At 70.6% G+C, this 115,032-nt stretch carries 96 protein-coding genes and 6 pseudogenes; 50 read left to right on the forward strand and 52 right to left on the reverse strand.

From position 1 onward, the window contains the following. A partial coding sequence (locus ABZ877_RS17035; RefSeq protein WP_361071106.1) for a transposase occupies window positions 1–232 on the reverse strand: 232 nt, incomplete at its 3' end. Between the two features lie 250 nt (window positions 233–482). On the opposite strand from ABZ877_RS17035, the pseudogene ABZ877_RS17040 reads away from it, so the two are divergent. From ABZ877_RS17040 to acnA, 5 genes and pseudogenes are all read left to right on the forward strand, one after another. Next, window positions 483–614: pseudogene (locus ABZ877_RS17040) on the forward strand (IS5/IS1182 family transposase); the annotation flags it as partial. Between the two features lie 87 nt (window positions 615–701). Further along, window positions 702–1,582, forward strand: a pseudogene (locus tag ABZ877_RS17045) (IS5 family transposase). 19 nt (window positions 1,583–1,601) lie between these two features. Beyond that, a pseudogene (locus tag ABZ877_RS17050) lies at window positions 1,602–1,975 on the forward strand (hypothetical protein). An 8-nt stretch (window positions 1,976–1,983) separates the two neighbouring features. Next, a pseudogene (locus ABZ877_RS17055) lies at window positions 1,984–2,592 on the forward strand (transposase); the annotation flags it as partial. Between the two features lie 813 nt (window positions 2,593–3,405). After that, the gene (gene acnA / locus ABZ877_RS17060) at window positions 3,406–6,120 is read left to right on the forward strand and encodes an aconitate hydratase AcnA (RefSeq protein WP_361071109.1); all 2,715 of its coding nucleotides are present in this window, start codon (window positions 3,406–3,408) and stop codon (window positions 6,118–6,120) included. A 60-nt stretch (window positions 6,121–6,180) separates the two neighbouring features. On the opposite strand, the gene ABZ877_RS17065 is transcribed toward acnA, so the two are convergent. The 3 genes from ABZ877_RS17065 to ABZ877_RS17075 are packed head-to-tail and all read right to left on the reverse strand — an operon-like array spanning window position 6,181 to window position 8,119. Beyond that, entirely contained in the window at window positions 6,181–7,011 is an 831-nt protein-coding gene (locus tag ABZ877_RS17065; protein ID WP_361071112.1) for an arylamine N-acetyltransferase, read from the reverse strand. Beyond that, complete coding sequence (locus ABZ877_RS17070) at window positions 7,008–7,307, reverse strand: DUF397 domain-containing protein (RefSeq protein ID WP_361071114.1); 300 nt, start codon at window positions 7,305–7,307, stop codon at window positions 7,008–7,010. The genes ABZ877_RS17065 and ABZ877_RS17070 overlap by 4 nt, the downstream gene beginning before the upstream one ends. Beyond that, window positions 7,304–8,119, reverse strand: a complete 816-nt coding sequence (locus tag ABZ877_RS17075; RefSeq protein WP_361071117.1) for a helix-turn-helix transcriptional regulator — start codon at window positions 8,117–8,119, stop codon at window positions 7,304–7,306. The genes ABZ877_RS17070 and ABZ877_RS17075 overlap by 4 nt, the downstream gene beginning before the upstream one ends. Before the next feature lie 113 nt (window positions 8,120–8,232). On the opposite strand from ABZ877_RS17075, the gene ABZ877_RS17080 reads away from it, so the two are divergent. Next, on the forward strand, window positions 8,233–8,619 hold the full coding sequence (locus ABZ877_RS17080; RefSeq protein WP_361071120.1) for an ATP-binding protein: 387 nt from the start codon (window positions 8,233–8,235) through the stop codon (window positions 8,617–8,619). Here ABZ877_RS17080 and ABZ877_RS17085 read toward each other — a convergent pair. Beyond that, on the reverse strand, window positions 8,606–8,890 hold the full coding sequence (locus ABZ877_RS17085) for a hypothetical protein (RefSeq protein WP_361071123.1): 285 nt from the start codon (window positions 8,888–8,890) through the stop codon (window positions 8,606–8,608). The genes ABZ877_RS17080 and ABZ877_RS17085 overlap by 14 nt on opposite strands. Before the next feature lie 197 nt (window positions 8,891–9,087). Here ABZ877_RS17085 and ABZ877_RS17090 point away from each other — a divergent pair, with 197 nt between their 5' ends. After that, window positions 9,088–9,657, forward strand: coding sequence for a L,D-transpeptidase family protein (locus ABZ877_RS17090; RefSeq protein ID WP_361071125.1), 570 nt, complete (start codon window positions 9,088–9,090; stop codon window positions 9,655–9,657). A 90-nt stretch (window positions 9,658–9,747) separates the two neighbouring features. On the opposite strand, the gene ABZ877_RS17095 is transcribed toward ABZ877_RS17090, so the two are convergent. Both ABZ877_RS17095 and ABZ877_RS17100 read right to left on the reverse strand, forming a co-directional pair. Next, the gene (locus ABZ877_RS17095) at window positions 9,748–13,584 is read right to left on the reverse strand and encodes a GH92 family glycosyl hydrolase (RefSeq protein WP_361071128.1); all 3,837 of its coding nucleotides are present in this window, start codon (window positions 13,582–13,584) and stop codon (window positions 9,748–9,750) included. A gap of 125 nt (window positions 13,585–13,709) precedes the next feature. After that, entirely contained in the window at window positions 13,710–14,042 is a 333-nt protein-coding gene (locus ABZ877_RS17100; RefSeq protein ID WP_361071131.1) for a hypothetical protein, read from the reverse strand. An 807-nt stretch (window positions 14,043–14,849) separates the two neighbouring features. On the opposite strand from ABZ877_RS17100, the gene ngcE reads away from it, so the two are divergent. The 9 genes from ngcE to ABZ877_RS17145 all read left to right on the forward strand — a co-directional run bounded on the left by ngcE (window position 14,850) and on the right by ABZ877_RS17145 (window position 27,001). Then, window positions 14,850–16,301 carry an N-acetylglucosamine/diacetylchitobiose ABC transporter substrate-binding protein gene (gene ngcE, locus ABZ877_RS17105; protein WP_361071134.1) on the forward strand — a complete coding sequence of 484 codons (1,452 nt, stop codon included), beginning with the start codon at window positions 14,850–14,852 and terminating at the stop codon, window positions 16,299–16,301. Between the two features lie 83 nt (window positions 16,302–16,384). Continuing rightward, window positions 16,385–17,308: a sugar ABC transporter permease gene (locus tag ABZ877_RS17110; RefSeq protein ID WP_361071138.1), complete on the forward strand. Its 924-nt coding sequence runs from the start codon at window positions 16,385–16,387 to the stop codon at window positions 17,306–17,308. Next, the gene (locus ABZ877_RS17115) at window positions 17,308–18,246 is read left to right on the forward strand and encodes a carbohydrate ABC transporter permease (RefSeq protein ID WP_361071141.1); all 939 of its coding nucleotides are present in this window, start codon (window positions 17,308–17,310) and stop codon (window positions 18,244–18,246) included. Before ABZ877_RS17110 ends, ABZ877_RS17115 begins: the two co-directional genes overlap by 1 nt. A gap of 220 nt (window positions 18,247–18,466) precedes the next feature. Continuing rightward, entirely contained in the window at window positions 18,467–19,666 is a 1,200-nt protein-coding gene (locus tag ABZ877_RS17120; protein ID WP_361071143.1) for an ROK family transcriptional regulator, read from the forward strand. Window positions 19,667–19,787: 121 nt separating this feature from the next. After that, window positions 19,788–20,915, forward strand: coding sequence for a sugar ABC transporter substrate-binding protein (locus tag ABZ877_RS17125; RefSeq protein ID WP_361071146.1), 1,128 nt, complete (start codon window positions 19,788–19,790; stop codon window positions 20,913–20,915). A 173-nt stretch (window positions 20,916–21,088) separates the two neighbouring features. Next, window positions 21,089–21,880, forward strand: a complete 792-nt coding sequence (locus ABZ877_RS17130; protein WP_361071148.1) for an ATP-binding cassette domain-containing protein — start codon at window positions 21,089–21,091, stop codon at window positions 21,878–21,880. Window positions 21,881–21,915: 35 nt separating this feature from the next. Continuing rightward, window positions 21,916–23,169, forward strand: a complete 1,254-nt coding sequence (locus tag ABZ877_RS17135; protein WP_361071585.1) for a sugar ABC transporter permease — start codon at window positions 21,916–21,918, stop codon at window positions 23,167–23,169. A 214-nt stretch (window positions 23,170–23,383) separates the two neighbouring features. Beyond that, complete coding sequence (gene dxs, locus ABZ877_RS17140; RefSeq protein WP_361071151.1) at window positions 23,384–25,309, forward strand: 1-deoxy-D-xylulose-5-phosphate synthase; 1,926 nt, start codon at window positions 23,384–23,386, stop codon at window positions 25,307–25,309. A 186-nt stretch (window positions 25,310–25,495) separates the two neighbouring features. Further along, window positions 25,496–27,001, forward strand: coding sequence for an amino acid permease (locus ABZ877_RS17145; RefSeq protein WP_361071154.1), 1,506 nt, complete (start codon window positions 25,496–25,498; stop codon window positions 26,999–27,001). 87 nt (window positions 27,002–27,088) lie between these two features. Here the strand turns inward: ABZ877_RS17145 and ABZ877_RS17150 are convergent, their stop codons facing one another. Continuing rightward, complete coding sequence (locus ABZ877_RS17150; RefSeq protein ID WP_361071157.1) at window positions 27,089–27,439, reverse strand: NTP pyrophosphohydrolase; 351 nt, start codon at window positions 27,437–27,439, stop codon at window positions 27,089–27,091. A gap of 64 nt (window positions 27,440–27,503) precedes the next feature. Here ABZ877_RS17150 and ABZ877_RS17155 point away from each other — a divergent pair, with 64 nt between their 5' ends. After that, window positions 27,504–28,535: a hypothetical protein gene (locus tag ABZ877_RS17155; RefSeq protein ID WP_361071160.1), complete on the forward strand. Its 1,032-nt coding sequence runs from the start codon at window positions 27,504–27,506 to the stop codon at window positions 28,533–28,535. Window positions 28,536–28,786: 251 nt separating this feature from the next. Here ABZ877_RS17155 and ABZ877_RS17160 read toward each other — a convergent pair whose 3' ends face one another. The 5 genes from ABZ877_RS17160 to ABZ877_RS17180 form a co-directional block, all read right to left on the reverse strand. Further along, the gene (locus tag ABZ877_RS17160) at window positions 28,787–30,919 is read right to left on the reverse strand and encodes a 3-hydroxyacyl-CoA dehydrogenase NAD-binding domain-containing protein (protein ID WP_361071163.1); all 2,133 of its coding nucleotides are present in this window, start codon (window positions 30,917–30,919) and stop codon (window positions 28,787–28,789) included. Next, window positions 30,916–32,142, reverse strand: coding sequence for an acetyl-CoA C-acyltransferase (locus ABZ877_RS17165; RefSeq protein ID WP_361071166.1), 1,227 nt, complete (start codon window positions 32,140–32,142; stop codon window positions 30,916–30,918). The genes ABZ877_RS17160 and ABZ877_RS17165 overlap by 4 nt, the downstream gene beginning before the upstream one ends. 574 nt (window positions 32,143–32,716) lie before the next feature. Then, on the reverse strand, window positions 32,717–33,991 hold the full coding sequence (locus ABZ877_RS17170) for a ribonuclease D (protein WP_361071168.1): 1,275 nt from the start codon (window positions 33,989–33,991) through the stop codon (window positions 32,717–32,719). 107 nt (window positions 33,992–34,098) lie between these two features. Further along, entirely contained in the window at window positions 34,099–34,761 is a 663-nt protein-coding gene (locus tag ABZ877_RS17175; RefSeq protein WP_361071171.1) for a response regulator transcription factor, read from the reverse strand. 277 nt (window positions 34,762–35,038) lie between these two features. Next, window positions 35,039–35,713, reverse strand: a complete 675-nt coding sequence (locus tag ABZ877_RS17180) for a DUF3000 domain-containing protein (protein WP_361071173.1) — start codon at window positions 35,711–35,713, stop codon at window positions 35,039–35,041. 199 nt (window positions 35,714–35,912) lie between these two features. Here ABZ877_RS17180 and hemE point away from each other — a divergent pair, with 199 nt between their 5' ends. Beyond that, window positions 35,913–36,992 (forward strand): uroporphyrinogen decarboxylase, encoded by a 1,080-nt coding sequence (gene hemE, locus ABZ877_RS17185; protein ID WP_361071176.1) that lies wholly within the window; start codon window positions 35,913–35,915, stop codon window positions 36,990–36,992. Between the two features lie 18 nt (window positions 36,993–37,010). Here the strand turns inward: hemE and ABZ877_RS17190 are convergent, their stop codons facing one another. Both ABZ877_RS17190 and ABZ877_RS17195 read right to left on the reverse strand, forming a co-directional pair. Next, the gene (locus tag ABZ877_RS17190) at window positions 37,011–38,402 is read right to left on the reverse strand and encodes an FAD-dependent oxidoreductase (RefSeq protein ID WP_361071179.1); all 1,392 of its coding nucleotides are present in this window, start codon (window positions 38,400–38,402) and stop codon (window positions 37,011–37,013) included. A gap of 10 nt (window positions 38,403–38,412) precedes the next feature. Next, entirely contained in the window at window positions 38,413–39,342 is a 930-nt protein-coding gene (locus tag ABZ877_RS17195) for a DUF4349 domain-containing protein (protein ID WP_361071181.1), read from the reverse strand. A gap of 143 nt (window positions 39,343–39,485) precedes the next feature. On the opposite strand from ABZ877_RS17195, the gene hemG reads away from it, so the two are divergent. Beyond that, on the forward strand, window positions 39,486–41,003 hold the full coding sequence (gene hemG, locus ABZ877_RS17200; RefSeq protein WP_361071184.1) for a protoporphyrinogen oxidase: 1,518 nt from the start codon (window positions 39,486–39,488) through the stop codon (window positions 41,001–41,003). Between the two features lie 4 nt (window positions 41,004–41,007). Next, on the forward strand, window positions 41,008–41,739 hold the full coding sequence (hemQ, locus tag ABZ877_RS17205; RefSeq protein ID WP_361071187.1) for a hydrogen peroxide-dependent heme synthase: 732 nt from the start codon (window positions 41,008–41,010) through the stop codon (window positions 41,737–41,739). Between the two features lie 6 nt (window positions 41,740–41,745). On the opposite strand, the gene ABZ877_RS17210 is transcribed toward hemQ, so the two are convergent. The 9 genes from ABZ877_RS17210 to zapE all read right to left on the reverse strand — a co-directional run bounded on the left by ABZ877_RS17210 (window position 41,746) and on the right by zapE (window position 51,921). Then, on the reverse strand, window positions 41,746–43,335 hold the full coding sequence (locus ABZ877_RS17210) for an alpha/beta hydrolase (RefSeq protein ID WP_361071190.1): 1,590 nt from the start codon (window positions 43,333–43,335) through the stop codon (window positions 41,746–41,748). A 98-nt stretch (window positions 43,336–43,433) separates the two neighbouring features. After that, entirely contained in the window at window positions 43,434–44,105 is a 672-nt protein-coding gene (locus tag ABZ877_RS17215) for a DUF4142 domain-containing protein (RefSeq protein WP_361071193.1), read from the reverse strand. 302 nt (window positions 44,106–44,407) lie between these two features. Then, the gene (locus tag ABZ877_RS17220; RefSeq protein ID WP_361071196.1) at window positions 44,408–45,724 is read right to left on the reverse strand and encodes a DUF692 family multinuclear iron-containing protein; all 1,317 of its coding nucleotides are present in this window, start codon (window positions 45,722–45,724) and stop codon (window positions 44,408–44,410) included. A 657-nt stretch (window positions 45,725–46,381) separates the two neighbouring features. Further along, a complete protein-coding gene (locus ABZ877_RS17225; RefSeq protein ID WP_361071199.1) occupies window positions 46,382–47,134 on the reverse strand; it encodes an aminoacyl-tRNA hydrolase in 753 nt (250 codons plus the stop codon). A 61-nt stretch (window positions 47,135–47,195) separates the two neighbouring features. Next, window positions 47,196–47,330 carry a hypothetical protein gene (locus tag ABZ877_RS17230; protein WP_361071202.1) on the reverse strand — a complete coding sequence of 45 codons (135 nt, stop codon included), beginning with the start codon at window positions 47,328–47,330 and terminating at the stop codon, window positions 47,196–47,198. Window positions 47,331–47,339: 9 nt separating this feature from the next. Next, a complete protein-coding gene (locus ABZ877_RS17235) occupies window positions 47,340–48,212 on the reverse strand; it encodes a polysaccharide deacetylase family protein (protein WP_361071205.1) in 873 nt (290 codons plus the stop codon). A 97-nt stretch (window positions 48,213–48,309) separates the two neighbouring features. Next, the gene (locus tag ABZ877_RS17240; RefSeq protein ID WP_361071208.1) at window positions 48,310–49,185 is read right to left on the reverse strand and encodes an ABC transporter substrate-binding protein; all 876 of its coding nucleotides are present in this window, start codon (window positions 49,183–49,185) and stop codon (window positions 48,310–48,312) included. Window positions 49,186–49,296: 111 nt separating this feature from the next. Beyond that, window positions 49,297–50,673 (reverse strand): alkaline phosphatase PhoX, encoded by a 1,377-nt coding sequence (locus tag ABZ877_RS17245; protein WP_361071211.1) that lies wholly within the window; start codon window positions 50,671–50,673, stop codon window positions 49,297–49,299. Window positions 50,674–50,811: 138 nt separating this feature from the next. Continuing rightward, window positions 50,812–51,921, reverse strand: coding sequence for a cell division protein ZapE (zapE, locus tag ABZ877_RS17250; protein WP_361071214.1), 1,110 nt, complete (start codon window positions 51,919–51,921; stop codon window positions 50,812–50,814). Between the two features lie 37 nt (window positions 51,922–51,958). Between zapE and ABZ877_RS17255 the strand changes: the two genes are divergently transcribed. From ABZ877_RS17255 to msrB, 4 genes are all read left to right on the forward strand, one after another. Then, complete coding sequence (locus ABZ877_RS17255; protein ID WP_361071217.1) at window positions 51,959–52,762, forward strand: pyrimidine reductase family protein; 804 nt, start codon at window positions 51,959–51,961, stop codon at window positions 52,760–52,762. A gap of 132 nt (window positions 52,763–52,894) precedes the next feature. Then, window positions 52,895–53,374, forward strand: coding sequence for an indole-3-glycerol phosphate synthase (locus ABZ877_RS17260; protein ID WP_361071220.1), 480 nt, complete (start codon window positions 52,895–52,897; stop codon window positions 53,372–53,374). Window positions 53,375–53,505: 131 nt separating this feature from the next. After that, window positions 53,506–54,912: a UDP-N-acetylmuramate--L-alanine ligase gene (gene murC / locus ABZ877_RS17265; RefSeq protein WP_361071223.1), complete on the forward strand. Its 1,407-nt coding sequence runs from the start codon at window positions 53,506–53,508 to the stop codon at window positions 54,910–54,912. Between the two features lie 14 nt (window positions 54,913–54,926). Beyond that, a complete protein-coding gene (msrB, locus tag ABZ877_RS17270) occupies window positions 54,927–55,334 on the forward strand; it encodes a peptide-methionine (R)-S-oxide reductase MsrB (RefSeq protein WP_361071226.1) in 408 nt (135 codons plus the stop codon). Window positions 55,335–55,358: 24 nt separating this feature from the next. Here the strand turns inward: msrB and ABZ877_RS17275 are convergent, their stop codons facing one another. After that, complete coding sequence (locus ABZ877_RS17275; protein ID WP_361071229.1) at window positions 55,359–56,135, reverse strand: alpha/beta hydrolase; 777 nt, start codon at window positions 56,133–56,135, stop codon at window positions 55,359–55,361. Window positions 56,136–56,316: 181 nt separating this feature from the next. Here ABZ877_RS17275 and ABZ877_RS17280 point away from each other — a divergent pair, with 181 nt between their 5' ends. The 3 genes and pseudogenes from ABZ877_RS17280 to ABZ877_RS17290 form a co-directional block, all read left to right on the forward strand. Further along, window positions 56,317–57,108 (forward strand): pentapeptide repeat-containing protein, encoded by a 792-nt coding sequence (locus ABZ877_RS17280; protein WP_361071588.1) that lies wholly within the window; start codon window positions 56,317–56,319, stop codon window positions 57,106–57,108. A 119-nt stretch (window positions 57,109–57,227) separates the two neighbouring features. Beyond that, window positions 57,228–59,459, forward strand: coding sequence for a germacradienol/geosmin synthase Cyc2 (gene cyc2, locus ABZ877_RS17285; protein WP_361071232.1), 2,232 nt, complete (start codon window positions 57,228–57,230; stop codon window positions 59,457–59,459). 79 nt (window positions 59,460–59,538) lie between these two features. Next, window positions 59,539–60,078: pseudogene (locus ABZ877_RS17290) on the forward strand (multicopper oxidase domain-containing protein); the annotation flags it as partial. Between the two features lie 223 nt (window positions 60,079–60,301). Here ABZ877_RS17290 and ABZ877_RS17295 read toward each other — a convergent pair. Further along, entirely contained in the window at window positions 60,302–60,496 is a 195-nt protein-coding gene (locus tag ABZ877_RS17295) for a hypothetical protein (protein WP_361071590.1), read from the reverse strand. A gap of 645 nt (window positions 60,497–61,141) precedes the next feature. On the opposite strand from ABZ877_RS17295, the gene ABZ877_RS17300 reads away from it, so the two are divergent. The 6 genes from ABZ877_RS17300 (at window position 61,142) to ABZ877_RS17325 (ending at window position 65,478) form a co-directional block, all read left to right on the forward strand. Next, window positions 61,142–61,396, forward strand: a complete 255-nt coding sequence (locus tag ABZ877_RS17300) for a hypothetical protein (RefSeq protein WP_361071235.1) — start codon at window positions 61,142–61,144, stop codon at window positions 61,394–61,396. Then, on the forward strand, window positions 61,368–61,883 hold the full coding sequence (locus ABZ877_RS17305) for a DUF6879 family protein (RefSeq protein ID WP_361071238.1): 516 nt from the start codon (window positions 61,368–61,370) through the stop codon (window positions 61,881–61,883). The genes ABZ877_RS17300 and ABZ877_RS17305 overlap by 29 nt, the downstream gene beginning before the upstream one ends. 21 nt (window positions 61,884–61,904) lie before the next feature. Next, complete coding sequence (locus ABZ877_RS17310; protein WP_361071241.1) at window positions 61,905–62,750, forward strand: helix-turn-helix transcriptional regulator; 846 nt, start codon at window positions 61,905–61,907, stop codon at window positions 62,748–62,750. An 81-nt stretch (window positions 62,751–62,831) separates the two neighbouring features. Beyond that, window positions 62,832–63,653, forward strand: a complete 822-nt coding sequence (locus ABZ877_RS17315) for a hypothetical protein (protein WP_361071243.1) — start codon at window positions 62,832–62,834, stop codon at window positions 63,651–63,653. Between the two features lie 174 nt (window positions 63,654–63,827). Next, window positions 63,828–64,751 carry an HNH endonuclease gene (locus ABZ877_RS17320; RefSeq protein ID WP_361071246.1) on the forward strand — a complete coding sequence of 308 codons (924 nt, stop codon included), beginning with the start codon at window positions 63,828–63,830 and terminating at the stop codon, window positions 64,749–64,751. Window positions 64,752–64,902: 151 nt separating this feature from the next. Further along, window positions 64,903–65,478, forward strand: a complete 576-nt coding sequence (locus tag ABZ877_RS17325) for a hypothetical protein (RefSeq protein WP_361071249.1) — start codon at window positions 64,903–64,905, stop codon at window positions 65,476–65,478. 262 nt (window positions 65,479–65,740) lie between these two features. Here the strand turns inward: ABZ877_RS17325 and ABZ877_RS17330 are convergent, their stop codons facing one another. The 5 genes from ABZ877_RS17330 to ABZ877_RS17350 form a co-directional block, all read right to left on the reverse strand. Further along, window positions 65,741–66,244, reverse strand: a complete 504-nt coding sequence (locus ABZ877_RS17330; protein WP_361071252.1) for a hypothetical protein — start codon at window positions 66,242–66,244, stop codon at window positions 65,741–65,743. 11 nt (window positions 66,245–66,255) lie between these two features. Continuing rightward, complete coding sequence (locus ABZ877_RS17335) at window positions 66,256–66,567, reverse strand: hypothetical protein (protein WP_361071255.1); 312 nt, start codon at window positions 66,565–66,567, stop codon at window positions 66,256–66,258. 23 nt (window positions 66,568–66,590) lie between these two features. Beyond that, window positions 66,591–66,746 (reverse strand): hypothetical protein, encoded by a 156-nt coding sequence (locus ABZ877_RS17340; RefSeq protein ID WP_361071258.1) that lies wholly within the window; start codon window positions 66,744–66,746, stop codon window positions 66,591–66,593. A gap of 1,492 nt (window positions 66,747–68,238) precedes the next feature. Next, a complete protein-coding gene (locus ABZ877_RS17345; RefSeq protein ID WP_361071261.1) occupies window positions 68,239–68,448 on the reverse strand; it encodes a hypothetical protein in 210 nt (69 codons plus the stop codon). Between the two features lie 83 nt (window positions 68,449–68,531). Beyond that, window positions 68,532–70,226 carry a recombinase family protein gene (locus ABZ877_RS17350; protein WP_361071264.1) on the reverse strand — a complete coding sequence of 565 codons (1,695 nt, stop codon included), beginning with the start codon at window positions 70,224–70,226 and terminating at the stop codon, window positions 68,532–68,534. A gap of 105 nt (window positions 70,227–70,331) precedes the next feature. On the opposite strand from ABZ877_RS17350, the pseudogene ABZ877_RS17355 reads away from it, so the two are divergent. The 4 genes and pseudogenes from ABZ877_RS17355 to ABZ877_RS17370 all read left to right on the forward strand — a co-directional run. Continuing rightward, window positions 70,332–71,684: pseudogene (locus ABZ877_RS17355) on the forward strand (multicopper oxidase domain-containing protein); the annotation flags it as partial. A gap of 54 nt (window positions 71,685–71,738) precedes the next feature. Then, a complete protein-coding gene (locus ABZ877_RS17360) occupies window positions 71,739–72,335 on the forward strand; it encodes a PDZ domain-containing protein (RefSeq protein WP_361071267.1) in 597 nt (198 codons plus the stop codon). 133 nt (window positions 72,336–72,468) lie between these two features. Further along, the gene (locus tag ABZ877_RS17365; protein ID WP_361071269.1) at window positions 72,469–73,605 is read left to right on the forward strand and encodes an aminopeptidase P family protein; all 1,137 of its coding nucleotides are present in this window, start codon (window positions 72,469–72,471) and stop codon (window positions 73,603–73,605) included. A 5-nt stretch (window positions 73,606–73,610) separates the two neighbouring features. Continuing rightward, entirely contained in the window at window positions 73,611–74,507 is an 897-nt protein-coding gene (locus ABZ877_RS17370) for an aminoglycoside phosphotransferase family protein (RefSeq protein WP_361071272.1), read from the forward strand. Between the two features lie 12 nt (window positions 74,508–74,519). Here ABZ877_RS17370 and treZ read toward each other — a convergent pair whose 3' ends face one another. Continuing rightward, the gene (gene treZ, locus ABZ877_RS17375) at window positions 74,520–76,265 is read right to left on the reverse strand and encodes a malto-oligosyltrehalose trehalohydrolase (RefSeq protein ID WP_361071275.1); all 1,746 of its coding nucleotides are present in this window, start codon (window positions 76,263–76,265) and stop codon (window positions 74,520–74,522) included. 179 nt (window positions 76,266–76,444) lie between these two features. On the opposite strand from treZ, the gene ABZ877_RS17380 reads away from it, so the two are divergent. Then, entirely contained in the window at window positions 76,445–76,996 is a 552-nt protein-coding gene (locus ABZ877_RS17380; RefSeq protein ID WP_361071278.1) for a DUF1707 and FHA domain-containing protein, read from the forward strand. 16 nt (window positions 76,997–77,012) lie between these two features. On the opposite strand, the gene ABZ877_RS17385 is transcribed toward ABZ877_RS17380, so the two are convergent. The 3 genes from ABZ877_RS17385 to glgX all read right to left on the reverse strand — a co-directional run bounded on the left by ABZ877_RS17385 (window position 77,013) and on the right by glgX (window position 82,922). Beyond that, window positions 77,013–78,254 (reverse strand): M14 family zinc carboxypeptidase, encoded by a 1,242-nt coding sequence (locus tag ABZ877_RS17385; RefSeq protein WP_361071281.1) that lies wholly within the window; start codon window positions 78,252–78,254, stop codon window positions 77,013–77,015. Window positions 78,255–78,362: 108 nt separating this feature from the next. Further along, the gene (gene treY / locus ABZ877_RS17390) at window positions 78,363–80,723 is read right to left on the reverse strand and encodes a malto-oligosyltrehalose synthase (protein ID WP_361071284.1); all 2,361 of its coding nucleotides are present in this window, start codon (window positions 80,721–80,723) and stop codon (window positions 78,363–78,365) included. A gap of 81 nt (window positions 80,724–80,804) precedes the next feature. Continuing rightward, window positions 80,805–82,922, reverse strand: coding sequence for a glycogen debranching protein GlgX (gene glgX, locus ABZ877_RS17395; protein WP_361071287.1), 2,118 nt, complete (start codon window positions 82,920–82,922; stop codon window positions 80,805–80,807). A gap of 196 nt (window positions 82,923–83,118) precedes the next feature. Here glgX and ABZ877_RS17400 point away from each other — a divergent pair, with 196 nt between their 5' ends. The 4 genes from ABZ877_RS17400 to ABZ877_RS17415 all read left to right on the forward strand — a co-directional run bounded on the left by ABZ877_RS17400 (window position 83,119) and on the right by ABZ877_RS17415 (window position 87,518). Further along, a complete protein-coding gene (locus ABZ877_RS17400; RefSeq protein ID WP_361071290.1) occupies window positions 83,119–83,877 on the forward strand; it encodes a Tat pathway signal sequence domain protein in 759 nt (252 codons plus the stop codon). A 58-nt stretch (window positions 83,878–83,935) separates the two neighbouring features. Then, entirely contained in the window at window positions 83,936–85,252 is a 1,317-nt protein-coding gene (locus ABZ877_RS17405) for a copper amine oxidase (RefSeq protein ID WP_361071292.1), read from the forward strand. 126 nt (window positions 85,253–85,378) lie between these two features. After that, window positions 85,379–86,647, forward strand: a complete 1,269-nt coding sequence (locus tag ABZ877_RS17410; RefSeq protein WP_361071295.1) for an SAV2148 family HEPN domain-containing protein — start codon at window positions 85,379–85,381, stop codon at window positions 86,645–86,647. Between the two features lie 94 nt (window positions 86,648–86,741). Further along, window positions 86,742–87,518, forward strand: coding sequence for a 3'-5' exonuclease (locus ABZ877_RS17415; RefSeq protein WP_361071298.1), 777 nt, complete (start codon window positions 86,742–86,744; stop codon window positions 87,516–87,518). 64 nt (window positions 87,519–87,582) lie between these two features. Here ABZ877_RS17415 and ABZ877_RS17420 read toward each other — a convergent pair whose 3' ends face one another. Beyond that, window positions 87,583–88,461: an aminoglycoside phosphotransferase family protein gene (locus tag ABZ877_RS17420; protein WP_361071301.1), complete on the reverse strand. Its 879-nt coding sequence runs from the start codon at window positions 88,459–88,461 to the stop codon at window positions 87,583–87,585. 158 nt (window positions 88,462–88,619) lie between these two features. Between ABZ877_RS17420 and ABZ877_RS17425 the strand changes: the two genes are divergently transcribed. From ABZ877_RS17425 to mgt, 4 genes are all read left to right on the forward strand, one after another. Further along, on the forward strand, window positions 88,620–89,543 hold the full coding sequence (locus tag ABZ877_RS17425) for a sugar ABC transporter permease (protein ID WP_361071304.1): 924 nt from the start codon (window positions 88,620–88,622) through the stop codon (window positions 89,541–89,543). After that, the gene (locus ABZ877_RS17430; protein ID WP_361071592.1) at window positions 89,543–90,373 is read left to right on the forward strand and encodes a carbohydrate ABC transporter permease; all 831 of its coding nucleotides are present in this window, start codon (window positions 89,543–89,545) and stop codon (window positions 90,371–90,373) included. Before ABZ877_RS17425 ends, ABZ877_RS17430 begins: the two co-directional genes overlap by 1 nt. Continuing rightward, on the forward strand, window positions 90,370–91,662 hold the full coding sequence (locus ABZ877_RS17435; RefSeq protein ID WP_361071307.1) for a sugar ABC transporter substrate-binding protein: 1,293 nt from the start codon (window positions 90,370–90,372) through the stop codon (window positions 91,660–91,662). The genes ABZ877_RS17430 and ABZ877_RS17435 overlap by 4 nt, the downstream gene beginning before the upstream one ends. A 113-nt stretch (window positions 91,663–91,775) precedes the next feature. After that, window positions 91,776–92,996: a macrolide-inactivating glycosyltransferase gene (gene mgt / locus ABZ877_RS17440; protein ID WP_361071309.1), complete on the forward strand. Its 1,221-nt coding sequence runs from the start codon at window positions 91,776–91,778 to the stop codon at window positions 92,994–92,996. Window positions 92,997–93,002: 6 nt separating this feature from the next. Here mgt and ABZ877_RS17445 read toward each other — a convergent pair whose 3' ends face one another. Both ABZ877_RS17445 and ABZ877_RS17450 read right to left on the reverse strand, forming a co-directional pair. Continuing rightward, on the reverse strand, window positions 93,003–93,953 hold the full coding sequence (locus tag ABZ877_RS17445) for a hypothetical protein (protein WP_361071312.1): 951 nt from the start codon (window positions 93,951–93,953) through the stop codon (window positions 93,003–93,005). Window positions 93,954–94,067: 114 nt separating this feature from the next. Continuing rightward, entirely contained in the window at window positions 94,068–96,353 is a 2,286-nt protein-coding gene (locus ABZ877_RS17450) for an MMPL family transporter (RefSeq protein ID WP_361071314.1), read from the reverse strand. Between the two features lie 167 nt (window positions 96,354–96,520). Between ABZ877_RS17450 and ABZ877_RS17455 the strand changes: the two genes are divergently transcribed. Together ABZ877_RS17455 and ABZ877_RS17460 are read left to right on the forward strand one after the other, a co-directional pair. Next, complete coding sequence (locus ABZ877_RS17455; protein WP_361071317.1) at window positions 96,521–97,084, forward strand: DUF1697 domain-containing protein; 564 nt, start codon at window positions 96,521–96,523, stop codon at window positions 97,082–97,084. Window positions 97,085–97,145: 61 nt separating this feature from the next. After that, on the forward strand, window positions 97,146–97,673 hold the full coding sequence (locus ABZ877_RS17460; protein ID WP_361071320.1) for a TIGR03086 family metal-binding protein: 528 nt from the start codon (window positions 97,146–97,148) through the stop codon (window positions 97,671–97,673). A 245-nt stretch (window positions 97,674–97,918) separates the two neighbouring features. On the opposite strand, the gene ABZ877_RS17465 is transcribed toward ABZ877_RS17460, so the two are convergent. Next, window positions 97,919–99,205 (reverse strand): MFS transporter, encoded by a 1,287-nt coding sequence (locus tag ABZ877_RS17465; protein ID WP_361071322.1) that lies wholly within the window; start codon window positions 99,203–99,205, stop codon window positions 97,919–97,921. Window positions 99,206–99,298: 93 nt separating this feature from the next. On the opposite strand from ABZ877_RS17465, the gene ABZ877_RS17470 reads away from it, so the two are divergent. Next, entirely contained in the window at window positions 99,299–100,285 is a 987-nt protein-coding gene (locus ABZ877_RS17470) for a helix-turn-helix domain-containing protein (protein ID WP_361071325.1), read from the forward strand. A gap of 11 nt (window positions 100,286–100,296) precedes the next feature. On the opposite strand, the gene ABZ877_RS17475 is transcribed toward ABZ877_RS17470, so the two are convergent. The 13 genes from ABZ877_RS17475 to ABZ877_RS17535 all read right to left on the reverse strand — a co-directional run bounded on the left by ABZ877_RS17475 (window position 100,297) and on the right by ABZ877_RS17535 (window position 113,702). Next, window positions 100,297–101,040, reverse strand: coding sequence for a sirohydrochlorin chelatase (locus tag ABZ877_RS17475; protein WP_361071328.1), 744 nt, complete (start codon window positions 101,038–101,040; stop codon window positions 100,297–100,299). 7 nt (window positions 101,041–101,047) lie between these two features. Further along, on the reverse strand, window positions 101,048–101,953 hold the full coding sequence (locus ABZ877_RS17480; protein ID WP_361071331.1) for an ABC transporter permease: 906 nt from the start codon (window positions 101,951–101,953) through the stop codon (window positions 101,048–101,050). Further along, the gene (locus ABZ877_RS17485) at window positions 101,940–102,731 is read right to left on the reverse strand and encodes an ABC transporter ATP-binding protein (RefSeq protein WP_361071334.1); all 792 of its coding nucleotides are present in this window, start codon (window positions 102,729–102,731) and stop codon (window positions 101,940–101,942) included. The genes ABZ877_RS17480 and ABZ877_RS17485 overlap by 14 nt, the downstream gene beginning before the upstream one ends. Before the next feature lie 44 nt (window positions 102,732–102,775). Then, window positions 102,776–103,888 (reverse strand): aliphatic sulfonate ABC transporter substrate-binding protein, encoded by a 1,113-nt coding sequence (locus ABZ877_RS17490; RefSeq protein ID WP_361071337.1) that lies wholly within the window; start codon window positions 103,886–103,888, stop codon window positions 102,776–102,778. Between the two features lie 226 nt (window positions 103,889–104,114). Next, window positions 104,115–105,476 carry a GTP-binding protein gene (locus tag ABZ877_RS17495; RefSeq protein ID WP_361071339.1) on the reverse strand — a complete coding sequence of 454 codons (1,362 nt, stop codon included), beginning with the start codon at window positions 105,474–105,476 and terminating at the stop codon, window positions 104,115–104,117. Between the two features lie 2 nt (window positions 105,477–105,478). Next, a complete protein-coding gene (cysD, locus tag ABZ877_RS17500) occupies window positions 105,479–106,414 on the reverse strand; it encodes a sulfate adenylyltransferase subunit CysD (RefSeq protein ID WP_361071342.1) in 936 nt (311 codons plus the stop codon). After that, the gene (gene cysC, locus ABZ877_RS17505; RefSeq protein ID WP_361071345.1) at window positions 106,411–107,019 is read right to left on the reverse strand and encodes an adenylyl-sulfate kinase; all 609 of its coding nucleotides are present in this window, start codon (window positions 107,017–107,019) and stop codon (window positions 106,411–106,413) included. The genes cysD and cysC overlap by 4 nt, the downstream gene beginning before the upstream one ends. Beyond that, on the reverse strand, window positions 107,012–107,722 hold the full coding sequence (locus ABZ877_RS17510; RefSeq protein WP_361071348.1) for a phosphoadenylyl-sulfate reductase: 711 nt from the start codon (window positions 107,720–107,722) through the stop codon (window positions 107,012–107,014). The genes cysC and ABZ877_RS17510 overlap by 8 nt, the downstream gene beginning before the upstream one ends. Next, window positions 107,719–107,907, reverse strand: coding sequence for a hypothetical protein (locus ABZ877_RS17515; protein ID WP_361071351.1), 189 nt, complete (start codon window positions 107,905–107,907; stop codon window positions 107,719–107,721). The genes ABZ877_RS17510 and ABZ877_RS17515 overlap by 4 nt, the downstream gene beginning before the upstream one ends. Continuing rightward, window positions 107,904–109,604: a nitrite/sulfite reductase gene (locus ABZ877_RS17520; protein WP_361071354.1), complete on the reverse strand. Its 1,701-nt coding sequence runs from the start codon at window positions 109,602–109,604 to the stop codon at window positions 107,904–107,906. Before ABZ877_RS17520 ends, ABZ877_RS17515 begins: the two co-directional genes overlap by 4 nt. Window positions 109,605–109,909: 305 nt before the next feature. Continuing rightward, on the reverse strand, window positions 109,910–110,494 hold the full coding sequence (locus ABZ877_RS17525; protein WP_361071356.1) for a GNAT family N-acetyltransferase: 585 nt from the start codon (window positions 110,492–110,494) through the stop codon (window positions 109,910–109,912). Window positions 110,495–110,525: 31 nt separating this feature from the next. Then, window positions 110,526–111,815, reverse strand: coding sequence for a GAF domain-containing protein (locus ABZ877_RS17530; protein WP_361071359.1), 1,290 nt, complete (start codon window positions 111,813–111,815; stop codon window positions 110,526–110,528). 243 nt (window positions 111,816–112,058) lie between these two features. After that, a complete protein-coding gene (locus ABZ877_RS17535) occupies window positions 112,059–113,702 on the reverse strand; it encodes an acyl-CoA dehydrogenase family protein (RefSeq protein WP_361071362.1) in 1,644 nt (547 codons plus the stop codon). Window positions 113,703–113,795: 93 nt separating this feature from the next. Here ABZ877_RS17535 and ABZ877_RS17540 point away from each other — a divergent pair, with 93 nt between their 5' ends. Beyond that, window positions 113,796–114,986: a YihY/virulence factor BrkB family protein gene (locus ABZ877_RS17540; RefSeq protein WP_361071365.1), complete on the forward strand. Its 1,191-nt coding sequence runs from the start codon at window positions 113,796–113,798 to the stop codon at window positions 114,984–114,986. Window positions 114,987–115,032 lie beyond the last annotated feature (46 nt).

Here is a 115,032-nt window from a genome sequence, read left to right on the forward strand (position 1 = left end):
CGTTCCAGTCCCGCAGCCGGCGCCAGCACGTCATCCCGGAGCCGAAGCCGAGCTCCTTGGGGAGGTGTTCCCACTGGATGTCGGTGTGCAGGACGTACAGGATCCCGCACAGGACCTGGCGGTCCGGGACCGGGCGACGACCGGGGTAGCGGAACCGCCGTTCCTTCTTGGGCAGCAGCGGCTCGATCCGCTCCCACAGGTCATCCGGCACGATCCACGGTGGAGTCCCCACGGCCCGGACAACGCCCAACTCGCCTACGAGGCACGGCCACCGGGGCCGATGTAGCTCATTGTGTTAGCCGTTCTTAGCCTCCCCTGCGAGGTGCGCCTCCGCATCGTCCAGGCGCAGCGGGGGCAGAGTGATCATCCCGTCGGAAAACTTCACTTTGTGCATCCGATGATTGTCGACGCCTGAGCTGCGCTGCGTTATCGGATTCCGCAGGACATCGCACCTCGCCCCCGTCCCAGGAGGTGATCTTGGGATGGCTGGTGTGACCACGGCGTCGGAGCCGTCCTGGATAGCCCCATTTGCTGGGCTGAGCCTGCGTGAATTCAACAAGCTGATCGCCGAGTTGCGCCGCGAAGGCGCGGATGTGGTCCGCGGAGGCCGACCGTGAAGTTTGCCCTTGGAGGACCGGGTTTCGATAGGTCGTGTTTTAGAAGTGGGCCCGTTCCCTCGTCTCGTGCCGTGATGATCTTAGGTGGGGCGAGGGGATCTTTCTGACGGTCAGTGGGCGGTGCTGGAGCCGATGCTGCCGGTGGCGGTGCTGGGAAGGCGGTCGTCGGGGCGGCGGAAGCTGATCGACGGCATCCGGTGGAGGGTGCGGACCGGGTGCCCCGTGGCGGAATCTGCCGGTCGGATACGGGCCGTGGCAGACGGTCTACGGACTCTTCCGCCGTTAGCAGCGTGACGACACCTGGCCCAAACTCCTGACCGGGCTGCAAGCCCGGGCGGATGCGGAACGGCTGATCACGTGGGAGGTCAACGTCGACTCCACAGTCTGCCGGGCCCATCAGCACGCCGCCAGCGCCCACCGCGACGGGCAGGCCCAGAAAGAACTGCCGGCTGGAGCCCGCGCCGAGCCCGACGACCACGGCCTGGGCCGGTCACGGGGAGGCTTCACCTTGAAGATCCATCCTCGCCTGCGAGCAAGGCCAACGATCGCTGTCCTTGCTGGTCACCGCAGGTCAGTGCGGTGACAGCCCTCAGTTCGCGGCCGTCCTGGAAGGCATCCGAGTGCCCCGCACCGGAGCGGGCCGTCCCCGCGTCCGCCCGCTGCGAGTGCGGGGCGACAAGGCGTACTCCTCCCGCGCCAACCGCGCCTACCTGCGAAAGCGGGGAATCCGGTGCACGATCCCGGAGCCTGCCGATCAGGTCGCCAACCGCAAACGGCGAGGGAGGGCCGGCGGGCGGCCGCCGGCCTTTGACCACGAGGACTACAAGGCCCGGCACGCGGTCGAGTGCGGGATCAACCGGCTCAAGCGCAACCGGGCGGTCGCCACCCGGTTCGACAAGCTCGCGGTTCGCTTCGAAGCCACCGTCCTGATCGCCGCCATCGGCGAATGGCTGCCGCTGCACTGAGCTGTCGGTTCCTCATGCCATGCTGACCGCGACCAGGGCCAGCAGTGCGAGAGGGAGGCAACGATGGGGGCTCAGTACTACGGCGCCGACAGTGAGAACGGTGACCGCATCGACGACCCCTCCGAGGACGCGCTGTTCATGATGATCAGCGACCTCAACGACTCCGAAAACACCTTCGTGGTCGTTCAGCCCGACGAGGACGATCCCGTCTGGTTCGCCTCCGTGGCCCTCCTGGACGCAGGTGGCTACGAGATCGTCCGACGCGACACCACCCGACGCGAACACGAGGTCACCACGGCGACCAGCGTCAACGACATCGCCCGCGACCTCACCATCTGGATGGCCGCGCGCGACTTCCCCGGGCGGCCAACCAGCAAGGTCAGCGAGTTCTAAAACACGGCCTAGTCGCCGCATGCTGGCGGACGAAACTGACCTTGCGGCAGCTTGCGCCGCTGTTCGTGTTGTCCAAGTCAGCCGCCGACCGCATCATCGACCACCTCGGGCCCTCGTTCACGTTCCAGCCGCGCAGGCGGTTGCGGAAGGACGCCGTGCTGATCGTGGACGGAACCCTGGTGCCCACCCGGGACCGCACCGTCGCCGAGCAGTCGAAGAACTACCGGTACTCGACCAATAACCAGGTCGTCATCGAGGCCGGCACCCGGCTCGTGGTCGCCGTCGGCCGGCCGGTCCCCGGCAACCGCAACGACCGCAGGCCGTGGGAGCTTTCCGGTGCGAAAAGCGCTGTCGGCGGGATCACCGTCAGTGCAGACGGCGGCTATTGCGGCACCGGCCTGGTAATCCCGCACCGCCGCGGGCGCGGGCAGGCCGAACTCCTGGTGTGAAAAGAGGAACACAACGCATCTCACCCAAAGGTTCGTGCCCACGTCGAGCACACCTTGGCCCGGATGAAGACCTGGAAGAACCTCCGCGACTGCCGCCTGAAAGGTGACGGTGTGCACCAGGCAATGCTCGGCATCGCTCGCCTGCACGGCCTCGCCCTGGCCGGGTAACGAGAAACGAACTGGTCAACCGGAACGCCGTAGATCATTCACGGGACAGCCCTTAGCCCACGATGGCAGGTTGTGCGGCACCTCCAAATGCGCCCCTTCTGCCGCATCCACGGTCTCAGGGGCTCCCAAGGCGGACCGAACACACATTGCACTCCGCCACCTCGAACGCTCTCACGTCCTTGAGCTCCATCCGCGCATCCGTGCGGATGCCGACGACCACAGTTGAGCCGTCCACGCGGCGGACAGCACAGTCCGGAGCTTGCCGACGCTCCCGTATGCCGTCGTCCCAGTGAGGCCAGAGCGGCTGGGAGGCGTTCCGTGCCGGCCTGATCGACGTCCAGGAGTCACTTGGTGCCGCTTTCAGCCAGGAGTCGCAGCCCATGTGCTCTCCGGTCGTAGCGGCGCAGTGTCAGCCCGCGAGATGACACTCACTCCGCGATCACCGAAGGGGCCGCCTGGCACTACCCCTTCGGACTGAGCCCGCACACACTGTCCGACAGCGACCTACGGCGCCGCGTGTGCACTGTGCGCACGCGCGGGGGGCAGAAGCGCGTCTTCGCGGGATCCATCTCAGCAACAGACGCGGACGGCGTGGGTATCAGTCGAGCCGTCCGGAGGGCTGGTGTTAGAGTTATCTCGACATCGAGATATCTGCCGAGGCGCCCCGCGGCCGCCCGGCGCCGCCGACTCGGGCGGTGAGGCGGTGAAGGTTTCAGTAAGGGTTACCTAACTTAGCCTTACCTCACCGAATTCGGCAACGTGGCGTGGCGGCAGGATTGCGGTGGAACGCGCACATCAATGAAGGAGACTGTCGTGTCGGCGAACAGCTTCGACGCCCGCAGCACGCTGCGCGTGGGCGACGAGTCGTACGAGATCTTCAGGCTGGACAAGGTCGAGGGCTCCGCTCGCCTTCCCTACAGCCTCAAGGTTCTGCTGGAGAACCTGCTCCGCACCGAGGACGGCGCGAACATCACCGCCGACCACATCCGTGCCCTCGGCGGCTGGGACTCCCAGGCCCAGCCGTCGCAGGAGATCCAGTTCACGCCGGCCCGCGTGATCATGCAGGACTTCACCGGCGTGCCCTGCGTCGTCGACCTCGCCACCATGCGTGAGGCCGTCAAGGAGCTCGGCGGCGACGCCGACAAGGTCAACCCGCTCTCCCCGGCCGAGCTGGTCATCGACCACTCCGTCATCGCTGACAAGTTCGGTACGAAGGACGCCTTCGGCCAGAACGTCGAGCTGGAGTACGGCCGCAACAAGGAGCGCTACCAGTTCCTGCGCTGGGGCCAGACCGCGTTCGACGACTTCAAGGTCGTCCCCCCGGGCACCGGCATCGTCCACCAGGTCAACATCGAGCACCTGGCGCGCACGGTCATGGTCCGCAATGGCCAGGCGTACCCCGACACCCTGGTCGGTACCGACTCGCACACCACGATGGTCAACGGCCTGGGCGTCCTCGGCTGGGGCGTCGGTGGCATCGAGGCCGAGGCCGCGATGCTCGGCCAGCCGGTCTCCATGCTGATCCCGCGCGTGGTCGGCTTCAAGCTGACGGGCGAGCTGAAGCCCGGCACGACCGCCACCGACCTGGTTCTCACGATCACCGAGATGCTGCGCAAGCACGGCGTCGTCGGCAAGTTCGTCGAGTTCTACGGTGAGGGCGTCGCCGCCACCTCGCTGGCCAACCGCGCCACCATCGGCAACATGTCGCCGGAGTTCGGCTCCACCGCCGCGATCTTCCCGATCGACGGCGAGACCCTGAACTACCTGAAGCTCACCGGCCGCTCCGAGCAGCAGGTCGCGCTCGTCGAGGCGTACGCCAAGGAGCAGGGCCTCTGGCTCGACCCGGCCGCCGAGCCCGACTTCTCCGAGAAGCTGGAGCTGGACCTCGCGACGGTCGTCCCCTCGATCGCCGGTCCGAAGCGCCCGCAGGACCGCATCGTCCTCGCGAACGCCGCCGAGCAGTTCAAGACGGACGTCCGCAACTACGTCGACTCGGTCGACGAGGCGGGCAAGGAGTCCTTCCCGGCCTCCGACGCCCCGGCCACCACGGACGGCGTCCCGTCGAACCCGGTCCTCGTGACCGCCCCCGACGGCTCGACGTACGAGCTGGACCACGGCGCGGTGACGGTCGCGGCCATCACCTCCTGCACCAACACCTCGAACCCGTACGTCATGGTCGCCGCCGCGCTCGTCGCGAAGAAGGCCGTGGAGAAGGGCCTGACCCGCAAGCCGTGGGTCAAGACGACCCTGGCGCCGGGCTCGAAGGTCGTCACCGACTACTTCGACAAGGCGGGCCTCACCCCCTACCTCGACAAGGTCGGCTTCAACCTCGTCGGCTACGGCTGCACCACCTGCATCGGCAACTCGGGCCCGCTGCCCGAGGAGGTCTCGAAGGCCGTCAACGACCACGACCTCGCCGTCACCTCGGTCCTCTCCGGCAACCGCAACTTCGAGGGCCGCATCAACCCCGACGTCAAGATGAACTACCTGGCGTCCCCGCCGCTGGTCGTCGCGTACGCCCTCGCGGGTTCGATGAAGGTCGACATCACCAAGGACGCCCTGGGCGCCGACCAGGACGGCAACCCGGTCTACCTCAAGGACATCTGGCCGACCGAGGCCGAGGTCAACGACGTCGTGGCCAACGCCATCGGCGAGGACATGTTCAACAAGTCCTACCAGGACGTCTTCGCGGGCGACGCCCAGTGGCAGGCGCTGCCGATCCCGACCGGCAACACCTTCGAGTGGGACAGCGAGTCCACCTACGTCCGCAAGCCCCCGTACTTCGAGGGCATGCAGATGGACCCGGAGCCGGTCACGGACATCACGGGCGCCCGCGTCCTCGCGAAGCTCGGCGACTCGGTGACGACGGACCACATCTCGCCCGCCGGCGCCATCAAGGCCGACACCCCGGCCGGCAAGTACCTCACGGAGCACGGCGTCGAGCGCCGCGACTTCAACTCCTACGGCTCGCGCCGAGGCAACCACGAGGTCATGATCCGCGGCACGTTCGCCAACATCCGCCTGCGCAACCAGATCGCGCCGGGCACCGAGGGCGGCTACACCCGCGACTTCACCCAGCCCGACGCGCCGGTCTCGTTCATCTACGACGCCTCGCGCAACTACATCGAGCAGGGCATCCCGCTCGTCGTCCTCGCGGGCAAGGAGTACGGCTCCGGCTCGTCCCGCGACTGGGCCGCCAAGGGCACCGCGCTCCTCGGCGTCAAGGCCGTCATCGCCGAGTCCTACGAGCGCATCCACCGCTCGAACCTCATCGGCATGGGCGTCCTCCCGCTCCAGTTCCCGGAGGGCCAGTCGGCCGCCTCCCTCGGCCTCACCGGCGAGGAGACCTTCTCCTTCACCGGCATCGAGGAGCTGAACAACGGCACCACCCCGCGCACGGTCAAGGTCACGACCGACACCGGCGTGGAGTTCGACGCGGTCGTCCGCATCGACACCCCCGGCGAGGCGGACTACTACCGCAACGGCGGCATCATGCAGTACGTGCTGCGCAGCCTGATCCGCAAGTAGGCGGGCCGGTAACGCAGTTCAGGGCCGCATTCCCGGTGGACGGGGGTGCGGCCCTGTTGCTCATGACCCGTATCTTTTGCGGTGCTCGGCGCGAACGTGGTCCCAGAGGCGCGCCCGCTCGGATGCGTCCACGTCGTCCAGGTTCAGGTGGAACGTGTCGGTGAGCACGTCGTACCAGTCCTCGGCGACATCGATGATCCGCTCCTCCGTGCCCCCGGCGTCGATCCTGCGCAGCACGCAGCCGCGCAGCATGACGACGCCCTTGGCCTCGCGGAGCTGGGCCTGGAAGACCCGGACGAATCCGGACTCGGGCGAGGTCGACAACTCGATGTGCTTGGCCTCGAAGGCGGCCATCCCGACCGGCTCCGGTGCGAACATCATCGTGTCGAACGCGCCACGCGGGTCGTGGATGAACCGCCAGCCGCCCGGCACGACGGTCGACGGGGCCATGCCGTACGTGAACGGGCCCTGCGTGTACGTCCCTTGGCGTAGGGGGAGGGGTTCGTACATGCCGCCCGCAAGCCCTACGTCCACGAGCCAGCGCTCGCCGTCCAGCCCGACTGTGAGGGCGAGATGGTCGCCGCCGGGCCCGTCCGGGTCCTCGACCTCGTCCTGCACCCCGGCCACGTGCATCGTCACGTCGTAGCCGAGGGCTTGCAGCAGCGCGGCGAAGCCGCCGTTCAGGGTGAAGCAGTAGCCGCCGCGGCCTTGTAGGAACCGGGCGACGGATTCGGCGGGTTCGATGTCCGTGCGCCGCCCGAGCTGGTTGTCGAGCGTCTCGTACGGGATGCGCTCCACGTGGGCGCGGTGCAAGGCCCAGAGGGCGTCGGCGGTGGGGGTGTCCGGCCGTGCCACTCCCAGCACGGCCAGGTATCTGTCTACGTCGATCACGCGGTGGCGCCGTTCAGGAAGTCGGCCCAGACGGCCGGGGCGACCGTGAAGTGCGGGCCCGCCGGGTTCTTGGAGTCGCGGATGTGGATGGCGGTGGGGTGGGCTGACACCTCTACGCACTGGCCGCCTTCGTCGCTGCTGTGAGTCGACTTCTGCCAGTCGTGCGCGACTTCGACGCAAGCGCCGCCTTCACTGCTGCTGTGGCTCGACTTCCGCCAGGCGTAGGCGACTTCGAGGCACTGGCCGCCCTCGCTGCTGCTATAGCTCGACTTGAACCAGTTCAGTGCGGTGCTCATTGCTCTCCTGCCAGCCGGTCCAGCAGGCCCCTGGTCTCCTTGGGGCTGAGGGCCTGTGACCGCAGCATCGCATATTTGCGTTCCAGGATGGACACTTCGCCCGCGTCGGAAACCCACTGGCTTCCGCGTTGCGATTCGGCGTAAGCGAGGTGCTGATGTTCCGGGGTCTCCAGCAGGGTGAAGGGCCCCGCATCTCCAGCATTCTCCGGCGCATCGAGCGCCAGAATCTGCAAGGTCAGGCTCGGCAGGTCCGCACACGCACGTAGGTGACGCAACTGCTCCGCCCGCACCGCCGGTTCAGCGATGCCCATCCTGAGCGCGGGCTCCCACACGACGAAGCTCAGCGTCGGTGGACACTTGCGGCGCAGTATGGCTTGCCGCTCGACGCGCCCTGCCGTCCTCGACTCGATCTCGTCCGCGTCGTACGCGGGCACGCGCTGCCGCAGCAAGGTGCGGGCGTACTCCTCGGTCTGGAGCAGGCCGGGCACGACCAGGGTGTCGTACCAGCACAGGGCGATCGCCTCCCGCTCGTGCTGGATGTAGGACTCGGCCCACATGGGGTACTGGTCGACCTCCGGCAAGGCGGCCACCGCCACCGCCAACACCCCAGGGCTCCCGAACAGTTCATCCATCGCGGCGGCCAGCTCCGGCACCAACGGCCGCCGAGCCTGCTCAATCGCGGCGACGGTCGACTCGGCCACCCCGATGCGCTCCCCGAGCGTCGCCTGCGTAAGCCCAGCGGATCTGCGGAACAGGGCGACGAGATCGGCAACCATCCTCATCGCCGATGGACTCTTCGACGGACGCTTCATAGTGCGCACTGTCCCCACCTTCACGCTCGGTCGACACTGCGCGCACCCCGACGAAAAGGCCGTCGGGGTGCGCGAACTGTCACAAGGCAATCACTCTGCGCAACAGTTGGCTCATGAACGAGGATCTCCGCGAACGCTTCTACCGCCGCGAACGCCAATCCGTGCCAGCAGCCCGCGACTTCGCTCGGGCCGCGCTACGTGACTGGGGCGTCAAGGACCGCGCGGACGACATCCTGCTCTGCGTCAGCGAACTCACCACGAACGCCCTGCTGCACGGCGTCCCGCCCGGCCGGGGCTTCTTCCTGCGCATGACGGCGTACGAAGACGGGGTCCGTGTGGAAGTCCACGACACCGGCGACGGCGTACCGGCCGTGCCGGGCCCGGCGACCGACGCCGAAGGGGGCCGGGGCCTGCTCCTGGTGACGGCGCTGGCCGACAAGTGGGGCGTGGAGGAGCGGGACCCCGGCAAGGTCGTGTGGTGCGAGATCAGGGTTCCGTGACGAACCCTTCTGTCCACTGGTCCTCGTCGAGCACGGCTTCCTCGATGTAGAAGCAGGCGGGCTCATCGGCGAAACCGGGAAGCCGCCGAGCGCGTTCGACGCGTCCCTCTGCCGCTTCGCGGCTCGAATAGGCGCCGAGGTGTTTGACGTCGTCCCCACCCTCGGCGTCGGACCAGAAGTCGTCGGGGTCGGAGAAGTGCCGAACGACTCCGCCCTCCTCCGTCCGGTGGTGCACGTGCCACAGCAGGTAGACCTTGGCGAGTCCGCTCATGCGGGCCCCTTCTTGTCGGGCGGGCGAACACGGGTGTCTCCCAGTGTCCCGGACACCCCGTTGACCTGCACGGACACCCAGGACTTGTCCGGGACACCAGCAACCCGTTGCCGGCCCTCGCAGCGGCTCGCAAAGCTCTGATCCAGCCCCGGCAGCACGCCGGGCAACAAACACACCACCCTGTGATCGGAGCACTCATGAACACCCGAGCACGCCTCGCCCCCGTACTCCTCGCCGCCACCATCGTCGGCGGCCTCGCGACCACGGCGACGGCGCCGGCCCAGGCGCAGCCGACCGCGTCCGCGGCCGCGTCGTCGTACTACTTGAAGTTCGACAAGCGCACCAACACCAACTCCACGCTGGCGCTGATGAAGAGCGTCTCCGGGCCGGACAAGGTGATCAAGAAGTACCGGGCCGGCTCCGGCGTCTCCACGAACGAGTGCGCCAGCCTGAGGGGTTGGCTGCCCACCAAGACGTACAAGATCAAGAAGTGGTACAAGAAGTACGACGGCACCGCGATCAAGGGGTACGCGTTCCACCTCAACGACACCACGTGCAAGAACGGCTACACCCGCAGGACCCAGTTGTTCATCCACAGCGAGATGACGAAGAACGGCGGCCAGGGCAGCAGTGAGCCCCGGCGCTGGGACGGCAACAGCGACTACAAGTCCGCCGGCTGCATCAAGCTGAAGCCCGCCGACATCAAGGACCTGTACAAGAGGGGCAAGAACCTCGGCTTCCCCAAGAAGCTCATCGTGACGAACTGACGACCATCTGACGCTCCGGAAAACCGCCGCGGGCGGGCGTGAACACTCCACGCCCGCCCGCGACTTCATGCACGCAGACACTCACCCGCGCTACGACAGCAACTCCACCTCCGCCACCGTCGCCGCCCCGCCCGTGAACACGAGCCGGTACTGCTTGTACGAGCCCGGCTTCGGCACGGTGAAGGCCCGGGTCTGCTTGTCCCAGGTGAAGGACTCGCCGGACCGCTGGTCGAGCGTCTTCCAGGACGTACCGTCCGCCGAAGCCTCAAGCTTCCACCCGGTCGGGGCGGACGCCTTGTCGGCGCTGGTCAGCGTGTACTGCACGGCCTTCGTACCCTCCGCGCCGACCGGCAGCTCAACCGAACCGGCCGCGCTCGCGCTCGTCGCCGACGAGTTGTCGAACAGCGCCCCGGAACCGGTGATCGCGTCCTTGCGCGGCGACGGCACCTTGTCGTCCTGCGTGATGGACACGGGAGCTGCGTCCTTGCCCGTGCCCCAGGCGGACGGCTTCGCGCCCATCGCGAACTCGATCGTGCCGCCCTTGGCGACGACCGAGTGCGGCAGCGACGTCTTGTTCCACGCCTTGCCGTTGACCTTGACGCCCTGCACATAGATGTTCTTCGCGCTGTTCTTGGGCGCCTTGATGGTGAGCTTCTTGCCGTTCTCCAGGTGCAGCGTCATCTTCGTGAACTGCGGGGAGCCGATCGCGTACTCGCCGCTGCCCATGACGAGCGGGTAGAAGCCCATGGAGGAGAAGAGGTACCAGGCCGACTGCTCGCCGTTGTCCTCGTCGCCGTGGTAGCCCTGGCCGATCTCGCTGCCGGTGTAGAGGCGGGAGAGGACCTCGCGGACCTTCTCCTGCGTCTTCCACGGCTGGCCGGCCGCGTCGTACATGTACGTGACGTGGTGCGCGACCTGGTTGGAGTGGCCGTACATGCCCATCCGCACATCACGCGCCTCCGTCATCTCGTGGATGACGCCGCCGTACGAGCCCGCCACGTCCGCCGAACCCGTCTCGGTCGTGTCGAAGTACGTGTCGAGCTTCTTGGCGAGGCCGTTCTTGCCGCCGTACAGGTTCGCCAGGCCCTTGCTGTCCTGGACGGCCGTGAAGGCGTAGCCCCAGGCGTTGGTCTCCGTGTAGTCGTAGCCCCAGATCGCCGGGTTGAACTTGGACGACTCCACGCGCCAGTCGCCCTTGGCGGTCCTGCCCTGGAAGAAGCCGGTGCCCGCCGCCTTGGCGTCGAACATGTTCACGTAGTCACGGGCGCGGTTGAGGAAGTACTCGGACTCCTCCTTGTACTGCTTCTTCCCCGTCTTCTTGTAGAGCGCCTGGCCCATCTGCGCGATGCCGTAGTCGTTGAGGTAGCCCTCCAGGGCCCACGACAGACCCTCGTGCGTGTCGGTGCTGGTGTAGCCGAGGAAGGGCGAGGTCTGCATGCCCTTGCGGCCCACGCCGGAGATCGGCGGCACGACGGTCGCGTTCTTCACGGCGGCCTTGTACGCGTCCTCGGCGTCGAAGTCGACGCCCTTGACGTACGCGTCCGCGAAGGCGACGTCCGACGACGTGCCGGTCATCAGGTCGGCGTAGCCCGGCGAGGACCAGCGGGAGATCCAGCCGCCGTCCTTGTACTGCTGCACGAACCCGTCGACCAGCTCACCGGCCTTCTCGGGCGTGAACAGCGAGTACGCGGGCCACGTCGTCCGGTACGTGTCCCAGAAGCCGTTGTTGACGTACGGCTTGCCCTCGACGATCTTCGCGCCCGTGTGGGTCGGCGTGTCGGGGCCGGTCATCGCGGTGAACGGCGAGGCGTACAGGTACTTGTCGCCGACCTTCTCGAAGCCCGAGTTCGGGTACAGGTACAGGCGGTACAGGGAGGAGTAGAGCGAGACCCGCTGGTCCTCCGTCGCACCCTCCACCTCGACCTTGTTCATCAGCGCGTCCCACTGCGCCCGCGCGGCGTTGCGCACCGACGTGAAGGACTTCCGCTGCGGCAGCTCCTGCGCCAGGTTGTCCTTGGCCTGGTCGATGCTGATGAGCGAGGTCGCCAGGCGCAGCGTGACCGTGCGGTCCTTGCCCGCGTCGAAGGTGAAGTGCCCCTTCACGCCGGAGGCCGCCGCGTCCTTGACGGGCTTGTCGAAGACGCCGTAGACGAAGAGGCGCGTGGCGCCGGTCGACAGGCCGGACTTGACGTCCGAGTAGCCGGTGACGACGCCGTTGTCCTTGTCGAGCGTGAGGCCGCCCTGTTCGGAGGCGTTGTCGAAGATCACGCTCGCGTCGTCGCCCGGGTAGCTGAAGCGCAGCGCGGCGGCGTGGTCGGTCGGCGCCATCTCCGCCTTGACGCCGTTCTCGAACGTGACGCCGTAGTAGTACGGCTTCGCCGTCTCGTTGTCGTGCTTGAAGGGGAGGGCGCGCCCGCTGCGGGACGTGTCCACCGTCGCGGCGGCCGACGGCATCATCTGGAACGTCTGGCGGTCACCCATCCACGGGCTCGGCTCGTGGCTCGCGGCCAGCGCCTCCATCGTGGGCAGGTTGTCCGCGTTGTTGTCGCGCGCGTAGTCGTACAGCCAGCTCAGCGAACCGGCGTTCGTCACCGGCGTCCAGAAGTTGAAGCCGTGCGGGACGGCCGTCGCCGGGAAGGTGTTGCCGCGCGAGAAGCCGCCGCTGGAGTTGGTGCCGCGCGTCGTGGACGCGTAGTCGCTCAGGTGCGCCTTGGGGCGGACGGGTTCGGCGCGCTTGATGGCGATGTCGTCGACCCAGCCGCGGAACTTCGCCGGGCCCTTGGGGGAGTCGTACGCGACGAGGACGCGGTCGATGGTCTTGCCCGCGGCGACGGAGCCGATGGACGACTTCACCGCGTTCCACTGGTTCACGTACAGCCGCTTGGCGGCGCCCTGGCCCTGCGGCGTCAGGAGCCCGCCGTGGGAGTCGACCGCCTTGAGGTCGCTCAGATAGGTGCCGTCGGTGAAGGCGAGGTCGACGGAGACGTTCGTGGCGTCGTAGTCGAGGTCCTTGTCCGCCATCTGCGGGAAGACCTTGTACGACAACTCGGTGTCGCGCTGGACCGCCACGTCGACGTCGAAGACCTTGTTGTACGAGTACGCGCGCCCGTCCGCCTTGTGCGTACCGGCGTAGCGCAGCGCGCGCTTTCCGGTGAAGCCCGCGCCCGCCTTGGCGGTCGGGGAGCCGCTGGGGCCGCGGTCCACGAGGGAGAGCATGTCCTCGGGGGTGGGGACCTGCTCGTCGCCGGTCGAGAGCTGGAGGTCGGCGAGTTGGGTGGCGTCGCCCGCCCCGTTGTTCTTCGTGAACTCGATCCGGAAATGCGAGTAAGCGGCCGGGTTCTCCACCCCGTACGTCTTCGTCTGGAAACGCTCGGCGAACGTTTCCCCGGAGCGGGTGTCGAGCGTCGTCCACTCCTTGCCGTCCGTCGAGCCCTTGAGCGTCCAGTCCCTCGGGTCGCGCTCATCGTGGTCGTTGGCGGAGGTCAGCGCGTACTTGGTGACCTTGGCCGGCTCGTCGAGGTCGTACTCGATCCAGGCGGTCGGCGTGAACGCCAGCCACTTGCTGGTCGACTCGCCGTCGACCAGGTTCTCCTTGGTCTCGCCGCCACCCGTGTTCTCGCCGCTGGCGCGGACCTCGGTGACATGGGCGTTGACATTGCCCGGGATGCCGCCGCTGTAGCCGCCGTCGACGCCGCTCGACCGCTTGGAGCCGTCCTTCGCGGTGTCGACCGTGTTGAGCCAGTCCGGGGCCGGCTGGCCCTCCTCGAAGGAGGAGCTGAACTCCTTGGCGGGGCGCGGCTTGTGGGCCTGCGCGGCCGCCGCGGCCCCCTGGCCGACCGCCGTCAGCACCAGCGCGGCCGCGCCCACGGCCGCCGTCGTGGTGATTCTGTGTCTGGAACGGCTGGCTCGGATCGATCTGCCCTGCATCGGTGTGCACCCTCCCGGCGCTGTCGACAACGTTGTCAGTTCGCTGCGCAACGTCCAGTAGGGAGGCAAGGGGACAGTGGTGTCAAGGGTGTTGCGCAGGACGTGGCGCCGGGTGGGGCGGGCGGTCAGACCCGGACGACCCACAGGGTGTCGATCTGGTCCCAGCCCTCCGCGGCGAGCCGCTCCTGGACGCGGAGCCCCGGCCCGGTCAGGATGCGGAGCCGCTGGGGCGGGGTGAGGCTGCGGGCGAGGGCGACGAGCGTCTCCAGGGCGCCGTTGGCCAGGTAGGTCACCTGCGTCAGATCCACCGTGACCTCGTCGCTGACGCGGCTGTGTTCGGCCACGGCGATGGCGAGGGACGCCTTGTGGGCGCCGACCACCTGGCCGAACAGGCGGACGCCCGGGGCCCGGTGGAGCGGGGTGATCAGGAGGAGGTCGTCGACGAAGTAGTTGCGCATGGCGAGTCCCAGTGGCAGTGCGCCGTCCGGTGAAGCGAGGGCCCGGCAGTGGAGGCGGGGAGCGGCGCTTGTGGCGCGGGAACGAATCACCCGCGAAAGGCAGCCGCTGGCGTGGGGGCCTCCTAGGGGCCCGAGAGATCGCCGGACGCACATCGCCGCGCTTACGGCGACGCTCTGTCCACGGACTGACACGAAGGGTACTCCCGCCGCGCCGCCCGCGGATAGTCCCGACGGGGCGCAGCGGTTGCACTTGGCATAGGCCGGGCGCACGCGACCGGCCGCGTGCTGTGCCGGGAAGTGGCCGGAACAGAGGGGGTCACCCCGGGGCGCGCGTTCACATTCCGAACGCAGGGCACCGCACATCGCCCGACTCACGCGCTTTCGTGCCCCTCCTCCCCGCCTGGACGCGTTCATGGCTTCGGGGCCGGCGCGTGCCGCTACATCCTTTGTAGGCAAGGGAGTTGAAAAGATCGACTTCTACCGGCCCATGGCTTATTTCCGGGAGGTCTCAACTCGGAAAAGACCGACGCCCAAACCTGCATTCGATCTTGCCCAGCTCACAGTGAGTGGACTATACCTGTCGGCGTCCGCCCCGGCCGTGACGCGGCCGCGGTCCCGGAACTTTCCGCACCACCCAGCTCCAATTGCGTTCCCTCGGGACGGGGTATTTCCGGACGTGTTCGTTCCGGAGACGCTTTCTCCGGCCCGGGGCCCGGGATTCGGTCCCGGCACGACACAGCACATCACCGCGGTGCCGGGGAGGATCCGGTTCACCGCCTGAGTCCTGGAGAAGGCGAGGACTTGAGCATGGGATCCACTTCCGACGCGCACACCACCGGTGCCGGCACCAACCGCCGCGACCTCATCAAGCGGTCCGCGGCGCTCGGCCTGATCGCCGTCCCGTCGATGGGCTTCCTCTCGGCGTGCGCGAGCGGCGACAGCGGCTCCGACGACAAGGTCGAGAAGGGCAAGAAGACCAAGACCAACCCGCTGGCGGTCAACGAGAGCGCCGGCCTGTCCGTGGTCATCTTCGACGGCGGCTTCGGCACGAAGTACGCCACCGACGCCAACGCCGCCTACAAGAAGGCGTTCCCGAAGGCCAAGGTCACGTTCCACTCGACCCAGAAGATCCAGTCCGAGCTCCAGCCCAAGTTCAACGGCGGCACCCCGCCGGACCTCATCGACAACTCCGGTGCCGAGCAGATGGACATGGGCGTCCTCGTCGGCAAGAAGCAGCTCGCCGACCTCACGCCGCTGCTCGACGCGCCGTCCGTCGACGACCCGAACAAGAAGGTCCGCGACACGCTGCGCCCCGGCATCGTGGAGATGGGCCAGTTCGACGGCGACCCGGTCTGGATCCTGTACTACGCGTACACGGTCTACGGCGTCTGGTACTCCCAGACCAACCTGGAGAAGCTCGACGCGACGTACCCGGAGACCTGGGACGACATGCTCGCGCTGTGCGCCAAGGCGAAGAAGAAGGGCATCGCGGGCTGGACGTACGCGGGCAAGTACCCGTACTACCTGCCGTTCTCGCTCTACCCGTTCATCGCGAAGATCGGCGGCCGCCAGGTCCTCGACGCGATCGACAACCTGGAGCCGAACGCCTGGAAGCACCCGGCCGTCAAGGCCGCCTTCGACGCGTACTACGAGCTGTACGCGAAGGGCTACATCCTCAAGGGCACGCCCGGCATCGACCACATCCAGTCGCAGACGGAGTGGGCCAAGGGCAAGGCGCTGTTCATCCCGAACGGTTCCTGGGTAGAAAACGAGTCGGCGAAGGTCATCCCGGCCGACTTCAAGCTCTCCGTCGGCGCCCCGTCCAGCCTCGACAAGAACGACAAGATGCCGTTCGGCACCATCTGGGCCTCCGGCGGCGAGCCGTACATCGTGCCCGCCAAGGCGGCCAACGTCGAGGGCGGCATGGAGCAGCTGCGCATCATGCTCAGTGAGGCCTCGTCGAAGAACTTCACCAGCCAGGTCAAGTCGCTCTCCGCCTACAACGGCGGCACCGAGGGCATCGACCTGACCCCGGGCCTCACGTCCGGTGTCGCCGCGCTGAAGAAGGCCGGTGACAACGTGGTCAACCCCCGTCTCCAGGACTGGTACGTCAAGCTGCAGAAGGAGCAGATCGGCGTCGCCGGTCTCGGCGAGATGATGGCCGGCCGGCTCACCCCGGCGGAGGCCATCAAGAAGATCCAGGGCTTCGCCGACGCGGCGGCCAAGGACCAGTCGATCAAGCACTACAAGCACCAGTGAGCCAGTAAGAGACAAGCGGGAGAACGGCACGTGCGCACACGTCATCAACGGCGGCACCCGCACAGCGATCGGGGTCGGTAACCATGCAACACGGCAAGTACCGCTTCATAGTGGGTTTTCTGGTGGCCCCGCTGGCGCTGTACGCCATCTTCGTCATCTGGCCGTTCATCCAGTCGATCTACTACTCGTTCACCGACTGGACCGGTCTGAGCCCCGACTTCAAGATGGTGGGCTTCGACAACTACACCCGTATGCTGCACGACGACATTTTCTGGAAATCGCTGCAGCACAGTGTGGTCCTCGTTCTGCTGTTGCCGTTGGTGACGCTGAGCCTCGCGCTGTTCTTCTCGTTCATGCTCAACGTCGGCGGGCGGCGCCGCAAAGGCGCCGCCATTTCCGGAGTGCGCGGTTCCGGTTTCTACAAGATCGCGTACTTCTTCCCGCAGGTGCTCTCGATCGCCATCGTCGCCCTGCTCTTCCGCTTCATCTACAACCCCAACGGCGGCGCCCTGAACTCGGCGCTCAAGGCCGTCGGGCTCGGCGGCTTCCAGCCGGAGTGGCTGGGCGACCCGGCCTGGGCGCTGTGGGCCGTCATGGCGGTCCTCGTCTGGGGCACGACCGGCTTCTTCGTCGTCCTGTTCTCGGCGGGCATGGCCTCCATCCCCAAGGACTTCTACGAGGCGGCCCTGCTCGACGGCGCCAGCCGCGTCACCACGTTCTTCCGGATCACGCTGCCGCTGCTGTGGGACACCATCCAGTCCGGCTGGGTCTACATGGGCATCCTCGCCCTCGGCGCCGAGGCGTTCGCCGCGGTGCAGATCATGACGGTGGGCCCCGGCGGTCCCGACTACTCGACGACCGTCCTCCCGCTGTACGTCTACCAGTCGGCGTTCCGTGACGCGAACGCCGCCTACGCGACCACCATCGGCGTCGCGCTCCTCATCGTCACGCTGCTGTTCGCGGCGATCGTGATGCGTCTTGGCCGGCGCGAGCGGCTGGAGTACTGATGAAGACCACTGACACCCCGCCCCCCGCCGAGCAGCGGGGCGGGCCCGCCGGGCCCGTGCCGGGCCCGCGCGTGGCCAAGCACGACGCCGCGCCCGAGACGGGCAAGGACGTCACCGGCTCCACCCTGAACGTCTTCTCCCACGGCGTCCTGATCATCTGGGCGATCCTGGTGGTGCTGCCGCTGCTCTGGGCGGTCATGACGTCGTTCAAGGACGACAACTCGATCCTCAGCTCGCCCTGGGCGCTGCCCGACAAGCTGCACTTCGAGAACTGGTCGCGGGCCTGGTCGCAGGCGCACATGAGCGACTACTTCGCCAACACCCTGATCGTCGTCGGCTGCTCGCTCGTCGGCACGCTGGTCCTCGGCTCCATGGCCGCCTACGTCCTCGCGCGCTTCGAGTTCCCGGGCAACCGCTTCATCTACTTCCTGTTCGTCGCGGGCATGAGCTTCCCGATCATGCTGGCCCTGGTGCCGCTGTTCTACGTGATGAACAACATGGCGCTGCTGAACACGCTGCCCGGGCTCATCCTGGCCTACATCGCGTACTCGCTGCCGTTCACGGTGTTCTTCCTGACGTCGTTCTTCCGGACGCTGCCGACCTCGATCGCGGAGGCCGCGTTCGTCGACGGCGCCTCGCACACCCGGACCTTCTTCCAGATCATGCTGCCCATGGCCAAGCCCGGCCTGATCAGCGTGGGCATCTTCAACTTCCTCGGCCAGTGGAACCAGTACATGCTGCCGACGGTCCTGAACACCGACCCCGACAAGCGGGTGCTCGCCCAGGGCCTCGTCGAGCTGGCCACCAGCCAGGGCTACAAGGGCGACTGGTCCGGCCTCTTCGCCGGTCTGGTCATGGCGATGCTGCCGGTGCTCGCCGCCTACATCATCTTCCAGCGGCAGGTGGTGCAGGGGCTGACGGCGGGGGCGCTCAAGTAGCACCGAGCGCGACCGTCCGCGCACGCACGGGTCCGGCCCCGGAGGGACACTCTCCGGGGCCGGACCCGTGCCCACGCCCGTTGGAACCGATTTCTGTCAAGGGCTTGACGGCAGATGGCACTTCAGCGGAGCTTGGAGTTCATAACTTGTACAAGGCCCGGTCACGCGGTGTGACGTCACGCCGTGCGGCGCGGGCCAGGGGCAGAGGTGGAGAGAGTCAATGGAGACTCCGGGGTCGCAGTCGTCGCTGCACCGGGCCAATCTGGAGCGGGTCGTACGCGCCGTGCGGCTCGCCGGTTCGCTCACGCAGGCGGAGATCGCGAGGACGACGGGTCTGTCCGCGGCCACGGTCTCCAACATCGTCCGGGAGCTCAAGGACGGCGGAACCGTCGAGGTCACGCCCACCTCGGCCGGGGGGCGCAGGGCCCGCAGCGTCTCGCTCAGCGGTGACGCGGGCATCGTGATCGGCGTCGACTTCGGCCACACGCACCTGCGCGTGGCCATCGGCAACCTGGCCCACCAGGTGCTCGCCGAGGAGTCCGAGCCGCTCGACGTGGACGCGAGCGCCGCGCAGGGCTTCGACCGCGCCGAGGAGCTGGTGGAGCGGCTCGTCGCGGCGACCGGCGTGGACCGGGCCAAGGTGGCCGGGGTCGGGCTCGGCGTGCCGGGCCCCATCGACGTGGAGAGCGGCACGCTCGGCTCCACCTCGATCCTGCCGGGCTGGACCGGGACACGGCCCGCCGAGGAGCTGGGCCGCCGCCTGGGCGTGCCGGTGCACGTGGACAACGACGCCAACCTGGGCGCCCTCGGCGAGCTGGTCTGGGGCAGCGGGCGCGGCGTCAAGGACCTGGCCTACATCAAGGTCGCGAGCGGCGTCGGCGCGGGGCTCGTCATCGACGGGAAGATCTACCGGGGGCCCGGCGGCACCGCGGGCGAGATCGGCCACATCACGCTGGACGAGTCGGGCCCGGTCTGCCGCTGCGGCAACCGCGGCTGCCTGGAGACCTTCACGGCCGCCCGGTACGTCCTGCCGCTGCTCCAGTCCAGCCACGGCACCGATCTGACCCTGGAGGGCGTCGTCCGCCTCGCCCGCGACGGGGACCCGGGGTGCCGCCGGGTGATCGCGGACGTGGGCCGGCACATCGGCTCCGGGGTCGCGAACCTCTGCAATCTGCTCAACCCGAGCCGGGTCGTCCTCGGCGGCGACCTGGCCGAGGCCGGGGAGCTGGTCCTGGGGCCCATCAGGGAGTCCGTGGGGCGCTATGCGATCCCCAGCGCCGCCCGCCAACTCTCCGTCCTTCCCGGGGCGTTGGGCGGCCGTGCGGAGGTGCTCGGGGCGCTCGCCCTGGCGCTCAGCGAGATGGGTGATTCGACCCTTTTGGACGGCACCGTGCCCACCGTGACACCTGCCTTCACTTAGAGAACGCATGACACCGTTGCCATCTCGTTAAGGATTTACTCCTTGACGCTGGGGTTGCGGCCGAGTTGACTTCCAGCCACCTCGGCCGCAACGTCGCGGCCTCGTCAGGGAGGTTTCTGAAGTGAACACGCGTATGCGTCGTGCCGCCGTTGCGTTCTGTGCCACTGCCATGGCCGTCTCGCTCGCCGCCTGTGGCTCCGCCAAGGAGTCCAAGGGCGACGACAGCGGCGACAAGGCCTCGACGGGCAAGAAGGGCGACGACATCACCGTCGGCCTGCTCCTTCCCGAGAACCAGACCGCGCGCTACGAGAAGTTCGACAAGCCGATCATTGAGAAGCAGATATCCACGCTGACCAATGGCAAGGGCAAGCTCGAGTACCTCAACGCCAAGCAGGACGCGACCCTCCAGTCGCAGCAGATCGACACGATGATCACCAAGAAGGTCGACGTGCTGATCCTGGACGCGGTCGACTTCAAGGCCGTCGCCAGCGGCGTGAAGAAGGCCAAGGACGCGGGCATCCCCGTCGTCGCCTACGACCGCCTGGCCGAGGGCCCCATCTCCGCCTACACCTCGTTCGACAACGAGGAGGTCGGCAAGACGCAGGGCGAGGCGCTCCTGAAGGCCCTGGGCTCCAAGGCCACCAAGAGCAGCAAGATCGTCATGATGAACGGCGCGGTCACCGACCCCAACGCCGCCCAGTTCAAGAAGGGCGCCCACTCCGTCCTCGACGGCAAGGTGACCGTCGCCAAGGAGTACGACACCAAGGAGTGGAAGCCGGAGAACGCCAACGCCAACATGGAAGGCGCCATCTCCGCGGTCGGCAAGGACAAGATCGCCGGCGTCTACTCCGCGAACGACGGCATGGCGGGCGGCATCATCACCGCGCTCAAGAGCGCGGGCGTGAGCAAGCTTCCCCCGGTCACCGGCCAGGACGCCGAGCTCGCCGGTGTGCAGCGCATCGTCGCGGGTGAGCAGTACATGAGCGTCTTCAAGTCGTACCCGCAGGAGGCCGAGACCGTCGCCAAGATGGCCGTCTCGATCGCCAAGAACGGCAAGCTGGACAGCTCCATCGCCACCGGCACCGTCGACAGCGGCACCGAGAAGGGTGTCCCCGCGGTCATCGTCCCGGTCGTCTCCCTGACCCAGGACAACATCAAGGACACGGTCATCAAGGAGGGTTACTACACCCTCGGCGAGATCTGCACCGCCAAGTACAAGGCGGCCTGCGACAAGATCGGTCTGAAGTAACCCCCCTGTCCCGCACGGGACTTGCGCGCCCCTTCCGGTAGCGCTCCTGTGTGAGTACGTCCGGCGTCCCGCCGCAAACAGCCCCGCAAGCTCGACGGCGGGGCGCCGGACGGAACACCCCCTCAGTCTTCTGTTCAACCTCCCGCCGGGTCAGGCCTTTGGCGGCGAAGGAGATGGTTCACGTGTCCGCTACGCCCGTGCTGGCGTTGCGCGGGGTCTCCAAGCGATTCGGTGCCGTCCAGGCGCTCACCGATGTAGAGCTTGAGGTCCACGCCGGTGAGGTGGTCGCCCTGGTGGGCGACAACGGTGCCGGAAAGTCCACCCTGGTCAAGACGATCGCCGGGGTGCACCCGATCGACGAGGGCCGCATCGAGTGGGACGGCAGGACCGTCGCGGTCAACAAGCCCCATGACGCCCAGAACCTGGGCATCGCGACCGTCTACCAGGACCTCGCGCTGTGCGACAACATCGATGTCGTCGGCAACCTGTTCCTGGGCCGCGAGATCAAGCGCCGCGGCGTCCTCGACGAGATCGAGATGGAGCGCCGCTCGCGCGAGCTCCTGGAGACCCTCTCGATCCGCATCCCGAGCGTGCGCATCCCGATCGCCTCCCTCTCCGGCGGTCAGCGCCAGGTGGTGGCCATCGCCCGCTCCATGCTCGGCGAGCCCAAGCTGGTCATCCTCGACGAGCCGACCGCCGCCCTCGGCGTCGAGCAGACCGCGCAGGTCCTCGACCTCGTCGAGCGGCTGCGCGAGCGCGGCCACGCGGTCATCCTCATCAGCCACAACATGGCCGATGTGAAGGCCGTCGCCGACAAGGTCGCCGTGCTGCGGCTCGGCCGCAACAACGGTGTGTTCGAGGTCAAGACGACCTCGCAGGAAGAGATCATCTCCGCCATCACCGGCGCCACGGACAACGCCGTGACCCGTCGTGCGGCGCGCAGCAACGCGGAGGCTCAGAAGTGAGCATCGACAAGACCACCAAGGTCACCAAGGCCCCTGTGGACGCGGCCCCGCCCGCCGCGGGCGCCGCCGTGGCCGCCGTCGACCCCCGCCTCCTCGTGCGCGAGCAGGGCTTCGCGGGCTACGTCGGCGAGTTCAAGCGCAAGCTGCGCGGCGGTGACCTCGGCGCGATACCCGTCGTCATCGGCCTCATCGTCATCTGCGTCATCTTCCAGAGCCTGAACTCGGCGTTCCTGGGCGCGCAGAACCTGAACAACATCTTCGTCGCCATGGTCGCCACGGGCATGATGTCCGTCGGCATCATCTTCGTACTGCTGCTCGGCGAGATCGACCTGTCGGTCGGCTCCGTCTCCGGCGTCTCCTCGGCGATCATGGCCGTGATGAGCGTCACCCACGGGGTCAACGAGTGGCTCGCCGTCCTCACCGCCCTCGCGGCCGGTGCCGTCATCGGCGCCATCCACGGCTTCTTCTTCGCCCGCATCGGCGCCCCCGCCTTCGCCGTGACCCTGGCCGGCCTGCTGTTCTGGAACGGCTTCATGCTCCAGATCCTGGGCTCCAACGGCACGATCAACATCGACAGCGAAGGCGTCGTCGGCAACCTCACGAACTACTACTTCTCCGACGTCGCCGCCGCCTACGGGCTCGCCGTCGTCGCGGTCGTCGCCTACTTCGTGCCGACGTTCCTCTCCAACCGGCGCCGCGAGGCCGCGGGCATCCCGTCCCGGCCGCTCAGCGACATCGTGCTGCGCACGGTGCTGCTCGCCATCGCCGCGTTCGGTGTCGCGATCATCTTCAACCAGTACAAGGGCCTGCCGCTCGCGGTGCTGCTCTTCGCGATCGTCCTGGTCGGCTCCGACTTCGTGCTGCGCCGCACCTCCTACGGCCGCAAGGTCTTCGCGCTCGGCGGCAGCGTCGAGGCGTCCCGCCGCGCCGGCATCAACGTCACCGCGGTACGGGTCTCCGTCTTCGCCATCGCGGGCCTCTTCGCCTCGGTCGGCGGCCTCTTCTGGGCCTCCAAGATCGCGGCGGCCAACCAGAGCGCCGGCGCCGGTGACCTCCTGATGAACGTCATCGCCGCGGCCGTCATCGGCGGCACCAGCCTCTTCGGCGGCCGGGGCCGCACCTGGAACGCGCTGCTCGGTGTGCTCGTCATCACCTCGATCCAGTACGGTCTCGCCCTCCAGGGCATCGAGACCCCGATCCAGTACATGATCACCGGTGGTGTGCTCCTCGCCACGGTCGTCATCGACTCGATCAGCCGCAAGACCCAGAAGTCGGCCGGCCGCGCCTGACCGCCTTCCCCCGGGTCCACCTGGGCCGACCGTGCCCGGCGTCAAGGACGACGCCGGGCACAGTCATGCGCGGGGGAGGACCGGTCGGCCGAACGCGGGGCCGCGAACGCCCGGCCCGCCCGCCGCGAGCGGGAGCGGAACATTAGACTCGACAAGCCCGGCAAACTCGAACAGCTCAACCAGCTACTCACAGCTCTATCGCAAGGAGGCACGGGTGCCGCTGCTGACCCGCATCACGGGACCGCGCGATCTGGACCGGCTCAGCCTGGAGCAGCTGGACCAGCTGGCAGGAGAGATCCGGTCCTTCCTCGTCGACGCGGTTTCCAAGACCGGCGGCCACCTCGGCCCCAACCTGGGCGTCGTCGAGCTGACCATCGCCCTGCACCGCGTCTTCGAGTCCCCGAAGGACAAGGTGCTGTGGGACACCGGCCACCAGTCCTACGTGCACAAGCTGCTCACCGGACGCCAGGACTTCTCCAAGCTGAAGATGAAGGGCGGCCTCTCCGGCTACCCCTCGCAGGCCGAGTCCGAGCACGACCTCATCGAGAACAGCCACGCCTCCACCGTCCTCGGCTGGGCCGACGGCCTCGCCAAGGCCAACGAGGTCCTCGACAAGGACGACCACGTGGTCGCCGTCATCGGTGACGGCGCGCTCACCGGCGGCATGGCCTGGGAGGCGCTGAACAACATCGCCGCCGCCAAGGACCGCCCGCTCGTCATCGTCGTGAACGACAACGAGCGCTCCTACGCCCCCACCATCGGCGGCCTCGCCAACCACCTGGCCACCCTGCGCACCACCGACGGCTACGAGCGCTTCCTCGCCCGCGGCAAGGACCTCCTGGAGCGCACCCCGGTCGTCGGCCGCCCGCTCTACGAGACCCTGCACGGCGCCAAGAAGGGCCTCAAGGACTTCATCGCCCCGCAGGGCATGTTCGAGGACCTCGGCCTCAAGTACGTCGGCCCGATCGACGGCCACGACATCGAGGCCCTGGAGTCGGCGCTGACCCGCGCCAAGCGCTTCGGCGGCCCCGTCATCGTGCACTGCCTCACCGAGAAGGGCCGCGGCTACACGCCCGCCCTCCAGGACGAGGCGGACCGCTTCCACGGCATCGGCCCCATCCACCCCGACACCGGCCTGCCCATCAAGGCGTCCGGCGCCGACTGGACCTCCGTCTTCGGCGACGAGATGGTCAAGCTCGGCGAGGAGCGCGAGGACATCGTCGCCATCACCGCGGCCATGCTCCAGCCCGTCGGCCTGAAGAAGTTCGCGGACAGGTTCCCCGAGCGGGTCTACGACGTCGGCATCGCCGAGCAGCACGGCGCGACCAGCGCGGCGGGCCTCGCCGCCGGCGGCCTGCACCCCGTCTTCGCCGTCTACGCGACCTTCCTCAACCGCGCCTTCGACCAGCTCCTGATGGACGTGGCCCTGCACAAGTGCGGCGTGACGTTCGTGCTGGACCGGGCCGGGGTCACCGGCACCGACGGCGCCTCGCACAACGGCATGTGGGACATGTCGATCCTCCAGGTCGTCCCCGGCCTCAGGATCGCCGCGCCGCGCGACGCCGACCAGGTCCGCGCCCAGTTGCGGGAAGCCGTCCAGATCGAGGACGCACCGACCGTCGTGCGCTACTCCAAGGGCGCGGTCGGCCCCGCCGTCGAGGCCGTCTCCACGGTCGGGGGCATGGACGTCCTGCGCGAGCCCGGCAGCGACCGGCCCGACGTGCTGCTCGTCTCCGTCGGCGCGCTCGCCCCGATGTGCCTGGAGATCGCCGACCTGCTCGACAAGCAGGGCATCACCACGACCGTCGTCGACCCGCGCTGGGTCAAGCCCGTCGACGAGGCGATGGCGCCGCTCGCCGAGCGCCACCGTGTCGTCGTGACCGTCGAGGACAACTCCCGGGTCGGCGGTGTCGGCTCGACCATCGCCCAGGCGCTGCGGGACGCGGGCGTCGACGTGCCGCTGCGGGACTTCGGTATTCCGCCGCGGTTCCTCGACCATGCCTCTCGTAAGGAGGTCATGGCCGAAATCGGTCTGACCGCGCCCGACATCGCCCGCCAGGTCACGGGCCTGGTGGCCAAGCTGGACGGCCGCAACGAGCGCGACCGCTCCGCGCAGGAGATGGAGCCGGCCAGGGACTGAGCCCCGTCAGGGGCGCGGGGAACTGCGCGACCAGCCACGACGGCGGGTCAGCCGCGAACATTGGGCCGGATCACCCAAAGGGTGGTCCGGCCTCGCTCTCTTTCGCGTGAACGCGCAGGACTGATCGGTCGGTCGGCGGTTACTTGTCCGAATCATGTCGGAGACGACAGACGACGGAGGTAGCCGGTGACCACCACGCCAGACGCGGGACGCGCACGCAGCGGGCTGTTCAGAACGAAGTCCATCGAACAGTCCATCCAGGACACCGAGGAGCCCGAGCACAAGCTCAACAAATCGCTGTCCGCCCTCGACCTCACGGTCTTCGGTGTCGGCGTCGTCATCGGCGCCGGCATCTTCGTCACCACCGGCACTGTCGCCAAGGACTACGCGGGCCCCGCCGTCGCCCTCGCCTTCGTCGTCGCGGGCATCGTGTGCGCGCTCGCCGCGCTCTGCTACGCCGAGTTCGCCTCCACCGTCCCCGTGGCCGGATCCGCGTACACCTTCGCGTACGCCTCGCTCGGCGAGTTCGTCGCCTGGATCATCGGCTGGGACCTCGTCCTGGAGCTGGCGCTCGGCGCCGCCACCGTCTCCGTCGGCTGGGCGGGCTACGTCCAGTCGCTCCTGGACAGCTGGGGCATCCCGCTGCCCGCCGTCCTCGTCGGCCCGCACGACGGCAAGTTCGGCTTCAACCTCGCCGCCGTGCTGCTCATCCTCGTCATGACCGGCGTCCTGGTCGCGGGCGTCAAGCTCTCCGCGCACGTCACGTCGCTGGTCGTCGCCGTCAAGGTCCTCGTCGTCCTGATCATCATCGCGGTCGGCAGCTTCCACATCGTCGGCGCCAACTACAAGCCGTTCATCCCGCCGCAGAAGGACGTCGAGGGCGGCTCCGGGCTCAGCGCCACGCTCCTCGAATCGATCTTCGGCTACACCCCGTCGGCCTTCGGTGTCATGGGCATCTTCACCGCCGCCGCCATCGTCTTCTTCGCGTACATCGGCTTCGACGTCGTCGCCACCGCCGCCGAGGAGACCATCGACCCGGCCAAGGACGTGCCGCGCGGCATCATCGGCTCCCTCGCCATCTGCACCGCCCTGTACGTGAGCGTCTCCATCGTCGTCACCGGCATGCAGAAGTACAGCACCCTCAGCGCGGACGCCCCGCTCGCCGACGCGTTCAAGGCCATCGACCAGCCGTTCTGGGCCGGGCTCATCAACTTCGGCGCCATCATCGGCCTCGTCACCGTCGTCATGATCCTGCTGCTCGGCCAGGGCCGCGTCTTCTTCGCCATGAGCCGCGACGGGCTCCTGCCGAAGGTGTTCAGCGACGTCCACCCGAAGTTCCGTACGCCCTACCGCTCGACGATCATCCTCGGTGTCGCGTCCGCGCTGCTCGCCGGGTTCGTCTCCCTGGAGGAGCTGTCGAAGCTGGTCAACATCGGCACGCTGTTCGCCTTCGTCGTCGTCGCCCTCGGCGTGATCATCCTGCGGCGCACCCGCCCCGACCTGCCCCGCGCCTTCCGCGCGCCGTGGGTACCCGTCCTGCCGATCGCCTCGGTCGCGGCGTCGGTGTGGCTGATGCTGAACCTCTCCGTGGAGACCTGGCTGCGGTTCCTCGCCTGGATGGTGCTCGGCCTGGTCATCTACTTCGTGTACGGCCGTCGGCACAGTCGGCTGGGCGCCGGCACCGCGAAGTGACCTCAGGCCGACCGGGAGATTCCGCGGCCGGCGAGGCGCGAGTCAGGCGCGGGGTGCGGGCCGTACCCGTAGGTCAGGTGGCCATCGCTACGGGTAGACCATTCGGGGCCCCGCGCACCGTGCGCCCTTCTCCTCCACCCTGCGGCGCAGCTCCCGGTCGGCCGTGACGACCACGCAGGGGCCCGTCGCGGCCGCCGCCACCGCCACGATGTGGTCGTCGCCCTCGCCGGGGGCCTCCTCGATCCGGACACCGGGGACCGGCTCGACCCCGCGGGCGCGGCCCTCGACGACCAGGACGACCTCCTCGTCCGGGTGCTCCCGCGCGTAGTGCGCGAGGCGGTCCCGCAGGCGTACGGCGGCGGCGCGGCGGTCACGCCACCAGCCGTCGGGGACGGAACCGACGACGTTCGCGCCGTCCACCACCACAAGAGTCGTCATACGGGAACCGTACGTGCCAGGGGCGGCGGTGAGGGCATGGGCCTGCGCCACTTAAAGTGGAACGGTGAACGGTGACTGGCTGATACGCGGACGCGACGGCAGGCTCTGCGCCTACGCGTTCACCCCCGACGGCGACGCGGTCCTCTGCCGCACCGAGCGCGTCCGGGGCGGCCCCTGGAGCGACCCGCGCACGGTCGGCGGCGACCAGCGGCTGCACCCGGTCCTCGCCCTGGCCCAGGCGCCCGCGGGCTACGTCCACCTGGTGTCGTGGCGCCCCACCGTCCCCGGCGAGTCGGGGCTCGTCCACTCGACGCACTTCCAGCCGCACCTCGCCGCGCTCGACTGGATGCCGATCGGCCACCCGAACCGCACCGGCGACCGGACGGGCCCGCCCGCCGTCGCCGTCGACGCGCAGGGTCGCGCCCACGTCTTCGTCCGCAACCGGGGCGGTGGCGTCAGCATGCGCGCGCAAGCGGAGAAGGGCGGCTGGGGCCCCTGGCGCGACTTCAAGGGCAAGGGCGTACGCGGTGAACTCGCCGCCGTCGCGGGGGAGTCGGGCCTGATCACCCTGTACGCGGCCACCGGCGAATCCATCCTGCGCTGGCGGCAGGAGAAGCCGGGCGGCAACCCCGTCCTCGACGAGAAGCCGTGCCCGGCGACGGCCCGGCCCGACACCCTGCGGGCCCTCGCCACCTCGCCCGAGCACACCACCCTGTACTTCACGGACGAGGACGGCGCCCTGTGCGTCTGGCGCGGCGACGAGGCCCCCGTGCGCCTGGTGGACGCGGCGGGCCCCGGCGCCGTCTCCTTGATCCGCTGCTCCCTGGACGGGGTCGACTGCACCCTGCTCGCCCAGCGCGCCGACAGCGGCCGGGTCGCCTTCGCCGCGTACCCGACCGAGATGGAGTCGGCGGGCGCCTGGTGGGCGGAGTCGGGCCCCGCCCTGCCCCCCGACGCCCGCATCGCCCTGGCGAAGGACGCGACGGACCGCGTGGTAGCCGCGACCTACACCCCCGGCAACCCACCCCGCATGCACCTCACCCACCGCAAGGCCGAACCGGGCCTGGCGATGGAGGCATGGCACGGGGTGGAGTAAACGCAGCGACCTGTTAGACGCGGCACGCGCGTGGCGCGGGTCTGTTAAGGGGCGCGGGGAACTGCGCGCCCAGCCACATCCGACCCGCAGCCGCCTACGCACCCAGACATCAGGGACGGGCCGCGACCCGTTAGACGCGGCGCACGCGTGACGCCGGGTCGTCAAAAGGGGCGCGGGGAACTGCGCGACCAGCCACAGCCGGTCCGCAGTCGCCCCGCGCCCCTCAGCCGTACGGGAGAGCGCGTCCCCCGTTACGCGGGGACGGACGCGACGCCCGGCTCCAGGAACCGCTTGCCGTTGACCCGCTCGGAGACACCCTCCCGGTCCAGGAACGGAGTGATCCCGCCCAGGTGGAAGGGCCAGCCCGCACCCGTGATCAGGCACAGGTCGATGTCCTGCGCCTCGGCGACGACACCCTCGTCGAGCATGAGCCCGATCTCCTGGGCGACGGCGTCGAGCACGCGGTCGCGGACCTGCTCCTCGGTGAGGACGACATCGCCCTGCTTGAGGAGCGCGGCGACCTCGGGGTCGAGCTCGGGCTTGCCGGAGTCGTACACGTAGAAGCCGCGCTTGCCCGCCTTGACGACGGCCGCGAGGTTCGGGGAGACGGTGAAGCGCTCCGGGAAGGCGCGGTTCAGGGTCTCGGAGACGTGCAGACCGATCGCCGGGCCGACCAGCTCCAGGAGGACCAGCGGCGACATCGGCAGGCCGAGCGGCTCGACGGCCTTCTCGGCGACCTCGACGGGGGTGCCCTCGTCGATGACGTTCTGGATCTCGCCCATGAAGCGGGTGAGGATGCGGTTCACGACGAACGCCGGGGCGTCCTTCACGAGCACCGCCGTCTTCTTCAGCTTCTTGGCGACGCCGAACGCCGTGGCGAGCGCCGCGTCGTCCGTCTTCTCGCCGCGCACGATCTCCAGGAGCGGCAGGATCGCGACGGGGTTGAAGAAGTGGAAGCCGACGACCCGCTCGGGGTGCTGGAGCTTCGACGCCATCTCGGTGACCGAGAGCGAGGAGGTGTTGGTGGCGAGGATCGCGTGCGCCGGGGCGACCGCCTCGACCTCCGCGAACACCTGCTGCTTGACGCCGATCTCCTCGAAGACGGCCTCGATGATGAAGTCCGCGTCGGAGAAGCCCTCGGCCTTGTCGAGGACGCCGGAGACGAGGCCCTTGAGGCGGTTGGCCTTGTCCTGGTTGATGCGGCCCTTGCCGAGCAGCTTGTCGATCTCGGCGTGGACGTAGCCCACACCCTTGTCGACGCGCTCCTGGTCGATGTCGGTCAGGACGACCGGTACCTCGAGGCGGCGCAGGAAAAGCAGCGCGAGCTGCGAGGCCATGAGGCCCGCGCCCACGACGCCGACCTTGGTGACCGGGCGCGCGAGGCTCTTGTCCGGGGCGCCGGCGGGCCGCTTGGCGCGCTTCTGCACGAGGTTGAACGAGTAGATGCCGGCGCGCAGCTCGCCGCCCATGATCAGGTCCGCGAGGGCCTTGTCCTCGGCGTCGAACCCGGCCTGGAGGTCCCCGCTCTTCGCGGCGGCGATGATCTCCAGGGCGCGGTACGCGGCCGGGGCCGCCCCGTGCACCTTGGAGTCGGCGATGAACCGGCCGCGCGCGACGGCCTGGTCCCACGCCTCGCCACGGTCGACGTCCGGGCGCTCGACCTTGACGTCACCCTTCAGCACCTGGGCGGTCCACAGCAGCGACTGCTCCAGGAAGTCCGCGCCCTCGAAGAGCGCGTCGGCGATGCCGAGCTCGTAGACCTGCGCGCCCTTGAGCTGCTTGTTCTGGTTCAGCGAGTTCTCGATGATCACCGAGACGGCCTTGTCGGCGCCGATCAGGTTCGGCAGGAGGGCGCAGCCGCCCCAGCCGGGGACGAGGCCGAGGAAGACCTCGGGCAGCGAGAAGGCGGGCAGCGCCTTCGACACCGTGCGGTACGAGCAGTGCAGGCCGACCTCGACGCCGCCGCCCATCGCGGCACCGTTGTAGTACGCGAACGTCGGCACGGCGAGGCCCGAGAGGCGCTTGAAGACCTCATGGCCGCCCTTGCCGATGGCGAGCGCGTCGTCGTGGTTCTTCAGCAGCTCGACGCCCTTGAGGTCGGCGCCGACCGCGAAGATGAACGGCTTGCCGGTGATGCCGACGCCGACGATCTCGCCCGCCTTAGCCTCCGCCTCGACCTGGTCGATCGCGGTGTTCAGGTTCGCGAGCGAGCCGGGGCCGAAGGTGGTCGGCTTGGTGTGGTCGAAGCCGTTGTCCAGCGTGATCAGCGCGAAGCGCCCGGCGCCGTACGGCAGGTCGAGGTGGCGTACGTGCGCCGAGGTGACGACCTCGCCGGGGAACAGCTCGGCCGCGCCCTTCAGGAGCTCAGCGGTGGTGGTGCTCACTTGTCGCCTCCGGCGTCCTTGTGGTGCGGGTTCTCCCAGATCACCGTGGCGCCCATGCCGAAGCCGACGCACATGGTGGTGAGGCCGTAGCGGACCTCCGGCTGCTCCTCGAACTGGCGGGCGAGCTGGGTCATCAGCCGTACGCCGGAGGAGGCCAGCGGGTGACCGAAGGCGATGGCGCCGCCGTACTGGTTGACGCGCTGGTCGTCGTCGGCGATGCCGTAGTGGTCCAGGAAGGCGAGGACCTGGACGGCGAACGCCTCGTTGATCTCGAAGAGGTTGATGTCCTCGATGGACAGGCCCGCCTTGGCGAGCGCCTTCTCCGTGGCCGGGATCGGGCCGTAGCCCATGACCTCCGGCTCCACGCCCGCGAAGGCGTAGGAGACGAGGCGCATCTTGACCGGGAGGTTGTTCTCCCGGGCGAACTCCTCGGAGGCGATGATCGAGGCGGTGGCGCCGTCGTTCAGGCCCGCCGCGTTGCCCGCCGTGACGCGGCCGTGCGTACGGAACGGCGTCTTCAGGTTCGCGAGGTTCTCCAGGGTGGTCCCCGGACGCATCGGCTCGTCGGCGGTGACCAGGCCCCAGCCCACCTCGCCGACCTCGGCGTTGGTGTTGCGCACGGAGATCGGGACGAGGTCCTGCTGGATCTTGCCGTTCGCGTACGCCTTCGCCGCCTTCTCCTGGGAGGCGACCGCGTACTTGTCGGCGCGCTCCTTGGTGATGTGCGGGTAGCGGTCGTGCAGGTTCTCCGCGGTCATGCCCATGAACAGGGCGGACTCGTCGACCAGCTTCTCGGAGACGAACCGCGGGTTCGGGTCGACGCCCTCGCCCATCGGGTGGCGGCCCATGTGCTCGACGCCACCGGCGATCACGGCGTCGTACGCGCCGAACGCGACGGAACCGGCGGCGGTCGTCACGGCCGTCAGCGCGCCCGCGCACATGCGGTCGATGGAGTAGCCGGGGACCGACTGGGGGAGGCCCGCGAGGATGCCGGCCGTGCGGCCGAGGGTCAGGCCCTGGTCGCCGATCTGCGTGGTCGCGGCGATGGCGACCTCGTCGATCTTGGCGGGGTCGAGGTTCGGGTTGCGCCGCAGCAGCTCCCGGATGGCCTTCACGACGAGGTCGTCGGCGCGGGTCTCGTGGTAGATGCCCTTCGGGCCCGCCTTGCCGAACGGGGTGCGGACGCCGTCGACGAAGACGACGTCCCTGACGGTACGAGGCACGATGGCTCTCCTCCAAGATGCGGGACGGCACTGCCACGGCGCGCGCCTGAGCGCGCGCTCACCCCCTCATGCTACTTGTGGGTAACCACGCTGCCCAGCCCCATCGCGCCAAGCGGCGAACGTCACACTTCCGCTCCGCTCGGGGGCGGGCATCGGGTGGGGTGCTTTAGGTGGGGCGCGGTTTCGGGTGCCCCGGGAGGTTGTGAACCGGCTGCGGGTTGCCGTGGGCGGGGCGCCTTGGTGGCACCGTCCGCAACACCGTCGAGGCCGCCCACAGATAGTCGGCGGCTACGTCATGGCCGACACGGGCCAACCTCAGCGCCGTCGTGGCCACCCGCGAACACGGGTCCTCTGCGGCGCCGTCGTGGTCGGCCAGGTGTCATCCGCGGCGCCGTCGTGGCTGGGCGCGCAGTTCCCCGCGCCCCTGAGATGCGCACTTCGTGCGCCATCTCCCCGATGGAGGCGCGGCGGAGCCGCATGCCTCCAGGGGCGCGGGGAACTGCGCGACCAGCCCACGAGGACCCGCAGCCGCCCGTCGGCCTTCCGGTGATGATGAGCCGGCGGCAAGGACCGGTCAGGCGTGGGCCGTCAGGGCTCGTACCAGGACCGGGGTCACCTGTTCCACCTGCCAGCGGCGCGCCCCGTGGGCGGTGAGGGCTTCCGCGACCGAGTCGGAGGTCACCGACTGGGGCGGCTCCCAGCAGACCCGGCGCACCGTGTCCGGGGTGATCAAGTTTTCCTGCGGCATGTTGAGCGTTTCGGCCAGCGCGGACACCGCCGCCCGCGCCGCGGAGAGCCGGGCCGCCGCGGCGGGGTCCTTGTCGGCCCAGGCGCGGGGCGGCGGCGGGCCGGCCACCTGCTGGCCGGGCTGCGGCAGCTCGGAGTCGGGCAGCGCCCTGGCCCGGTCGACGGCCGCCTGCCACTGCTCCAGCTGGCGGCGCCCCATGCGGTGCCCGAAGCCGGGCAGCGCCGCGAGCGCGTGCACATTGGGGGGCAGCGCGAGCGCCGCCTCGACGATCGCGGTGTCCCCGAGCACCTTGCCCGGCGACACGTCACGCCGCTGTGCCACCCGGTCCCGGGCGGTCCACAGCTCGCGCACGACGGCCATCTGCCGGCGCCGCCGCACCTTGTGCATGCCGGACGTGCGCCGCCAGGGGTCCTTGCGGGGCGGCGCGGGCGGCGCCGCCGCGATCGCCGCGAACTCCTGGCGGGCCCAGTCGAGCTTGCCCTGCCGGTCCAGCTCCTTCTCCAGGGCGTCGCGCAGGTCGACGAGCAGCTCCACGTCGAGCGCGGCGTAGCGCAGCCACGGCTCGGGCAGCGGGCGCGTCGACCAGTCGACCGCCGAGTGCCCCTTCTCCAGGACGTAGCCGAGGACGCTCTCCACCATCGCGCCGAGGCCGACCCGGGGGAAGCCCGCGAGCCGCCCGGCCAGTTCGGTGTCGAACAGCTCGGTGGGCACCATGCCTATTTCGCGCAGGCACGGCAGGTCCTGCGTCGCGGCGTGCAGCACCCATTCGGCGTCCGCGATCGCCGCGCCGAAGCCGGAGAGGTCGGGGCAGGCGACGGGGTCGATCAGCGCGCTGCCCGCGCCTTCGCGGCGCAACTGGACGAGGTACGCGCGCTGCCCGTAGCGGTAACCGGAAGCGCGCTCGGCGTCGACGGCGACGGGTCCGGTGCCCGCGGCGAAGGCCGCGACCACCTCGGCGAGCGCGGCCTCGTCGGCGATCACCGGCGGAATGCCCTCGCGCGGTTCGAGCAGGGGGATCGGCGCCGTCTCGACGTCGTCCGGAGGAGCGCCTCCGGTGGTGCGCAGTGAACTGTCTGCTGCGGTCTCTTGGGCGTCGGTCACCTGTCAAGGGTATCCGTGAACGGACGGCGCCCGTCGACGGAACGTTCCGTCGACGGGCGCCGAAGAGAGAGGAACCGGAAAGATCCGGCCAGAGGTGATCGATCCGGTCAGTGGATGATGCCCGTGCGCAGGGCGACCGCGACCATACCGGCACGGTCGCCCGTGCCGAGCTTGCGGGCGATGCGGGCGAGGTGGCTCTTGACGGTCAGCGCGGACAGGCCCATCGAGACGCCGATGGCCTTGTTCGACTGTCCCTCGGCGACGAGGCGGAGCACCTCCACCTCGCGCCCGGACAGTTCGCGGTAGCCGCCCGGGTGGCTCGGGGCACCCGGGGGGCGGCGGTGCATGCGGGCGGCCGCGGCACCGATCGGGGCGGCGCCGGGCCGCGAGGGCAGTCCGACGTTGGTACGGGTGCCGGTGACGACGTAGCCCTTGACGCCGCCCGCGAGGGCGTTGCGCACGGCACCGATGTCGTCGGCGGCGGAGAGGGCGAGGCCGTTGGGCCAGCCCGCGGCTCTGGTTTCGGAGAGGAGCGTCAGACCGGATCCGTCGGGGAGGTGGACGTCGGCGACGCAGATGTCACGGGGGTTGCCGATGCGGGGACGAGCCTCCGCGACGGACGAGGCCTCGATCACGTCGCGCACACCGAGCGCCCACAGATGGCGGGTGACGGTGGAACGGACGCGGGGGTCGGCCACGACCACCATCGCGGTCGGCTTGTTCGGGCGGTAGGCGACCAGGCTTGAGGGCTGCTCGAGGAGAACGGACACCAGGCCTCCTGGGGGTGCGGACTGAGCCGGCTCGGGGATGAAGCCGGGACGAACCGTGCTTTCAAGGTCACAGAGGTCTTCGGCACCAAACCCGCCCGCCTTTAGAGAAAGATCACGATTTGGTGAGTAACAATCCAGGCAATTCAGACACAGTATCGATCATCCGAAGATCGAACCGAATCGAAGCGGAACCCCGGGGGACCGGCTCGTCCCCCGAACGAGGGACGGCCGCGCCGGGCACTCGCCGACGCGGCCGAAAAGAATCGCCTGAGAAGGGTCAGGTGGGGCGGGGGCCCCGGCGCTGGGGGAGCGTGACCACCGCGCCGTGCGTGCCGTTCGCACCGTCCGCGCCGTGCGGACCGGCCGCCACCGGCGGCAACCCCGCGACCTGGCAGAGCAGCTCGCACCACGCGGCGAGGTGCGCCGCCGTGTCCGGCACCCCGCCGCGCCCCTCGCGCGGCGTCCAGGACGCGCGGATCTCGATCTGCGAGGCGGCGGGCCGGTCACCGATCCCGCCGAAGTAGTGCGAACTCGCGCGGGTGACCGTGCCGGACGCCTCCCCGTACGTGAGACCGCGCGCCCCGAGCGCACCCGTCAGCCACGACCAGCAGACGTCGGGCAGCAGCGGGTCGGCGGCCATCTCGGCCTCCAGCTCCGCCCGCACCAGGGTCACCAGGCGGAAGGTGCCGTGCCACGCCTCGTGGCCGGACGGGTCGTGCAGCAGGACGAGACGCCCGTCGGCCAGCACGTCGTCGTCCGGGTCGACGTCCTCGGCCGGGTCGACGACCGTCGCCTCCAGGGCGTAGGAGAAGGGGGCCAGGCGCTGCGGTGGGCGCGTGGGGTCGATCTCGATCTCCGGGCGCAGCCGCGCGGAGCGCAGGGCGTCGACCGCCGTGCGGAAGGGCAGGGGCGTCGTCGACGGAGCCGTACCGTCCTCATGTGCAGCGTTCATGTCCCGAGCGTTCTGCCCCTCCCGCACCGATTCACTCATCCCGTCCGCGTTGCCGTGAGTCTTCCGGGCTGTCCGGCCGCCGTCCCCGGAGCCGCAGCCATGCCGGGAAGGTTAAGGGGAAGGAGGCCCGCGCGCGGGCAAGGACACCCGCCTGCGACGCCGTAAACCTGACACTTCGCGGTCGTGCGAGACTTTCCGGGTGAGTGCCAACACCGAGGCCACGGGCCAGCAGCCGTCAGCGACGCACGACGCCGTCAAGGATTCCGCCTTCCTCAGGGCGTGCAGGCGCGAGCCCGTGCCGCACACGCCGGTCTGGTTCATGCGGCAGGCGGGGCGCTCACTGCCCGAGTACCTCAAGGTGCGCGAGGGCATCCCGATGCTGGAGTCGTGCATGCGGCCCGAGCTGGTCGCCGAGATCACGATGCAGCCGGTGCGCCGCCACAAGGTGGACGCGGCGATCTACTTCAGCGACATCGTCGTCCCGCTCAAGGCCATCGGCATCGACCTCGACATCAAGCCGGGCGTCGGCCCGGTCGTCGCGAACCCGATCCGCGACCGCGCCGACCTGGCCCGGTTGCGCGACCTCACCCCGGACGACGTCTGGTACGTCACCGAGGCCATGGGCCTGCTCACCGCCGAGCTGGGCGCCACGCCGCTCATCGGCTTCGCGGGCGCGCCGTTCACCCTCGCCAGCTACCTCGTCGAGGGCGGCCCCTCCCGCAACCACGAGCACACCAAGGCCCTCATGTACGGGGACCCGCAGCTCTGGGCCGACCTCCTCGACCGGCTCGCGGACATCACCGCCGCCTTCCTCAAGGTGCAGATCGAGGCGGGCGCGAGCGCCGTCCAGCTCTTCGACTCCTGGGTCGGCGCCCTGTCGCCCGCCGACTACCGGCGCTCCGTCATGCCCGCCTCGCGGAAGGTGTTCCGGGCCGTCGAGGCGTACGGCGTGCCCCGCATCCACTTCGGCGTCGGCACCGGTGAACTCCTCGGCCTCATGGGCGAGGCCGGCGCGGACGTCGTCGGCGTCGACTGGCGCGTCCCGCTCGACGAGGCGGCCCGCCGCGTCGGCCCCGGCAAGGCGCTCCAGGGCAACATCGACCCGGCGGTCCTCTTCTCCACCCCGGAGGCGATCGAGACCAAGGCCCGCGAGGTCCTCGACGCGGCGTCCGCCCTGGAGGGCCACGTCTTCAACCTCGGCCACGGCGTCCTCCCGACGACGGACCCGGACACGCTGACCCGCCTTGTCGACTACGTGCACACGCGGACGGCCCGCTAGGACTCACGGTACGGGCGGCTAGTCCGCCGCCCGTACCGCCGCCACCGCCTTCCTCGCCGCGACCAGGACCGGGTCCCACACCGGGGAGAACGGGGGCGCGTAGCCGAGGTCGAGCGCGGTCATCTGGTCCACCGTCATCCCTGCCGTCAGGGCCACCGCCGCCACGTCGACGCGTTTCGCGGCGCCCTCGCGGCCGACGATCTGGACGCCCAGGAGGCGGCCGGTGCGGCGTTCGGCGAGCATCTTGACGGTCATGGGCGCCGCGTCCGGGTAGTAGCCAGCGCGGCTAGTCGACTCGATCGTCGCCGTCACGAACCGGAGCCCCGCGCGGTGGGCGTCCTTCTCGCGCAGGCCGGTGCGCGCGATCTCCAGGTCGCACACCTTGCTGACGGCCGTGCCGACGACGCCGGGGAACGTGGCGTAGCCGCCGCCGACGTTGGACCCGATGACCTGCCCGTGCTTGTTCGCGTGCGTGCCGAGCGCGATGTGCCGGTTCCGGCCCGCGACCAGGTCGAGGACCTCCACGCAGTCGCCGCCCGCCCAGATGTCCTCGTGCCCCCGCACACGCATGGAGAGGTCCGTGAGCAGGCCCCCGGACGCGCCGAGGGGCAGACCTGCCTCCCGCGCCAGGGTCGTCTCCGGGCGTACTCCTATGCCGAGGACCACCACGTCCGCGGGGTACTCGGCGTCCGCCGTGACGACCGCCCGCGCCCGTCCGTCGTCCCCCGTACGGATCTCGGTCACCTCGGCGTCGTCGACCAGCGTGATGCCCATGCCCGTCATCGCCTTGTGCACCAGGCGCCCCATGTCCGGGTCGAGGGTGGACATGGGCTCGGCGCCCCGGTTGACGACGGTCACCTCGTAGCCGCGGTGGAGGAGCGCCTCCGCCATCTCCACGCCGATGTACCCGGCGCCCACCACGACCGCCTTGCGTCCCTCGGTCGCGCCCAGGGTGTCGAGCAGGGCCTGCCCGTCGCCGAGCGTCTGCACGCCGTGCACGCCGGGCGCGTCCATGCCGGGCAGTTCGGGCCGCAGCGGACGCGCCCCCGTCGCGATGACGAGCTTGTCGTAAGCGACCCAGGACTCGGCCCCGTCGTCCCGTGCACGCGCGCGTACCCGCCGCCCCGCGACATCGATCTCCATGACCTCGGTCCGCATCCGCAGGTCGATGGCGCGCGCCCGGTGCTCCTCCGGCGAGCGCGCGATCAGCTCGTCCCGGCTCTCCACCAGGCCGCCCACCCAGTAGGGGATGCCGCACGCCGAGAACGAGGTGAAGTCCCCGCGCTCGAAGGCCACGATCTCCAGTTCGTCCGGGCCGCGCAGCCGTCGCGCCTGGGACGCGGCGGACATGCCCGCCGCGTCGCCGCCGATGACCACGAGCCGCTCCCGCGCGGAGGTGTCAGTACGCATGCGCCCCACGCTACGTCGGCTGCCCGGGGCCTTCCTGTGTCCCGTGTCCCGCGGCGGCCACTTCGCGTCGCGCCCGACGGGGCCGCAGCCACCGCAGCCACGCCCACACGAGCACCGCGGCGACCGCCGCGAACGGAAGCACGGCCGCGACCGCCATCACCACCCACCGCAGCGCGGTCACGAAGGCGCTCCAGCCGCCCGCCAGCGCGTCGAGGAGCCCGGGCCCGTCATCGTCGTCGCCGACGGCCTTCGGGGGCGTCTCGGACAGCGTCAGGGTGATCGTGGCGAGCGTCGTGCGGTCCTTGAGGGACGCCTGCTGGGCGAGCAGCGCCTCCAGCTCCGACTGGCGGCCGCTCAGCTCGCCCTCCAGCGTCACCACGTCGCTCAACTTCGTGGCCCGGTCCATGAGTTCCCGCACCCGTGCCACGCTCGCCCGCTGCGTCGCGATGCGGCTGTTCACGTCGACGACCTGGTCGGTCACGTCCTTCGCGCTCTCGTTGCGCCGCAAAAGCCGCCCCGAGCCGGAGAGTTGCCCGAGCACGTCCTCGTACGCCTCCTGCGGCACCCGCAGCGTGAGGCGCGAGCGCTCGTGGCCGTGGCGGTCGCGGTCGGTCCGCTCGTCGCCGACCATGCCGCCCGCGTCCTCGGCGGCCGTGCGCGCCTTGTCGATGGCGTCCGGCACGTCCTTGACGCGTACGGAGAGGCTCGCGGTGCGGATGACATGGACGCCGGTGAGCTTCGGCGGCTGCTTCTTGGCGCTCGACTTGCCGCCGGCGTGTCCGCTGCCGGCGTTCCCGCCCGCGTCCTCCTGCGACCCGGCGCGGACATCACTCTTGTAACTCCCGTCGTCGCCGCCCGAGGAGCAGCCCGCGAGCGCGAGCACCGCGGTGAGCAGCAGGGCGGCGAACGCCCGCGTACGGGACGGATGGGTGAGGCGCATGGTGGTGACCCCCGGGGGACGTCATGGTCGTCTGACGCCCCTTCGACGCCGGACTGGTCCTTGTCGGTGGTTGCCGGGCGGTTCCGAACGGGTCACGGTCGGGACTCGGCGGGACGCGCGCGCGGCTCTGAGAGAGTGGGGGCATGCGCGAAACGGACACAGGTACGGGAACAGCAGGGGGCAGGAAAGTCCTCGTCATCGGCGGCGGCATCGCGGGCCTCGCGGCCGCGCACCGGCTGCTCGACACCGCGGGCGACGGCGGCCCCGACGGCGGCGGGCGGGTCGAGGTGACCGTCCTGGAGGCGTCGGAGCGGCTCGGCGGCAAGCTCCTCGCGGGCGAGATCGCGGACGCGCGCGTGGACCTCGGCGCCGAGTCGATGCTGGCGCGCCGCCCCGAGGCGGTCGGCCTGGCCCGCGCGGTCGGCCTCGGGGACCGCATCGAGGCGCCGTCCACCGCGACCGCCTCGCTGTGGACCCGCGACGCCCTGCGCCCGATGCCCAAGGGCCACGTCATGGGCGTCCCCGGTACCGCCGACGCCCTCGCGGGCGTCCTCTCCGAGGAGGGTCTGCGCCGCATCGGCGAGGACGCCGAGCTGCCGCCCACGGAGATCGGCGACGACGTCGCGGTGGGCGAGTACGTCGCGGCACGGCTCGGCCGCGAGGTCGTCGACCGCCTTGTGGAACCGCTCCTCGGCGGCGTCTACGCGGGCGACGCCTACCGCATCTCCATGCGCAGCGCCGTGCCCCAGCTGTTCGAGGAGGCCCGCCGCCACCCGACCCTGACGGCGGCCGTCCGGGCGGTCCAGGAGCGTGCCGCCCAGAACCAGCAGACGGGCCCTGTCTTCGCGGGCATCGAGGGCGGCGTCGGCACCCTGCCGGGCGCCGTCGCCGACGCGGTGCGCGCCAAGGGCGGCACGATCCTGACGGGGGAGCGGGCCAGCACCCTGCGCGCGAACGGGACGCCGTCCCCCGCCGAGCCGCTGTGGCGCGTCGTCACCGAGCACGGCCGCACCTTCACCGCCGACCAGGTCGTCGTCGCGCTCCCCGCACCCGCCGCCGCCAGCCTCCTGCGCACCGCGTCGCCGCTCGCCTCCCAGGAGCTGCGCGGCATCGACTACGCCTCCATGGCGCTGATCACCATGGCGTTCCGCAGGAGCGAGGCCACCTTCCCCGAGGGCAGCGGCTTCCTCGTCCCGCCGGTGGACGGCCACACCATCAAGGCGGCCACGTTCGCCTCGCAGAAGTGGGGCTGGATCGGCGAGCAGAACCCGGACCTCTTCGTCGTCCGCACCTCGGTGGGCCGCCACGGCGACGAGAAGGACCTCACCCGCGACGACGCCGAACTCGTCGAGGTCTCCCGGCGCGACCTGCGCGCCGCCACCGGCCTCACGGCCGCCCCCGTCGCCGCCCACGTCACCCGCTGGCAGGACGGCCTCCCGCAGTACCCGGTGGGCCACACCGCGCGCGTGGCCCGCATCCGCGAACACCTCGCCCAGCTCCCGGGCCTCACCGTGTGCGGAGCCGCGTACGACGGCGTCGGCATCCCCGCCTGCGTGGCGAGCGCGTACGCCGCCGTCGACGAGCTGGGCGGCGACGCACGCGCGCGTGGCGAGCTGAAGGCGAACCCGGTGCAGAGCCTGCACGGCGGAGCGGGAGAATGAGGACATGAGCGACGACACCCCCAACACCGACCCGGCGCGGATCCCCAACAAGGGCAAGCTGGCCAAGGACCTCAACGAGGTCATCCGCTACACCCTGTGGTCGGTCTTCAAGCTGAAGGACGTCCTGCCGGACGACCGGACGGGCTACGCCGACGAGGTCCAGGACCTCTTCGACCAGCTCGCCGCGAAGGACGTGACGGTCCGGGGCACCTACGACGTCTCCGGTCTCCGCGCCGACGCGGACGTCATGATCTGGTGGCACGCCGAGACCGCCGACGAGCTCCAGGAGGCGTACAACCGCTTCCGCCGCACCAAGCTGGGCCGCGCCCTGGAGCCGGTGTGGTCGAACATGGCGCTGCACCGCCCCGCCGAGTTCAACCGCTCGCACATCCCGGCGTTCCTGGCCGACGAGACGCCGCGCGACTATGTCTCGGTCTACCCGTTCGTGCGCTCCTACGAGTGGTACCTGCTCCCCGACGACGAGCGCCGCAAGATGCTCGCCGACCACGGCAAGATGGCCCGCGGCTACCCGGACGTGCGCGCCAACACGGTCGCCTCGTTCTCGCTCGGCGACTACGAGTGGATCCTCGCCTTCGAGGCCGACGAGCTGTACCGCATCGTCGACCTCATGCGTCACCTGCGCGGCTCCGAGGCGCGCCGCCACGTGCGCGAGGAGGTCCCGTTCTACACGGGCCGCCGCAAGAGCGTGGCCGAGCTGGTGGCGGGCCTGGCCTGACGTTCCCTACGGCTTGACCGGTGCCGGTTCGGCATGCGGCGCGCACGTCGCCGCACGCCGGGCCGGCACCGTGCCGTGCAGCAGGTACGCGTCCAGGTGCCCGTTCACACACTGGTTGGCGCCCCCGGCGACGCCGTGCGTGCCCGCGTCCCGCTCCGTCACCAGGACCGAACCGCCGATCCGGCTCCGCAGCTTCCGCGCGCCCACGATCGGCGTCGCCGCGTCCCGCTCGGCGGCCAGGATCAGCGTGGGCGGCAGCACACCCGGCAGGGTCCGCACGTCGACCGGCGTCTGATGCGGCGCGGGCCAGTAGGCGCACGGCAGGTTCATCCACGTGTTGTCCCACGTCTCGAACGGGGCGGCGCGCGCCACGCGCGTGGTGTCGCGGTCCCACACCCGGAAGTCCGTCGGCCAGGGCGCGTCGTTGCACTCGACCGCCGTGTACACGGCGGCGCTGTTCTCGCTCTCCGCGGCGGCCTCCGGGCTCGGCGCGGCCTGCGCGACCAGCGGTTTCGGATCGCCCTTCAGATAGGCGGAGAGCGCGGCGGCCCGCCTCGGCCAGTAGTCGTCGTAGTACCCCGCCTGGAGGAACGCGGACTGCAGCTCTCCGGGCCCGACCTTGCCGCCGGCCGGCCTGCGCGCCACTGCCGCGCGCACGCGCGCGTAGGACTTCGCGACCTGCTCCGGCGTCCTTCCCAGGTGGTACGTGGCGTCGTGCCTGGCGACCCAGGCGCGGAAGTCGGCCCAGCGCTGCTCGAACGCGGCGGACTGCGCCAGGTTGCTGCGGTACCAGATCTGGTGCGGGTCCGGGTCGACCGCCGAGTCGAACACCATGCGCCGCACGTGCGCGGGAAACAGGTGCGCGTAGACGGCCCCGATGTACGTCCCGTACGAGCCGCCCACGTACGTCAGCCTCTTCTCGCCGAGCGCGGCCCGCAGCACGTCCAGGTCGCGGGCGTTGTTCAGCGTCGTGAAGTGCCGCAGCCCCGGGTTGCGCTCCGCGCACCCGCGCGCGTACGCCTTCGCCTGCGCGATCCGCTTCCTCTTGTACGCCTCGGAGGGGTGCACCGGGGACTGCGTCGGGCCCCTGCCGAACTTCTTCGGGTCCTTGCAGGACAGCGGCGCCGAACGGCCGACGCCGCGCGGCGCGTAGCCCACGAGGTCGTAGGCGGCGCCGATGCGCTTCCACTCGGGCAGCATGCGCACCAGCGGGAAGTACATGCCGTTGCCGCCGGGGCCGCCCGGGTTGAAGACGAGCGCGCCCTGCCGCGCGACCCGCGCCTTGCCGCTCTTCCCGGTCGCCTTCGAGCGGCTGACGGTCAGCTTGATCTGCTTGCCGTCCGGCAGCGCGTAGTCCAGCGGAACGGAGACCGTGCCGCACTTCACCAGAGAGGGCAGCTCCTCGGCGGCGGGGCACGGGCCGAACGTGATGCCGCTCGCGGCGGCGCGCTGCGCGGCGACCGCGACGCCCTGTGCCTCCGGCGACACCGGCCACGCCGTGTCGGCGCGCGCGAGGGCGGCCGGGACGAGGAGGGACAGGACGAGCGAACCCACGGCTGCGTGGACGGCCGACGCTGCTTTCACTGCTGGACGCATGGGCGCATCCCTTTCGTGGTGCTCCGGGCCGACCCGTCGCGGATCGCGGTCAAAGGGATACTTTGTCGGCTCGACGACTCCGGATCAACGACCCGCGATCAACGACTCCTGTGCGTGGCGGGCGGCAGCGTCGGCGCCGGGGTCAGCGGTGTCGCCGGGGCCGCGCCGCGCGCGAGCGCGTCGAAGTCGACGAGCCCCGTGGCCTCAAGGACCCTCATGTGGTCCAGGACGGTCGTGTTGGCCTCGTCCGCGAGCTGCCGTACGAGCGTGTTGCGGGTCGCTGCCCGCACCTGCGCCACCAGGGCGAAGACCTGGCCGTGCGCGCGGCGCAGGATGGTGGCGAACTTCCGCTGGTAGTCGTCCCCCTTCGCGGCGGTCAGCGTCCGCAGCCAGTCCCACTGTTGCGCGTTGGGCTGGTTCGGCAGCTCCAGGCCGAGCCGCGCGGCGACCTCGCGCACGCGCGCGTCCAGGAACGTGTGCCCCTCGACCAGATGCCGGCCCGCCGTCACGACGGCCCGGCTCGGCGCCCGCTCCTCGGCCTGCTGCCCCGCCGGAAGCTCCCACAGACCGGCCAGCCGGACCTTGGTGACGAACAGCCGGTCCAGACCCGACAGCGGCCCGTACGGGGTCGCCACCGTCTCGGAGTCGAGTGTGTCCAGACCGGTGCCGGAGCGGTCGGCGTACGACCAGACGGGCAGAAGAAGCGCGGCGAGGGTCGCCATGAGTCCGGTGACGATGAGCGCGGTGCCGTTGACGCGGAACGATCGCATGGTGCCTCCTGGTGCGGCCCCGCACGCTAGTGCGCGGCGACCCCGGCCGACCCCGACTTGACCCCGACTACGCCACCTTCGGTACGGCGCCTCCCTGACGCCCCGCCGCACATCCGACGCAGCGCCTCACACCCGGCGCCCCGTCCGACGCCCGGGGCGCCGCCTCACGCCCGCCGCCGCGCCTCACGCCCGCCGTCTCGCCTCACGCCCGGCGTCCCGTCTCCCGCTCGGCGTCCGGTTGCGCGCCCCGCGTGCGGTCCCGCCCCCGGCGCCCGCCCCGCCCACCCGGCGGCGCCCCCGTCTCACGCTCGGCGCAGTGCGAACCGTGCGGCACGCAGTGCTCGTGCCATGGGACGGCCCTTCAGGGGTTTCGGGCCCGAGCGGTCCAGCCACCAGTCCGTCAGACGCTTGCGCGTGAACGGGTCCTCCACGCGCTGTTCGAGCAGCATGTCCTCGGCGAAGTCGAGCGCGTCGCGGCGGTAGCCGCCCGTCATGGGCCGCTCCTGCGCGTACGCCAGGAACGCCGTGCGGTACGCGTCCCGGCCCAGGATGGCAGGGAGCTCGGGCGCCACCTTGGCGACGACGTCCGCCCGCTTGGACGCCAGCGCCCGGCTCTGCACGGCGAGCCGCGCCCGGTCGAACCCCTCCGGCACGGGCGTGCCCGCGACGAGGGAGGAGAGCAGCGCGGCCTGGCCGAGCGCGACCCGCCCGCGCACGGCCTCCTCGACCGGCGCCCCATGGGCCGGAGACACCGGCGCCGACGGACGGTCGACCGGGGCGGGCGTCACGGCCGCCACCGTCTCCCGGATCTTCGCGACCTCCCGCTCCAGCTCCTTCTCGTCGTAGGGGAAGTTCTCGTCCCGCTCCAGGAGCACGCCCGGCGGCGCGACCCGGGAGGCCAGGTCGGCGAGGATGTCCAGGACGGCCCGCGGCACCGGGTGGGCGTGGCTGTCGTGCCAGACGCCGTCCCGCTCGAACCCGCCCGCGACATGGACGTACGCGATCGCCTCGACCGGCATCTCGTCCAGCGCCCGGCCCGGGTCCTCGCCCCGGTTGACGTAGTTGGTGTAGAGGTTCGCCACGTCGATCAGGAGCCGTACGCCGGTCCGCTCGACCAGCTCGTACAGGAACTGCCCCTCCGTCATCTCCTCGCCCGGCCAGCCGAACAGCGCCGCGATGTTCTCCACGGCCAGCGGCACGGGCAGCGCGTCCTGCGCGATCCGGACGTTCTCGCACAGCACGTCGAGCGCGTCCCTGGTGCGCGGCACGGGCAGCAGGTGCCCGGCCTCCAGGAGCGGCGACGCCGTGCGCTCGCCGCCCGCCCGTACGAACGCGATGTGCTCGGTGACCAGCGGCGAGCCGAGCGCCTCCGCGCGCGCGGCGAGGTCCGCGAGCCGGTGCTCGTCCGGGCGCTCGGCGCCGCCGAGGCCGAGCGAGACGCCGTGCGGGACGACGGTGACCCCGCGCGCGCGGAGCCGCCGCAGCGAGTCGGGCAGGTGGCCGGGGCAGACGTTCTCGGCGACGGCCTCCACCCAGTCGATGCCCGGCATGGCCTCCACGATGTCGGCGATCTCCGGCCGCCAGCCGATCCCCGTACCGAGCTGTGTCCCTCGCTGCATGGCAGTCCCCCTTCTGCGCCGCGCCGTGCCCGTGCGCTGCCGCGTGCTGGTGTCCTCACCCGGAGCGGCGCGCGCGAACCCTGGACAGGGGGCGTTCAGAGCAACATTTGAGGTTCCGGGCCGCTCCCGGGGAGGAGGAGGGAGCGGCCGCCGCCGGCGGCTGTGCCGGCATCGGCGGCGGCCCGTGAGCACGCGAAGACGCGTCTCCCCCGGCGCGGTTCGCGTGCTCATCGCCCTCGTCGGCCCTGAGGCGTGCGGGAGTTCGCCCCGGTTACGGGAGGGCGAGGGGCCGGGGCGTGCGTCGGCGAGAACGTCCCGGCCGCCTGTGGCGCTGTGCGCGGTGCGATCCCGGGGTCTCGGGGGAGTGTGGGGCGCCTCCGGTGAAGGATCGGAGCCGCCTCGTCCGCCTGTGAAAGCCGGACGCTCCGATGCTAGGCCGCCCCGAGCCCCCTGGCCAGCCCACGAACCCGCCTCTTTCACCCCGCCACGCACCCTCGGCGGACGCCAGGTGGCGACGGGGTGCCCGGGGCGAAGGGGGTGGTTGAACGGCGCACTTGGGGGGAGCGTCCGGGGGCGCGGCCGACGGGTGGCGGCGGCCAATCAGTGGCGGCCAACCAGTGGTAATAGATGACTGATTGGCCGATCAGCGGTGGCCGGTCAGTGGTGGCCGAGGCCCGAGAGCAGGCCCCCGTCCCGCGCCCCCTCCGTCACCACCGTGCATGAACCCGGTGCGATCTCCGTGAAGCCCGCGTCGCGTACCACCGGGAGGCCGGCCCGGGTCAGGGGCTCCCAGCGGGTCGGGTCCGCTGTGCGTACCGAGAGGGGGAAGCCCGCCTCGCGCCACTCCTTGCGCTGGGCGTCCGACAGTTCCCACCAGGCCAACTGGGCGCCGTGCCCGGCCTGTGCCATGGCCTTGCCCGCCGTCATGTCCAGGTCGGGGCTGAGCCAGAGCACGGGGGCAGCGGGGTCCGGGGCGGGCGGGGGCTCGGGGTCGTCGAGGTCGGTGCCGGAGACCTGGAGCCGGGCCAGGTCCTTGGGCCAGCCGTCGAGCGGGACCGGCGGGAAGACCCGTACCTCGGTGCCGCCGTGCCCGGTGACCGTGATGCCGTCGAGCGCTTCCGCGCGGCGCCACTCGGCGCCCCGCGCCCGCCGCACCACCTTGCGGATCCGCGCGTCCTGCCAGTCCCGCATCGCCGCGGCCCACTCACCCTCGCCGAGGGAGCGTTCGTCGGAGAGCATCACGAGCACCGCGCGCGCCGCCGTCTCCAGCGCGTCCGTACGCGCCGGGGGCGCCGCCCGCTCGATGCGCACCACGAGCGGCAGCACGAACTGGGGCGCCTCGTCGCGCGCGGTGCGCTCGTCGCGGAACGGGCTGCCGGAACCGTGGGGAGTGGTGTCTTCGCTGCTCACTCCTCCAGTCTGCCAGCCGCCCCGAGCGCCTCGTCCTCCGCGCCGGCCGGGGAGCGCGGGGCTACCCCGAGCAGGCCGTGCGCTGCGCCTCCTGCCACTCGCAGGCCGGGCAGAGCGTCACGCCCTTGGTCGACTCCGGGTACTCGGTGGGTTCCCGGCACAGCACGCACTCGGCGACCTCAGGTTCCTTCTCCATGCCCCCAGCCTACGATCGGGCCTCGCGGTCCGCGCCGAGCAGCTCGGAGACCCGTACGAACCGGTAGCCCTTCGCCCGCAGCGCGGGGACCACGGCCCGCACCACCCGCTCCGTCGTCGGCGCCGCGCTGCGCGTGCAGTGCAGGACGACGACCGACCCGGGCCGCACCCCGGCGAGCACCTGCCGCTCCACCGGCCCCGGGTCCGTGGCGAAGGCGTCGCCGCTCACCACGTCCCACTGCACGGCGGTGACCCGGGTGGGGGCCAGGGCGCGCAGGGCCGCGCGGTCGTAGCAGCCGCCGGGGAAGCGGAAGTAGGGCACGACGTGCCGGACGCCGGCCTCGTGGAACGCGGCGAAGGCCCGTTCCACGTCCGCCCGCATCCGCCGGGCGGGCACGGTCGGCAGGCCGTAGCAGCCGGGGGTGAAGGCGTAGTGGCTGTAGGAGTGGTTGGCGACCTCGAAGAGCGGGTCGCCGCCGATGTCCTTGGCCTGCGCCGGGTACTGCTCGGCCCAGCGGCCCGTCATGAAGACGGTCGCGGGGACGCGCAGCGCCCGCAGCGCGGCGATGAGGCGCGGGTTGTCGAAGTGTTCACCGGCGGCGGCGCGCGCGCCCTGGTCCGCGGTCATGTCGGCGTCGAACGTGAGCGCGACCGTACGCCGCTGGGGCCGCGCCGCGCTCGCGAAGACCCGGGTCAGCCCCGCCCGGCCGGGGGTGAGCGTGGGCGGCGACGCGTAGGACGGCGGATGCGACGGGCTCGCGGCGGGCCGGGCAGACCGCGCCGGGTGCGGGGCCTCGGCGCCGTCGCCCGAGCACGCGGCGGCGCCCAGGGCGGCGGCGCCGAGGGCGCAGGCCAGAGCGGTACGTCGGAGGGCGGTGATCACCCGGCGACGATAGCGACGAAAGCTCCGATAAGCGTACTACTCGGGCGTACGGCAGTCCTGATCCACTCCGCCCGGCGTCCGTCCGCGGCCGAACGGCTCAACCCCGCAGCGCGTCGGTGACCAGGTCGAAGAAGGCCGTGTGCGCGGCCGCGCTGGCCGCGATCTCCGGGTTCCAGGGCAGCACCGTGGCCCGCTCCGCCACCGCCGCCCACCGCGCGTCGTCCGCGTACTGCTCACGCGGTGCCGCGTTGGCGCGGGCGTCGGCGAGCACCACGTCCGGCGTCAGACCGGCGGCGTCGGCCCAGGTGCCGGTGGACCAGTTGGCCCCGGGCCCCTCGGGCGGCTCCACCATGTGCACCCCGAGACCGGTCAGCGCGCTCAGGTCCGGCCATCGCGCGGGCCGCGCCAGGTGCACGCTGTCCGGCCCGCCCGGCGACAGGGCCAGGACCCGGACCGGTCCGGCGTCCCGCGCGGCGGCGGCCAGCTCCCGCTCCGCGCGCGCCAGTTCCTCGTACGCCTTCGCCCCTTCCGCCACCTGGAGCGAGCGCCCCAGCTCGGCGAACCGTTCCCGGACGGCGGCGAGGCTCCGGCCCTGTCCCACGTCGAGCACGGCGAGCGGGACGTGCTCCTCCAGGTGCTTCGCCACGTCCGGCTCGACGCCGTACACCTGGCCGCCGCCGTATGTGAGCGCGACGACGAGATCCGGCCGCACCACGAGCACGTCGTCGAGGCCGAGCCCGGCGCCCGCGCCCAGGTACGCGACGTCGCCGAGCGGCAGGCTCCCGGACTTGGCGCGATCCGGTCTCTTCCCGTCGTGGTGCGAACCGAACACGCCCACCGGGCGTATCCCCAGGTCCCACAGGCTCGCGCCGGCCTGTATGTACGCGACGACACGCTCCGGCGCCCCGGGCGAGGCGGCGACGTGTCCCCGGTCGTCGGTGAACTCCCATGCGGTGATCGGCCGTTCTCCCATGCGGGGACCCTGCCCAGGCCCTTCGCGGGGCACGCCGCCCGAAACCGGTCAGGGTGGCGGGAAGCCGCTCCCCGGCCGGTGACGGGCGGTGCTCTCAGGCGCGCCGAGGCGTCACTTGTGCCATGGGCCCGTCACGGCGAACGTCGTGCCCGGCGTGTAGCAGTTCACGTACATGGTGTCGCCGTCGGGCGCGAAGGTGACCCCGGCGAACTCGCCCCAGGCCGGTTTCTCCGCCGTGCCGATGTTCTGGCGTCCGCGCGCCATCGCGTACACCTCGCCCTTGCGGGTCACGCCGAAGACGTGCTGGGCGCCCTCGCCGTCCTCGCAGACCATGAGGCCGCCGCTGGGCGCGAGGCAGATGTTGTCGGGCTCCTCGCCGGGCAGCTGCACGTCCGTGTCCGGGCCGAAGACGATGACGAGGGTGAGGCGGCGCGCGGCCGGGTCGTAGCGCCAGATCTGCCCGAAGTGGTCGGCGGCGGACCCCTCCCGGCTCCTGGCGTACGACGAGACGAAGTACACGCAGGTGCCGCCCCAGTAGCAGCCCTCCAGCTTCTGCGCGTGGGTGATGCCCCTGGGGCCGAAGTCCTGGTTGCGGATGGGGGTGGTGGTGGCCAGCGGGTCGGGTACGGGGACCCATTCGATGCCCGTGAAGCTCGCGCCGGTCTCCTGGATCGCCGACAGGTCGGGCACCCCGGGCACCCGCATGGCCTCCAGTCTGCCGCCCGCGCGCAGCGAGCCGAGTCCGCCGTGCGGGCGCTTCGGCAGGAAGCGGTAGAAGAGGCCGAACGGCTTGTCGAACGCGTCCTCGGTCTCGTAGACGACACCGCGCTTCGGGTCGACGGCGACCGCCTCGTGCTGGAAGCGGCCCATCGCGGTGAGCGGGAAGGCGCCCGAGCGGCGCGGGTCGACGGGGTCGACCTCGAAGATGAAGCCGTGGTCCTTGGTGTAGCCGTTGGTGCCGGCCCTGTCCTCGGTCTCCTCGCAGGTCAGCCAGGTGCCCCAGGGGGTGTGGCCGCCCGCGCAGTTCACGGCCGTACCGGCGATGGCGACGCGCTCGGAGAGCACGTTGTTGTGCCGGTCGAGCGTGAGCGCCGTACAGCCGCCCTTGCCCATCGGGTCGTACGTGAGCCCGTCGACGGTCGGCACGGGGATCTTTCCGGTGACCCGGTTCTCGTGGTTGCGCACGAGGTGGACGCGGCCGTGTCTGCCCCCGAAGGCGGCCATGCCGTCGTGGTTGCTGGGCACGCGGCCCTCGCCGGAGCGGAGCGGGTCGCCCTCGCGGGACAGGACCCGATAGCGGAAACCTTTCGGCAGGTCGAGGAGGCCGTCCGGGTCGGGCACCAGCGGGCCGTAGCCCGCGCGTCCCTGGGCGGCGGCCGAGCCGGCGAACAGCTCGGACAGGGATCCGGCGAAGGCGATGCCCACCCCCAACGCGCCGGTACGGGCGAGTACTTGTCGTCGTGTCGCGGGCAGTCGTGTCTCGGACATGGGGCAACCTCCTGCTGGCGGACAGGAACCGTGGCCCGGCGTGTCTATCACGCGGGGGGCGGCGCGGGAACCGCGCGTGTACCACCGGAGTACTACCGGTGAGCGCCCGCCTTGTGTGTACCCGTCCGCGGCCGCCCGCTACGCCTCGACGAGCCCCTTGGCGTCGCGCGCCAGCGCGGTGAGCCGCGATATCGCCCGGAAGTACTTCTTCCGGTATCCGCCGTTCAGCATCTCCTCGCTGAACAGGCGGTCGAACGGCTCTCCAGAGGCGAGCACCGGTATCTCTCGGTCGTAGAGCCGGTCGGCGAGCACCACCAGCCGCAGCGCGGTCGACTGGTCGGGGACGGCGGAGACGCCGGTCAGGCAGACCGCCTTCAGGTCGTCCGTCAGCGCGCCGTACCGGCTGGGGTGCACGCGCGCGAGGTGCTCCAGAAGGTGCGGGAAGGCGTCGAGGGTGGCGCCTTCGGTGGCGTACGCCGCCTTGGTGACCTGCTCGTCGGAGAACGGCGCCGGGGCCTCGGGCAGCCCGCGGTGGCGGTAGTCCTCGCCGTCGATGCGCAGGGGGCGGAAGTGCGCGGACAGGCCCTGGATCTCGCGCAGGAAGTCCGTGGCGGCGAACCGGCCCTCGCCGAGCTTGCCGGGCAGCGTGTTGGAGGTGGCGGCGAGCGCGACGCCCGCGTCGACCAGCTTGCCGAGCAGCGTGGAGACGAGGACGGTGTCGCCGGGGTCGTCCAGCTCGAACTCGTCGATGCAGAGCAGCCGGTGCTCGCTCAGGGTGCGCACGGTCTGCTGGAAGCCGAGCGCGCCGACCAGGTTCGTCAGCTCGACGAACGTGCCGAACGCCTTCTGCTCGGGCGCCGCCGGGGTGGCGTGCCACAGGGAGGCCAACAGGTGCGTCTTGCCGACGCCGTACCCGCCGTCGAGGTAGACGCCGCGGGGGCCCGCCGGAGCGGACGCCTTCTTGCCGAAGCCGAACAGGCCGCGCTTCTTCTCACCGGCCCGCGCACCGCCGAGCCCGGCGGCGAACGCGCTCAGCACCCGCACCGCCTCGGTCTGGCTCGGCTGGTTCGGGTCGGGGATGTACGTCTCGAAGCGCGCGGTGCTGAACCGGGGCGGCGGCACCATCTCGGCGACCAGGCGCTCCGCGGGAACATGCGGCTCACGGGCGCACAGGGACGGGGGTGCCGCTTCGGCTATGGGGGGAATGCCCCGCTGCGGGGCGCCGGCGGCTTCGGAGGAGGACGACACAGCACCCCAGCCTAATCGCCGTGCCACACTGCACGTCATGCGACGCCTGTTCCCTGTGACGTACGAAACAGCAGATCACGCGGGTGGGGATCGTGAGGGGGCCCGGGAGTGGGACCTCGACGAGCTCGCCGACGCCTACGCGTACCCGGACCGGGCGGCGGGGGAGGTGTGGCTGCGCGCCAACATGGTCTCCACGCTCGACGGCGCCGCCCAGCACGACGGCCGCTCCCACCCCATCTCCTGCCCCGCCGACATGCGGATCTTCGGCACCCTGCGCGGCCTCGCGGACGCCGTGGTGGTCGGCGCCCAGACGGTCCGCCAGGAGGGGTACCGGCCCGCACGCGCGCGTGAGGCGTTCCTCGCGCGCCGCACGGGGGCCGGACAGGGCCCGGCCCCGTCGATCGCCGTGCTCAGCGCCGGCCTCGACCTGGACTTCTCCCTCCCGCTGTTCACCGAGCCGCTGGCGCCGACGTACGTGATCACGGGTGCGGCCGCGCCCGCGGACCGGGTGGCGGCGGCGCGCGCGGCCGGGGCCGAGGTGCTGATCGCGGGCGAGGGCGCCGGGGCGGAACCGGAGCGCGCGGTGCGGGCGCTCGCCGAGCGGGGCCTGACCCGGCTGCTCACGGAGGGCGGGCCGAAGCTGCTCGGGCAGTTCGTGGCCGCCCGGGTCCTGGACGAGCTGTGCCTGACGGTGTCCCCGCTGCTCACGGCGGGCGGCGCGCAGCGGATCGCCGGGGGCCCCGAGCTGGCCGTGCCGGAACGTTTCGAGCTGGCCTCTCTCCTGGAGGAGGACGGCTTCCTCTTCTCCCGCTACCGGCGGGACCGACACTCTCCGGAATGACTCGTTCCGTTTTGCCTCCACTGGGCACACTAAATTCCGCAGCCCCCGTGCCGCCACGGGGCAGGATGGTTTCCGCATGTCCCCAGGGCCGGTCGCAGGACGGCCCGCGGCAGGAGAAGAAGGGCGCCCGTCGTGTTCACGAGCGTATTGATGATCGAGAAGGCCCTGACGTCCGCCGACGTGGAGTTCGTCACCACTTTGCACGGCGACGAGGAAGTCTCTTTCCATGTGCTGCTCCAGCCCCGCGGCGACCAGGCCGACCGCCTGCTGCGGGCCATCGACGACGTAGCGATGGGAGAGCTGGACGAGGCGGTCCGGGAGGACGAGGTGCCCGAGGGCGACGAGGCCAAGGCCCCCGGCGAGCAGGCGCTCGGCGTCTCCCTCACCGCGCTGCACCAGGCCGGCTGCGCCGCCGAGGGGCGGCTGATCGAGGACCACCCGCTGGACGCGCTGAAGGCGCTCGTCGACGAGGTCAAGGCCGACGAGGTGATCGTCCTGACCGACCCGCACTACGTCGAGGAGTTCTTCCACCGCGACTGGGCCTCGCGCGCCCGGCACAAGGTGGGGGTGCCGGTGCTGAAGCTGTTCTCGTACAGCAAGCGCGACGCCTGACGCGTGCGGGGCGTCGGCCGACGCGGATGAGGGGCGGGGCCGGCGGAGGCAATAGGCTGGGCCCGATTCCTAGGCACCCCGTCTACGAATCGGGTCACACAGCACTCAGGAACCCCAGGGGAGACACACGTATGGCACCCGGCCTGCCCACGTCCACCGCCGCCATGGACCGACCGCACTTCATCGGCATCGGCGGCGCCGGCATGTCGGGCATCGCCAAGATCCTCGCCCAGCGCGGCGCGAAGGTCGCGGGCAGCGACGCGCGGGAGTCCGCGACGGCGGAGGCGCTGCGCGCGCTCGGCGTCACCGTCCACATCGGGCACGACGCCGCCCACCTCGCGTCCGACGCCACCTGCGTCGTCGTCTCCTCAGCGATCCGCGAGGACAACCCGGAGCTGGCGCGCGCCGCCGAGCTCGGCATCCCCGTCGTGCACCGCTCCGACGCGCTCGCCTCCCTCATGGACGGCCTGCGCCCCATCGCGGTCGCGGGCACCCACGGCAAGACGACCACCACGTCCATGCTGGCCGTCGCCCTCTCCTCGCTCGGCCTGAACCCGTCCTACGCGATCGGCGGCGACCTGGACGCCCCCGGCTCCAACGCGCTGCACGGCGAGGGCGACATCTTCGTCGCCGAGGCCGACGAGTCGGACCGCAGCTTCCACAAGTACGCGCCGGAAGTCGCGATCATCCTCAACGTCGAGCTCGACCACCACGCGAACTACGCGTCGATGGACGAGATCTACGACTCCTTCGAGATCTTCACCTCGAAGATCGTCCCCGGCGGCACCCTCGTCATCGCCGCCGACCACCCCGGCGCCGTCGAGCTGACCCGCCGCATCCGCGACACGACGTCCCTCAAGGTCGTCACGTACGGCGAGTCGGAGTCGGCGGACATCCGCATCCACAAGATCACCCCGCGCGGCCTGGCCAGCGAGGTCACGGTCCTCCTCGACGGCAAGCTGCTCACCTTCACGGTCTCCGTACCCGGCCGCCACTACGCGCACAACGCCGTCGCCGCCCTCGCGGCGGGCGTCGCGCTCGGCATCCCCTCCCGGAACCTGGCCGCCGCCCTCAAGTCGTACACCGGGGTCAAGCGCCGCCTCCAGCTCAAGGGCGAGGAGAACGGCGTGCAGGTCATCGACTCCTACGCGCACCACCCCACCGAGATGACGGCCGACCTGGAGGCGATGCGCGCCGCGGCGAGCGACTCCCGCCTCCTGGTCCTCTTCCAGCCCCACCTGTTCTCCCGCACCCAGGAACTCGGCAAGGAGATGGGCGAGGCACTCGCCCTCGCGGACGCCTCGGTCGTCCTCGACATCTACCCGGCCCGCGAGGACCCGATCCCGGGCATCACCAGCGCCCTGATCGTCGACGCGGCGCGCGCGGCGGGCGCGGACGTCCAGGCGGCCCCCGACAAGGACGCGGCCGTCGCGACCGTCGCGGGAATGGCGAAGCCCGGCGATCTCGTTCTCACCATGGGGGCGGGCGACGTCACGGACCTCGGCCCGCGCATCCTGGACCACCTCGCACAGCGCTGAAGGGAAGTGTCTCCATGTCGTACGACGTCGAGAAGCCGGACGAGCAGTGGCGCGCGGAGCTGAGCCCGGCGGAGTACGCGGTACTGCGCCAGGCAGGCACCGAGCCCGCCTTCACCGGTGAGTACACGGACACCAAGACCAAGGGCGTCTACGCCTGCCGCGCCTGCGGCGCCGAACTGTTCACCTCGACCGAGAAGTTCGAGTCCCACTGCGGCTGGCCGTCCTTCTACGACCCGAAGGACTCCGCCGCCGTCGAACTGATCGAGGACCGCTCCCACGGCATGGTCCGCACCGAGGTCCGCTGCGCCCGCTGCGGCTCCCACCTGGGCCACGTCTTCGAGGGCGAGGGCTACCCGACCCCGACGGACCAGCGGTACTGCATCAACTCGATCTCGCTGCGCCTGGAGCCCGTCGAGGGCTGAGGCAGTCACCATGGGCGGGCCGCGTCAGGCGCGGTCCGCCCGCAGGAAGTCCTCCACCACCCGGATCAGCGCCAGCGGCGCCTCGTCCATCGCGTACGAGCCGCACACCGGCAGGTCGACGAGTTCGCCGCGGACGAAGTCGCGCAGCCAGGTCGCGCGGATCAGCTCCGCGGGGAGCGCCGGGTCGAGCTGTCCGGTGACGGCGAGGGCCGGGGTCGTACAGCCCTCCAGGTCGCGGTGGAAGTCGTCGTGCGTCCACGAGTCGAGCCAGGCGCGGAACGCCTTGGCGTCGCTGCGCGCCACCGAGCGCGCCGTCATCCGGTCCAGCCAGGCCGCCGGGCGGACGCCGCCCGTGGTCAGGTCGATGATGGTGCGGCGGTGCGCCGGTTCGTTGTCCGCCGTCGCGAACAGCTCCCACCGCTTCGGCGACAGCGTCAGACCCGACGCCGGGATGGGCGAGACGCCCGCGATGCGCCGCACGCGCGCGCGGGCCGCCGCCACGACCCGCTGCGCCACACTGGCTCCCATCGAGTGCCCGATCAGCGAGAACCGCTCCCACCCGAGCCGGTCCGCGAGCGCCAGCACATCGGCCGCGCCCTCCGCCGTCGTGTACGCCCCCGGCGTGTCCTTCGCCTCCCCGTAGCCGCGCAGGTCCACCAGCGCGTACTCGAAGGAGATCCGGTCCAGGTCGGCCAGGACCGGCGCCCACGCGGAGCGGTCGGCGAACCAGCCGTGCACCGCGAACACCTTGTGCGGACCGTCTCCGTGCAGTTCGTGCGGAAGGAGGAAGGTGGAGGCCACGTCGACTCCCGGGGATGCGGCGGTGCGGATCGCTCCACGGTGGCGCGGCCCCGCCCGGCCCACAAGGGGGCGTGTCCGCGGGATCGGCGACAATGGGGCGGTGACCTCCGCCGACGCCTCCGCCGACACCTTTTCCGCCAGTTCTCCCGCGCCCGCCGGACCGGCGCCCGGCCGCCCGGAGCTGCGTGCCGACTGCGGCGACTGCTTCGGCCTGTGCTGTGTCGCCCTCCCGTTCGCCAAGTCCCAGGACTTCGCGCGGAACAAGAGCGCGGGCAGCCCCTGCCACCACCTCGGGGACGACTTCCGCTGCGGCATCCACGCCCGGCTGCGCGACGAGGGCTACCAGGGCTGCACCGTCTTCGACTGCTTCGGGGCCGGGCAGAAGGTCTCGCAGGTCACGTTCGAGGGCGTGAGCTGGCGGGAGCGCCCGGAGAGCGCGCGGGCGATGTACGAGGTGTTCCCCGTCATGCGGCACCTGCACGAACTCCTCTGGTACCTCGGTGAGATCGTCGAGCTGCGCCGCGCCAAGTCCCTGCACCGCGACGCCCGCCGCGCCCTGGAGGACATCGAGCGCCTCACGCGCGCGGGCGCCGACGAACTGCTCGCCGCCGACGTGCCCGCGATCCGCGACGGCGTGAACACGCTGCTGCTCAAGGCGAGCGACCTCGTGCGCGCCCAGGTGCCGGGGCGCAAGAAGAACCACCGCGGCGCCGACCTCGTCGGGGCCCGCCTGCGCTCCGCCGACCTGCGCGGCGCCAGCCTGCGCGGCGCCCTCCTCATCGCCGCCGACCTGACCGGCGCCGACCTGCGCTGCGCCGACCTGATCGGCGCGGACCTGCGGGACGCCCGGCTCGCGGGCGCCGATCTCACCGGCGCCCTCTTCCTCACCCAGGCCCAGGTCAACGCGGCGCACGGGGACGCCGCCACCAAGCTGCCGCCGGGCCTGACCCGCCCCGCGCACTGGACCCCGTAGCCCCGGTACGAAGACCGGCCGCTTCCCCGTCCCGCGCCCGCCCACTCCTCGTTCACGCGATGGAGCGATCATCCGGCCTTTCGCGGATGGGCCGGGGCCACGCGGGTAGGGCCGCGCCCATGACAGAGCAGTCCACGCAGCCGTTCCGCCTGCCGCGCTTCTACATGCCGTACGAGGCGCGCCTCAACCCCCACCTCGACGAGGCCCGCGCGCACTCCGCCGCCTGGGCGCGGGCGATGGGGATGCTGGAGGGCAGCGGCGTGTGGGAGCGGAGCGACCTCGACGCGCACGACTACGGGCTGCTGTGCGCCTACACCCACCCCGACTGCGACGGCCCGGCGCTCTCCCTGATCACCGACTGGTACGTGTGGGTCTTCTTCTTCGACGACCACTTCCTCGACCTGTACAAGCGCACGGGCGACCGGGAGGGCGGCAAGGCCCACCTGGAGCGGCTGCCGCTGTTCATGCCGATGGACCTCTTCGCCGCGGTGCCGGAGCCGGAGAACCCCGTCGAGGCGGGCCTCGCCGACCTGTGGCGGCGCACCGTGCCCGCCATGTCGTCCGCCTGGCGCCGCCGCTTCGCCGAGGCGACCGAACACCTGCTCGACGAGTCGATGTGGGAGCTGTCCAACATCAACGAGGGCCGCGTCGCCAACCCCGTCGAGTACATCGAGATGCGCCGCAAGGTCGGCGGCGCCCCCTGGTCGGCCGGGCTCGTGGAGTACGCGACCGCCGAGATCCCGGCGGCCGTCGCCGCGTCCCGCCCGCTGCGCGTTCTGAAGGAAGCATTCTCCGACGCCGTGCACCTGCGCAACGACCTCTTCTCCTACGAGCGCGAGGTCCGCGACGAGGGCGAGCTGAGCAACGGCGTCCTCGTCCTGGAGACGTTCTTCGGCTGCACCACGCAGGAGGCGGCGGAAGCCGTCAACGACGTGCTGACCTCGCGCATGCACCAGTTCGAACACACCGCGCTCACCGAGGTGCCCGCGCTCTGCCTGGACCAGGCGCTCACACCCGACGAGGTCGCGGCCGTCGCCGCGTACGCGCGCGGGCTCCAGGACTGGCAGTCCGGCGGACACGCGTGGCACCTGCGCTCCAGCCGCTACATGAACGAGGGCGCCGTCGAGGAGCCCTCGCCCCTGCGCGGGCCGACCGGCCCCGGCACCGCCACCGCCGACGTCCGCACGCTGCTCACGTCCGTCGGCGCCGAGCGGCTGCGGGCCCACACGCACGTGCCGTACCAGAAGGTCGGTCCCGTACGGGTGCCGGACTTCCTCATGCCGTACGAGGCGCGGCTCAACCCGGCGCTCGACCACGCGCGCGTGCACCTCGACCGGTGGGCCCGCGCCATGGGCCTGCTCCGCGAGGGCGTCTGGGACGAGGACAGGCTCGCCGCCGCCGACCCCGCCCTCTGCGCGGCGGGGCTCGACCCGGACGGCTCCCCGGAGAGACTCGCCCTCAGCGCCCAGTGGCTCGCCTGGGCCGCCTACGGGGACGACGCCTACCCGCTGCTCTTCGGGCAGCGCCACGACCTCGCCGCCGCCAAGCTGTGCACCGAGCGCCTCTCGGCCTGCATGCCGGTGGCGGACGAACCCGCGCCCGAACCGGCGGGCGCCCTGGAGCGCGGCCTCACCGACCTGTGGGCCCGCACGACCGCCCCGATGACCCGTGAACAGCGGACCGGGCTCAAGGCCGCGGTCGACGCCATGACGGAGAGCTGGGTCTGGGAGGTCCTGAACCGGGCCCAGCACCGCATCCCCGACCCCGTCGACTACCTGGAGACCCGCCGCGCCACCTTCGGCGCCGACCTCACCCTGCGCCTGCGCCGCGCGGGCCACGGCCCCGACCTGCCGCCCCAGGTGCACCGCGCGGGCCCGATGCGGGCCCTGGAGAACGCCGCCGTCGACTACGCGACGCTGGTCAACGACATCGTCTCGTACCGCAAGGAGATCGAGTACGAGGGCGAGATCCACAACGCGGTCCTCGTCGTCCGGAACTTCTTCGGCACCGACCACCCGACGGCGCTCTCCATCGTGCACGACCTCACGACCCAGCGCATGCGCCAGTTCCAGCACGTCGAGGCCCATGAACTCCCCGTCCTCTACGCGGACCTCGGCCTCGGCGAGGAGGACCGCGCGCGGTGCGAGAGCCATGTCGGGCACCTGCGGGACTGGATGGCGGGGATGCTCCACTGGCACCGGACCGTGGACCGCTACCGCCCCGGGCATCTCGCGCGCCGCGCCCACGGCTTCGTACCGGACCGGATCCCCGCCCTCCCCGGCCGTCGCACAACCTCCGCGTCCGGAATGCGGCCTTCAGGCAACCTGGGCGATGTGTCCGGCATCTCTTGAGGCGTACGGCCACCGACCGGCCGTACGCACGGGGAGATGACGAGAACACACGGGGGTGTTCTGTACCTTGACCGAGATCATCGAGCACGTCACGCACACACCGGCCGAGCCGGAGCAGATCGTCGCGGGGCCGGGGGAACTCACGCCGTACATCGCGCCGTTGACGGTCCCGCCGGTGCTGCGGCCCCGCACGGACGACGTCCGCACCGAGACGGAGATCGCGCTGCGCCCCACCTGGCAGCGGCTCCACCCGCAGCTCCCTCCGACCCTCATGTGGGGCTACGAGGGCTCGGTGCCTGGCCCGACCATCGAGGTGCGGCGCGGACAGCGGGTCCGCATCGCCTGGACGAACCGCATACCCAAGGGCAGCGAGTACCCGGTGACGGCCGTGGAGGTGCCGATCGGCGCGCCGAGCCCGAGCACCCGCCCCGGCCGCGAGGGCGTCCCGCCCAACCCGGACGTCGCGGCCCTGCCCGCCTGGTCCGTCACCCACCTGCACGGCGCGCAGACCGGCGGCGGCAACGACGGCTGGGCGGACAACGCCGTGGGGTACGGCGACGCCCAGCTCGCCGAGTACCCGAACGACCACCAGGCCGTGCAGTGGTGGTACCACGACCACCCGTGACCCAAGGGACCAACAGGCTATCGCACACGGGGCCTGACCAGGGCAGACGGCAGCCCCGCCCATGCGCTACGGGGGAGAGCGTCACAGACGGGGCCGTACACCCTGCGCCGGGGGACCTGTGCCCGACAACAGGGGGTCTATCGGGCCGACCCTCGGGCGACTATCACCGTGACTACAGCGGCCCACGTGATCCAAGCGGCGAAGACGAGAACCCACCTCACAGGGGAACCAGATAGGCCGGTCGAGCCGTCCACTCCCGACCCCCGCCCACGGGTTGAACCCATGCGGTAGGCGTGCGCTTGCGCTCGGCGGGCGGTACCTCGGGGTCCAGCCAATCGGGGTCGATGTACACGAGGATGCCGACCCGATAGCCGTCCGTAACGCGCTTGCCGTACTGCGCCGTTGTCACCATCACGCCCCCCTTTCCTCGGCGCATCTGTGGCAGTTGGGCCAGGGGCACGGCGGGATGGAGTAGCGAGGGAAGCTGACCATTCCGGAAGCCTCATCGAACCGTCCGCCGTACGCCTCCCACCAGGGGGCCTGTACGACGTTCTGCGCCTCTGCGGGGGTGTCGCTGAGGCTGACTAGCTCGGGGGCCGGTAAGACGCCTGTACGGCGATCTCGGAAGCTCTGTAGCTCGCTCATTCGACCGGCACCCCCTCACGCGCCCATTCGCACACCCGAGACACCTTCGGTTCGTTATGAGGGTGGTTGTTGATCTCTGTGAGGGCGTCTCGGCTCTCCGACTCATCCCATTGCTTGGCCAGTGCGCCGCACACGTCGCAACCCTCGGCCGGTGTCGCCCGAATCTCCGGTGTCGGATGACTGGACACGATCTCTCGGGTACCGATGTGCACTGTCTGCGTCTTCCCCGCCATGTCTGCCGTCCCCTCGCGTGGCCCGATGGGCAACCACGCTAGGAACGGCGAGAGTCGGCTATCCAGGAACTTGCACAGGCTTGCACGGCAGTTGGGCCGCAGGCTGTCTTGACCATGTGGCCAATGCGGGCAGGATGGCTGTGCAAGTCCGAGCAAGTCACGCGCTATCGGAGGACGGCATGACGCTACGGTTTGTTGGCATCGACCCGAACACTGATCACGACCACTGCCCGACTGTTTGGGCTGACGAACAGTCAGGAGAGCTAGTCTTGCAAGGCTGGAAGGCGTCGCCGGAACTCCGCGAAGTCTGCGAAACCAACACACCGGCCAACGGACCTATCCCGGATAGCGAAGAAGTCATCAGGATTCCGGCGCGCATGGTGCCGATGATCAGGGAAGCGTGCGATGCCGTCGAACGTTCCGCCGTTCAGTGAGCTACTGGCCAATACTCGTGACACCGCCGTCCACCTGGAAATGCGCGATGACTATGGCACCAACCCCCGGCTAGAGGCTTGGCAGCGCGGGGAACGGGTGGACTGGAATGACCGCGAGTCCTGGTGGCACCCGTTCCATCAGACGATTGCGGATGGCGTCGCGCGTGGTGTGTCGATTCGCCGGGCGCGTGTCGTGTCGGAGCCTGTCAGTGAATACATCCGCTGGGAGCACGACGCGACGTACGGAAACCTAGCCGCCGGGGAAGATGTTCGGTGGCTGTCCCGGAGTCAGGTGGCGGGCTTCCTGGTGCCAGCCAATGACTTCTGGCTGTTCGACGGAAGCCTACTCCGAATCCACCACTTCGCCGGGGACGGAAGCCACGTCAGGGATGAACTCAGCACGGACGCAGAGACATTGAAGCTGTGCGCATCCGCATTTGAGGCCATCTGGCAGCGGGCAACCCCTCACAGCGAATACAAGATCTAAGCGCGACCGGATAGCCAACTTATGTCCTCACCTTCGTCCCAAGCCCAGGAAGCCAGGGAAGCTGTAGCCGGTCGCTTGCGGGAAATGCGGCTAGACGCAGGAATCACAGGGCGTGAGTTGGCTGTCCGCTGTGACTGGAGTGAGTCCAAGTCATCACGGATCGAGCGCGCCAAGACGCCACCCAGCGACGCTGATATACGAGCCTGGTGCGAAGCGTGCGGGGTGCCGGAACAAGCGGGCGACTTGATCGCTGCCAATCGGCAGGCAGATTCCATGTACGTCCAGTGGAGGCGGCTACAACGAACCGGACTCAGACGGCTACAGGAGTCGGGCGCACCGCTCTATGAGCAGACACGGCAGTTTCACGTGTACTGCTCGAACGTCGTTCCCGGATTCTTCCAGACCCCGGGCTATGCGACAGCGCTCCTGACCTCGATTGCTCGCTTTCGCGGTACGCCTGACGATGTGTCAGATGCAGTGGCGGCGCGCATGGAACGGTCGCACGTGATCCGCGAAGGTGACCACAGGTTCGCGGTGCTGATTGAAGAGTCCGTGTTGCGGTACCGGATTGGCAGCCCGGAAGTGATGGCCGCCCAGCTAGGTCACTTGCTGTCTGTCATGGCGCTGCCCTCAATCTCTTTGGGCGTCATTCCATTCACGGCACCCCGTCAAGCGTGGCCGCTGGAAACGTTCACCATCTTTGACCGTCGGCGCGTCCATGTGGAAACCCTATCGGCTGCCATTAAAGAGACTCAGCCAAGTGATGTCGCGCTATACCTTAAGGCGTTTGGGCACTTGCAAGGCGTTGCGGCCTACGGGGCAGACGCCCGCTCGCTCATCACGACAGCTATCGAAGCTGTCGGTTGAAAGCCACCCGGCCAGCTTACCGGCCAGACAGATTGAGGAGAAGTTGCACCCTGGAACCCCTAACAGTGGCACCATTAGGGCATGCTTGCGAGTCTACTTCCAGGGTTTCGTCATCTTCGTACGCCATTTTCTATCGGCGTGTTGTGCGCGCTGCAATTGTGGATTCTGTTTGGCGAGTCAATACCCAAGCGCGGAGAGGTGAACGGCCTTATTGAACGCGTCTATTCGTTGGCGGAGATAGCGGGAAGGCCTATAGTAACAGCGGCGCTTGCATGCATTCTATACCTTATTGGTGACGTTATGAGGGTGCCATGGAGGCGAATAGCGAAGCTGAATTGGTTCTTCTTCGGTGAACTTGCGCTCGTCACATCCGAAGATATGGTGGCATTGCAGAGTCACGCCCTGAAGGCTTTTCGCGTGCGCGGTGTGAGTGATCCATACGAAAACCGCCCCGCTATGTTGATAGATGACATCCAGTTCGAGTTTCCCGAGCTGCGCGTACATCTGATCGAAAGCAACATAGATATCTACATGGAGAGTGATCGACTTAACGCCGAGGGGGAATTCCGTATCAATGTCGCGATCTATACCGTTCCCCTTTGGGTGATCCTGGCTGCCAGCCTAACCCCGTGGTTCCTCTTTGGGGGCATTGCTTCGGTGGTGCTCTACGTAAATGGAGTCAATGCATTCCGGTCCGGTAACGGTCTAATCGTGCAGTCCATCGTCGCCGACATTGTTGCTTCGCGATATTTCGAAGAAGAAAAACAGGAGGATGAGGAGAGTGAGCCGAACTCTGGAGCACCCGCTATCGAGCCGCTGTATCGGTCGTTCACTCTCCGGCCTGTGCGACCTGATTCTGGGTCGCCCGCTAATCAGGGTCACGAAGATCTGGCCAGTGAGTGACTAAACCTCTCCGCGCAAACGCTCTAAGCTGCGGCGCTAGCTTTTTGCCTCCCTGCCGAGTAGCCAGGGAAGAGGGAGGGGGTGGCCCCCCGGGGAGCGCTAGTAGCTCCGTGCTGACGGTCGTCCGGGTGAAATGCGGAGCGCAAAGCCCTGCTGGCGAGTCATAATCTAGGCATGGACAAGCGAGAGCAGTGGTTCCGTGAAGGCGCACCACTCTTCCGGCAAGCACTCGAACAACTTCGGCTTGCTGATCGACTGCCGACCACTGAAGACGATTACTACGCGTGTCCGTGCTGTTTGATCGCATATCCGTTCGAAGCGGTTGCGGCGAAAGTGCTGACCACGGAACACGTGCCACCCGATGCGCTCGGCGGAAAGGGAATGCTGCTCACGTGTAAGCGCTGCAACAACGATGCGGGTCGACATTTTGACGCTCATGCAATAAGGCGTGCGGACGTGCATAACTTCTTGCTGGGAAAGCAAACCAATCGACCCGTACGTGCTGTATTCCTGGCGGACGGTATCTCTGTACGAGGGGAGGTGCAGAGTTCCGGGACAGGATGGCTCATGCAGGGGGTCCCGAAACAAAATGACCCGGCGATGCTTGATGCCCACGAAAAGGCTCTACGTGAGGCATCTGAACGGGGCGAAGCGCCGAAGTTCAATTTTACCCTTACGGAGCGCTTTTCACCTCAGCATGCGGATGTCTCGTGGATTCGCTCCGCCTACTTGGCCGCATTCGCGGCCTTGGGCTGGCGCTACATTCTTCGACCGGCACTTGATCCGATTCGCGCACAGTTGAAGTCAGATTCGCTAACGGAACTTCCACTAACCATCGGATTCAACCCCAAGGCTGACAGTAATACTCGGTCAATCATGATTGTCCGAGAACCAGAGAACCTGAGTAGTGTCCATGTAGTTCTCGGGCACTACACCGTATTTCTGCCGGACCCCTGGGGAACGCTGTCCATGCAGGAGCTGGCAGAATCGATCTCAGAATTGCGTGACGAAACAGGGGGCGTTACTGCCACGTTGAGCGGCCAGATCGCAGATTGGCCGACAAAGCCTATGTACTTGCTAGATAAGGCGATTCGTTAGCGTCAGCACACGCGCCAGCGAAGTTGCGGCGCAGCAAAGGCGCAGGTCAGAAATGGCCGTGATTTCAGCCGGCTGAGGGTGCCTGGTTGCGGCAGCACACCCCGGGCAGGTGCCCTTGACCGCATGCCTGGTGCGCCGGGAAGGTTGCGCCATGGATGCGGGATTGGCGGCGGTGCTGGGGGCGTTGGCAGGGTCGGTTGCAACCATTGGTGCAGCGCTGGCTACTGGATGGTCAGCACGCGAACAAGCGAGGATGGCGGCACGGGCGGAGCATGTGAGACAGAGACGTGATTCACGGCAGGCTGTATACGAGGAATTCATAGATGCAGCAGAGGAGCACGCGAACCTGACCAAGATTCTGCTAGCTCCTGCACCACAAGACTTCGATGACCTAGAACGCCTTCGCATCCTTCCGCCGGGCATGGACCTAGCGGCGACGATCAGTGAATCTAAGTCACTTCACGAAAAGGTTAGGAAGACCGCGACGAGGGTGCAGATTGCGGGCCCGAAGGAAGTGAGTACAGCAGTAGCTGTTGTAATTGACAAGTCGGGTAGTGTTTACGGTTCGCTCGGGGTGACGATTGTGACGGGAAATCATCCAGGTGCACGTAGTCTGGCTGAGAAGTGGGAAGATGGGTGTTGGAAATACGTGGAATTCAGCCGCTCCATCTCCGACTTCACTGAAAAGGTTCGGATTGCGCTGGATAATGACGGGACGAAGGAGTAGGCGCCCCGCGCGACGAGACGCAGGGCAGCCCACTAACAGGTTCGTCTCTCATGGGATGACTGGCGGGACGATCGGGTTACCCGCAGAATCGCGCGGAGTGAGGTCAATGACGTACCGCTGGCCATTCCGCACAACAGCACTCAGGCCCCGTGGCATTCGCGTCCCCTGGTAACCCTCTGGGCAGCGATCCGACCAGGCCGGGGAACCATCCGGAAGCCGGGGGAACCAGGGATACGAACCATCCGGCCCGGGGTCCAGCGCGTCACTCGCCATTGATGAACTTCTCTCGCTCAGCCTCAAGAGCATCGTTGAACTTCTTGGCACGGCGTCCGGCTTCCCGGCCGATAAGTGCGTTGATGTGCTCAACGATGTCCACGGCGCGGTACCGGTCATCTGGAACCACGCTTTGGTTAGATGGAACTCCTAGGGTGGACTCAGCGCGTCGGGCATGGTTCCGGACGTACACGCGCTTCTGCTCAACGGCAACCTGCCTGATTAGCACCTCAAGGAAACCCATCGTCGCAGGGTCATAGTCGGGAACTGCCGTACTGCCTTCTGATTCATTGGCATCTGCGGCAACGTCCCGCCAGCGGGAGTAAAAGCCCTTGTCGTATTCCTGGGTACGCTCAAGGCGCTTTGCTGCCTCAGCGTCGAGCTTGACAGCCTCAGCCGCTTCTAGCTCAGCAACCTTGGCTGCGGCACGCTCAGCGGCCTTGCGCGCCTTCTCTAGTTCATCCTGAGTGGCAGGGCGAATGTCGTCGGTCATGGTGATTCCTTTCAGGCGCCATAGCCGCGCGCAATACGCTGCTCAGGGGTGATGGGGTCTGTACTGACGCTGGAGGTCTTCGGCGTAGCCTCACCGAGCTGAGCGGCAGCCTTCCGGGCCACGGTCGCGTAACCCATAGCCATTCGCTGATCCGGGTTGATCTCGAAGCCCTTAGCCTCAGCGTTCTTGAGGTGGGCAACCACAGCATCGTCCGATTCGCTGGCCGTGGAAGCCAGAGACTCAATCATCCAACGCTGTCCATCAACGCTGGCGCCCTCATCGCCGGGCTCAACGGTGCGCATGTACCAGGGGGTGTCATTCATGGGGTTCCTTTCAGGGGGATCACCTACGGATTTTCGTAGGTGGTGTCAATCTCGGGAATTGCGTTGATGCGCAACCACGCGAACGCCGCGAACAGCTCGTCCCGCTGCCGGTCATCTCTCGGCACGATTGCGTGTGATTCAAGAATGTCTATCGCTTGCTCAGCGCCGATAGCGTCCATCTGGGAGCACTCCTATTGCAGGGAAAAGGGAAGGGCAGGGGCTTGCCTCTGGCTAGTACAAGCCCCTGCCCTGGTCTTTAGATGACGCCAGCCATTTGGTAGATCAGCGACACCCACAGCGCCAGCACCAGCACTTCGAAAAGCCAGCCAAGTTGGGCGTTCATAGGAAGTCACCGGACCAGCGAACCCATGAAGCCCGTAGCTCCTCCGGGGAGATGCCGGACGGCCCTTGAGCGTAGGCATTGCTGAGACTCGCCTGAGTGGCACGCACGGCGTCGGCAGACGGCTTGCTGTGGTCAATCCCTGGCTTACCTGCTAGGCCGCGCTCACGGGCACGCCAGGAAGCAACAGCCGCAGTCTCAACTACCTGCCGTCGCTCTTCGTAGTGCTCCCGTGCCGCCTCACGAAGCGCCTCAGCGACAGCAGGAAGAGCGCTCTTGCCGTACTTCCGAAAGGACCGGTCATACGCTCTGTGGTCGCGCACGCAGAGCGGCATGTAGTGGGCCGTGCTCTCAGACCAGAGGTAACCGTCCCGGTAAACCTCAGCGTCGTCTTGGTGGTCGTAGGCCCAGTCAGTGGCGAAGGTTCCGCAGAACTCACAGGGTTTGTGACTAGCCGGTCCTTTGATCTCAACAACGCGCCTGTGCGCTGTTTTGTAGTCACTACGTGCCGTAGGCATGGTGGAAGTCTTTCTGAGTGGCTGCCCGCATATGCGCGGATACGAGAAAAGCCCCCAGACGAGGGGAGCAACAGAAGGGGCAGCCACGCGCCTTCAATTACTCGACCCTTGTCCGGGGGCTGGTTCTGGTCACGGTATTGAGCCCCCGTAACAGGGCGTCTAAGTGCACGGGTCTGGTGTGGCTGCCACCCGCCGGGGATTTGATGTTCCTTCCCCTTCGTAATGTGTCTAGCGAGTGGAGTGCCCCCGAACTATGCGCATTCGGACATTGCAGACCCAGTGAATTATGTGACGTGTATCACTTAGAGAATCAGTGACATTCTGGCGTTGGTGCAGTAGCGGGCGACTGCCAGCGGAACGCGCCGAGGAGTGGAAAAAGGGGCCTCTTTAGGGGTTCCGCCTAAATTCGCCCTGTATCCGTCTTGGAGGTGTGTAGAAATGTAGGTTCGCGGGTCGGTCTGGATATCGCTGCTAAGACTCATGAGAGGAAACTGAAGTATGGGGGGAAACTACACTTCTACATTTCCGCTGGTCAGGGGCTGTGTGCTGATGGAGTGTCAGAAACCAGCTACACGGTTACCAGATTTTCGCCCGTTTCCGCTGTCCGCTTCTGGGAGTCATGGGTGCCCATCTGAGCCCTTCCGGCGTCCGGTCGACCCCTTGGTGCCAGTGCATCCCTGAAAGGCGCTCAGGTGCCCACTGGTGGCGTTGTCGGCTGGTCCGGTCTCTGGCCTAGCCGTAACGCGTTCGGCGGGCGTCTGAGGGCATGAGAAAGCCCCGCCCGGCAGCGAAGCCAGACGGGGCCAGGGAGTCTCAGGCTGTCAGCGCGCCAGGGAAGCCCATGAGTGCCTGTTGCAGCGCCTCAAGCCGGGTGATGCGCTGGCGGGTGTAGGCGGTGCTGTCTCCGGCCCTCACGGCGCCGTACAGGGCTTCCAGCTTCCGCGTGATCTGCCGCCACTCCAACTCACGGTTGAACGCTGCCTCTTCGGCGTCGCACTGTGCCCGAAATTCTTCGCGTGTCATGATGGTGCCTTGCTTTCAGGGACACCGGTCCGGCTGTCACTCGCCAAAGTCCTGCCGGACCGGTGCCATTCCTTCTCTTCGGATTAGCCAGCGGGTTGTGTCAATCTGGCTTCCCGTCTGTCCCAAGCTGCCTCGGCTGCCGGATTAACGGTCTCGTCCCGCCATTCCGGCTGGAGCCGGTCAAAGATTGGTGTCCTGTCGCCGGGCTTTGTCGGTAGCGAAATGGTCAGCTTCTTGCATGCAGCCTTGAACAGCTCCCGTCGCCCTTCAATGCCCTCTGCCTGCCAAATGGCTGCCAGCGCTTCTGGGTCCATGAGTGGCGTTAGGTCTTCCCCGGATGACAGTTCATCCAGTTCCTTCCGGAGTTCGGCAACCAACTCATCTTGTTGCTGCCGAAGACTCTCAAAAGTGGCTTCGTCCATGCGGCCGAAAACGAAGAACTCCTTACGCAATTTAACCTGCCGTTCAATGGCGGCGTCATACAGGGCTGTGGCCCGCTGCTTGCGTGCTTCCTTTTCGGGACTTTCGTAGGCCAGCCAGCGCCGAGCTATTTCTCGGATGGTCGGGGATTCGGGCCGTAGGCTCCAGATATGGTTAATCCAGAGCACTGCAACGGCTTCGTCCACTCGCGCCCGGGCCGTTACCGTTCCTTCGCAGGCTGTCTTTCCTTGAGTGGCCCGAGTGTCGCACCGATAGTTGGTTCCGCCGTTGGACATGGGGCCAGAGCAGCGCGGGCATCGTAGAATCCAACCCGCCACGGTCTTGTGCTGGCGAACGCCCCGCCCCGTTCCCTTGCTGCGGCCCTTGCCGCGCTCATTACTAGTGCGGCCGGACAGGATGCGCTGAATCTTGAGCCATTCTGCGTACGTCACGACACCTTCGCCGCAGCTCACCGGCTCACCCTTAGTGTTCAGCAGCGGTTCAGCGCGCTTGACCCACTTGTCGAGAGGATTGCCGTCAGCGTCGAATACCCGCTGACGGTTAGGAACTAGACCGGCCCATGCGGGAGAGTGGGCGAGATGGATGATGGTCTGCGCGCGCCACATCTTCCCCTTTCGCGTGCGCTTCCCTTCGCTGTTCAGCTTCTCGGCAATCCATTGGGGCACCTTGCTAGCTAGAAGGTACTCAGCGATGCGGCGGGCCAACGGATATTCAGACGGCAGTCGCTTCAGCTTCTTTGAACCCTTGGGCGAGTAAAGGCCGAAGGGTGTCACTCCGCCGTGCCAGTTTCCCTCCCGTTTGAATTCATCAGAACTTGACTGGGTGCGTTCTGTGATGGACTTAGCCTCTTCACGTGCGCGGTCAGCGAGGATGCCGAACACAATGCGCATGCCAGGCTGTGAAGAGTCCAGTCCCTCACTGGTGGATACGATGCGTGCGCGCTGTTTCCGCTCGAAGTCGTCAATCAGCCTGTCGACAGCACCCATGCCCCGCCGTGAAAGCCGGTCAGTACGCCAGACGTAGAGCGTCTTGGAAAGTCCGCGCAGCACGGCGTCACAGGAGCTGTCGAATTCTTCGCGGCGGATATGAGCCTTGCTGGCGCTGCGCTGTTCAAACCAGACATGCCGGACAGTCTTTCCCTCTTCGTGCGCCCTGCGGCAGATATCGCGCAGATGGCCGCGCAGTGCAGTGAGGGTGTCCTTTTTCTTCGACCGTCTGATGTACGCCTCTGCCAGATCAGCCGGTTCGCCGGTTGCTGGCTCCCAGAGCCCCAGCTCTTTGAGTTCGTCGTCTTTGAAGCCCAGTGCCCGCAGGTTGGGAAGGTCTTGCCGTTCCATCGTTGCCCGTTCGCCGTAGGTGGTCCCGCCTCGGACACCTGTGAGCGAGTGGAATGCTCAGAATCCGTGTTTTCCCAGGTCAGAGGCGGGGTTGCACCCTTCGGTCACGACCACGCCATGAACATCACCCGCTGGAACGTGCAGTCCGGCCTGTACGGCACCTACCTGATCCGCGACGACGAGGAGGACGCGCTGGGACTGCCCGGCGGCGAGCGGGAGATCCCGCTGCTCCTCGCCGACCGGAACCTGGACACGGACGCCGACGGCACGCTGAACGGGCGGCTGCTGCACAAGACGGTGATCGTCGACCCGAAGAACGCGGAGACCGGCAAGCCCGTCTCCCTGCCGTTCACCGGCCCCTACACCACCGTCAACGGACGCATCTGGCCCTACGCCGCCGTCGACGCCGCCTGGTACCGCTTCCGCCTGGTCAACGCCTCGAACGCGCGCATCTTCGACCTGGTCCTGATCGACGAGGACGACCAGCCCGTCCCGGGCGTCCTCCACCAGATCGGCAGCGACGGCGGGCTCCTGCCGCGCCCCGTGCCCGTCGACTTCGACGAGGCGCTGCCGGCGCTCACCGTCGCCCCGGCCGAGCGCATGGACCTGCTCATCGACTTCGCGGCGCTCGCCGGACGCCGGGTCCGCCTGGTCAACAAGGGGCCCAACCAGGCGCCGGGCGTGCCCGACGCGGCGGGGAACGTGCCGTACCCGCATGTCCTGGAGTTCCGGGTGGGCGAGGCCGAGGAGTGCGAGCCCGACCCGTTCACGCTGCCCGAGGTCCTCTCCGGCTCCTTCCGCAAGCTGACCCACGACATCCAGCACGGCCACCGGCTGATCGTGCTGACCCCGCCCGCGACCAAGGGCGGCGGCGGCCACCCGGAGATGTGGGAGATGGCAGAGGTCGACGAGGCGGAGGCCGCCGGCCTCAAGGTCCCGGCCGAGGGCGTCATCCAGCTCGTCGACGACAAGGGCAGGCTGAAGACGTACCGGCGCATCGCCCGCACCTTCAACGACGGGCTCGGCTTCACCGTCGCCGAGGGCAGCCACGAGCAGTGGAGCTTCCTCAACCTCGCGGTGAACCCGCCGGTCGTGCACCCGATGCACATCCACCTGGCCGACTTCCAGATCCTCGGCCGCGACACGTACGACGCCTCCGGGTTCAGCACGGAGATCGGCGGCACGACGCAGCCGGTCGCCTACGACGGGTCCAAACCGGTCCCGCTGCCGCCCAACGAGCAGGGGTACAAGGACGTCTTCCGCGCCCTGCCCGGCCAGATGCTCCGCGTCATGGGCAGGTTCGACGGGGCGTACGGCCGGTTCATGTACCACTGCCACCTGCTCGAGCACGAGGACATGGGCATGATGCGCCCGTTCGTGGTGGCGCCGCAGGAGGCCCTGAGGTTCGACCACGGGGCCGGGCACGACGGCGGCCACGGAGGACACGGCGGCCACTGATTCTCACCCGTTCGTGGCCCGTGGCGGCGGACCGCGACGGGTAGGGCTGTGACCATGGAACGGACTGCGTTGCGGCCGAGATCGATGCCCGGGACGGCGGGGGCGGGCTCCCGCCGCCCGGACGTCGTACGAGGTGGTGGTGGCCGGCGCACGGCCGGTCTGCTCGCCGGGCTGCTCTGCGCCCTGGCCCTGGTGCTTGCCGGGGCGGGCCTCGGCGCCGTCGGCACCACGGTCCTCGGCCTGAGCGGCCTGAGCGACATGAGCGGTGCACGGGGCACGAGCGGCGCGAGTGACATCAGCGGCGCGGGCAAGGCGGCCGGGGTACAGCAGCGCCCACAGGAGAAGGCGATGACCGACGCCCGGCCGGCGGAGAAGGCCCCCGCCCGCACCATCCTCGGCGTGGAGGTCGCCGACGCCCCGCAAGGCCCCGGCGCGCTCGTCGTCGCCGTGCACGTCCCCGGCCCCGGATACACGGCCGGACTGGTGCGCGGCGACGTCGTCACGCGCTTCGGGGCCGTGGACATCGGCTCGGCGCGCGCCCTGGTGGCCCGGGTGGCGAACGCCCGCCCGGGGCGCCAGGTGCTCCTCGTGGTGCGCCACCGCGACGGTGTGCGGCAGACGCTCGCGGTGACACCCGGCCTCGTGACCTGACGGCGGTCACGAACTTCCATGTATGAGCGGCAGGGCGCGAGAAGGGGCGGGAACGGACTCGCGTCCGCCACCCCGGCCGGGCAGGATGCTCCCGTAGACGACCGCACCCCGTCCGCGCCCAGGAGGCCCCCGCATGACGACCGGCACACCCGCCCCCTTCACCGCCGCCGACTACCGGGCCCGGATGGAGCGCGCCGCGCGCTCCGCGGCCGACGCCGGGCTCGCGGGGGTGCTCGTCGCGCCGGGGCCCGACCTGGTGTGGCTCACCGGGTACCACGTGCCGGCCGACACCGAGCGGCTCACCCTCCTGGTGCTCGCCGAGGGACAGGAGCCGACGCTCGTCGTGCCGACCCTGGAGGCGCCGGACGCCGCCAAGGCCGCGGGCGCCGACGCGATGACCCTGCGCGACTGGACCGACGGCAAGGACCCGTACGCGGTCGCCGCCCCGCTCCTCGGCGCGCGGGGCGCGACCGGCCGCTTCGGCGTCAGCGACAACGCCTGGGCCATGCACCTCCTCGGCCTCCAGCGCACCCTGCCCGACACCTCGTACGTCTCGCTCACCGAGGCGCTGCCCATGCTGCGCGGGGTCAAGGACGCCGCCGAGCTGGAGCGGCTCGCGGCCGCCGGAGCCGCCGCCGACGCCACGTACGAGGAGATCAGGAAGACCACCTTCGCCGGGCGCAAGGAGAGCGACATCGCCCGCGAACTGGCGGATTTGCTGCGGCAGTTCGGGCACTCGCAGGTCGACTTCACCGTCGTCGGCTCGGGCCCGAACGGTGCCAACCCGCACCACGAGGCGAGCGACCGCGTCATCCAGGACGGCGACATGGTCGTCCTCGACTTCGGCGGCCTCAAGCACGGCTACGGCTCCGACACCACCCGCACCGTGCACGTCGGCGAACCCACCGACGAGGAGCGCCGCGTCCACGACATCGTGCGCGAGGCGCAGACCGCCGCCTGCGACGCCGTGCGGCCCGGCATCGCCTGCCAGGAGGTCGACCGCGTCGCCCGCCAGGTCATCACCGACGCCGGGTACGGCGAGTACTTCATCCACCGCACCGGGCACGGCATCGGCGTCACCACCCACGAACCGCCGTACATGATCGAGGGCGAGGAGCAGCCGCTCGTCCCCGGCATGTGCTTCTCCGTGGAGCCCGGGATCTATCTGCCGGGCCGCTTCGGCGTGCGGATCGAGGACATCGTCACGGTCACGGAGGACGGCGGCCGGCGCCTCAACGCGACCGCCCGGGACCTGGCGATCGTGGGCTGACCACCATGCCCGCGCCGGAGCCGCTCACCCCCGACACCGTGCACCGCATCCTCGCGACCCTGTCCCCGGACGGCGGCGGCGCCGAGGTGCGCCCGGCCGCCGAGGGCGGCGGACACACCACCTGGTGGGTCGGCGACCGGCACGTCCTGCGCCTCGCACCGGACGGTGAGGCGTCGCGGCGGCTGCGCCGCGAACTCCGGCTGCGCGATCTGGTCCGGCCGTACGTGGCTGTCGGCGTGCCCGCGTCCGTCGCGTCGGGGGAGTGGGCGCCCGGCCTCGCCTGCACCCTGGACACACGGCTGCCCGGCGAGTCGGCCGAGGTCCGTGACGTCACCGCGGCCGGTGAGGAGGACCTCGCCGCGCTGCTCACCGGGTTGCACGAGGTGCCGGTGGCCCGCGCGACGGCGCTCGGCGTGCCGAAGGAGGCGCCGCGCCCTCTGGAGGACCTGCGCCGGGCGGCGGGCGCGGCGGCCCGCAAGCTCGACGCGGACGACGAGTTCGAGGCCGGGCGGCTCGACCAGCTGACGCCCCGGGCCGTCGTCCAGCTCGGCCCCCTCGGCGACCCGGTCCTCGTCCACCACGGCCTCAAGGGCGGGCATCTGAGGGTCGACCGGGGCGGGCGGGTGCGCGGGGTCCTCGACTGGACCGGCGCGGCGGCCGGCGACCCCGCCGAGGACATCGCGGGCCTCGCGGGCGCGGTCGGCGCGCGGGCGGCGGTGCGCTCGGCGACCCTCGCCGGGTACGGGCCCCGGGTCTGCCTGCGGGGCCTGTGGCTGGCCCGCTGCGACACCCTGCTGCGCCTCGCCGACCGCCTCCACGGCGACGACGCGGACAGCCCCGTACCCCTGCTGCGGACGCGACTCGAACGGGCCTGGGAGCCGATCCTGCTGGAGCAGGTCTAGCCGAGCCGGACCTCAAGGAGCCACGGCGATCACGCACGACTCGCCCGGCACCGTCAACAGCCCGTCCGCTCCCGGCAGTTCCACCGGCTCCCACGCCGCGAGGACCTGGGCCACCGGGCGGCCCAGCGGGATCGACACCGGCCCCGCCGACAGGTTCACCGCCACCCGCAGATCGCCCCTGCGGTACGCGATCCAGCGGGCCTCCTCGTCGAAGGCGACCTTGACCGCCGACAGATCCGCGTCCTGGAGGTCCGTACGGGCGTGACGCAGGGCGATCAGGTCGCGGTACCAGGACAGCACGCGCGCGTGGTGGCCCGTCGCCTGCTCCGACCAGTCGAGGCAGGACCGTTCCCGGGTGGCCGGGTCCTGCGGGTCGGGGATGTCCTTCTCGGCCCAGCCGTGCGCCGCGAACTCCCGGCGCCTGCCCTTGCGGACGGCCTCCGCCAGCTCGGGGTCGGTGTGGTCGGTGAAGTACTGCCACGGCGTGCTCGCCGCCCACTCCTCGCCCATGAACAGCATCGGTGTGAAGGGGCTCGTCAGGACCAGCGTCGCCGCGCACGCGAGGAGCCCGGGGGAGACGGAGGCGGCGAGCCGGTCGCCCTGCGCGCGGTTGCCGATCTGGTCGTGGGTCTGCGTGTAGGCGAGCAGCCGGTGGCCCGGGGTGCGGGCGCGGTCCAGGGGGCGGCCGTGGTGGCGGCCGCGGAACGAGGAGTACGTGCCGTCGTGGAAGAAGCCGTGCGTCAGCGTCTTGGCGACGGCGGCGAGCGACTCGCGCGCGAAGTCGGCGTAGTAGCCGTCGCTCTCCCCGGTGACCGCCGCGTGCACGGCGTGGTGCACGTCGTCGTTCCACTGCGCGTGGACGCCGAGGCCGCCCTCCGCGCGCGGGGTGATCATGCGCGGGTCGTCCAGGTCGGACTCGGCGATCAGGAACAGCGGCCGCCCGAGCCGCTCGGCGAGGTCGTCCACCGCCGTCGACAGCTCCTCCAGGAACGGCAGGGCGCGCCGGTCGTGCAGCTCGTGGACGGCGTCCAGGCGCAGGCCGTCCAGGCGGTAGTCGCGCAGCCAGGCGAGGGCGCTGCCGATCAGGTAGGCGCGCACCTCGTCGGAGCCGGGCGCGTCCAGGTTCACGGCGCTGCCCCACGGGGTGTGGTAGTTGTCCGTGAAGTACGGGCCGAACGCGGGCAGATAGTTGCCGGCGGGGCCCAAGTGGTTGTGCACGACGTCGAGGACGACGCCGAGCCCCAGCTCGTGCGCGGCGTCGACGAACCGCTTCAGCGCCTCGGGCCCGCCGTACGGCTCGTGCACCGCCCACAGGCTGACCCCGTCGTACCCCCAGCCGTACCGGCCGGGGACGGGACACAGCGGCATCAGCTCGACGTGCGTGACGCCGAGTTCGGCCAGATGGGCCAGGCGCTCGGCCGCCGCGTCGAGCGTGCCCTCCCGGGTGTACGTGCCCACGTGCAGCTCGTAGAGGACGGCGCCGGTCAGGTCCCGCCCGGCCCAGCCCGACCGCCATACGTACCGCTCGTGGTCGACGACCGCGCTCAGGCCGTCGGGTCCGTCGGGCTGGCGGCGCGAGCGCGGGTCGGGCAGGACGGGGCCGTCGTCGAGCGCGAACCCGTACCGCGTCCCGTCCCGCGCCTCGGCCTCGCCCGACCACCAGCCCGCGCGGCCGGGGTCGCGCTCCAACGCCCGCGTGTCGCCGTCGCAATGGAGCGTGACCTGCTCTGCCTTGGGTGCCCACACCTCGAAACGCACGGACGCTTCCCCCTCGTAGCCGGATGTCTGCCGACAGTGACGACGCGTCCATCCTGCGACAGGAATGATCGTTTCGCCGGTAAATCGCCGCGACTGGCCGGTTCTTTTGTGACCGCCGGCGACCGGGGGCGCCCTCGGTTTTCTGGACACTGCGGTCCCGCTGCCCGACAATCACAGGCGTGACGTCCTCTTTTGAACACCAGACGTACCCCGCGCGGCTCACCGACGCCGAGCGGGACCGCGCGCTGGCGGTGCTCAGGGACGGCGTCGCGCTCGGGCGCCTCTCGCACGATACGTTCGTGCGCCGCATGGAGCTGGCGCTCGCCGCCCGCAGGTCCGACGAACTGCACGCGCTCACCGCCGATCTGCGCGGCGAGAACCGCTGGTCCCGCGCGATCCTCGGCGCCGTGGGCGCCGTCTCCGGGTTCACCGTGCGGATGCGCAGGGCCTGGACCGTCGAGCGGCTGCCCAAGCTGCTGCTGCCGCCGCAGAGCAGCCCGTACCCGCTGCGCATAGGCCGCGACCCGGCCAACGGGCTGCGCCTGAGCCACGACACGGTCTCCCGGGTCCACGCCGAGCTGAGCCGCCAGGGCGGCATGTGGGTCCTGCGCGACCTCGGCTCCACCAACGGCACGACGGTCAACGGCCGCCGCGTCACCGGGGCGGCCGTGGTGCAGGACGGCGACCAGGTCGCCTTCGGCCACATCTCGTTCCGGCTCTCGGCCAACTGACCCCGGCGCGTCCCGCTCAGCCCCGCGCGTGACGGACCGCCGCGATCGTCGTACGGGCCTGGTGCTCGACCTGGTGGGCCACCGGCACCCAACGCGCCCCGAACCGCGTCCCGTACACCTCGCACCAGCGGGTGACGAGCGCGTCGAGGCGGGGCGCCGCCGGGTCGCCGGCCTCCTCCAGGACGCGCAGGAGCATCGCCGCGGCGCGCAGGGGGAGACGGCGGGCGAAGGCGTCGATGCTGCCGACGTAGGCCATCGTCGCGTCCGGCGGCGGCGGTTGCACCCAGTCGTCCGCGAGGCCGGGGACCAGGCTCAGCGCCCAGCGGGCGGCGCGCAGCAGCGGGCCCGTGGTGTCCGGCAGGCGGGGCAGCGTCTCCATGAGGATCGCCTCGACGAGGCGGGTGTCGCGGCTGAGCCGCGCCGAGATGCGGCGCAGCGCCCGCTCGGGCGCGGGGTGCGGGGCCGGGTCGTCGACCAGGTCGCTGGCCCACATCGGCACCTCGATGATGGCCGTGGAGCCGCCGTAGCGGTGCGCGTGGTGCCAGGTGGAGTGCCGGGCGTCGTCGGGCAGGCTCGGGAACGCGGCCCGCGCGTCGAGTCCCGGCATCACATGGACCCCCGGCCCGGACGTCGGCCAGCCCGCCGCGTCGCAGGCGCCCGTCTCCACCGGTATGTGCAGCTCCGCCGCCGACTTGGCGAACGCCTCCGCGAGCCCGGGGATGTCCCGGGTCAACTGCACCCAGCTCCCGCCCAGCTCGGTGCCGTGCAAGGAGACCTGGAGGTAGGGGCGCAGCTCGTCGATGGCGCCGGTCAGCGCCGTCGTCTCCGGCGGCAGCCGGTCCGCGGGCAGCACCGACAGCGACCACTCGGGCTGCTCGGGCCCCGCGGGGCGGAAGAAGTGCCGGTGGTAGTCGAGCAGGGTGCGCGGGGCGGGCGTGCGGTGCAGCGCCGCGCCGTCCGGGTCGGCGCAGAGCAGGAAGTGCCAGGAGCGGTCGGAGCGCAGGGCCGGTTCGAGGAGCGTCCGCTCGGCCAGGTGCAGCGCGGTCGCGCCGCCCGTCGGCTCGTTGGCGTGCGCCCCGGCGACGACGAGGACGGTACGCGGGTCGTGCCCGACGGACAGCAGATGCAGCGGGCGGCCCTCACGTGACGTGCCGATCCGGCGTAAGCGGCACAGATCGGGCCGGTGAGTCGCCAGCTCCCGCGCTGACCGGGCCAGTTCGGCCGTGGTGGGGTACCGCTGATCCGTCAGATGACTCACCCCCGCTGGTGCTCCTGGCGTCAGCATCCGCAGTACCCCACGCTCGGCCTTGCCTGTCAAGAAGGCTTGTGCTCCGCTTCGTCGCCGGTGCAGGCTACGCCGTCCTGCTCAGGCGCGTACCAGCAACGCCACCGGCGACTGCCGGAAGAGTTCCGCCACGCGCGCGTCGCCGGTGAACTGGCGGCCCGGGTCGAGCAGTTCCGTCCAGTCGCCGGGCGGCAGCGCGAGCCGCGTCTCCTGCCAGCCGCCCGCCTCGGCGAGCCGCAGGGAGAGCCGGGTGACGGCCACGACGACGTGGCCCGAGCGCGCGTAGGCCACGCAGTGCTGCCCGGCCGGGCCCTCGGCGGGCAGTGGCTCGTAGGTGGCGGCGCCGCCGAACCACTCGGGGTGCTCCCTGCGCAGGTGGAGCGCCGCCTTGGTGAGCGCCTCCTTCTCCGCGGAGAGCGTGCCCGGCTCCTGGGCGGCCTCGAAGCGGGCGGGCGTCCGGTTGTCCGGGTCGACCAGGGCGCGGTACGCGTGCTCGGTGCCCTGGTAGACGTCCGGGACGCCCGGCATGGTGAGGTGCACCAGGGCCGCGCCCAGGACGTTGGCCCGTACGTCGGGGGCGAGGTCCGCCATGAAGCGCAGCACCTCCTCCCCGGGCGGGCCGCAGGGGCCGGACGCCACGAAGTCGCGCAGGGCGCTCTCGTAGGTCTCGTCCTGCTCGGTCCACGTCGTGTACAGGCCCGCCTCGCGCGCGTGCTTGAGCAGCGCGCCCTGCAACCGCTCCGGGTCGGCGGGGCCGAGCCCGGCCACCGTCTGCCAGGCGGCCCATGCCGTCTGCGGGTCGGGCGCGCTGCCGGCGCCGCCGCGCGCGGTCAGCTCGGTCACCAGGGCGAGCAGCGCCTCCCACTGCGTCGGGCACTGGCTGAGCGTCGCGATGCCCGCCCGGACGTCCGCGCTGCGTTTGGTGTCGTGGGTCGACAGGGCGGTCGAGGTGCAGGGCCAGTCGCGCTGCACGCGCGCGCAGTACGCGTGGAACGCCTCGGCCGTGACCGCCGGGCTCTGCGGGTTGCCGCCGACCTCCAGGGCGGACAGGAGCGGCGTGTACCGGTAGAAGGCGGTGTCCTCGACGGACTTGGCCCGCAGCGCCGACGCGGCCTGCGCGAACCGCGCCCGGAACGCCCTGTGGCGGGGGCCGTCCCCGTGCCGCCCGAGCGCCAGGTCGCGTACGGCGTCGACGGCGCGGGCCTCCTCCGCGACGGTGAACGCGGCTTTCGCGTCGGCCGCGTCGGACGCCGTCAACACCGTCTCCGGGTCGACGCCCCCGGCCGCGTACGGCCGGTACACCGGGACGCGCACCAGCAGCTCGTGCAGGGCCGTGCGCAGCGCCCAGGGCGCGTGGTCGCGCAGCTCCGGCTTCTCGGCGCACAGGGCGGTCGCCTCGCGCGTGAGGCGGTCGATCTCAGCGGCCAGCTCGTGCGTGACGACGTGGTGGGCGGCGCGGCGGGCGGTCGCCGCCCACTCGCCGCCGCGGTCGGCAGTGACGCCCGTGAACCGGCGGAAGAGGCCGAGCAGCTCGTCCGCGCCCGCCGGGTCGGTGAACAGGCCGTCGATGTGGCGCATCGCGTCGTAGCCCGTGGTCCCGGCGACCGGCCAGGCGGCGGGCGGGTGCTCGTCGTCCTCCAGGATCTTCTCGACGACGGTCCAGCGGCCGCCCGTCGCGTCGCTGAGGCGCTGGAGGTAGCCGCCGGGGTCGGCGAGGCCGTCGGGGTGGTCGATGCGCAGCCCGTCGACGACGCCCTCGCGCAGCAGCCGCAGGATCGTCGCGTGGGTCTCCTCGAAGACCTCGGGCTCCTCCTGGCGCACGCCGATCAGGTCGGAGATGGTGAAGAAGCGCCGGTAGTTCAGCTCCGTGCGTGCGAGGCGCCACCAGGCCAGGCGGTACCACTGGGCGTCCAGGAGCTGCGGCAGCGGCAGCGTGCGGGTGCCCTCGCGCAGCGGGAAGACGTGGTCGTAGTAGCGCAGCACGTCCCCCTCCACCTTGAGGGCGGACAGCTCCTCGCCGACGGGGCCGCCGAGGACGGGCAGCAGGACCCGGCCGCCCTGCGCCTCCCAGTCGATGTCGAACCAGCGCGCGTACGGCGACGCGGGGCCGTCGCGCAGCACCTCGTACAGCGGCCTGTTGTGCCGCGGGGAGGCGGCCATGTGGTTGGGCACGATGTCCACGACCAGGCCGAGGCCGTGCTCGCGCGCCTTGGCGGCCAGCGCCCGCAGTCCGTCCTCGCCGCCGAGTTCGCCGCGCACGCGCGCGCAGTCCACCACGTCGTAGCCGTGCGTCGAGCCGGGCACTGCTTCTAAGACCGGCGACAGATGCAGGTGGGAGACCCCCAGGGAGGCCAGGTAGGGGACGGCGGCAGCGGCCGCGGCGAAGCCGAGATCGGGTTGGAGCTGGAGCCGGTAGGTGGCCGTCGGGGCGTGAGGCGTCATGCGGAACTACTTACCCTCAAGCGCGCCTTTCGTGCGTTCACCGCGGCGCTGCGGCGCGCCGCGGTGAACGCCGAAAAGCCCTTAAGCGGGCCGTCGCAGCACCGTGAGGCTCCTCCCGACCAGCTCCAGACGGTCACCCGCCTGGACCTTCGGACCGTCGTCGGTGGGCAGCCCCGTCGGCAGCGCCGTGTCGACGACCGTCTGCCACTGCCGGCCGTGATCCATCGGCACGACGAACTCCTGCACCTCGGGCGAGGCGTTGAACAGCAGCAGGAACGAGTCGTCCACGATGCGCTCGCCGCGCGGCCCCGGCTCCGAGATCGCGTTGCCGTTGAGGAACACCGACAGGGAGCGGGCCTGCGCCGCCGTCCAGTCCTCCTGCGTCATCTCCTCGCCCTCGGGGGTGAACCAGGAGATGTCCGACAGCTCGTCGTGCGTGCCCTCCACCGGGCGGCCGTGGAAGAAGCGGCGCCTGCGCAGGACGGGGTGCTCGCGGCGCAGCCGCACCATCGCGCGCGTGAACTCCAGAAACGGCTCCGGCGGCGCGTCGGGGTCGGCCCAGCGCACCCAGGAGACCTCGTTGTCCTGGCAGTAGGCGTTGTTGTTGCCGCCCTGGGTGCGCGCGAACTCATCCCCGTGGCTGAGCATCGGCACGCCCTGGGACAGCATCAGCGTGGCCACGAAGTTGCGCATCTGGCGGGCGCGCAGGTCGAGGACGGCGGGGTCCTCGGTCTCGCCCTCGGCGCCGCAGTTCCACGACCGGTTGTGGCTCTCGCCGTCCCGGTTCTCCTCGCCGTTGGCGTCGTTGTGCTTCTCGTTGTACGAGACCAGGTCGTGCAGGGTGAAGCCGTCGTGGCAGGTCACGAAGTTTATCGAGGCGAGCGGGCGGCGGCCGTCGTCCTGGTAGAGGTCGGAGGAGCCGGTGAGGCGGCCCGCGAACTCCGCCAGGGTGCGCGGCTCGCCCCGCCACAGGTCCCGTACGGTGTCGCGGTACTTGCCGTTCCACTCGGTCCACAGCGGCGGGAAGTTGCCCACCTGGTAGCCGCCCTCGCCGACGTCCCAGGGCTCCGCGATCAGCTTCACGCGCGAGACCACCGGGTCCTGCTGCACCAGGTCGAAGAAGGACGACAGCCGGTCCACCTCGTGGAACTGGCGGGCCAGGGTCGCCGCCAGGTCGAAGCGGAACCCGTCGACGTGCATCTCCTCGACCCAGTAGCGCAGCGAGTCCATGATCATTTGCAGGACGTGTGGCGAGCGCATAAGGAGCGAGTTGCCCGTGCCCGTCGTGTCCATGTAGTACCGCGGATCGTCGGTGAGGCGGTAGTACGACGGATTGTCGAGGCCCTTGAAGGAGAGGGTCGGACCCAGGTGGTTGCCCTCGGCCGTGTGGTTGTAGACGACGTCGAGGATGACCTCGATGCCCGCCTGGTGCAGCGCCCGCACCGCCGACTTGAACTCCAGGACCTGCTCGCCCCGGTCGCCCCAGGACGCGTAGGTGTTGTGCGGGGCGAAGAAGCCGATCGTGTTGTAGCCCCAGTAGTTGTTCAGGCCCATCTCGACCAGGCGGTGGTCGTTGACGAACTGGTGGACCGGCATCAACTCGAGCGCGGTCACGCCCAGTTCGGTGAGGTGCTCGATGACCGCCGGGTGCGCGAGCGCCGCGTAGGTGCCGCGCAGCTCGTCCGGGAGCTCCGGGTGGAGCATCGTCAGCCCCTTCACATGGGCCTCGTAGAGCACCGTCTCGTGGTACTCGGTGCGCGGCGGGCGGTCGTCGCCCCAGTCGAAGTAGGGGTTCACCACGACCGACGCCATCATGTGCGGCGCCGAGTCGAGGTCGTTGCGCTCCTCCGGCGAGCCGAACGGATAGCCGTACACGGCCTCCGTCCAGTCGATGCGCCCGCTGATGGCACGCGCGTACGGATCGAGGAGCAGCTTCGCGGAGTTGCAGCGCATCCCGCGCGCGGGTTCGTAGGGGCCGTGCGCCCGGTAGCCGTACCGCTGCCCCGGCATGATGCCGGGGAGGTAGGCGTGCCGGACGAACGCGTCGGACTCTCTCAGCTCCACCGCCGTCTCCGAACCGTCGTCGTGCAACAGGCACAACTCGATCCTGTCGGCGGCCTCGGAGAAGACCGCGAAATTGGTTCCGGCGCCGTCGTACGTGGCACCGAGCGGATACGCCTGTCCAGGCCAGACCTGCATGCTGTCGACTCTTCCACTTCCGGCCCGGCGGTCCGGGCGACACCAGTGAGTCTGTCCCCGAAAGTGACGGAACCACCTCCGAGTTGGCCCCCTCTTACAGGAAGACCACGTACATCCGGCGCGCCCGCACGCGGGACTGCCGGGAGAGCAGGGGGAAGATGTGCGCGAGCTAGCAAGACGCCATCTCGGAAAACTGGTGGCCACGGTGGCCCTGGCCACCGCCGGCGCGGCCGTCGCGGTGGGCGTGGGCCTGCCGGGCGGCGCGGGGGACGAGGCCGGCGCGGCGGCCAGGGCGGGCACGGCCCAGCAGGACGCCGTGGCGCCGGAGGGGACGGTCGAGGCGGCGCCCGAGGAGGGCGCGAAGGGGGTCGGCCGGGACCCGCTCACCGAGGCGGAGATCGACCGGGCCGAGAAGATCGCCGTCCAGAACAACAACCTGCGCAGGACCGCCCGGGACGTGGAGGGCGACCGCGGCCCCCAGCACCTGTCCACCAACCTGACGGAGACCGAGCCGGGCCTCAGCGGCGCGGCGGCCGCCCAGCGCCGCGCGGACGTCGTCTCCTACGACTACAAGAGCGACACCGTCGTCACCAAGACCGTGAACCTCGACACCGGCAAGGTGGAGGACACGCGCAACGACAAGGGCGTCCAGCCGCCGCCCAGCCAGGGGGAACTGGCCGAGGCCGCGGACCTGCTGATAGCGAACAGGCTCGGCGCCGACCTCAAGGCGGATTACAAGGACGCGACCGGCAAGCAGCTCACCAAGGCCGGACAGCTCCAGCTCAGCGGCATGATCTTCCGCAAGGAGACCGTCGCGCGCGTGCCCGCGGACCTCACCGACTGCGGAAAGCACCGCTGCCTGCGCGTCGTCGCCAAGGTGACGAACGGACCGTGGATAGACACCCGCGCCCTCGTCGTCGACCTGAGCGACCGCACCGTCGGCCGCCTGTCCTGACCGCCGCGGCGGAACCGAACCCTCCACATACCTCTCCTGCACAAGGGAGTCCTTCCGTATGCACGTGAACAGAGTCCGGCGCGCCCGCACGAGGCCCGCTGCCGCCCTCACCGGCCTCGCGGTCACCGCGCTGCTCGGCACCGCCTTCGCCACCGCACCCTCCGCCGGCGCCGCGCCCCAGGCGCCCGCGGCCGCCGCGCCCGCCTGCTCGGCCGCGTACCAGATCGAGCAGACCCTCGACGGCGGTACCACCTGGCGCATGTGCTGGCACTACAACACCCTCTCCGGTCTCGTCCTGGACGACGTGAGCTACCAGCCCAAGAGCGAGCCGAAGCCGATCCGTGTCCTCACCAGTGCCCGCCTCGCGCAGGTCCATGTCCCCTACGACGACGGGGAGACCGAGTACGACGACGTCACCGGCACCGACTTCGGCCAGGCCCTCCAGGCGCTGCGCCCCGCCGAGTGCCCCGGCGGCACCATCAAGACGGTGAAGGTCCCCGACCGCGGCAACGTCGCCGGGCTGTGCGCGACCACGCGTGCGCGCGGGCACGCGTACCGCCTGCACGACGACGAGTCGACCGGCGGCCGCGGCAAGCTCTACAGCGCCCAGGGCAAGGACCTGCTCGTCTACACGGTCAACAAGGCGTCCTGGTACGAGTACATCACCGAGTGGCGCTTCTCCTCCGACGGCACCATCACCTCCAACGTCGGCGCGACCGGCAGCCTCTCCCCGTACGACTACAAGGGCACCGACGGCAAGGGCTGGCCCATCGGCAAGGGCGCCAGCGCCTACGCCGAGAGCCACAGCCACAACGTGTTCTGGCGGCTCAACTTCGGCCTCGACGGCTCCTCCAAGAGCAAGATCGAGCAGTACGACTCCAAGGTGACCGCCCCGCGCGGCAACGGCTCGCCCACCACCAAGACCACCAGGACCCCCGTCACCAAGGAACTCGCCGGTGACGCGGCGAACATGCGCTGGTGGCGCGTGGTCTCCACCGCCGGCAAGAACAAGGACGGCCACCCCCGCTCCTACGAGTTCGTGCCCGGCCGCTCGGCCAAGTTCCCCGGCCGCTCCTTCACCAAGCACGACCTGTACTTCACCGAGTACAACAAGTGCGAGCAGTACGCGAGCAACAACCCCGCCTCCAACTGCGGCGGCGCGAGCGTGGACAAATGGGTCGGCGGCCAGGCCCTGAAGAACCCGATCGCCTGGGTCAACATAGGGTTCCACCACATCGCCCGGGACGAGGACCAGCAGCCCATGCCGGTCCACTGGCAGGGCTTCTCGCTGGCCCCGAGGGACGTCACGGCCATGAGCCCGCTCACTCCGGCGGACCTCGCGAACCAGAACGGGGAGCCCCCGCTGGGCCGTTGACGAACTCTCCTCCCCATCCGGCTGCACCGCCCGCCGCTCCCGGAGTACCCTTCCTTGATCGTTGTTGGGGAGTGCTCCGACAAGCTCAGGGACAAGCTCGGGGGAGCGGAAGGCGGTGCGGAGCGGGTGAGCTCGGGAGGGCTTGAGCTGCCCCCTGGTGACGACGGTCACGAAGGCCAGGAGGGTCAGGGGGCGGCCGCCACGGACATCCCGCCCCAAGCGGTGTCACTGGCCCGGCCCATGGACGTGGGGTCCCAGATCGGCCCCGAACTGGACTGGGGCCCCGACGCCTGGCGCGAGGTGCGTACGCGCGCGCAGCGGGCCGGGCGCGCCTACATCTGGCTGAACCTGGTCGAGCAGCGGCTGCGCGCCGTCGTCGCCGCCGTGCTGCGGCCCGTCTACGAGCCCGTGCACGGCGACGACTGGGTCGTGGCCGCCGCCGGGCCCGCCGGGCAGGAGTGGGTGCAGCGGGCCGTCGCCGTGCGCGAGGTCAGCCGCCGCAAGGGCTACCTCCTGGACCCGGCCGACGACAACGTGCTGTCGTTCCTGACCCTGCCGCAACTGCGGGAGCTGATGGTGCAGCACTGGCCGTGCTTCGAGCCGTACTTCGACGAGCGGCGCGACGTCGAGCTCGCCCTGGACGAGCTGGAGGTCACCCGCAACGTGGTCTCCCGCAACCGCGCCCTCAACGAGACGGTCCTCGCCCAGGCCGAGCGCGCCTCCGCCCGCCTCCTGGAGATGCTCGGCGCGGGCTCCGACGTCCCCGCCGCGCGCCGCCTGCCCATCGACGCGGTGGAGGAGCTGGTCGGCGACCGGTTCGCGGACGTCGTCGCCGTCCACTCCGACCGGGTGCGGCTGCTGCGCCAGTTCCCCGCCGAGGATCTCTTCGGCGGCGCCCGCCGCCTGGACGCCATCGGCATCGGCCTCAACCTGCTCGTGCAGAACTTCTCCGGCCGCCGCCTCGTCCGCCTCGCCGACGCGGGCGCCCGCGTCCGGCTGCTCTTCCTCAACCCGGCCTCCAGCGCGGTCAAACGGCGCGAGCGGGAACTCGGGATCAAACGGGGCGAACTGAGCCGCGCCGTCGAGATGAACATCCTGCACATGCGGCGCGTGCGGGCCCGGCTGCGCGACCCCGGCGCGTTCGAGATCCAGGTCTTCGACGAGACGCCGCGCTTCACCGCCTACCTCGTCGACGGCGACGGCGCGGACGGCATCGCCGTCGTCCAGTCCTATCTGCGCCGCTCGCGCGGGATGGAGGCGCCGGTCCTCGTCCTGCGCGGCGGCGGCCGCACGGTGCGGGCGAACGCCTCGCCGGACGCCGGGGAGAACGGACTGTTCGTGACCTACCGGGACGAGTTCGAGCAGGCGTGGGCCGACGCCCGCCCGGTGTCCTGAGAACCCCCTCGCGAGCGGGCGCCCAAACGGATTGTCAGTGGCGCGTGCGAAGGTGGTGGTCACTGGGGGAACGCACCACGAGAAGGGGGCTGTCATGGGCTGGCACCGGGAGCTGATGGTCGGCTTCGACCTGGAGACGACGGGCACGGATCCGCGCGAGGCGCGCATCGTCACCGCCGCCGTCATAGAGGTCAGGGACGGCGCCGTCCTCGGCCACAAGCAGTGGCTCGCCGACCCGGGCGTACCCATTCCGGACGAGGCGGTCGCCGTCCACGGCATCAGCAACGAGCGGGCGCGGGCGCAGGGCGAGCCGGCCGACCGCGTGGCGGACGCCGTCGCCGACGTCCTGACCGGCTACTGGCGCACGGGCGTCCCGGTGGTGGCGTACAACGCGACGTTCGATCTGACCCTGCTCTCCGCCGAACTCGCCCGCCACGGACTGCCCTCGTTGCACGAGCGGCTCGGCACGGACCCGGCGCCGGTCATCGACCCGTACACGATCGACCGCACCGCCGACCGCTACCGCCGCGGCAAGCGCAATCTGGAGGCGGTCTGCACCGAGTACGGCGTCACGCTCGACGCCGCCCACGACGCCTCGGCGGACGCCCTCGCCGCGGCGCTCCTCGCCCGCGCGATAGCCGACCGCCACCCGAAGGTCGCGGGCCTCGGCCCGGCGGAGCTGCACCGCCGCCAGGTGGAGTGGTACGCGCAGTGGGCGACGGACTTCCAGAACTTCCTACGGACCAAGGGCGACGAGACCGCGATGGTGGACCCGACGTGGCCGATCAAGTCCACCCCGGCGAAATCCAGCCCGGCCAATCCCAGCCCGGCGAAATCCAGCCCGGAAAAATCCAGCCCGTCCGGCGTTTGAGGACTGGGGGTCCGGGGGCGAAGCCCCCGTGCACACGGCGGCGCACCCGCCAACGGACCGAACCTCAGAACGGGTACCAGCGAACGGCCGTGTCGCCGTCCCGCAACGACCCCACCCGCCGCCGAAACTCCGCAAGGGCCGCAGGATTGCCCCCCGCATGCTGCGCAACCCACGCACAGGACGCCGTCTCCCGCGCCCCGCGCAACACCGCACACCCCTCCCACTCCCGCACATCCCACCCGTAGGCGGCGACAAACCCGTCATAAGCCGCCGCAGGCACCCCGTACCGGTCCCGCGACAGCGCCATCACCACGAGATCGTGCTCACGGAAATCGGACGAGAACGTCTCCAGGTCCACCAGAACGGGCCCCTCGGGACCGATGTGCACATTGCGGGGCAGCGCATCACCGTGGATGGGCCCGGGAGCGAGCCGGGGCGTCAGCGCGGCGGCAGCGGCGGCGAACCCGTCGCGCCGCTCACGCAAGTACGCCGCGTCCGCCGGGTCGATCGCGTCGCCCGCGAGCCGCAGCCAGCGTTCGACACCCCCGAGCAGTTCCCGCCGGGGCAGCGTGAACCCGGTCGGCTCGGGCAGCGCGTGCACCAGCTTCAGCAGCTCCGCGAGGTCGCGCGGCTCGGCGGGCCGCACCGCGTCGGGGATGCGGTGCCACACGGTCACCGGATGCCCGTCGACGACCAGCGGCTCGGCCTTGGCGGGCCGGACGGCGGGGACGCCGTGCTCGGCGAGGTACGCGGCGATGGACACCTCGCGCCGCGCCCGGTCGAGCAGCTCGGGGGCGAGGCCGCTGTCCCGGCCCACCTTGACCACGAGGTCGCCTGCGGCGAACACCGCGTTCTCGCCGAGCGCGAGCAGCTCCGCGCCGTCCGCGGGGCCGTCCACGACACCCGCCCGGGCCAGCACGTCCCGTGCCCGTACCTCGTCCATCACTCGCCTCCCGCGTTCCTGCCGGTACCCGGCCCAGTCTCGCACTGGTCCGAATGTCTTGACGTCACCGGACCGGCTCAGCACCATGACGGGGGCCGCCGGGACAGCCGCACGTACCGGACCCAGCACCACCGGACCCGTCCGAAGGAGTCGCATCCGTGACCTCGGCGACCGCACGACCACGGACGGGACGACCTCCCGCGTCCGCACGCCATCGGGAACAGGGCGCCTGGTTCCTGGTGCTCCCCGCGCTCCTGCCGATCCTGGTCCTGAGCGTCGGCCCGCTCCTCTACGGCATCGGGCTCGCCTTCACCGACTCCCAGTCGGGCCGCACCACGGCGACGCGGTGGGTCGGCGCCCTGAACTTCAGTGACCTGCTCCACGACACGCTCTTCTGGGAGTCGTTCCGCATCGGCCTGCTGTGGGCGGCCGGTGTGACGGTGCCGCAGTTCGTGCTCGCGCTCGGCCTCGCGCTCCTGCTCAACGAGGAGCTGCGCCTGCGCTGGCTGGCGCGGGCGCTCGCGATCGTGCCGTGGGCGATGCCGGAGGTCGTCGTCGGCATCATGTGGCGCCTCGTCTACCACCCGGACGCGGGCATCCTCAACGAGACGCTGCGCGACCTCGGCCTCGGCGACGGCCGCGACTGGCTGTCCGGCCTGGGCACCGCGCTGCCCGCCGTCATCGTCGTCGGCGTCTGGGCGGGCATGCCGCAGACCACGGTCGCCCTCCTCGCCGGGTTGCAGCACACCCCGCGCGAGCTGCACGAGGCCGCAGCGATGGACGGGGCGGGGGCGTGGCGCCGGTTCCGCACGGTGACCTGGCCCGCGATCCGCCCGGTCGCGCTCGCCATCACCGCGCTGAACTTCATCTGGAACTTCAACAGCTTCGCCCTGGTCTACGTCCTGACCAACGGCGGGCCCGGCGGACGCACCCGGCTGCCCATGCTGTTCGCGTACGAAGAGGCGTTCCGCTACGGGCAGTTCGGCTACGCGGCGGCGATGGGCTGTGTCATGGTCGCCGTCATCTCGATCCTCCTCGCCCTCTACCTCGTGGGCCGCCTGAAGGGAGGCGACGAGCAGTGATGAAGCCCTCCCGGCCCGTCCGCGCGGGCCAGTACCTCGCGCTCCTGGCCTATCTGGCCTTCCTCGTCCTGCCGTTCCTGTGGCTGATCTCCACCGCGTTCAAGCCGCCGCGCGAACTCGCGAGCCTGCACCCCACCTGGCTCCCGAAGGACCCGACCCTCGACAACTTCCGGCAGGCCTTCGACGAACAGCCGTTGTTGCGCGCGGCGGGGAACTCGCTGCTCGTGGCGGTCGGCGCCGCCGTGATCGCGCTGGTCATCGCGGTCCCGATGGCGTACGTCATGGCCCGCCACCGCTCGCTCGTGTCGCGGGCGACGACCGGCTGGGTGGTGATCAGCCAGGCGTTCCCGTTCGTCCTGATCATCATCCCGCTCTTTCTGATCCTGAAGACCTTCCACCTGATCAACGCGTTGTCGGGGCTGATCATGGTGTACGTGGTGTGGGCGCTGCCCTTCGCGCTGTGGATGCTCGTCGGCTACGTACGGGCGGTGCCGCGGGAGCTGGAGGAGGCGGCGGCGGTCGACGGGGCGGGCAGGCTGCGCGTCCTGGTCTCGGTGACGGCGCCGCTGCTCGTGCCCGGGATCGTCGCGACGGGCCTGTTCGCGTTCATCAGCGCCTGGAACGAGTTCTTCTTCGCCCTGGTCCTGATGAAGACGCCGGAGCGGCAGACGCTGCCGGTGATCCTGACGCACTTCCTCGGCGCGGAGGGCGTCGCGGACCTCGGCCCGCTCGCCGCGGCGGCGTTCCTGGCGACGCTCCCGTCCCTGGTGATCTTCGCGTTGATCCAGAAGCGGATCGCGGGCGGGATGCTGGCGGGGGCGGTCAAATGACGGCCCGTGTGCGCACGTTGCTCGCCATGGTCGCGGCGGCGCTCCTCCTCGCCGGCTGCACCTCCGGCCCCGAGGAGACCGGCGGCCGGGTCACCCTGGAGTTTCAGTCGCTCGCCTGGCAGAAGGAGTCCGTCGACGCCACCAAGCAGTTGGTGGAGGAGTGGAACGCGACCCACCCCGACGTCCAGGTCAGATACGTACAGGGCAGTTGGGACAGCGTCCACGACCAACTGCTGACCGCCTTCGAGGGCGGCGAGGCGCCCGACATCATCCACGACGCCTCCGACGACCTGGCCGACTTCGCCTACGGCGGCTACCTCGCGGACCTGCGCGCGTATCTTCCCGCCCGCCTCAAGGCGGACATCCCGCGCCGCAGTTGGGAGACCGCGACCTTCGGGGACGGGATCTACGGCGTCCCGTTTCTCCAGGAGCCGCGCGTCCTGATCGCCGACGCGAAGCGGCTGAAGGAAGCGGGCGTGCGCGTCCCGACGCCGGAACGCCCCTGGTCCTGGGAGGAGTTCCGCGCGGCCGCCGCCCGGCTCACGGACAGGGCCAAGGGCAGGTACGGGGTCGCCTGGCCGCTCAAGGAACCCGTGTCCGCGACCCTCAATCTGTCCCTGTCGACCGGCGGGAAGATGTTCCACCGGGGCGCGGACGGCAAGGTGACGATCCGGTTCGGGGCGGCCGACGCGGTGATGCCGCGCACCGTGCACGACCAGGTGAACTTCGACCACAGCGCGTCGAGCACGACGCTCGGCATGGGCGGCTCCGACACGCTCCCCGGCTTCTTCGCGGGCAAGTACGCGATGGTGCCGCTCGGCTTCTCCTACCGGCAGCAGATCGTCCAGCAGGCGCCCAAGGGGTTCGACTGGCAGGTGCTGCCCGCACCGGCCGGGGCGGACGGGCTCACCCAGGGCGTCAGCCCGCAGACCCTGTCCGTCGCCCAGGACAGCGCGCACAAGAAGGAGGCGGCCGAGTTCATCGACTTCCTGCTCCGGCCGCGCAACATGGTCCGCCTCGCCCTCGGCGACTGGATGCTGCCCACGGGCACGCGCGCGCTGAAGGACCCCGCGCTGCACACCACCGACAACGACTGGGCCACCGGCACCGCCCTCGCCACCCACCTCCGCCCGGCCCCGGCCCAGTCGGTGCGCGGCTACCCGGAATGGAAGGACAAGGTCGCCACCCCGGCGCTGCAGGAGTACTACAGCGGCGCGATCGACCTGCCCGAGCTGCGACACCGCCTGGTCGAGGACGGGAATTTGGTACTGGCGCGGTACCAGAGATAGCGCAGGCGGCGACGGGAGGAGAGCCGCGCGTGAGGCGCGGCCGGAGGCAGGACGGATTCGCGAGACGTCACGTCTTGCACGAGACGTATCGTCTCGCTTATGGTGGCGGGGTGATGAACCAGGAACGCCGTACCCCGGCCCACATCGCCATGTTCTCCATCGCCGCGCACGGGCACGTGAACCCGAGTCTGGAAGTGATCCGCGAGCTGGTCGCCCGGGGGCACCGCGTCACGTACGCCATCCCGCACCTCTTCGAGGAGAAGATCGCCGAGACCGGTGCCGAGCCGGTGCTCTACCGCACGACCCTGCCCGGCCCCGACGACGACCCGGCGGCCTGGGGGACGACGCTCCTCGACAACGTGGAGCCGTTCCTGAACGACGCCGTCCAGGCGCTGCCGCAGCTCATCGACGCCTACGAGGGCCCGGACGGCGTCGGCGTCCCCGACCTCGTGCTGCACGACATCACCTCCTACCCGGCCGCCGTCCTCGCCCACCGCTGGGGCGTCCCGGCGATCTCCCTCTCCCCGAACCTCGTCGCCTGGCAGGGGTACGAGGAGGAGGTCGCCGAGCCGATGTGGGCGGAGCCCCGCGCGACGCCGCGCGGCAAGGCCTACTTCGACAAGTTCACCGCCTGGCTGCGGGAGAACGGGGTGACGAAGACGGCCGAGGAGTTCTGGGGCCGCCCCGACCGCTCCCTCGTCCTCATCCCCAAGGCGCTCCAGCCGAACGCCGACCGGGTCGACGAGAAGACGTACACCTTCGTCGGCGCCTGCCAGGGCGACCGGTCCGCGCAGGGCACCTGGGAGCGGCCCGCCGACGCCGAGCGGGTGCTGCTCGTCTCGCTCGGCTCGTCGTTCACCAAGCAGCCCGGCTTCTACCGCGAGTGCGTCAAGGCGTTCGGCGACCTGCCGGGCTGGCACATGGTGCTCCAGGTCGGCAAGCACGTGAGCGCCGACGATCTCGGGCCCGTACCCGCGAACGTCGAAGTACGCGACTGGGTGCCGCAGTTGTCCGTGCTCCAGCAGGCCGACGCGTTCATCACGCACGCGGGCGCGGGCGGCAGCCAGGAGGGCCTCGCCACCGCCACGCCGATGGTCGCCGTCCCGCAGGCCGTCGACCAGTTCGGCAACGCCGACATGCTCCAGGGACTCGGAGTCGCCCGGCACCTTCCCATGGAGGAGGCGACGGCCGAGAACCTCCGCGCGGCGGTCCTCGCGCTCGTCGACGACCCCGAGGTGGCGCGCCGCCTCGCCGCGATCCGCGAGGAGATGGCGGGTGAGGGCGGCACACCGCGGGCGGCCGACCTCATCGAGGCCGAACTGCCCGTCAAGTAGGGCCGGTCACTGGTAGAGCGTGGTGTCGATCCTGGCCTTGTAGACGATCGCGCCCGGCGTCTGCAGGGGCCGGGTCGTGCCCAGGTTGAAGTGGACGTACTTGGTGCCGAACGCGTTGCCGCCGGCCACCGAGCCCGTCCACATCTGCTCGCCCGACTTGTGCTCGACGTAGGACTTCACGAGGTTGCGGTCGTGGCGCAGCTTCTTCTTCATGGTCGCCTTGTCGACCTCGTAGACACCGCCCGTCTCGCAGATCAGCAGACGGCCGGGGTGCGAGTAGTCCGGCTGCACGTCGTGCCCGCGCGTCACCTTGATCCGGCGGGCGGTGTCCTCGACCAGCTTCGCCGAGGTCGCCGTCGTCACGATCCGGTACGCGGTCAGGACGCTGCCGCCGATCGCCCACATCCGGTCCAGGGACGGGTCCCAGAGCAGGCCGTGCGCCTGGTGGAACGGGATCGTCTGCACCTTGACGAGCGAACTGCTGTGCTGGTTGCCCGGCCGGAAGACGTGCAGGCTGCCGCCGGTCGCGGAGCCGCCGCCGCTGCCCCTGCTGCGCCCGGCGACGACCACGACACCGGTGCCGCGCGCCCGCTCGATGCAGTGCGGGTAGTTCGGCACGTTCGCCGACCACAGCTTCCGCTTGTCGCGGCGCCGGTAGATGCTCGCCGTGCCGCTGTTCGGGTCGCCCGCCGCGACGAGCAGGACCTGCCCGTCCCCGCTCGTGTCGCGGAAGCGGTGCTCCATCGGGTGGCCGCCGGCCGGGTTCAGCGACCACTTCACATTGGCCGCGGTGAACGGCTTGTTGCGGTCGAACAGCATGATCTTGCCGGACGTGATGTCGCCGACCAGCACGTTGAACGCCGCCGGTGCCGCGTCCGCGGGCGCCGCCGCGAGCAGCCCCGTCGCCGGAGCGGCGGCGCCGAGCAGCGCGCCCTTCAGAAGTGTCCGCCTGTCCATCGAGTGATCCTCCCCGTTGTCCACCGTTTCTCAGGGCACTTGATGCGCGCCGGGGCCCGTCGGTTCCCGGTGGAACCGACGGGCCCCGGCACACCGCCCGTTACCGGCCACGTTTTATGGAAGAACCCGCACGGGACGCTCGTCCGACGCCGGTCGCGGGCCCGGGAGCGCGGCCTCGTCATGGCTCAGGTCGGGCATCCGGCGCAGCCACTTCGGCAGGTACCAGTTGCGCTCGCCGAGCAGCGCCATCACCGCCGGGAGCAGCACGCCCCTGATGACGGTCGCGTCGATCAGGACGGCCGCCGCGAGGCCCACGCCCATCTGCTTGAAGGACTGCATGGACAGCGTCCCGAAGATGGCGAAGACGGCGACCATGATGACGGCGGCGCTGGTCACCACACCGGCCGTCGTGACGACCCCGTGCCGGATGGCGTCCAGGTTCGACCGCCCCTGGAGCCGCGCCTCCTTGATCCGCGACACCACGAACACGTGGTAGTCCATCGACAGGCCGAACAGGATCACGAAGAGGAACAGCGGCAGCCAGGAGATGATCGCCCCGACCCCCTCCGCCCCGACGAGCGAGGCGCCCCAGCCGTTCTGGAAGACGGCGACGAGGATGCCGTACGCCGCTCCGACGGAGAGCAGGTTGAGCGCGATCGACGTGACCGCGACGGTCAGCGAGCGGAACGAGAGCAGCATCAGCAGGAAGGCGAAGACGACCACGAAGACGAAGACCGGGACGACGGAGCCGACGATCTGGTCGTTGAAGTCCTTCGACCCGGCGACCTGCCCGGTGACGGGCGCCTCGACGCCGTCGACCTTGCCCAGCGTGCCGGGCCGCACCTGGTCCCGCAGGAGCGCGAGGCTCTTCTCGGCCTTGTCCTGGTCGGAGCCGCCGACGAGGGGTACGTCGATGAGCGCGACGTTCTCCTTGGCGTGCACGGTGACCTCGACCGGGCCGCGCGAGGCGCCCGAACTCACGGCCTGGGCACGGAAGTCGGCGATGGCCGCCCGGACCGCCGGGGCCTCGATGTCGTCGGCCTTCACGACGACCTCGGCCGGGTCGGAGCCGCCCGGGAACGCCGCGTTGACCCGGTCGTACGTCGCCACGATCGGCAGGGAGTTCCCGAACTCCTGGTCCAGGGTGAGGTTCTGCGTCTTCATGCCGAGCGCGGGCGCGGCGACGGCGAGCAGCGCGCCGACCGCGACGACGACGGAGACGGCGGGCCGCGCGAGGACGACGGCGAGGACGCGCTGCCAGAACCGGCTGCCGCTCTCGCCCTGCGCGCCGCTGCCGTTGTTCCGGCGCTTCGAGCGGTGCAGGAACGGGATACGGCCCTTCTCCACGCGCTCGCCGAGCAGCGAGAGCAGCGCCGGGAGCACGGTCACCGAGCCGACCATCGCGACCGCCACCACCATCAGCGAGGCGAGCCCCATGGCCTGGAACTCGGCGAGGCCGGTGAACATCATGCCCGCCATGGCCACGCACACCGTGACACCGGAGACGATGATCGCCCGGCCGCTGGTGGCGGCGGCGACGCGCAGCGCCGTCCGCGGATCGTGCCCCTTCATCCGCTCCTCGCGCTCGCGGCGCAGATAGAACAGGCAGTAGTCGACGCCGACCGCGAGCCCGACGAGCAGCATCACCGAGTTGGCGGTCTCGCTCATCGGCTGGAGGTGGCTGACGACGCCCATCAGGCCCATCGTCGCCATGATCGCGGTGATGGCGAGCGCCACCGGGAGCAGGGCCGCGACGAGCGCGCCGAACGCGATCAGCAGGATGCCGAGCGCCACCGGCACCGCCGAGAACTCGGCCCGCTGGAAGTCGTCGCCGAACGCGTCGTCGAACGTCTTGTTCATGCTGGCGCCGCCGATCTCCTCGATCCGCAGCGCGTCATGGTCACCCGCGACACCCTTCACCGCGTCCAGGACGGGCTCCACCCGGTCGGCCGCCGTGTCGGGGTCGCCCCGCATGTCGAACTGGACGAGCGCGGTGCGGCCGTCCTTCGACACGGTCTGCGTCCGGGCGGCGTACGGCGAGCGCACATTGGTCACCGCGCCCGTGCCCTCGACCGCCCTGACGACGTCCGCGACGGCCGCCTTGAACTCCGGCGCGGTGGCCCGCAGCCGCCCGTCCTTCGCCTGGACGAGCACGGTCTCGCCCGCGGGCTCGTCGATGTGCGCGTCCTCGACGATGCGCGACGCCTGGCTGGTCTCGCCGCTGAGCTGGTCGCTGTCCTCGACGTCGACGCGGCCCGCCGCCGAGCCGAGGCCCATCGCCAGGACGACGAACAGCACCCAGATGCCCACCGCCGCCCACCGGTGCCGCACGCTCCACCCGCCGGCCCGCGCGGCGAACCCCCGCACCCGCCGGTCCCGCCGCTCCCCGTTCCTCACCATGAGGTCACCTCCGCCCTCGAAGCTAGGGGCGCCGGGGGCGGGGTTCGTCGTGCTGGTCGGTGAAGTGCGGGGCGCCCCGCTCCGCACGGAGGATGACGACGGGCCCCTACATCTATAGGGACCCGGATCTCGTAGGGACACGGGGGCGGCCGCCCTATCCTGTGCCGATGGCGACCAAGCGATATGCGGCCCTGCTGCGCGGGATCAACGTCGGCGGCAACAAGAAGGTGCCGATGGCGCGACTCCGGACCCTCGTGGAGGGGCTCGGCTGCACCGACGTCCGCACCTACCTCCAGAGCGGGAACGTCACCTTCGCGGCCGACGGCGGTGCCGACGCCGAGACGACGCTGGCGCGCTCCGTCGAAGGCGCCCTCAGCGCGGAGTTCGGCTTCACGGTCGACGTCCTCGTACGCGCGCACGCGTACCTGAGGTCCGTCGTGGACGCGTGCCCGTTCCCCGCCGCCGAACTGCAGGGCAAGCAGCTCCACGTCACCTACTTCTCCGAGCAGGTCACCGCGGAGCGGTTCGCGGGGATCGACCCGGCCGCGTACGCCCCGGAGGAGTTCCGGCTCGGCGACCGCGCCCTGTACCTCTACGCCCCCGAAGGGCTCGGCGTGTCGAAGCTGGCCGCCCAGCTCAGCCGCCCGGCGCTCCACAAGGGCGTCGTCGCGACGAGCCGCAACTGGAACACCGTGGTCAAACTGGCGGAGCTGACGAGCGGCGCCCACTAGCGGGCCCCGCTGTCGCGTTTGTTAAAGAGCGGTACGGGCGCCGGGTCCTAGCGTCGGCGGCATGGAAGAACGTAGGGACACGGTGTACCCGTACCTCGTCGAGGCCGCCGCCGAGGCCGCCCGCGTCGCGGCGGGGGTCGGCGCGGGAGCGCTCGACGCCCCGTCGGGCTGCGGCGACTGGGACGTGCGCACTCTCGTCAACCACTGGGTCGTCTACAGCTCGCACGGCATGGAGCACCGCGCCCGGCGCCTGCCGTTGCCCGAGGAGCTGACCGGCCGCGACTTCACCGCCGACGCCGACTGGGCCGCGGGCTTCGCCGCCGCGCTCGACCGGGCCGTGGCCGCCTGGGCGGAGCCCGACGTCTGGGACGGCGAGATCGACCTCGGGTTCGCGCGGCAGCCCGCACCCGAGGTCGCCACCATGCTGTGGGCCGAGCTCGTCCTGCACGGCTGGGACGTCGCCCACGCCACCGGCCAGGAGTTCCGTCTGTCGGACGGCGCCGCCGCGCTGCTGCTGCACGTCGTGGAGAAGAACGCCGCGCTGTACCGCCAGTACGAGGGGTTCGCCGACCCGGCCGAGGTGGGGTAGGACGCCTCGGCCTACGAGCGGGCGCCGGCCCTGAGAGCCTGTCTTTGAACCCCCGCCTGCGCCCCGACGCCCGGCACGCACGCTCGCCGCACGGAGCCCCAGGACAGGTGGCTCCGCCACATGACCTGCGCCTCCGCACGCCGATCGCACGCACCGACCGCCGCTTCGCCCGCGCGTCGCGCGGACGACGGGGGTTCAAAGACAGGCTCTCAGCGGGCGCGACCCCGCCGGGACCACGGCGCCGGTCACGGGCTGACGGAGTCGGCGTGCTCGCCGCGCCACGCGTCGCGGCGGGCCCACCGCACCGCGGGGCCCACGCCCAGGCCCGCCGCGACGAACAGCGCCCCGAGCACGGCCCAGCCCGCCGCGCCGTGTTCGATCGCCGTCACCGTCACCAGAGCGGGCGCGGCCATGGTCGCCGCGGCCTGCCCGGAGTTGAAGACGCCCTGGTAGACGCCTTGCGCGCGGGCGTCCGCCAGGCCGTAGCCGACGGTCCAGCCGCCTGCCGCCGACAGGACCTCCGCGAGCACCTGCACCACGGCACCCACCACCAGGACGGTGAGCGCCCACAGCGGCGACAGCCCCGCCGTGCAGGCGAACACCGCGCACGCGAGGGCGAGCAGCAGCCCCGAGCGGCGCATCGCCCGCACCGCGCCCGGCAGGTCCTCCACGCCGCGCGTCGCCCGCACCTGGAGCAGTGCCACCAGCGCGCAGTTGAGGACCATGAGGAGCGCGGCGGACCAGCGCGGCGCGTCCGTGTGCCGGACGATCCACAGCGGCAGGCCCACCCTTAACAGGCTGTACTGGAGGGCCAGTACGGCGTTCAGGACCGTCACCCCCAGGTACGGCAGATCGCGGACCGCCCGCAACGGGCTCTCCACGCGCGCGTGGCCAACCGTCCGCCGCCCCGCGCCCCCGGGCAGCCGGAGCACGAGCACGGCGGAGACGACGAACGCCACCGCGTCGACCAGGATCAGCGCCGTGTACCCGGCGCGGCTGTCCGCCTGGAGCGCGAGCGCGCCGAACGCGCCGCCCGCGCCCATGCCCACGTTGGTCACCATGCGCAGATGCGCGCGGCCCTCCACGCGCGTGCGCGCGGGGAGCACATCGGCGTAGAGCGCGTTGCGCACCCCCATGCTCGCCTGGCACAGCGCGGCGTACCCGATCGCCGCCGCCAGGAACGAGGCGTAGGAGCCGATCACCGTGTACGCCGCGAGCATCACCCCGCACCCGGTCCAGAGCGCGGCCAGCACGGGCCGGCGCCCCCACCGGTCCGAGGCCCACCCGGCGGGCACCCCGGCCGCGATCCCGAACAGGCCCGCGACGGTCAGACCGACCCCGACCGAGGTGGCGCCGAGGCCGATGACGCGCGTGAAGTACAGGACGCTGACCGGGAAGAACAGTCCGCGTCCGAAGGCGTTGAGGAGGGTGAACAGGGACAGGCGCAGCAACAGCGGGTCGGTGGGCAGCGTCCCGAGGAAGCGCGTGGCGGCCGGGGACTTGTGACGGACGTCGGTCGGCGAAAGGGTCATGGCCCCCAGCGAACCGGCCGCCCTCACCCGGGGACATTCCTTTAGCCTGAGACTAAAGGGTGGCGGGAGACGGTACGACGGGAGCCCCGGGGAATGATCGAGTTCCGTTTCGTCGTGGGTGACCTGGCCCGTACGTCGTTCGCGTACTCACCGCTCCAGGAGGCGGTCTACTCCCTGCGCTGCTGGCGCGACCCCGCCCGCTACCCGCACCAGCGCCCCTGGCTGCGCCGCCTCGCCCCCGCCTTCCGCCGCCAGGACACCGAGGTGCTGACCGCGCTGATCGCCCCGAGCCTGTGGATCCCGGACTTCCTCACGCCGCGCCCCGACCGCCCGCGACCGGTCTTCGCCCAGCAGCTCAAGGCCCTCGGCGCCACCCCGCCGCACACCCTGGCCGCCGACTTCACGGCCGCGTACGCCGGTGAACCCCTGCCTCCCGTCGTCCGCGCGGGCCTGGCCGACCCCGCCGCGCTCCTCGACCGCATCGTCCGCGCCCTGACGGCGTACTGGGAGGACTGCCTGGCCCCCGACTGGTGGCCGCGCGTCCACACCGTGCTGGAGTCCGATCTGGCGTACCGCGGGAAGGTGCTGGCCGAGGAGGGAGCGGGTGGTCTCTTCGCGAGCCTCGACCCCCGGCTGACGTGGAACGGCGAAGTCCTGACCCTGGTCAAGAAGTTGGACCGGCACCCCTGGTCCGAGGCCGACATCGAGATCGGCGGCCGGGGCCTCGTCCTCGTCCCCACCCTGTTCGCCGTCGGCGCGCACACCAACATCGACCCGGTGCTCCCGCCGCTGCTCTGCTATCCGGCGCGGGGCCGCGCCACCATCTCCGAGACCCCGCCCCCGGCCACCGACGAGGCCCTGACCCGTCTCCTCGGCGCCTCGCGCGCCCGCATCCTCCACCTCCTCCGGGACCCCGCCTCGACCACGGAGCTGGCCCACCGCCTCGCCGTCACCCCGGGCGCGGTCAGCCAGCACCTGGCGATCCTGTACGACGCGGGACTCCTGACCCGGGCACGCAGCGGCCGGAGCGTGCGCTATGCGCGGAGCGAGCTGGGGGAGCGGCTGTGCGGGGCGAGGTGACCGGCCGGGCCTCAGGCCCCGATCGCCGTCAACTCCCGTACGCACGCGTCCTGGTAGCGGTGCAGCAGGACCCCGGCCACCTCCGGCGCCGGGCCCAGGACATCGGCCAGGGCGTCCGCCTCGGCCGCACCCCGCGCGATCCGGTCGGGGAGGCGGCCGGGGGCCAGGACGTACGGGGCGACGGCGACGCGTTCGCAGCCCAGGGCGCGCAGTTCGCGTACGGCGTCCTCCGTGCGGGGCAGGGAAGCGGAGGCGAACGCAGGCCGCACGGCGCACCAGCCGGTGTGCCGCCACTCCCGCGCGATGTCAGCGATCACTGCGATCGCCTCCGGGTCGGAGGAGCCCGCCGAGGCCAGGACGATCCCGGTCGTGGGCTTGTCGGCCGGGGTGAGCCCGGCCTCGTACAGGCGGCGTTCGAGGGCCGCGAGGAGGAGCGGGGAGGGGCCGAGGACGTCGGCCTGGCGGATGCGGAGCGTGGGCGGGGCCTCGCGCAGCACCGACGGGATGTCCGTCTTCGCGTGGAAGGCGCGGGTCAGGAGGAGGGGGAGGGCGACCACGTCGCGGACGCCCTCCGCCGCCAGGGACCGGAGCACCCCGGGCACGGACGGGACGTTGAACTCCAGGAACGCCGTCTCCACCCGGACCCCCGGCCGCTGCGCCCGTACCTCGCGCACGAGGGCGTGCACGGTCGCGGCGTGCCGCGGGTCGCGGCTGCCGTGGGCGATGACCAGGAGGACGGGGGGAGTGTGGCGCATGGGTGGCTCAGTTCTTCACGAGGAGGCCGCGACCGCGCAGGACGCGGCGCTCCAGCGGGCTGAAGATCAGCATGTCGATGACGATGCCGACGATCAGGATGAGCAGGATGGCCATGAACACCATGGCCATGGACGAGTTGTTGCGACCATTTTCGAGGAGCTGGCCGAGGCCGATGCCCAGGTCGGGGGAGGACGCGATGATCTCCGCCGCCATCAGCGAGCGCCAGGAGAACGCCCAGCCCTGCTTGAGCCCGGCGAGGTAGCCGGGCAGCGACGCCGGAAGCACGATGTGCCACAGGCCGCGCACACCCGTCGCGCCCAGGGTGCGGCCCGCGCGCAGGAACAGCGGCGGCACCTGGTCGACGCCGGAGACGAGCCCGTTGGCGATCGAGGGGACGGCGCCGAGCAGGATCACCGCGTACATCATCGAGTCGTTCAGGCCCAGCCAGATCACGGCCGGCGGCACCCACGCCACCGAGGGCAGCGACTGGAGCCCGGAGAGGATCGGGCCGATCGCCGCGCGCACGAACTTCACGCGCGCCACAAGGAGTCCGAGCGGCGTGCCGATGATCAGGGCGAAGAGGAAGCCGAGCAGGCCGCGCGAGACGCTCGTCCAGATGTAGCCGAGCAGTTCGCCCTTGAGCCAGGCGGTCCGCACCTCGTCCCAGACGTCCGACGGCGCGGGCAGCTTCGTCGGATCGTCGACGATCTTGAAGGAGATCAGCGCCTGCCAGACCACGAGCACGACGAGGACCGCCGTGACAGGCGGCAGGACCTTCTCCCGCAGGGTGCGGGTGAAGGGGACGCGGCCGTCGTCCTTCGTCTCCAGCGCGTCGAGCCCCGCCTCCAGGCCCGCGAGATCGTCCTTGCGGGGCCGTTCGTCGACGGCCGCCGTCGGTTCAGTCCTTGCCATGACGGCGGATCTCCCCACGCAGTTGTTCGGTGATCTCGACGGAGAGCTCCGCGACCTCGGCGTCCTCGATGCGGCGCGGCTGCGGGATGCCGACCGTCCACTCGCGCGCGATCCGGCCGGGACGGGAGGAGAGCAGCACGACGCGCTCCGCCAGTCGCACCGCCTCGCGCACGTTGTGCGTGACGAACAGGATGGAGACGTTCGTCTCCCGCCAGATGCGGGTCAGCTCGCCGTGCAGCACGTCCCGCGTGATCGCGTCGAGCGCCGCGAACGGCTCGTCCATCAACAGCAGCCCGGCGTCCTGCGCGAGGGCCCGCGCGAGCGCGACCCGCTGGCGCATGCCGCCGGACAGCTCGTGCACGCGCTTGCCGTACGCGTCCTGGAGCCGGACCAGTTCGAGCAGCTCCTCGGCGCGGGTGCGCCGTTCGTTCTTCGCCACGCCCCGCAGCTTCAGGGCGAGCTCGATGTTCTTGCCCGCGGTCAGCCACGGGAACAGGGCGTGCTCCTGGAACATCAGGGCGGGCCGCCCGTCCGTCGCGATGGTGCCCGCGGACGGCCGGTCGAGCCCGGCCACCAGATTGAGCAGCGTCGACTTGCCGCACCCCGAGGCCCCCAGGAGCGTGACGAACTCGCCCGGCGCGACATCGAGCGTGATGTCGTCCAGGACGAGCTGGGGGCCCGCCGGTGTGGCGAAGGACTTCGAGACGTGCTCGATCCGGGCCGCCCGGCCGCCCGTCGGGGCGGCGGGGTCACCCGCCTTGGCGAGAGTCGTCGCCATGGTCGTCACCTCCTGGGATCTGTATAACTCGGCGGACTCGCGCGCTACTTGACGCCGAGACCGGCGTCGTCGACCTTGGCGCCGCCCTCGGCCGCGAGGACCTTGTTGAGCGGCTTCAGGTCGTAGATCCCGGCCAGGTCGGGCTTGTCCAGGAGACCCGCCTTGACCGCGTGGTCCGCCTCGGAGTCGAGGGTCGAGGCCAGCGGGTCGTCGGTGAACTCGATCGACTTCCACGCCGGGTCGAGCACCTTGGCGGGCAGCGCCTTGCCGGAGGCCGACTCCAGCTCCTTGTTGGCGACGGCCTTCGCCTCGTCGGGGTTGGCCTTGATCCACGCGTTGGTCTTCACGGAGCCGCGCAGCACGGCCTCGACCACGTCCGGGTGCGCCTTGAGGAACTTCTGCGACACGATGACGTTCGTGATCACGAACTTCTTGCCGGGCCACAGGTCCGCCTCGTCGAGCAGCACCTTGGCGCCCTCGGCGACCAGCTTCGACGCGGTCGGCTCGGGCACCCAGGCGCCGTCGATGGAGCCGGACTTGTAGGCGTCCGGGGTGATCTTGTTGTCCGTGCGGACCACGGACACGTCGCCCTTGCCGGAGTTGGCGTCGACCTTCCAGCCCTTCTCGGCGATCCAGTTCAGGAGCGCGACGTCCTGGGTGTTGCCGAGCTGCGGGGTGGCGATCTTCTTGCCCTTGACGTCGTCCAGGGTCTTGATCTTCTTCGGGTTCACGACGAGCTTGACGCCGCCGGAGGCCGAACCGGAGACGATGCGCAGCGACTTGCTCTTCGACTTGGTGTAGCCGTTGATCGACGGCGAGGGGCCGATCCAGCCGATGTCGATGGAGCCGGAGTTCAGCGCCTCGATCTCGGAGGGCCCGGCGTTGAAGATCTGGTACTTCGCCTGCGTGCCCTTGAGCTCCTTCTGGAAGAAGCCCTTCTGCTTGCCGACGAGGGCGGTGCCGTGGGTCAGGTTCCCGAAGTAGCCGATCTTGACGGTGTCCGCGGAGAGCGCCTCGCCCTTGGCGGAGACGTTCTCCTTGGACTTGTCGTCGCTGTCCGAGCCGTAGCCGCAGGCCGTCGCGGTGAGCGCGAGGAGCGGGAGCGCGGCGACGGCGACGAGGCCGCGGCGCTTGAGGGTCGATCGGTTGGCAGGCACGGGAGGTGTTCCTCTCGTTGGCCCGGCGGTCACGCGCTCAGGGCGTGGCCGGGAGGTCGGCAGGTCTACGTCTTCGACGAACGGCGTGGGGGGCGAGGGCGCGCGGGCAGTGCGCGTACGTCAGCACGCACATCGCCCGACCCCGCCCTGTCCGCTGCCGAGGGCGCCGCTGCCGACACGGCCGCCCTCCTTGGCGAACGTGCCGTAGTAGTCGAAGAGGGTCATGTCAGAAGTCCCAGCCGTCCTCGTCGGCGCCGGCGTCGGCGGCGTCCGCGGCCGGCTTCTCGGCGGTGGCGAAGGACTCGCCGGCCATGCCCGCGGCCAGCGTCGTCCCGTCCGCCGGGTCGATCAGCAGGAAGGAGCCCGTGCGCCGGGAGTCGGCGTAGTCGTCGAGCGCGAGCGGCTCGGCGGTGCGCACCTTGACGCGGCCGATGTCGTTGGCGACGAGCTGCCCCGGCTCGGGGTGCTGGGAGAGGTCGTCGAGCGTGAGCCGCGACGGGATCTCCTTGACGATCGCCTTGACCGTGCGGGTGGTGTGCTTGAGCAGCACCCGCTGGCCGACGGCGAGCGGTGTGTCCGCGACGTGGCAGACGGTCGCCTCGATGTCCTGCGAGGTGGCGGGCGCGTCGTCGCTCGGCACGATCAGGTCGCCGCGCGAGATGTCGATGTCGTCCTCCAGGAGGACGGTGACGGACTGCGGCGTCCACGCGACGTCGACCTTCTGGCCGAGCAGGTCGATCCCGGCGATCCTCGACGTGCGCCCGGACGGCAGTACGGTCACGGACTCGCCGACGCGGAACGTGCCCGCGGCGATCTGGCCCGCGTAGCCGCGGTAGTCGGGGTGCTCGGGCGTCTGCGGGCGGATCACGTACTGCACGGGCAGGCGCGCGTGGCAGCTGGTGAGGTCGTGGCTGACCGGCACCGTCTCCAGGTGCTCCAGGACGGTCGGGCCGGGGTACCAGTCCATGTGCGCGGAGGGCTCCACCACGTTGTCCCCGGCGAGCGCCGAGATCGGGATGGCGGTGATCTCCGGGACGCCGAGGCCCGCCGCGTACGCGGTGAACTCCTCGGCGATGGCCGCGAAGACGCTCTCCTTGTAGTCGACGAGGTCCATCTTGTTGACGGCGAGGACGACGTGCGGGACGCGCAGGAGCGCGGCGACGGCGGCGTGGCGGCGGGTCTGCTCGATGACGCCGTTGCGCGCGTCGACCAGGACGACGGCGAGGTCGGCGGTGGAGGCGCCGGTCACCATGTTCCGGGTGTACTGCACGTGGCCGGGGGTGTCGGCCAGGATGAACCGGCGCCGGGGCGTCGCGAAGTAGCGGTACGCCACGTCGATGGTGATGCCCTGCTCGCGCTCGGCGCGCAGGCCGTCGGTGAGCAGCGCGAGGTCCGGCTCGGCGGCGCCGCGCGAGCGCGAGGCGTGCTCGACGGCCTCCAGCTGGTCGGTGAGGACCGACTTGGAGTCGTGCAGGAGGCGGCCCACGAGGGTGGACTTGCCGTCGTCGACGGAGCCGGCGGTGGCGAACCGCAGCAGGGTCGTGGCCGACAGGCCCGCCAGCTCTTCGGCAGCAGTGGACGTGCTCATGGTTAGAAGTACCCCTCGCGCTTGCGGTCTTCCATCGCGGCCTCGGACATCTTGTCGTCGGCGCGGGTGGCGCCCCGCTCGGTGAGGCGGGAGACGGCGATCTCGGCGATGACCTTCTCGATGGTCGTCGCGTCGGAGTCGACGGCGCCGGTGCAGGACATGTCGCCGACGGTCCGGTAGCGCACGAGCCGCGTCTCGACGCTCTCGCTCTCCTTCGGGCCGCCCCACTCGCCGGCCGTCAGCCACATGCCGTTGCGTTTGAAGACCGGGCGCTCGTGGGCGTAGTAGATCTCGGGCAGCTCGATGTTCTCGCGGGCGATGTACTGCCACACGTCCAGCTCGGTCCAGTTGGACAGCGGGAAGACGCGGACGTGCTCGCCGGGCGCGTGGCGGCCGTTGTAGAGCTGCCACAGCTCGGGGCGCTGGCGGCGCGGGTCCCACTGCGAGAACTCGTCGCGCAGGGAGAACACGCGCTCCTTGGCGCGGGCCTTCTCCTCGTCGCGGCGGCCGCCGCCGAACACCGCGTCGAACCGTTCCGCCTGGATCTTCTCCGTCAGCGGGAGCGTCTGGAGCGGGTTGCGGGTGCCGTCCGGGCGCTCCTTGAGGACACCGCGGTCGATGTAGTCCTGCACGGAGGCGACGTGCAGGCGAAGGCCGTGCTCGGCCACGACACGGTCGCGGTATGCAAGGACCTCGGGGAAGTTGTGCCCGGTGTCGACGTGCAGGAGCGAGAAGGGGATCGCCGCCGGGGCGAACGCCTTCAGCGCCAGGTGCAGCATGACGATCGAGTCCTTGCCGCCGGAGAAGAGGATCACCGGCCGCTCGAACTCGCCCGCCACCTCGCGGAAGATGTGCACCGCCTCGGACTCCAGGGCGTCCAGGTGGCTGAGGGCGTACGGGCTGTCGGTCTCCTCGGAGACGGTCACTACGGTCGTCATGCGGCGAGACCCCTTTCGGTGAGCAGCGCGCGGAGCGCGGCGGCGGACTCCTGCACGCTCTGCTGGTGCGACTCGATGCGCAGGTCGGGCGAGTCGGGCGCCTCGTACGGGTCGTCGACCCCGGTGAGCCCGGAGATCTCGCCCGCGGCCTGCTTGGCGTAGAGCCCCTTCACGTCCCGCTCGGAGCAGACCTCCACGGGGGTGGCGACGTGCACCTCCAGGTAGGCGGTGCCGCCCGCCTGGTGGCGCTTGCGCACCGCCTCGCGGCTGTCGGCGTAGGGGGCGATCACCGGGACGAGCGTCAGCACGCCGTTGCGGGCGAGGAGTTCGGCGAGGAAACCGATGCGCTGCACGTTGGTGTGGCGGTCCTCGCGGCTGAAGCCGAGGCCCGCCGAGAGGAACTCGCGGATCTCGTCCCCGTCGAGGACCTCGACCCGGTGCCCCTCGGCGCGCAGCGTCCTCGCCAGCTCATTGGCGATGGTGGTCTTGCCGGCGCTCGGCAGACCCGTGAGCCAGATCGTGGCTCCGGTCACGTGTTTCTCCAAGGTCTCTGTGTGCTGCGGGGTCTCGCTCGCCCCGGCCGGGGGGTTCGTCGCCTCAGCCATGGATGCCGCACTCGGTCTTGGCCCGGCCCGCCCAGCGTCCGGCGCGGGCGTCCTCGCCCTCCAGGAGGCGGCGGGTGCACGGGGCGCAGCCCACGGAGCCGTAGCCGTCCATCAGGAGCGGGTTGGTGAGTACGCCGTGCTCGGCCACGTAGGCGTCCACGTCGTCCTGCGTCCAGCGGGCGATGGGGGAGATCTTGACCTTCTGCCGCTTCTCGTCCCAGGCGACGACGGGCGTGTTCGCGCGGGTCGGGGACTCGTCGCGGCGCAGCCCCGTCGCCCAGGCGGCGTACTTGGTCAGCCCTTCCTCCAGGGGCTTGACCTTGCGCATCGCGCAGCACAGGTCGGGGTCGCGGTCGTGCAGCCTCGGGCCGAACTCGGCGTCCTGCTCGGCGACGGTCTGCCGGGGCGTGAGCGTGATGACGTTGACGTCCATCACGGCCTCGACGGCGTCGCGGGTGCCGATGGTCTCCTCGAAGTGGTAGCCGGTGTCGAGGAAGACGACGTCGACGCCGGGCAGGGCGCGGGAGGCGAGGTGGGCGACGACCGCGTCCTCCATGGACGAGGTCACGCAGAACTTCCGGCCGAAGGTGTCGGCCGCCCACTGGAGGATCTCCAGGGCGGATGCGTCCTCCAGGTCGCGCCCGGCCCGCTCGGCGAGCGCCTTCAGCCCGGCCGTGTCCGTGGGGACCTGAGCCGTCGTCATATCTGTTCCCTCCCGCCGTCGTTGCGTCGCAGTCCCTGGGCCAGGAGCCCGAGGAACTTCAACTGGAAGGCCCGGTTGCATGCCCCGCATTCCCAGGCGCCGTGCTTTCCCTCGGCGGCCTCGCTCGGCCGGAGGTCCTCGTCGCCGCAGTAGGGGCAGTAGAAGGGGGCGGCGCGCTCGCTCACGACAGGGCCTCCTCGGAGGCGCGGGTCGTCCAGGCGGCGAACCGCTCGCCCTCCTCGCGCTCCGCCTGGAAGCGCTTGAGGACCCGCTCGATGTAGTCCGGCAGCTCGGCCGCGGTGACCTTCAGGCCGCGGACCTTGCGGCCGAACCCGGCCTCCAGGCCGAGGGCGCCGCCGAGGTGCACCTGGTAGCCCTCGACCTGCTCGCCGTTCGCGTCGAGCATGAGCTGGCCCTTGAGACCGATGTCCGCGACCTGGATACGGGCGCAGGCGTTCGGGCAGCCGTTGAGGTTGATGGTGAGCGGCTCGTCGAACTCGGGGAGGCGGCGCTCCAGTTCGTCGATGAGGGTGGCGCCGCGCTGCTTGGTCTCGACGATGGCGAGCTTGCAGAACTCGATGCCGGTGCAGGCCATCGTGCCGCGCCGGAACGTGGACGGGCGGGCGGTCAGATCGAGCGCCTCCAGCCCCTCCATCAGCGATTCGACCCGGTCCTGCTCGACGTCGAGGACGATCATCTTCTGCTCGACGGTGGTGTGGACGCGGCCCGAGCCGTGCGCCTCCGCCAGATCGGCGATCTTGGTGAGCGTGGCGCCGTCGACGCGGCCGACGCGCGGGGCGAAGCCCACGTAGAAGCGGCCGTCCTTCTGCCGGTGGACGCCGATGTGGTCGCGCCACTGCGAGGAGGGCTGCGCGGGGGCGGGCCCGTCGATGAGCTTGCGGCCGCCGAGGTACTCGTCCTGAAGGACCTGGCGGAACTTCTCCGCGCCCCAGTCGGCGACGAGGAACTTCAGGCGGGCACGGGTGCGCAGACGGCGGTAGCCGTAGTCGCGGAAGATCGAGATGACGCCCTCGTACACGTCCGGCACGTCCTCGATCGGCACCCAGGCGCCGAGCCGCACGCCCAGCTTCGGGTTGGTGGAGAGGCCGCCGCCGACCCACAGGTCGAAGCCGGGGCCGTGCTCGGGGTGGACGACGCCGACGAAGGAGACGTCGTTGATCTCGTGCACCACGTCCAGGAGCGGCGAGCCCGAGATGGCCGTCTTGAACTTGCGCGGCAGGTTCGAGTACGCCGGGTTGTTCAGGACGCGGCGCTTGATCTCCTCCAGGGCGGGCGTGGCGTCGATGATCTCGTCCTCGGCGATGCCCGCGACCGGTGACCCGATCATGACACGCGGGGTGTCGCCGCAGGCCGTGACGGTCGACAGGCCGACGGCCTCCAGGCGGTTCCAGATCTCGGGCACGTCCTCGATCCGGATCCAGTGGTACTGCACGTTCTGCCGGTCGGTGATGTCGGCGGTGCCGCGCGCGAACTCCTGCGAGATCTCGCCGATGACCCGGAGCTGCCGGGTGGTCAGGCGCCCGCCGTCGATGCGCACGCGCAGCATGAAGTACTCGTCGTCCAGCTCCTCCGGCTCCAGGACGGCCGTCTTGCCGCCGTCGATCCCGGGGCGGCGCTGGGTGTACAGGCCCCACCAGCGCATACGTCCGCGCAGATCGTTGGGGTCGATGGAGGCGAAGCCGCGCTTGGAGTAGATCGTCTCAATGCGTGTCCGCACATTGAGACCGTCGTCGTCCTTCTTGAACTGCTCATTGCCGTTGAGCGGCGTGAAGTGGCCTACGGCCCACTGGCCCTCGCCGCGGTGACGGCTCACCTTGCGGCGGGGCGCGGCGGCAGCGGGCTTCTCAGGGTTGGCAGCCATGGGTAAACGTCCTTCAGGCAGGCTCAGTGCGGCTCTGACCGGCACACTTCGCGCTAGGGCGCGGCGGTGCGCTGGGGCATCAGGTGGAGCGGGAAGTCGGCGGTGCTGGTTCTCTCAGCGCGCCGGACAGATGGCGCTGGACATGCGGCCGTAGTCGACGTGGCGTCGACTCACCAAGGCGGTTCCAGCAGTAGACATGACGGAAGCGTGTCATGGGACTTTGGGCCCGGTCCACCATCGTCCGCCATATGGACGCGTATGTCCCACATGCTGGACGATGGTGGCGTCGGTCACATTCCGTGTGGTCAGACGGCGGGGAACGCCCCCGGCCACGGGCCCGGAGCGGCCACGTCCGGCTCCTCGCCGGTCTCCGTGCGGAACAGACGGAAGCCCCGCCGCTGATAGTTGGCCATCGCGTGCTCCCCGTCGAGGCTGCACGTGTGGAGCCACACCCGCTTCGTCGGCGGCAGCTCCGGCCACCGCCCGGCCAGGTCCCAGGCGCGCGCGACGCCCTCCGACAGCAGATGGCCGCCGATGCGCCGCCCCCGGAACGCCGGGATCAGCCCGAAGTAGACGATCTCCACGACCCCGCCGTCCCGCGCGGCCAGCTCGACGTACCCGGCCGGCGTCCCCCTGTCGTAGGCGACCCACGTCTCCGTGCCCGGCCGCGCCAGCTCCTCCTCCCACCGCGCGTACGACCAGCCGAGCCGGTCGGTCCACCGGATGTCGCCGCCCACCGACGCGTACAGGAAGCGGCTGAACTCGGGGGAGGGCACCTCCGCGCGCACGATCCGGACACCGCCGCCCTCCGGCGGGGCGGCGGGCCGCAGATCGGACGGCGAGGTCTGTTCGAGGGACCAGGTGGTGACGGTGACCGTGCTGTTGCTCATGCGGCCCATGGCACCACAGCGCTTCCCGGTGTCAGTGCGCGGGTGTCCGGGCCCTGCGCACCGCCGGGGCCGTCGAGTGCGGCAACAGGTCCAGCGGGTCGTCCGGCAGCACCACCTCGACCTCCGTGTCCTCCAGGAAGCGGTACGGGCGGTGCGCCAGGAGCCCGCCCAGGTAGCGCCGCACCCGGGACATCTCGGCGCGCACCGTCACCGTCCGCGCCGGGTCCCCGAACAGGTCCTCGGCCAGACCCGACGCGCTGCGCCCCGCCCGGTGGTGGGCCAGCAGGTAGAGCAACTCGGCGTGGCGCGGGCTCAGTTCGTGCGTCCAGGAACCGGCGGGTCCGGCCACCGCCACCGTCCACCGGCGCTTCCGGCTCAGGTCGAGGAGGATGCGGGTCGCGCCGAGCGGCTCCGGGGCGTCGTCCACCATGAGCAGCCAGCCGCCGGGCAGCGGCGCCGCCCGGCACGTGCCGAGCGCGGGGATCCAGCAGCGGCCCTCCGTGAGGGACTTCGGCAGCGCCACCCGGTCCGTCGGCGGAATCCCGGTGACCGCCGCCGTCCATCCGTTGCCGTCGACCGCGAGGGCCCGGCCGTCGATCCGGGCGAGCACCGGCGCCGCCACGGCCCGCAGGCGTGCGAGCGCTCCCATGTGCTGTTCGCGCAGGCGGGCCTCGGCGAGCTGCGCCACCGACCGCACCCAGGACAGGGTCGCCGGATGCATCGTCTCCAGCGGGCCGCTGACGTCGACCACGCCGAGCAGCCGGCCGTCGCGCGGGTCGGTGACGGGCGCGCCCGCGCAGGTCCACGAGTCGTGCGAGCCCACGAAGTGCTCGGCGGAGAACACCTGGACGGGCCGCCCGGTCACCAGCGGCGTGCCCACCCCGTTGGTCCCGACGATGTCCTCGGCCCACAGCGCGCCCACCTCGAAGCCGAGCCGGTCGCCCTTGCGCAGCACCCCCGGATGGCCCTCGCGCCACAGGATCCGGCCGTCGACGTCGCTGACCACCATGATGTGCTGCGCGGCGTCGGCCACCGACACCAGCGCCTCGCGCAGCACCGGCAGGACCGGCAGGAGCGGCGAGGACTGGCGCCGCTCCTCCAGCTCGTCGACGGTCAGGAGGCCGAGGCGGACGTCGCGGTCCGGGTCGACGCCGCCGCGCAGCATCCGCCGCCAGGACTCGCCGATCTCCGGTCTGGGCAGGACGGGCGGCCGCTCGCCGGCGAGCATCGCCTTCCGCACGCCCTTGAGCAGGCGGGACGCGAGCGCCGCGTCCATCGCGGTCAGCCGCGCCAGGTCGATCGTCGTCGCGTCCTTGTTCATGCGTGCACCTCGGTATGCGGAGCGTTACCCCCTATCGTGCACCGCCGGGCGGGTCCGGCGCGGCACTTGTCGCAACGTTGCAACCCCCTGCAACTCTGGCGAACAGCCGTACGGTGTTTGAAACTGGCACCAACGCCGCCTCGGTGGCGTTCAAGCTCCTCATGGGCTTGTTGCGGGGATGGTGCCGTGTCGGCGCAGCACCATCCCCGCGTCACTTCCTCCACCGGGATGTCCCGGTCCGCGTCAGTGCACCGGGCGGGCCCGCTCCACGATCTCCTCCAGCGCCAGGGTGTGCGGCAGCGTGCCGAACGCCGCGCCGCCGTCCCCGCCGAGCCGCGCCGCGCAGAAGGCGTCCGCGACCTCGGGCGGCGCGTACCGCACGAGCAGCGAGCCCTGGAGCACCAGCGCGATCCGCTCCACGAGCCGGCGGGCCCGCGCCTCGATGCCGTCCAGGTCGCCGAGTTCGGTCAGCAGGTCCTTCACGGCGGTGTCCAGGCGGTGGTCGGCGCCGCGCGCCCGGCCCACCTCCATCAGGAACGCGTTGAACGCGGCGGGTTCACGCTGGAGCGCCCGCAGCACGTCGAGGGCCTGGATGTTGCCCGACCCCTCCCACAGCGAGTTCACCGGCGCCTCGCGCAGCAGGCGCGGCATCCCCGACTCCTCCACGTACCCGTTGCCGCCGAGGCACTCAAGGGCCTCCGCGACCATCGGCGTACAGCGCTTCGTCACCCAGTACTTGGCGGCGGGCACCGCGAGCCGCAGGAACGCCCGCTCCCGCTCGTCGCCGTCCTCCGCACGGTCGTACGCCGCCGCGAGGCGCAGCGCGAGGGTCGTCGCGGCCTCCGACTCCAGGGCCAGATCGGCGAGGACGTTGCGCATCAGCGGCTTGTCGACGAGCCTTCCGCCGAACGCCTCCCGGTACGTGCAGTGGTGGACGGCCTGCGCCACCGCCTGCCGCATCAGCGAGGCGGCGCTCAGGACGCAGTCGAGCCGGGTCGCCGCGACCATGCCTATGATCGTGCGGACCCCGCGCCCCTCCTCCCCGACGCGCCGCGCCCACGTCCCGTCGAACTCGACCTCGGCCGACGCGTTCGAGCGGTTGCCCAGCTTGTCCTTGAGGCGCTGGATCGCGAAGGGGTTGCGCGCCCCGTCCGGGAGGACGCGTGGCACGAGGAAGCAGGTGAGCCCGGCACCGGCCTGGGCGAGCACGAGGAACCCGTCCGACATGGGCGCCGAACAGAACCACTTGTGCCCGGTGAGCGTGTACGCCCCGTCCTCGGCGAGCGGCGTGGCGCGCGTCGTGCCGGCCCGTACGTCGCTGCCGCCCTGCTTCTCCGTCATCGCCATGCCGAACAGGGCGCCGGGTTTCTGGTCCGCGGGCCGCAGCTCCATGTCGTAGACGGTCGAGGTCAGCCGCGGCTCCCACTCCGCGGCGAGTTCGGGCTGCGCGCGCAGGGCGGGCACGGCGGCGTGCGTCATGGACAGCGGGCATAGGTGCCCGGCCTCGACCTGCGACCACACGAGAAACGCGGCGGCGCGCCGCACATGGCCACCGGGCCGGTTCCAGGCCGCGGTGAGCCCCGCCGAGACGCCCTTGCCGAGCAGCCGGTGCCAGGACGGATGGAACTCGACCTCGTCGACCCGGTGGCCGAAGCGGTCGTGGGTGCGCAGGACGGGCGGGTACGCGTTGGCGAGCCGCCCCCACTCCTGCGCCTGCGAGGACCCGGCCGCACGGCCCAGCACGGTGAGGTCCGCGCGGGCCTCGGCAAGGACCTCCGGGTCCAGATGCCGTTCGAGCCCCTCCCCGAGCACCCGGTCGGCGGCGAAGACGTCGTACCCCGCGAGCGGCGGGGGCTGATTGGTCACGGTGTGCGTGCTGCCCGACATGCCTGCGAACCTACCCCGGGCCGGGGCGCGGGAACGTGCAGGCCGGGGGCCCGGGGGATGGGTACACCGGCCCGTGGCGGATACCTTTAGGACGTGCAGCCAGCAAGTGAACCCTCCCCACCGCCGTCCGGCCGTCTCCACCGGGCCCGCGTTCTCTACGAGAACGTCTCCAAGCGCCGGACCGCCTGGCTGTTGCTGAAGGACACCGTCAACTCGTGCATGGAGTACCGCATCCTCGGCCTCGCCGCCGAGGCGGCGTTCTTCACGCTGCTCTCCGTCCCGCCGCTGCTGCTGTCCCTCGTCGGCCTGCTCGCCTACGTCGACGCCTGGACCGGCGCCGACACGATCGCGGGCGTCCGGGACAACATCCTGGAGGCGTCCCGCACGGTCCTCACCGACCAGGGCGTCAAGGAGATCGCCCAGCCGATCCTGGACGACGTCATCAAGGGCGGCCGGCCCGACGTCATCTCCATCGGCTTCCTCATCTCCCTGTGGTCGGGGTCGCGGGCGGTCTCCACGTTCGTCGACACGGTCACCGTGATGTACGGGCTCGACGGGGTCCGCGGCATCGTCAAGACCCGCCTCCTCGCCTTCCTGCTCTTCCTCATCGGGCTCGTCGTCGGCTCGGTGGCGCTGCCGCTGATGATCGCGGGGCCGGACGCGGTGATCGGCCTCGTCCCCTGGTCGGAGACGGTCGTCCAGATCCTCTACTGGCCGGTGGTCCTCGTCCTGTCGGTGGCGTTCCTGACCACCCTGTACCACGTGTCAGTGCCCGTCCGCTCCCCGTGGATCGAGGACGTCCCCGGCGCGCTGACCGCCCTCGCGATGTGGGTTCCGGGCAGCTTCCTGCTCCGCCTCTACCTCACCAACACCATCGAGGGCCCCACGATCTACGGCTCCCTCGCCGCGCCCGTCGCGGTCCTGCTGTGGATCGGCGTCTCCGCGTTCGCGGTCCTCGTCGGCGCCGCGGTCAACGCCGCGATCGACCGGGTCTGGCCCTCGGTCGCGACGGCCGCGGCGCGCGCCGCCAACGAGCGGGTCCGCACCGCGACCGCCGCCCACTACCTGGCCCGCGCCGCCGCCCGCTCCGGCTACCCGGACGACCCCGACGAACTGGACGACATCGACGGCGCCGACGACGGCCTGGGCGACCCCGACATGCCGTCGGAGTTCCCCGAACGCTGGTCGAAGTTCCTGCCCCCGGAGGACGTGACGTCCCGCCTGCGCACGCATGCGCGCCGCCAGGGGGACGCGCCGCACGAGCCGGAGAACGAGGACGACTGACGCCGGGGCGCCTCCTTCCGGGCGAGATCCGGCATCCGCGAGCGGC

It is taken from the genome of Streptomyces sp. NPDC046939 (assembly GCF_040644575.1).
Classification (GTDB): Bacteria; Actinomycetota; Actinomycetes; order Streptomycetales; family Streptomycetaceae; genus Streptomyces.

Excerpts from the sequence above, each read along its gene's own strand:
- ABZ877_RS17370 (WP_361071272.1), top strand. The coding sequence starts at position 73,611 with ATGCCCGCGCCGGAGCCGCTCACCCCCGACACCGTGCACCGCATCCTC.
- ABZ877_RS17345 (WP_361071261.1), bottom strand. The coding sequence starts at position 68,448 with ATGACACGCGAAGAATTTCGGGCACAGTGCGACGCCGAAGAGGCAGCG.
- ABZ877_RS17120 (WP_361071143.1), top strand. The coding sequence starts at position 18,467 with ATGGAGACTCCGGGGTCGCAGTCGTCGCTGCACCGGGCCAATCTGGAG.
- ABZ877_RS17255 (WP_361071217.1), top strand. The coding sequence starts at position 51,959 with ATGCGACGCCTGTTCCCTGTGACGTACGAAACAGCAGATCACGCGGGT.
- ABZ877_RS17510 (WP_361071348.1), bottom strand. The coding sequence starts at position 107,722 with ATGACGACGGCTCAGGTCCCCACGGACACGGCCGGGCTGAAGGCGCTC.
- ABZ877_RS17310 (WP_361071241.1), top strand. The coding sequence starts at position 61,905 with ATGTCCTCACCTTCGTCCCAAGCCCAGGAAGCCAGGGAAGCTGTAGCC.
- ABZ877_RS17350 (WP_361071264.1), bottom strand. The coding sequence starts at position 70,226 with ATGGAACGGCAAGACCTTCCCAACCTGCGGGCACTGGGCTTCAAAGAC.
- ngcE (WP_361071134.1), top strand. The coding sequence starts at position 14,850 with ATGGGATCCACTTCCGACGCGCACACCACCGGTGCCGGCACCAACCGC.
- ABZ877_RS17460 (WP_361071320.1), top strand. The coding sequence starts at position 97,146 with ATGGAAGAACGTAGGGACACGGTGTACCCGTACCTCGTCGAGGCCGCC.
- ABZ877_RS17075 (WP_361071117.1), bottom strand. The coding sequence starts at position 8,119 with ATGAAGCGTCCGTCGAAGAGTCCATCGGCGATGAGGATGGTTGCCGAT.
- ABZ877_RS17405 (WP_361071292.1), top strand. The coding sequence starts at position 83,936 with ATGCACGTGAACAGAGTCCGGCGCGCCCGCACGAGGCCCGCTGCCGCC.
- ABZ877_RS17220 (WP_361071196.1), bottom strand. The coding sequence starts at position 45,724 with ATGCAGCGAGGGACACAGCTCGGTACGGGGATCGGCTGGCGGCCGGAG.
- ABZ877_RS17085 (WP_361071123.1), bottom strand. The coding sequence starts at position 8,890 with ATGAGCGGACTCGCCAAGGTCTACCTGCTGTGGCACGTGCACCACCGG.
- ABZ877_RS17480 (WP_361071331.1), bottom strand. The coding sequence starts at position 101,953 with ATGGCAAGGACTGAACCGACGGCGGCCGTCGACGAACGGCCCCGCAAG.
- ABZ877_RS17210 (WP_361071190.1), bottom strand. The coding sequence starts at position 43,335 with ATGCGTCCAGCAGTGAAAGCAGCGTCGGCCGTCCACGCAGCCGTGGGT.
- ABZ877_RS17435 (WP_361071307.1), top strand. The coding sequence starts at position 90,370 with ATGACGGCCCGTGTGCGCACGTTGCTCGCCATGGTCGCGGCGGCGCTC.
- ABZ877_RS17245 (WP_361071211.1), bottom strand. The coding sequence starts at position 50,673 with ATGTCCGAGACACGACTGCCCGCGACACGACGACAAGTACTCGCCCGT.
- ABZ877_RS17475 (WP_361071328.1), bottom strand. The coding sequence starts at position 101,040 with ATGCGCCACACTCCCCCCGTCCTCCTGGTCATCGCCCACGGCAGCCGC.
- ABZ877_RS17535 (WP_361071362.1), bottom strand. The coding sequence starts at position 113,702 with ATGTCGGGCAGCACGCACACCGTGACCAATCAGCCCCCGCCGCTCGCG.
- ABZ877_RS17195 (WP_361071181.1), bottom strand. The coding sequence starts at position 39,342 with ATGCGCCTCACCCATCCGTCCCGTACGCGGGCGTTCGCCGCCCTGCTG.
- ABZ877_RS17430 (WP_361071592.1), top strand. The coding sequence starts at position 89,543 with ATGAAGCCCTCCCGGCCCGTCCGCGCGGGCCAGTACCTCGCGCTCCTG.
- ABZ877_RS17450 (WP_361071314.1), bottom strand. The coding sequence starts at position 96,353 with ATGGTGAGGAACGGGGAGCGGCGGGACCGGCGGGTGCGGGGGTTCGCC.
- ABZ877_RS17495 (WP_361071339.1), bottom strand. The coding sequence starts at position 105,476 with ATGAGCACGTCCACTGCTGCCGAAGAGCTGGCGGGCCTGTCGGCCACG.
- ABZ877_RS17455 (WP_361071317.1), top strand. The coding sequence starts at position 96,521 with ATGGCGACCAAGCGATATGCGGCCCTGCTGCGCGGGATCAACGTCGGC.
- glgX (WP_361071287.1), bottom strand. The coding sequence starts at position 82,922 with ATGCAGGTCTGGCCTGGACAGGCGTATCCGCTCGGTGCCACGTACGAC.
- ABZ877_RS17520 (WP_361071354.1), bottom strand. The coding sequence starts at position 109,604 with ATGGCTGCCAACCCTGAGAAGCCCGCTGCCGCCGCGCCCCGCCGCAAG.
- cysD (WP_361071342.1), bottom strand. The coding sequence starts at position 106,414 with ATGACGACCGTAGTGACCGTCTCCGAGGAGACCGACAGCCCGTACGCC.
- ABZ877_RS17465 (WP_361071322.1), bottom strand. The coding sequence starts at position 99,205 with ATGACCCTTTCGCCGACCGACGTCCGTCACAAGTCCCCGGCCGCCACG.
- ABZ877_RS17110 (WP_361071138.1), top strand. The coding sequence starts at position 16,385 with ATGCAACACGGCAAGTACCGCTTCATAGTGGGTTTTCTGGTGGCCCCG.
- murC (WP_361071223.1), top strand. The coding sequence starts at position 53,506 with ATGGCACCCGGCCTGCCCACGTCCACCGCCGCCATGGACCGACCGCAC.
- ABZ877_RS17150 (WP_361071157.1), bottom strand. The coding sequence starts at position 27,439 with ATGACGACTCTTGTGGTGGTGGACGGCGCGAACGTCGTCGGTTCCGTC.
- ABZ877_RS17115 (WP_361071141.1), top strand. The coding sequence starts at position 17,308 with ATGAAGACCACTGACACCCCGCCCCCCGCCGAGCAGCGGGGCGGGCCC.
- ABZ877_RS17485 (WP_361071334.1), bottom strand. The coding sequence starts at position 102,731 with ATGGCGACGACTCTCGCCAAGGCGGGTGACCCCGCCGCCCCGACGGGC.
- ABZ877_RS17330 (WP_361071252.1), bottom strand. The coding sequence starts at position 66,244 with ATGACCGACGACATTCGCCCTGCCACTCAGGATGAACTAGAGAAGGCG.
- ABZ877_RS17340 (WP_361071258.1), bottom strand. The coding sequence starts at position 66,746 with ATGGACGCTATCGGCGCTGAGCAAGCGATAGACATTCTTGAATCACAC.
- ABZ877_RS17315 (WP_361071243.1), top strand. The coding sequence starts at position 62,832 with ATGCTTGCGAGTCTACTTCCAGGGTTTCGTCATCTTCGTACGCCATTT.
- ABZ877_RS17180 (WP_361071173.1), bottom strand. The coding sequence starts at position 35,713 with ATGAACGCTGCACATGAGGACGGTACGGCTCCGTCGACGACGCCCCTG.
- ABZ877_RS17215 (WP_361071193.1), bottom strand. The coding sequence starts at position 44,105 with ATGCGATCGTTCCGCGTCAACGGCACCGCGCTCATCGTCACCGGACTC.
- ABZ877_RS17420 (WP_361071301.1), bottom strand. The coding sequence starts at position 88,461 with ATGGACGAGGTACGGGCACGGGACGTGCTGGCCCGGGCGGGTGTCGTG.
- ABZ877_RS17095 (WP_361071128.1), bottom strand. The coding sequence starts at position 13,584 with ATGCAGGGCAGATCGATCCGAGCCAGCCGTTCCAGACACAGAATCACC.
- ABZ877_RS17240 (WP_361071208.1), bottom strand. The coding sequence starts at position 49,185 with ATGGGAGAACGGCCGATCACCGCATGGGAGTTCACCGACGACCGGGGA.
- ABZ877_RS17530 (WP_361071359.1), bottom strand. The coding sequence starts at position 111,815 with ATGAACAAGGACGCGACGACGATCGACCTGGCGCGGCTGACCGCGATG.
- cysC (WP_361071345.1), bottom strand. The coding sequence starts at position 107,019 with ATGGCTGAGGCGACGAACCCCCCGGCCGGGGCGAGCGAGACCCCGCAG.
- ABZ877_RS17365 (WP_361071269.1), top strand. The coding sequence starts at position 72,469 with ATGACGACCGGCACACCCGCCCCCTTCACCGCCGCCGACTACCGGGCC.
- ABZ877_RS17305 (WP_361071238.1), top strand. The coding sequence starts at position 61,368 with ATGCCGTCGAACGTTCCGCCGTTCAGTGAGCTACTGGCCAATACTCGT.
- ABZ877_RS17130 (WP_361071148.1), top strand. The coding sequence starts at position 21,089 with ATGGTTCACGTGTCCGCTACGCCCGTGCTGGCGTTGCGCGGGGTCTCC.
- ABZ877_RS17230 (WP_361071202.1), bottom strand. The coding sequence starts at position 47,330 with ATGGAGAAGGAACCTGAGGTCGCCGAGTGCGTGCTGTGCCGGGAACCC.
- ABZ877_RS17070 (WP_361071114.1), bottom strand. The coding sequence starts at position 7,307 with ATGAGCACCGCACTGAACTGGTTCAAGTCGAGCTATAGCAGCAGCGAG.
- ABZ877_RS17100 (WP_361071131.1), bottom strand. The coding sequence starts at position 14,042 with ATGCGCAACTACTTCGTCGACGACCTCCTCCTGATCACCCCGCTCCAC.
- cyc2 (WP_361071232.1), top strand. The coding sequence starts at position 57,228 with ATGACAGAGCAGTCCACGCAGCCGTTCCGCCTGCCGCGCTTCTACATG.
- ABZ877_RS17190 (WP_361071179.1), bottom strand. The coding sequence starts at position 38,402 with ATGCGTACTGACACCTCCGCGCGGGAGCGGCTCGTGGTCATCGGCGGC.
- ABZ877_RS17090 (WP_361071125.1), top strand. The coding sequence starts at position 9,088 with ATGAACACCCGAGCACGCCTCGCCCCCGTACTCCTCGCCGCCACCATC.
- ABZ877_RS17445 (WP_361071312.1), bottom strand. The coding sequence starts at position 93,953 with ATGGACAGGCGGACACTTCTGAAGGGCGCGCTGCTCGGCGCCGCCGCT.
- ABZ877_RS17080 (WP_361071120.1), top strand. The coding sequence starts at position 8,233 with ATGAACGAGGATCTCCGCGAACGCTTCTACCGCCGCGAACGCCAATCC.
- treY (WP_361071284.1), bottom strand. The coding sequence starts at position 80,723 with ATGACGCCTCACGCCCCGACGGCCACCTACCGGCTCCAGCTCCAACCC.
- msrB (WP_361071226.1), top strand. The coding sequence starts at position 54,927 with ATGTCGTACGACGTCGAGAAGCCGGACGAGCAGTGGCGCGCGGAGCTG.
- ABZ877_RS17325 (WP_361071249.1), top strand. The coding sequence starts at position 64,903 with ATGGATGCGGGATTGGCGGCGGTGCTGGGGGCGTTGGCAGGGTCGGTT.
- ABZ877_RS17295 (WP_361071590.1), bottom strand. The coding sequence starts at position 60,496 with ATGGTGACAACGGCGCAGTACGGCAAGCGCGTTACGGACGGCTATCGG.
- ABZ877_RS17320 (WP_361071246.1), top strand. The coding sequence starts at position 63,828 with ATGGACAAGCGAGAGCAGTGGTTCCGTGAAGGCGCACCACTCTTCCGG.
- ABZ877_RS17335 (WP_361071255.1), bottom strand. The coding sequence starts at position 66,567 with ATGAATGACACCCCCTGGTACATGCGCACCGTTGAGCCCGGCGATGAG.
- ABZ877_RS17415 (WP_361071298.1), top strand. The coding sequence starts at position 86,742 with ATGGGCTGGCACCGGGAGCTGATGGTCGGCTTCGACCTGGAGACGACG.
- hemQ (WP_361071187.1), top strand. The coding sequence starts at position 41,008 with ATGAGCGACGACACCCCCAACACCGACCCGGCGCGGATCCCCAACAAG.
- ABZ877_RS17470 (WP_361071325.1), top strand. The coding sequence starts at position 99,299 with ATGATCGAGTTCCGTTTCGTCGTGGGTGACCTGGCCCGTACGTCGTTC.
- ABZ877_RS17360 (WP_361071267.1), top strand. The coding sequence starts at position 71,739 with ATGGAACGGACTGCGTTGCGGCCGAGATCGATGCCCGGGACGGCGGGG.
- ABZ877_RS17525 (WP_361071356.1), bottom strand. The coding sequence starts at position 110,494 with ATGAGCAACAGCACGGTCACCGTCACCACCTGGTCCCTCGAACAGACC.
- hemG (WP_361071184.1), top strand. The coding sequence starts at position 39,486 with ATGCGCGAAACGGACACAGGTACGGGAACAGCAGGGGGCAGGAAAGTC.
- ABZ877_RS17300 (WP_361071235.1), top strand. The coding sequence starts at position 61,142 with ATGACGCTACGGTTTGTTGGCATCGACCCGAACACTGATCACGACCAC.
- mgt (WP_361071309.1), top strand. The coding sequence starts at position 91,776 with ATGAACCAGGAACGCCGTACCCCGGCCCACATCGCCATGTTCTCCATC.